The sequence below is a fragment of the Allobosea eneae genome, from assembly GCF_042657265.1.
In the GTDB taxonomy this organism is placed as follows: Bacteria; Pseudomonadota; Alphaproteobacteria; order Rhizobiales; family Beijerinckiaceae; genus Allobosea; species Allobosea eneae.
In genome coordinates, this window is the sequence record NZ_JBHSLW010000010.1 from 111,322 (window position 1) to 219,851 (window position 108,530).

General features: G+C 67.6%; 118 protein-coding genes and 1 pseudogene (1 of these 119 running past the window's edge). 79 read left to right on the forward strand and 40 right to left on the reverse strand.

From position 1 onward, the window contains the following. Positions 1-137: 137 nt before the first annotated feature. Positions 138-407, forward strand: a complete 270-nt coding sequence (locus ACFPOB_RS08660) for a hypothetical protein (protein ID WP_377797517.1) — start codon at positions 138-140, stop codon at positions 405-407. A 28-nt stretch (positions 408-435) separates the two neighbouring features. Here the strand turns inward: ACFPOB_RS08660 and scpA are convergent, their stop codons facing one another. The 4 genes from scpA to ACFPOB_RS08680 form a co-directional block, all read right to left on the reverse strand. Next, complete coding sequence (gene scpA / locus ACFPOB_RS08665; protein ID WP_377797518.1) at positions 436-2,601, reverse strand: methylmalonyl-CoA mutase; 2,166 nt, start codon at positions 2,599-2,601, stop codon at positions 436-438. After that, on the reverse strand, positions 2,598-3,419 hold the full coding sequence (gene thiD / locus ACFPOB_RS08670) for a bifunctional hydroxymethylpyrimidine kinase/phosphomethylpyrimidine kinase (protein ID WP_377797519.1): 822 nt from the start codon (positions 3,417-3,419) through the stop codon (positions 2,598-2,600). The genes scpA and thiD overlap by 4 nt, the downstream gene beginning before the upstream one ends. Positions 3,420-3,421: 2 nt before the next feature. Then, positions 3,422-5,344 carry a methylmalonyl-CoA mutase family protein gene (locus ACFPOB_RS08675; RefSeq protein WP_377797521.1) on the reverse strand — a complete coding sequence of 641 codons (1,923 nt, stop codon included), beginning with the start codon at positions 5,342-5,344 and terminating at the stop codon, positions 3,422-3,424. A 246-nt stretch (positions 5,345-5,590) separates the two neighbouring features. Beyond that, positions 5,591-5,977, reverse strand: coding sequence for a DUF2267 domain-containing protein (locus ACFPOB_RS08680; RefSeq protein ID WP_137882452.1), 387 nt, complete (start codon positions 5,975-5,977; stop codon positions 5,591-5,593). Between the two features lie 150 nt (positions 5,978-6,127). On the opposite strand from ACFPOB_RS08680, the gene ACFPOB_RS08685 reads away from it, so the two are divergent. From ACFPOB_RS08685 to ACFPOB_RS08735, 11 genes are all read left to right on the forward strand, one after another. Then, on the forward strand, positions 6,128-7,663 hold the full coding sequence (locus ACFPOB_RS08685; RefSeq protein WP_377797522.1) for a helicase HerA-like domain-containing protein: 1,536 nt from the start codon (positions 6,128-6,130) through the stop codon (positions 7,661-7,663). A 27-nt stretch (positions 7,664-7,690) separates the two neighbouring features. Continuing rightward, positions 7,691-8,803 (forward strand): hypothetical protein, encoded by a 1,113-nt coding sequence (locus ACFPOB_RS08690; protein WP_377797523.1) that lies wholly within the window; start codon positions 7,691-7,693, stop codon positions 8,801-8,803. Positions 8,804-8,899: 96 nt separating this feature from the next. Continuing rightward, positions 8,900-10,282 carry a M20/M25/M40 family metallo-hydrolase gene (locus ACFPOB_RS08695; RefSeq protein WP_377797524.1) on the forward strand — a complete coding sequence of 461 codons (1,383 nt, stop codon included), beginning with the start codon at positions 8,900-8,902 and terminating at the stop codon, positions 10,280-10,282. Further along, positions 10,279-10,860: an LOG family protein gene (locus tag ACFPOB_RS08700; RefSeq protein WP_092160392.1), complete on the forward strand. Its 582-nt coding sequence runs from the start codon at positions 10,279-10,281 to the stop codon at positions 10,858-10,860. Before ACFPOB_RS08695 ends, ACFPOB_RS08700 begins: the two co-directional genes overlap by 4 nt. A 153-nt stretch (positions 10,861-11,013) precedes the next feature. After that, positions 11,014-11,415, forward strand: a complete 402-nt coding sequence (locus ACFPOB_RS08705) for a hypothetical protein (RefSeq protein WP_377797526.1) — start codon at positions 11,014-11,016, stop codon at positions 11,413-11,415. Next, on the forward strand, positions 11,396-12,661 hold the full coding sequence (locus ACFPOB_RS08710) for a DNA-packaging protein (protein WP_377797940.1): 1,266 nt from the start codon (positions 11,396-11,398) through the stop codon (positions 12,659-12,661). Before ACFPOB_RS08705 ends, ACFPOB_RS08710 begins: the two co-directional genes overlap by 20 nt. Positions 12,662-12,772: 111 nt before the next feature. Beyond that, positions 12,773-13,945, forward strand: a complete 1,173-nt coding sequence (locus ACFPOB_RS08715) for a phage portal protein (protein WP_377797528.1) — start codon at positions 12,773-12,775, stop codon at positions 13,943-13,945. Continuing rightward, positions 13,942-14,139: a hypothetical protein gene (locus ACFPOB_RS08720; protein ID WP_377797530.1), complete on the forward strand. Its 198-nt coding sequence runs from the start codon at positions 13,942-13,944 to the stop codon at positions 14,137-14,139. The genes ACFPOB_RS08715 and ACFPOB_RS08720 overlap by 4 nt, the downstream gene beginning before the upstream one ends. After that, a complete protein-coding gene (locus ACFPOB_RS08725; protein ID WP_377797532.1) occupies positions 14,139-14,309 on the forward strand; it encodes a hypothetical protein in 171 nt (56 codons plus the stop codon). Before ACFPOB_RS08720 ends, ACFPOB_RS08725 begins: the two co-directional genes overlap by 1 nt. Next, on the forward strand, positions 14,306-14,830 hold the full coding sequence (locus ACFPOB_RS08730; protein WP_377797533.1) for an HK97 family phage prohead protease: 525 nt from the start codon (positions 14,306-14,308) through the stop codon (positions 14,828-14,830). Before ACFPOB_RS08725 ends, ACFPOB_RS08730 begins: the two co-directional genes overlap by 4 nt. Before the next feature lie 36 nt (positions 14,831-14,866). Next, the gene (locus tag ACFPOB_RS08735) at positions 14,867-16,108 is read left to right on the forward strand and encodes a phage major capsid protein (RefSeq protein ID WP_377797535.1); all 1,242 of its coding nucleotides are present in this window, start codon (positions 14,867-14,869) and stop codon (positions 16,106-16,108) included. 6 nt (positions 16,109-16,114) lie between these two features. On the opposite strand, the gene ACFPOB_RS08740 is transcribed toward ACFPOB_RS08735, so the two are convergent. Both ACFPOB_RS08740 and ACFPOB_RS08745 read right to left on the reverse strand, forming a co-directional pair. Continuing rightward, positions 16,115-16,990, reverse strand: coding sequence for a S1 family peptidase (locus ACFPOB_RS08740; protein ID WP_377797537.1), 876 nt, complete (start codon positions 16,988-16,990; stop codon positions 16,115-16,117). A gap of 57 nt (positions 16,991-17,047) precedes the next feature. After that, positions 17,048-17,821 (reverse strand): S1 family peptidase, encoded by a 774-nt coding sequence (locus ACFPOB_RS08745; RefSeq protein WP_092156219.1) that lies wholly within the window; start codon positions 17,819-17,821, stop codon positions 17,048-17,050. Between the two features lie 74 nt (positions 17,822-17,895). Here ACFPOB_RS08745 and ACFPOB_RS08750 point away from each other — a divergent pair, with 74 nt between their 5' ends. The 22 genes from ACFPOB_RS08750 (at position 17,896) to ACFPOB_RS08855 (ending at position 40,375) form a co-directional block, all read left to right on the forward strand. Further along, positions 17,896-18,465: a head-tail connector protein gene (locus tag ACFPOB_RS08750; protein ID WP_377797539.1), complete on the forward strand. Its 570-nt coding sequence runs from the start codon at positions 17,896-17,898 to the stop codon at positions 18,463-18,465. Next, positions 18,465-18,809, forward strand: coding sequence for a phage head closure protein (locus ACFPOB_RS08755; protein WP_377797541.1), 345 nt, complete (start codon positions 18,465-18,467; stop codon positions 18,807-18,809). Before ACFPOB_RS08750 ends, ACFPOB_RS08755 begins: the two co-directional genes overlap by 1 nt. Further along, positions 18,806-19,216, forward strand: coding sequence for a DUF3168 domain-containing protein (locus ACFPOB_RS08760; protein WP_377797542.1), 411 nt, complete (start codon positions 18,806-18,808; stop codon positions 19,214-19,216). Before ACFPOB_RS08755 ends, ACFPOB_RS08760 begins: the two co-directional genes overlap by 4 nt. Positions 19,217-19,232: 16 nt before the next feature. Beyond that, positions 19,233-19,643, forward strand: coding sequence for a phage major tail protein, TP901-1 family (locus tag ACFPOB_RS08765; protein ID WP_092156223.1), 411 nt, complete (start codon positions 19,233-19,235; stop codon positions 19,641-19,643). Positions 19,644-19,654: 11 nt separating this feature from the next. Then, the gene (locus ACFPOB_RS08770) at positions 19,655-20,008 is read left to right on the forward strand and encodes a gene transfer agent family protein (RefSeq protein ID WP_092156224.1); all 354 of its coding nucleotides are present in this window, start codon (positions 19,655-19,657) and stop codon (positions 20,006-20,008) included. Further along, positions 20,005-20,229 carry a phage tail assembly chaperone gene (locus ACFPOB_RS08775; protein WP_377797544.1) on the forward strand — a complete coding sequence of 75 codons (225 nt, stop codon included), beginning with the start codon at positions 20,005-20,007 and terminating at the stop codon, positions 20,227-20,229. Before ACFPOB_RS08770 ends, ACFPOB_RS08775 begins: the two co-directional genes overlap by 4 nt. 13 nt (positions 20,230-20,242) lie before the next feature. Further along, positions 20,243-20,845, forward strand: coding sequence for a phage tail tape measure protein (locus ACFPOB_RS08780; RefSeq protein ID WP_377797546.1), 603 nt, complete (start codon positions 20,243-20,245; stop codon positions 20,843-20,845). 33 nt (positions 20,846-20,878) lie between these two features. Next, entirely contained in the window at positions 20,879-21,520 is a 642-nt protein-coding gene (locus ACFPOB_RS08785; protein ID WP_377797547.1) for a phage distal tail protein, Rcc01695 family, read from the forward strand. Positions 21,521-21,530: 10 nt separating this feature from the next. Next, positions 21,531-22,421 (forward strand): DUF2163 domain-containing protein, encoded by an 891-nt coding sequence (locus tag ACFPOB_RS08790; protein ID WP_377797548.1) that lies wholly within the window; start codon positions 21,531-21,533, stop codon positions 22,419-22,421. Next, complete coding sequence (locus ACFPOB_RS08795) at positions 22,418-22,864, forward strand: NlpC/P60 family protein (RefSeq protein WP_377797550.1); 447 nt, start codon at positions 22,418-22,420, stop codon at positions 22,862-22,864. Before ACFPOB_RS08790 ends, ACFPOB_RS08795 begins: the two co-directional genes overlap by 4 nt. Beyond that, positions 22,864-26,796: a baseplate multidomain protein megatron gene (locus tag ACFPOB_RS08800; protein WP_377797551.1), complete on the forward strand. Its 3,933-nt coding sequence runs from the start codon at positions 22,864-22,866 to the stop codon at positions 26,794-26,796. The genes ACFPOB_RS08795 and ACFPOB_RS08800 overlap by 1 nt, the downstream gene beginning before the upstream one ends. Before the next feature lie 57 nt (positions 26,797-26,853). Further along, on the forward strand, positions 26,854-27,174 hold the full coding sequence (locus ACFPOB_RS08805; protein ID WP_377797552.1) for a PepSY domain-containing protein: 321 nt from the start codon (positions 26,854-26,856) through the stop codon (positions 27,172-27,174). A 46-nt stretch (positions 27,175-27,220) separates the two neighbouring features. Continuing rightward, entirely contained in the window at positions 27,221-27,883 is a 663-nt protein-coding gene (locus ACFPOB_RS08810) for a response regulator transcription factor (RefSeq protein WP_092156231.1), read from the forward strand. A gap of 7 nt (positions 27,884-27,890) precedes the next feature. Next, entirely contained in the window at positions 27,891-29,267 is a 1,377-nt protein-coding gene (locus tag ACFPOB_RS08815; RefSeq protein ID WP_377797554.1) for a sensor histidine kinase, read from the forward strand. A 76-nt stretch (positions 29,268-29,343) separates the two neighbouring features. Beyond that, a complete protein-coding gene (gene ccmI / locus ACFPOB_RS08820; protein ID WP_377797555.1) occupies positions 29,344-30,447 on the forward strand; it encodes a c-type cytochrome biogenesis protein CcmI in 1,104 nt (367 codons plus the stop codon). A gap of 41 nt (positions 30,448-30,488) precedes the next feature. Beyond that, positions 30,489-30,962, forward strand: coding sequence for a cytochrome c maturation protein CcmE (gene ccmE, locus ACFPOB_RS08825; RefSeq protein WP_377797942.1), 474 nt, complete (start codon positions 30,489-30,491; stop codon positions 30,960-30,962). A gap of 10 nt (positions 30,963-30,972) precedes the next feature. After that, positions 30,973-32,955, forward strand: coding sequence for a heme lyase CcmF/NrfE family subunit (locus tag ACFPOB_RS08830; protein ID WP_377797556.1), 1,983 nt, complete (start codon positions 30,973-30,975; stop codon positions 32,953-32,955). Positions 32,956-32,960: 5 nt separating this feature from the next. Then, positions 32,961-33,422 (forward strand): cytochrome c-type biogenesis protein, encoded by a 462-nt coding sequence (locus ACFPOB_RS08835; RefSeq protein ID WP_377797558.1) that lies wholly within the window; start codon positions 32,961-32,963, stop codon positions 33,420-33,422. A gap of 117 nt (positions 33,423-33,539) precedes the next feature. Continuing rightward, complete coding sequence (locus tag ACFPOB_RS08840) at positions 33,540-34,775, forward strand: trypsin-like peptidase domain-containing protein (protein WP_377797560.1); 1,236 nt, start codon at positions 33,540-33,542, stop codon at positions 34,773-34,775. 189 nt (positions 34,776-34,964) lie between these two features. Further along, positions 34,965-35,648 (forward strand): winged helix-turn-helix domain-containing protein, encoded by a 684-nt coding sequence (locus ACFPOB_RS08845; RefSeq protein ID WP_377797562.1) that lies wholly within the window; start codon positions 34,965-34,967, stop codon positions 35,646-35,648. Beyond that, positions 35,632-37,146, forward strand: a complete 1,515-nt coding sequence (locus tag ACFPOB_RS08850) for a HAMP domain-containing sensor histidine kinase (protein ID WP_377797564.1) — start codon at positions 35,632-35,634, stop codon at positions 37,144-37,146. The genes ACFPOB_RS08845 and ACFPOB_RS08850 overlap by 17 nt, the downstream gene beginning before the upstream one ends. Before the next feature lie 274 nt (positions 37,147-37,420). After that, a complete protein-coding gene (locus ACFPOB_RS08855; protein WP_377797565.1) occupies positions 37,421-40,375 on the forward strand; it encodes a bifunctional [glutamine synthetase] adenylyltransferase/[glutamine synthetase]-adenylyl-L-tyrosine phosphorylase in 2,955 nt (984 codons plus the stop codon). A gap of 16 nt (positions 40,376-40,391) precedes the next feature. On the opposite strand, the gene ACFPOB_RS08860 is transcribed toward ACFPOB_RS08855, so the two are convergent. The 3 genes from ACFPOB_RS08860 to ACFPOB_RS08870 form a co-directional block, all read right to left on the reverse strand. Beyond that, the gene (locus ACFPOB_RS08860) at positions 40,392-42,662 is read right to left on the reverse strand and encodes a PAS domain-containing sensor histidine kinase (protein WP_377797567.1); all 2,271 of its coding nucleotides are present in this window, start codon (positions 42,660-42,662) and stop codon (positions 40,392-40,394) included. A 350-nt stretch (positions 42,663-43,012) separates the two neighbouring features. Further along, positions 43,013-45,652, reverse strand: coding sequence for an aminopeptidase N (gene pepN / locus ACFPOB_RS08865; protein WP_377797568.1), 2,640 nt, complete (start codon positions 45,650-45,652; stop codon positions 43,013-43,015). A 60-nt stretch (positions 45,653-45,712) separates the two neighbouring features. After that, a complete protein-coding gene (locus ACFPOB_RS08870; RefSeq protein ID WP_377797570.1) occupies positions 45,713-47,170 on the reverse strand; it encodes a cation diffusion facilitator family transporter in 1,458 nt (485 codons plus the stop codon). A 184-nt stretch (positions 47,171-47,354) separates the two neighbouring features. On the opposite strand from ACFPOB_RS08870, the gene ACFPOB_RS08875 reads away from it, so the two are divergent. From ACFPOB_RS08875 to ACFPOB_RS08960, 18 genes are all read left to right on the forward strand, one after another. Continuing rightward, positions 47,355-47,804: a VOC family protein gene (locus ACFPOB_RS08875; protein ID WP_377797571.1), complete on the forward strand. Its 450-nt coding sequence runs from the start codon at positions 47,355-47,357 to the stop codon at positions 47,802-47,804. A 69-nt stretch (positions 47,805-47,873) separates the two neighbouring features. Continuing rightward, complete coding sequence (locus ACFPOB_RS08880; RefSeq protein ID WP_377797573.1) at positions 47,874-48,119, forward strand: type II toxin-antitoxin system VapB family antitoxin; 246 nt, start codon at positions 47,874-47,876, stop codon at positions 48,117-48,119. Next, the gene (locus ACFPOB_RS08885) at positions 48,119-48,529 is read left to right on the forward strand and encodes a type II toxin-antitoxin system VapC family toxin (RefSeq protein ID WP_377797575.1); all 411 of its coding nucleotides are present in this window, start codon (positions 48,119-48,121) and stop codon (positions 48,527-48,529) included. Before ACFPOB_RS08880 ends, ACFPOB_RS08885 begins: the two co-directional genes overlap by 1 nt. Before the next feature lie 24 nt (positions 48,530-48,553). Next, positions 48,554-49,600, forward strand: a complete 1,047-nt coding sequence (locus tag ACFPOB_RS08890; RefSeq protein ID WP_377797577.1) for an aldose epimerase family protein — start codon at positions 48,554-48,556, stop codon at positions 49,598-49,600. A 5-nt stretch (positions 49,601-49,605) separates the two neighbouring features. After that, entirely contained in the window at positions 49,606-50,499 is an 894-nt protein-coding gene (locus ACFPOB_RS08895) for a PfkB family carbohydrate kinase (protein WP_377797578.1), read from the forward strand. A gap of 104 nt (positions 50,500-50,603) precedes the next feature. Continuing rightward, positions 50,604-51,461, forward strand: coding sequence for an urease accessory protein UreD (locus ACFPOB_RS08900; RefSeq protein ID WP_377797580.1), 858 nt, complete (start codon positions 50,604-50,606; stop codon positions 51,459-51,461). A 10-nt stretch (positions 51,462-51,471) separates the two neighbouring features. After that, positions 51,472-51,804, forward strand: a complete 333-nt coding sequence (locus ACFPOB_RS08905; RefSeq protein WP_377797582.1) for a hypothetical protein — start codon at positions 51,472-51,474, stop codon at positions 51,802-51,804. Continuing rightward, a complete protein-coding gene (locus tag ACFPOB_RS08910; RefSeq protein WP_377797584.1) occupies positions 51,801-52,421 on the forward strand; it encodes an urease subunit gamma in 621 nt (206 codons plus the stop codon). The genes ACFPOB_RS08905 and ACFPOB_RS08910 overlap by 4 nt, the downstream gene beginning before the upstream one ends. 119 nt (positions 52,422-52,540) lie before the next feature. Then, entirely contained in the window at positions 52,541-53,380 is an 840-nt protein-coding gene (locus tag ACFPOB_RS08915; RefSeq protein WP_377797586.1) for a DUF1003 domain-containing protein, read from the forward strand. Beyond that, complete coding sequence (locus ACFPOB_RS08920; RefSeq protein WP_377797588.1) at positions 53,373-53,960, forward strand: HD domain-containing protein; 588 nt, start codon at positions 53,373-53,375, stop codon at positions 53,958-53,960. Before ACFPOB_RS08915 ends, ACFPOB_RS08920 begins: the two co-directional genes overlap by 8 nt. A 12-nt stretch (positions 53,961-53,972) precedes the next feature. After that, on the forward strand, positions 53,973-55,709 hold the full coding sequence (ureC, locus tag ACFPOB_RS08925) for an urease subunit alpha (RefSeq protein WP_377797590.1): 1,737 nt from the start codon (positions 53,973-53,975) through the stop codon (positions 55,707-55,709). A 215-nt stretch (positions 55,710-55,924) separates the two neighbouring features. Next, entirely contained in the window at positions 55,925-56,233 is a 309-nt protein-coding gene (locus ACFPOB_RS08930) for a putative quinol monooxygenase (protein ID WP_377797592.1), read from the forward strand. Between the two features lie 23 nt (positions 56,234-56,256). Next, positions 56,257-56,958: an urease accessory protein UreE gene (locus ACFPOB_RS08935; protein WP_377797594.1), complete on the forward strand. Its 702-nt coding sequence runs from the start codon at positions 56,257-56,259 to the stop codon at positions 56,956-56,958. 3 nt (positions 56,959-56,961) lie between these two features. Beyond that, entirely contained in the window at positions 56,962-57,639 is a 678-nt protein-coding gene (locus ACFPOB_RS08940; protein WP_377797596.1) for an urease accessory protein UreF, read from the forward strand. Further along, on the forward strand, positions 57,636-58,073 hold the full coding sequence (locus ACFPOB_RS08945) for a DUF3995 domain-containing protein (protein WP_377797598.1): 438 nt from the start codon (positions 57,636-57,638) through the stop codon (positions 58,071-58,073). The genes ACFPOB_RS08940 and ACFPOB_RS08945 overlap by 4 nt, the downstream gene beginning before the upstream one ends. A 3-nt stretch (positions 58,074-58,076) precedes the next feature. Continuing rightward, entirely contained in the window at positions 58,077-58,709 is a 633-nt protein-coding gene (gene ureG, locus ACFPOB_RS08950) for an urease accessory protein UreG (protein ID WP_377797599.1), read from the forward strand. 43 nt (positions 58,710-58,752) lie between these two features. Continuing rightward, the gene (locus tag ACFPOB_RS08955; protein WP_377797600.1) at positions 58,753-59,301 is read left to right on the forward strand and encodes a HupE/UreJ family protein; all 549 of its coding nucleotides are present in this window, start codon (positions 58,753-58,755) and stop codon (positions 59,299-59,301) included. A gap of 68 nt (positions 59,302-59,369) precedes the next feature. Next, positions 59,370-60,512: an alpha-D-ribose 1-methylphosphonate 5-triphosphate diphosphatase gene (locus ACFPOB_RS08960; protein ID WP_377797602.1), complete on the forward strand. Its 1,143-nt coding sequence runs from the start codon at positions 59,370-59,372 to the stop codon at positions 60,510-60,512. Between the two features lie 22 nt (positions 60,513-60,534). Here ACFPOB_RS08960 and ACFPOB_RS08965 read toward each other — a convergent pair whose 3' ends face one another. From ACFPOB_RS08965 to ACFPOB_RS08975, 3 genes are read right to left on the reverse strand one after another with little or no spacing between them, the layout of a single operon-like run. Then, entirely contained in the window at positions 60,535-61,173 is a 639-nt protein-coding gene (locus tag ACFPOB_RS08965) for a VOC family protein (RefSeq protein ID WP_377797603.1), read from the reverse strand. 19 nt (positions 61,174-61,192) lie between these two features. Further along, positions 61,193-62,389 carry a mannonate dehydratase gene (uxuA, locus tag ACFPOB_RS08970; protein WP_377797604.1) on the reverse strand — a complete coding sequence of 399 codons (1,197 nt, stop codon included), beginning with the start codon at positions 62,387-62,389 and terminating at the stop codon, positions 61,193-61,195. 39 nt (positions 62,390-62,428) lie between these two features. Further along, positions 62,429-63,124, reverse strand: coding sequence for a GntR family transcriptional regulator (locus ACFPOB_RS08975; protein WP_377797606.1), 696 nt, complete (start codon positions 63,122-63,124; stop codon positions 62,429-62,431). 162 nt (positions 63,125-63,286) lie between these two features. On the opposite strand from ACFPOB_RS08975, the gene ACFPOB_RS08980 reads away from it, so the two are divergent. The 8 genes from ACFPOB_RS08980 to ACFPOB_RS09015 all read left to right on the forward strand — a co-directional run bounded on the left by ACFPOB_RS08980 (position 63,287) and on the right by ACFPOB_RS09015 (position 71,495). After that, positions 63,287-64,477, forward strand: a complete 1,191-nt coding sequence (locus ACFPOB_RS08980) for an extracellular solute-binding protein (protein WP_377797608.1) — start codon at positions 63,287-63,289, stop codon at positions 64,475-64,477. Between the two features lie 102 nt (positions 64,478-64,579). Next, entirely contained in the window at positions 64,580-65,653 is a 1,074-nt protein-coding gene (locus ACFPOB_RS08985) for an ABC transporter ATP-binding protein (RefSeq protein WP_377797610.1), read from the forward strand. After that, complete coding sequence (locus tag ACFPOB_RS08990; RefSeq protein ID WP_377797611.1) at positions 65,650-66,549, forward strand: ABC transporter permease; 900 nt, start codon at positions 65,650-65,652, stop codon at positions 66,547-66,549. The genes ACFPOB_RS08985 and ACFPOB_RS08990 overlap by 4 nt, the downstream gene beginning before the upstream one ends. A gap of 5 nt (positions 66,550-66,554) precedes the next feature. Then, the gene (locus tag ACFPOB_RS08995; RefSeq protein WP_377797613.1) at positions 66,555-67,385 is read left to right on the forward strand and encodes an ABC transporter permease; all 831 of its coding nucleotides are present in this window, start codon (positions 66,555-66,557) and stop codon (positions 67,383-67,385) included. Between the two features lie 161 nt (positions 67,386-67,546). After that, positions 67,547-68,566 (forward strand): DNA topoisomerase IB, encoded by a 1,020-nt coding sequence (locus ACFPOB_RS09000; RefSeq protein WP_377797615.1) that lies wholly within the window; start codon positions 67,547-67,549, stop codon positions 68,564-68,566. Positions 68,567-68,667: 101 nt separating this feature from the next. After that, on the forward strand, positions 68,668-69,810 hold the full coding sequence (locus tag ACFPOB_RS09005) for an amidohydrolase (RefSeq protein WP_377797617.1): 1,143 nt from the start codon (positions 68,668-68,670) through the stop codon (positions 69,808-69,810). 137 nt (positions 69,811-69,947) lie between these two features. Continuing rightward, on the forward strand, positions 69,948-70,709 hold the full coding sequence (cobF, locus tag ACFPOB_RS09010; protein ID WP_377797619.1) for a precorrin-6A synthase (deacetylating): 762 nt from the start codon (positions 69,948-69,950) through the stop codon (positions 70,707-70,709). Positions 70,710-70,778: 69 nt separating this feature from the next. Further along, positions 70,779-71,495 carry a GntR family transcriptional regulator gene (locus ACFPOB_RS09015; RefSeq protein WP_377797621.1) on the forward strand — a complete coding sequence of 239 codons (717 nt, stop codon included), beginning with the start codon at positions 70,779-70,781 and terminating at the stop codon, positions 71,493-71,495. Between the two features lie 18 nt (positions 71,496-71,513). On the opposite strand, the gene ACFPOB_RS09020 is transcribed toward ACFPOB_RS09015, so the two are convergent. From ACFPOB_RS09020 to ACFPOB_RS09040, 5 genes are all read right to left on the reverse strand, one after another. Then, positions 71,514-72,923 (reverse strand): ABC transporter ATP-binding protein, encoded by a 1,410-nt coding sequence (locus tag ACFPOB_RS09020; RefSeq protein ID WP_377797623.1) that lies wholly within the window; start codon positions 72,921-72,923, stop codon positions 71,514-71,516. Beyond that, entirely contained in the window at positions 72,920-73,747 is an 828-nt protein-coding gene (locus ACFPOB_RS09025; RefSeq protein ID WP_377797625.1) for an ABC transporter permease, read from the reverse strand. The genes ACFPOB_RS09020 and ACFPOB_RS09025 overlap by 4 nt, the downstream gene beginning before the upstream one ends. Then, on the reverse strand, positions 73,744-74,679 hold the full coding sequence (locus ACFPOB_RS09030; protein ID WP_377797626.1) for an ABC transporter permease: 936 nt from the start codon (positions 74,677-74,679) through the stop codon (positions 73,744-73,746). The genes ACFPOB_RS09025 and ACFPOB_RS09030 overlap by 4 nt, the downstream gene beginning before the upstream one ends. Positions 74,680-74,681: 2 nt before the next feature. Further along, on the reverse strand, positions 74,682-76,193 hold the full coding sequence (locus tag ACFPOB_RS09035) for an ABC transporter substrate-binding protein (RefSeq protein ID WP_377797627.1): 1,512 nt from the start codon (positions 76,191-76,193) through the stop codon (positions 74,682-74,684). A gap of 67 nt (positions 76,194-76,260) precedes the next feature. Continuing rightward, positions 76,261-76,587, reverse strand: a complete 327-nt coding sequence (locus tag ACFPOB_RS09040) for a transcriptional repressor (RefSeq protein WP_377797629.1) — start codon at positions 76,585-76,587, stop codon at positions 76,261-76,263. Positions 76,588-76,753: 166 nt separating this feature from the next. On the opposite strand from ACFPOB_RS09040, the gene ACFPOB_RS09045 reads away from it, so the two are divergent. Continuing rightward, positions 76,754-77,173, forward strand: a complete 420-nt coding sequence (locus ACFPOB_RS09045) for a DUF982 domain-containing protein (protein WP_377797631.1) — start codon at positions 76,754-76,756, stop codon at positions 77,171-77,173. Positions 77,174-77,356: 183 nt separating this feature from the next. On the opposite strand, the gene ACFPOB_RS09050 is transcribed toward ACFPOB_RS09045, so the two are convergent. From ACFPOB_RS09050 to ACFPOB_RS09065, 4 genes and pseudogenes are all read right to left on the reverse strand, one after another. Then, a complete protein-coding gene (locus ACFPOB_RS09050; RefSeq protein WP_377797633.1) occupies positions 77,357-78,580 on the reverse strand; it encodes an MFS transporter in 1,224 nt (407 codons plus the stop codon). Beyond that, on the reverse strand, positions 78,577-79,974 hold the full coding sequence (locus tag ACFPOB_RS09055; RefSeq protein ID WP_377797634.1) for an NAD(P)-binding domain-containing protein: 1,398 nt from the start codon (positions 79,972-79,974) through the stop codon (positions 78,577-78,579). Before ACFPOB_RS09055 ends, ACFPOB_RS09050 begins: the two co-directional genes overlap by 4 nt. A 58-nt stretch (positions 79,975-80,032) precedes the next feature. Next, on the reverse strand, positions 80,033-80,350 hold the full coding sequence (locus ACFPOB_RS09060; RefSeq protein WP_377797636.1) for an ArsR/SmtB family transcription factor: 318 nt from the start codon (positions 80,348-80,350) through the stop codon (positions 80,033-80,035). A 58-nt stretch (positions 80,351-80,408) separates the two neighbouring features. Continuing rightward, positions 80,409-80,725, reverse strand: a pseudogene (locus ACFPOB_RS09065) (arsenic resistance protein); the annotation flags it as partial. A 187-nt stretch (positions 80,726-80,912) separates the two neighbouring features. On the opposite strand from ACFPOB_RS09065, the gene dusA reads away from it, so the two are divergent. The 8 genes from dusA (at position 80,913) to ACFPOB_RS09105 (ending at position 88,148) form a co-directional block, all read left to right on the forward strand. Beyond that, complete coding sequence (dusA, locus tag ACFPOB_RS09070; protein WP_377797638.1) at positions 80,913-81,914, forward strand: tRNA dihydrouridine(20/20a) synthase DusA; 1,002 nt, start codon at positions 80,913-80,915, stop codon at positions 81,912-81,914. A gap of 6 nt (positions 81,915-81,920) precedes the next feature. Continuing rightward, complete coding sequence (locus ACFPOB_RS09075; protein ID WP_377797640.1) at positions 81,921-82,373, forward strand: PaaI family thioesterase; 453 nt, start codon at positions 81,921-81,923, stop codon at positions 82,371-82,373. Between the two features lie 237 nt (positions 82,374-82,610). Then, on the forward strand, positions 82,611-84,758 hold the full coding sequence (locus tag ACFPOB_RS09080; protein WP_377797642.1) for a coiled-coil domain-containing protein: 2,148 nt from the start codon (positions 82,611-82,613) through the stop codon (positions 84,756-84,758). Positions 84,759-84,801: 43 nt separating this feature from the next. After that, complete coding sequence (locus ACFPOB_RS09085; RefSeq protein WP_377797943.1) at positions 84,802-85,830, forward strand: TAXI family TRAP transporter solute-binding subunit; 1,029 nt, start codon at positions 84,802-84,804, stop codon at positions 85,828-85,830. Next, positions 85,827-86,456: a hypothetical protein gene (locus tag ACFPOB_RS09090; protein WP_377797644.1), complete on the forward strand. Its 630-nt coding sequence runs from the start codon at positions 85,827-85,829 to the stop codon at positions 86,454-86,456. The genes ACFPOB_RS09085 and ACFPOB_RS09090 overlap by 4 nt, the downstream gene beginning before the upstream one ends. Before the next feature lie 24 nt (positions 86,457-86,480). Further along, the gene (locus tag ACFPOB_RS09095; protein WP_377797646.1) at positions 86,481-86,987 is read left to right on the forward strand and encodes a DsrE family protein; all 507 of its coding nucleotides are present in this window, start codon (positions 86,481-86,483) and stop codon (positions 86,985-86,987) included. A gap of 149 nt (positions 86,988-87,136) precedes the next feature. After that, positions 87,137-87,970, forward strand: a complete 834-nt coding sequence (locus ACFPOB_RS09100) for a sulfite exporter TauE/SafE family protein (protein ID WP_377797648.1) — start codon at positions 87,137-87,139, stop codon at positions 87,968-87,970. A gap of 13 nt (positions 87,971-87,983) precedes the next feature. Beyond that, the gene (locus tag ACFPOB_RS09105) at positions 87,984-88,148 is read left to right on the forward strand and encodes a hypothetical protein (RefSeq protein WP_377797650.1); all 165 of its coding nucleotides are present in this window, start codon (positions 87,984-87,986) and stop codon (positions 88,146-88,148) included. Here ACFPOB_RS09105 and ACFPOB_RS09110 read toward each other — a convergent pair. Then, positions 88,105-88,305: a DUF1289 domain-containing protein gene (locus tag ACFPOB_RS09110; protein WP_377797652.1), complete on the reverse strand. Its 201-nt coding sequence runs from the start codon at positions 88,303-88,305 to the stop codon at positions 88,105-88,107. The genes ACFPOB_RS09105 and ACFPOB_RS09110 overlap by 44 nt on opposite strands. Next, positions 88,302-89,150 carry an adenosylcobinamide-GDP ribazoletransferase gene (gene cobS, locus ACFPOB_RS09115; protein WP_377797653.1) on the reverse strand — a complete coding sequence of 283 codons (849 nt, stop codon included), beginning with the start codon at positions 89,148-89,150 and terminating at the stop codon, positions 88,302-88,304. Before cobS ends, ACFPOB_RS09110 begins: the two co-directional genes overlap by 4 nt. A 107-nt stretch (positions 89,151-89,257) precedes the next feature. On the opposite strand from cobS, the gene cobT reads away from it, so the two are divergent. Then, positions 89,258-90,289 carry a nicotinate-nucleotide--dimethylbenzimidazole phosphoribosyltransferase gene (gene cobT, locus ACFPOB_RS09120; RefSeq protein ID WP_377797654.1) on the forward strand — a complete coding sequence of 344 codons (1,032 nt, stop codon included), beginning with the start codon at positions 89,258-89,260 and terminating at the stop codon, positions 90,287-90,289. Between the two features lie 7 nt (positions 90,290-90,296). On the opposite strand, the gene ACFPOB_RS09125 is transcribed toward cobT, so the two are convergent. The 3 genes from ACFPOB_RS09125 to ACFPOB_RS09135 all read right to left on the reverse strand — a co-directional run bounded on the left by ACFPOB_RS09125 (position 90,297) and on the right by ACFPOB_RS09135 (position 91,758). Continuing rightward, positions 90,297-90,704, reverse strand: a complete 408-nt coding sequence (locus ACFPOB_RS09125; RefSeq protein WP_377797656.1) for a PIN domain-containing protein — start codon at positions 90,702-90,704, stop codon at positions 90,297-90,299. Next, positions 90,701-90,937 carry an AbrB/MazE/SpoVT family DNA-binding domain-containing protein gene (locus ACFPOB_RS09130; RefSeq protein ID WP_377797657.1) on the reverse strand — a complete coding sequence of 79 codons (237 nt, stop codon included), beginning with the start codon at positions 90,935-90,937 and terminating at the stop codon, positions 90,701-90,703. Before ACFPOB_RS09130 ends, ACFPOB_RS09125 begins: the two co-directional genes overlap by 4 nt. Positions 90,938-91,053: 116 nt before the next feature. Further along, positions 91,054-91,758: a glutathione S-transferase family protein gene (locus ACFPOB_RS09135; protein ID WP_377797659.1), complete on the reverse strand. Its 705-nt coding sequence runs from the start codon at positions 91,756-91,758 to the stop codon at positions 91,054-91,056. 109 nt (positions 91,759-91,867) lie between these two features. Between ACFPOB_RS09135 and ACFPOB_RS09140 the strand changes: the two genes are divergently transcribed. Further along, entirely contained in the window at positions 91,868-92,215 is a 348-nt protein-coding gene (locus ACFPOB_RS09140) for a winged helix-turn-helix transcriptional regulator (RefSeq protein WP_092156300.1), read from the forward strand. 20 nt (positions 92,216-92,235) lie between these two features. Here ACFPOB_RS09140 and ACFPOB_RS09145 read toward each other — a convergent pair whose 3' ends face one another. Continuing rightward, complete coding sequence (locus ACFPOB_RS09145) at positions 92,236-93,756, reverse strand: sensor histidine kinase (protein WP_377797660.1); 1,521 nt, start codon at positions 93,754-93,756, stop codon at positions 92,236-92,238. Between the two features lie 87 nt (positions 93,757-93,843). Here ACFPOB_RS09145 and ACFPOB_RS09150 point away from each other — a divergent pair, with 87 nt between their 5' ends. Both ACFPOB_RS09150 and ACFPOB_RS09155 read left to right on the forward strand, forming a co-directional pair. Next, on the forward strand, positions 93,844-94,395 hold the full coding sequence (locus ACFPOB_RS09150) for a thermonuclease family protein (protein WP_377797662.1): 552 nt from the start codon (positions 93,844-93,846) through the stop codon (positions 94,393-94,395). 166 nt (positions 94,396-94,561) lie between these two features. Next, positions 94,562-95,482, forward strand: a complete 921-nt coding sequence (locus ACFPOB_RS09155; protein WP_377797663.1) for an AEC family transporter — start codon at positions 94,562-94,564, stop codon at positions 95,480-95,482. 4 nt (positions 95,483-95,486) lie between these two features. Here ACFPOB_RS09155 and ACFPOB_RS09160 read toward each other — a convergent pair whose 3' ends face one another. Further along, positions 95,487-95,654, reverse strand: a complete 168-nt coding sequence (locus ACFPOB_RS09160) for a hypothetical protein (RefSeq protein ID WP_377797665.1) — start codon at positions 95,652-95,654, stop codon at positions 95,487-95,489. Positions 95,655-95,801: 147 nt separating this feature from the next. On the opposite strand from ACFPOB_RS09160, the gene ACFPOB_RS09165 reads away from it, so the two are divergent. Genes ACFPOB_RS09165 through ACFPOB_RS09180 form a run of 4 tightly spaced genes read left to right on the forward strand, consistent with a single transcriptional unit; the run spans position 95,802 to position 97,964 of the window. Continuing rightward, positions 95,802-96,413 (forward strand): glutathione S-transferase family protein, encoded by a 612-nt coding sequence (locus tag ACFPOB_RS09165; protein WP_092156305.1) that lies wholly within the window; start codon positions 95,802-95,804, stop codon positions 96,411-96,413. 2 nt (positions 96,414-96,415) lie between these two features. Next, on the forward strand, positions 96,416-96,880 hold the full coding sequence (locus ACFPOB_RS09170; RefSeq protein ID WP_377797667.1) for a hypothetical protein: 465 nt from the start codon (positions 96,416-96,418) through the stop codon (positions 96,878-96,880). Then, positions 96,880-97,341: a hypothetical protein gene (locus ACFPOB_RS09175; RefSeq protein ID WP_377797669.1), complete on the forward strand. Its 462-nt coding sequence runs from the start codon at positions 96,880-96,882 to the stop codon at positions 97,339-97,341. The genes ACFPOB_RS09170 and ACFPOB_RS09175 overlap by 1 nt, the downstream gene beginning before the upstream one ends. Then, positions 97,338-97,964 carry a uracil-DNA glycosylase family protein gene (locus tag ACFPOB_RS09180; RefSeq protein WP_377797671.1) on the forward strand — a complete coding sequence of 209 codons (627 nt, stop codon included), beginning with the start codon at positions 97,338-97,340 and terminating at the stop codon, positions 97,962-97,964. Before ACFPOB_RS09175 ends, ACFPOB_RS09180 begins: the two co-directional genes overlap by 4 nt. A 3-nt stretch (positions 97,965-97,967) precedes the next feature. Here ACFPOB_RS09180 and ACFPOB_RS09185 read toward each other — a convergent pair whose 3' ends face one another. After that, the gene (locus tag ACFPOB_RS09185; RefSeq protein ID WP_377797673.1) at positions 97,968-98,834 is read right to left on the reverse strand and encodes an NAD(P)-dependent oxidoreductase; all 867 of its coding nucleotides are present in this window, start codon (positions 98,832-98,834) and stop codon (positions 97,968-97,970) included. 172 nt (positions 98,835-99,006) lie between these two features. Between ACFPOB_RS09185 and map the strand changes: the two genes are divergently transcribed. Beyond that, positions 99,007-99,759 (forward strand): type I methionyl aminopeptidase, encoded by a 753-nt coding sequence (map, locus tag ACFPOB_RS09190; protein ID WP_377797674.1) that lies wholly within the window; start codon positions 99,007-99,009, stop codon positions 99,757-99,759. A gap of 4 nt (positions 99,760-99,763) precedes the next feature. Here map and ACFPOB_RS09195 read toward each other — a convergent pair whose 3' ends face one another. From ACFPOB_RS09195 to ACFPOB_RS09225, 7 genes are all read right to left on the reverse strand, one after another. Beyond that, positions 99,764-100,051 carry a type II toxin-antitoxin system RelE/ParE family toxin gene (locus ACFPOB_RS09195; protein WP_377797676.1) on the reverse strand — a complete coding sequence of 96 codons (288 nt, stop codon included), beginning with the start codon at positions 100,049-100,051 and terminating at the stop codon, positions 99,764-99,766. Next, positions 100,051-100,305 carry a type II toxin-antitoxin system ParD family antitoxin gene (locus ACFPOB_RS09200; RefSeq protein ID WP_377797678.1) on the reverse strand — a complete coding sequence of 85 codons (255 nt, stop codon included), beginning with the start codon at positions 100,303-100,305 and terminating at the stop codon, positions 100,051-100,053. The genes ACFPOB_RS09195 and ACFPOB_RS09200 overlap by 1 nt, the downstream gene beginning before the upstream one ends. A gap of 63 nt (positions 100,306-100,368) precedes the next feature. Beyond that, complete coding sequence (locus tag ACFPOB_RS09205) at positions 100,369-101,085, reverse strand: ABC transporter permease (RefSeq protein ID WP_377797680.1); 717 nt, start codon at positions 101,083-101,085, stop codon at positions 100,369-100,371. Continuing rightward, positions 101,082-101,792, reverse strand: coding sequence for an ABC transporter permease (locus ACFPOB_RS09210; protein ID WP_377797682.1), 711 nt, complete (start codon positions 101,790-101,792; stop codon positions 101,082-101,084). Before ACFPOB_RS09210 ends, ACFPOB_RS09205 begins: the two co-directional genes overlap by 4 nt. A 177-nt stretch (positions 101,793-101,969) precedes the next feature. Then, positions 101,970-102,743, reverse strand: a complete 774-nt coding sequence (locus ACFPOB_RS09215; RefSeq protein WP_377797684.1) for a transporter substrate-binding domain-containing protein — start codon at positions 102,741-102,743, stop codon at positions 101,970-101,972. A gap of 235 nt (positions 102,744-102,978) precedes the next feature. Then, entirely contained in the window at positions 102,979-104,178 is a 1,200-nt protein-coding gene (rocD, locus tag ACFPOB_RS09220) for an ornithine--oxo-acid transaminase (protein ID WP_377797685.1), read from the reverse strand. A 200-nt stretch (positions 104,179-104,378) separates the two neighbouring features. Next, a complete protein-coding gene (locus ACFPOB_RS09225; protein WP_377797687.1) occupies positions 104,379-104,510 on the reverse strand; it encodes a hypothetical protein in 132 nt (43 codons plus the stop codon). Positions 104,511-104,667: 157 nt separating this feature from the next. On the opposite strand from ACFPOB_RS09225, the gene ACFPOB_RS09230 reads away from it, so the two are divergent. Then, a complete protein-coding gene (locus ACFPOB_RS09230) occupies positions 104,668-105,270 on the forward strand; it encodes a TetR/AcrR family transcriptional regulator (RefSeq protein ID WP_377797689.1) in 603 nt (200 codons plus the stop codon). Positions 105,271-105,418: 148 nt separating this feature from the next. Here ACFPOB_RS09230 and ACFPOB_RS09235 read toward each other — a convergent pair whose 3' ends face one another. The 4 genes from ACFPOB_RS09235 to ACFPOB_RS09250 all read right to left on the reverse strand — a co-directional run. After that, positions 105,419-106,639 carry an MFS transporter gene (locus ACFPOB_RS09235; protein ID WP_377797691.1) on the reverse strand — a complete coding sequence of 407 codons (1,221 nt, stop codon included), beginning with the start codon at positions 106,637-106,639 and terminating at the stop codon, positions 105,419-105,421. A gap of 151 nt (positions 106,640-106,790) precedes the next feature. After that, positions 106,791-107,276, reverse strand: coding sequence for an Lrp/AsnC family transcriptional regulator (locus ACFPOB_RS09240; protein ID WP_377797693.1), 486 nt, complete (start codon positions 107,274-107,276; stop codon positions 106,791-106,793). Then, entirely contained in the window at positions 107,273-108,325 is a 1,053-nt protein-coding gene (gene speB / locus ACFPOB_RS09245; protein ID WP_377797695.1) for an agmatinase, read from the reverse strand. The genes ACFPOB_RS09240 and speB overlap by 4 nt, the downstream gene beginning before the upstream one ends. After that, on the reverse strand, positions 108,312-108,530 hold the 3' portion of the coding sequence (locus ACFPOB_RS09250) for a DUF4166 domain-containing protein (protein ID WP_377797697.1). Its footprint extends 1,464 nt past the window's final position; the window shows 219 of its 1,683 coding nt (coding positions 1,465-1,683); its start codon lies off the right edge, out of view; it ends in the stop codon at positions 108,312-108,314. Before ACFPOB_RS09250 ends, speB begins: the two co-directional genes overlap by 14 nt.

Here is a 108,530-nt window from a genome sequence, read left to right on the forward strand (position 1 = left end):
AATTGGTTTTGGTCATTCGCGGAACAGCCTGGCTAAACGCCGGCTGAACGTCCCGCTCAAAACCGGTTCAGCCTGGGAGCGCGATAGTGCGTGCCAGAGCGGGAAGCTTTTCCGCTCCGGCACAAGGAGACATCACGATGTTTCGCACTCTCGCTTCTGCCGGCCTCATCGCTGCCGCCGCGCTCGGGATCAGCGCGGCAACGCCCAGCACGGCCGAGGCCGGCGTCCTGATCCAGCAGGCCTATTACGGCGGTCCCGGCCCCGGCTATGGCTGGCGCGGCCCGCCGCCGGCTTATGGCTACTGGGGCGTTCCGCGCTGGCGCCGTCACTATGACCGCCCGCGATTCTACGGCCCGCCGCCCCCGCCGCCTCCGCGGTCCTACCATCGCTGGCGCGGCGGCTGGTGAGCCTTGAAGCCTGACGAAGCGCGGCGGATCACTCCGCCGCGCTTTTCTGCGTGTAGCCCAGGCGCTGGTTGAGCTCTTCCAGCAGCTTCTCGGCTGCGTCGGCGATGACGGTGCCGGGCGGGAAGATCGCTGAAGCGCCAGCTGCGATCAGGGCATCGAAATCCTGCGGCGGGATCACGCCGCCGACGACGATCATGATGTCGGGCCGCCCCGCCTTGGCAAGCGCAGCCTTGAGCTCCGGCACCAGCGTCAGATGCCCCGCCGCCAGCGAGGAGACGCCGACGATGTGGACGTCGTTCTCGACACCCTGGCGCGCGGCCTCGTCCGGAGTGGCGAAAAGCGGGCCGATGTCGACGTCGAAGCCGAGATCGGCGAAGGCCGAAGCAATCACCTTCTGGCCGCGGTCATGGCCGTCCTGGCCCATCTTGGCGACGAGAATGCGCGGGCGGCGCCCATCCGCTTCCTCGAAGGCCTCGCACATCGCCTGTACGCGCGTCACGGCGGGATTCATCGTGCCGACCTCCCGTTTGTAGACGCCCGAGATCGCCTTGATCTCGGCGCGGTGGCGCCCGAAGACCTTCTCCATCGCCATGGAAATCTCGCCGACGGTTGCCTTGGCCCGTGCCGCCTTGACCGCGAGGTCGAGCAGGTTGCCGTCGCTTTGCGCTCCGTTAGTCAGCGCGGTGAGGGCGGCTTGCGTCTCGGCCTCGTTGCGCTCCGCCTTCAGCCGCCGGAGCTTGTCGAGCTGCTGGGCGCGGACCGAGGCATTGTCGACCTTGAGCACGTCGATCGCCGCTTCGTTCTCCGGCTTGTAGATGTTGACGCCGATGATCGCCTGCTGGCCGCCATCGATGCGCGCCTGAGTCTTGGCCGCGGCCTCTTCGATCCTGAGCTTCGGGATGCCGGCTTCGATCGCCTTGGCCATGCCGCCGAGCTTCTCGACCTCCTGGATATGGCCCCAGGCTTTCGCCGCGAGCTCGGCGGTGAGCCGCTCGACATAATAGGAGCCGCCCCAGGGATCGATGATCCGCGTGGTGCCGCTCTCCTGCTGCAGCACGATCTGGGTGTTGCGGGCGATGCGGGCGGAGAAGTCGGTCGGCAGCGCCAGTGCCTCGTCGAGCGCGTTGGTGTGCAGCGACTGGGTGTGTCCCTGCGTTGCCGCCATCGCCTCGATCATCGTGCGCGGCACATTGTTGAAGACATCCTGCGCGGTCAGCGACCAGCCCGAGGTCTGGCAATGGGTGCGCAAGGGCAGCGACTTCTCATTCTGCGCGCCGAAATCCTTGACCAGCTTGGCCCAGATCAGCCGGGCCGCCCTGAGCTTCGCCACCTCCATGAAGAAGTTCATGCCGATGGCCCAGAAGAAGGAGAGCCGCGGCGCGAAGACGTCGACCCCGAGCCCGGCCTGCTGGCCGGCGCGGATATACTCGACGCCGTCGGCGAGGGTGTAGCCGAGCTCGAGGTCCTGCGTCGCTCCGGCCTCCTGCATGTGGTAGCCGGAGATCGAGATCGAGTTGAACTTCGGCATGTTCGCCGAGGTGTAGGCGAAGATGTCGCCGATGATCCGCATCGAGGGCGAGGGCGGGTAGATATAGGTGTTGCGGACCATGAACTCCTTGAGGATGTCGTTCTGGATGGTCCCCGAGAGCTTGGCCGCCGGCACGCCCTGTTCTTCCGCCGCGACGATGTAGAGCGCCAGCACCGGCAGCACCGCGCCGTTCATCGTCATCGACACGCTCATCTGGTCGAGCGGGATGCCGGAGAACAGCGTGCGCATGTCGTAGATCGAGTCGATTGCGACGCCGGCCATGCCGACATCGCCGCCGACGCGCGGATGGTCGCTGTCATAACCGCGATGGGTCGCGAGATCGAAAGCGACCGAAAGGCCCTTCTGGCCGGCGGCGAGATTTCGCCGATAGAAGGCATTCGAATCCTCGGCCGTGGAGAAGCCGGCATATTGCCGGATCGTCCAAGGCTGGTTGACGTACATGGTCGGGTAGGGACCGCGCAGATAGGGCGCGATGCCCGGCAGCGTGTTGACAAAGGGCAGGCCGTCGCGGTCGGCGGCGGTGTAGAGCGGCTTGACCGGAATGTCTTCCGGGGTTTGCCAGAGTTCGCCTGCGGCCTGGGGGGCGGCCGCGCCGGCCGCACCGTCGGCGAAAGCGAGCTTCGTGAAATCCGGGATCGCGGTCATGGCTTGCTCCCGTCTGGTCTCTCCCACCAATGGTGGAAATGATGCACCGGTCCGTGGCCGCGGCCAACCTTGACCGCGTCCGAAGCCGCGATCGCGGCCGAGATGTAGCGTTTCGCCAGCGCCACCGCCTCGTTGAGGGCGATGCCGTGGGCGAGGCCCGAGGCAATCGCCGACGACAGCGTACAGCCGGTGCCATGCGTGTTCTTGGTGGCGATGCGCGGCGCGACCAGGCGCTCGCGCCGGCCATCCTTGCCGATCAGGATGTCGACGCTATCGTCGCCGCTGCCGTGGCCGCCCTTGACCAACACATTGGCCGGGCCGAGCGCCAGCAGCGCCTTGGCCTGCTCAGCCGCGGCATCCTCGGCCTCAGCCATAGCAGTACCGAGCAGCGCCGCCGCCTCGGGCAGGTTCGGCGTGACGATCGTGCAGAGCGGCAGCAGGCGACGCTTCAACGCCTCGATCGCATCTTCGCGTAACAAGCGTCCGCCCGAGGCCGCGATCATCACCGGGTCGAGCACGATGTTCTTCGCGTTGTGGCGCTCCAGCCCGTCGGCGACGGTCTCGATCAGCTCGGCGGTGGCGAGCATGCCGATCTTGACCGCATCGACCGAAAGGTCGTCGAAGACGGCGTCTAGCTGCGCGGCGACGAAATCGGCCGGCACCGGATGGATCGCAGTGACCGCGGTGGTGTTCTGCGCGGTCAGCGCGACGATAACGCTGGCGCCATAGACCTGGTGCGCGGCTAAGGTCTTGAGGTCGGCCTGGATGCCGGCGCCGCCGCTGGAGTCGGAGCCGGCGATGGTGAGCGCGATCGGCATGCCTATCCCTTGTTCGTGCTGACCGGGGATATGGCGATCGCTAGCGCATCCTGCAGCACGGCGATGGCGTCGCAGCCGGCGGAGATGAAGTTCGTCACTCCGGCCTGGCGCAGCGCCGCTTCCAGTTCGCCAGGGCGGCCGGCGAGCCAGACCGTGGCGCCCGCCGCGGTCAGCGCCTGCGCTGCGGGGGCCGCCTCAGCGGCATAGCTCTCGTCGGAGCCGCAGAGGCAGGCGAGTTTCGCTCCGGAAGCGCGGAAGGCTACAATGAGCGCGTCGAGATCGGTCGCGCCGGCCTTGGCGAAGCCGTCGCCGGAGGGTGCGGCGATGCCGCCGGCCTCGAACAGGTTGCGGGCGAAGCCGGAGCGCGCGGTGAACCCGGCGATCGGGCCCAGCGTGGCGAGGAAGGCCTTCGGTCGCTCACCGGCGGCTTGCGCGATATCGGCGCTGGCGCGCAGTGCCTCGAACGGCTCGGCCAAACGGATGCTCGGCAGGGCCTCGACAGTGATCGCAGCACCGGTCGCGTCGTTGCCGGGCATGGGGGGCGGCGGAGCCAGCACCGAAACCGAGGCTTCCGACAGATTCGGAAATTCGCTCGTGCCGGTGATTGGCTCGCGTCGGGTTGCGATGGCCTTGGCCCGAGCGTCGCGCTCGCGCGCCAGCCCCTTCTGGATATGGCCGTTGGCGAGCGCGCCGACGATCCCAGTCAGGCCATCGGCGCTTTCCGCCTCAAGGTCCTGGAACTTGCGCCAGCCCTGCTCGCACAGCGCCTGCGTCAACGCCTCGAAGCCACCGGCCCCGGCCGCCGGATCGGCGACGCGCCCGAGATTGGCTTCTTCGAGCAGGATCAATTGGGTGTTGCGGGCGATGCGCCGTGCGAAGCCGTCGGGCAGGCCGAGCGCCGCGGTGAAGGGCTGGACGCCGATCGAATCGGCGCCGCCGACTCCGGCCGAGAAGGCGGCGATGGTGCCGCGCAGCAGGTTCACCCACGGGTCGCGCCGGGTCAGCGAGCGCCAGGCGGTCTCGGCATGGATGAAGACAGGTTTGGGATCGAGCCCGCAGGCTCGCTGCACCCGGTCCCAGAGCAGGCGTGCCGCCCGCAACTTGGCGACGGTGATGAATTCGTCGGCATCGGCGACCAGCGTGAAGGAAATGGCGTCGCGCGCCTCGGCGAGCGGGAGCCGTTCAGCTTCCAGCAGGCGCATATATGTCACCGCCGTCGCCAGCACGGCGCCGAGCTCCTGCGCCTCGGTCGCGCCGGCCTCGTGCCAGACGCGGCCATCGGCGGCGAGGAAGGGGCCGGCGAAGCCGCGCGCTTTCAGCGCGGCGATCGTCTCGGCAATGCGCTCGCCGAGTTCGGGCAATGGCACCGCGAGCGCGCCCGAGCTTGCGAGCACGCCGATAGGCTCCATGCCGAAATCGATCTGGAGGGAGGAGGGGGCATGGCCGCGCTTCTCGGCCAGATCGGCCAGCAGCAGCGCCTGCTTGCGGCCTCCGGGAGCAGGATCGAGCCGTGTCCGGACGAGGTCGAGCATGACGCCGTCTAGGGCAGCATCGAACGCCTCGACAGATGTCGCGGTGAGACCGAAACCGCGCGCCGCCGGCGCGCCGGCGAAAGCCAGGCTGAGGGAATCGGCACCACCTTCCAGCTCGGCGAGGGCGAGCCTCGACGCTTCAGTTGTATCCGGGTGATCGACGCGCGCCGCGACGCGCCAGCGTCCGGCCTCTGCGCGCAGGGGGCGTGCGCCTTGCTCGGTTGCCGCCTCGTAGAGCGGTTCGATGCGGATCCCGTCCGTCGTGCGTCCGACCAGCTTCTTCTCGAAATCGGCGCCCTTCAGCACCTTGTCGACCGCCGCGCGCCACTGCGCCTCGCCCGGCGTCGGGAATGCGTCCATGAAGGGCAGATCGGCGAGGACTGTCGAGGTCATCAGCAACGAACTCCTTGCATGCGTTCCTCCCGCCATGTCCGTCGGGCGGTGGAACACACGCCAATTGGCGGCCCATTGTGCAACCGCGAAGTCCTGATTGCCATGGCTCGGCGCGAACGCAAATGCCCCCTTGGTCGGAAAGCCGTGCCGAAATGCGTAATCCCGCGACAGGGAACGCCTATGCCTGCAAACGAAAACGCCGCCCGATAGGGGCGGCGCTACCGTATTTCGAGGGGGTAGTTCCGCTCAGACGAACTGGCCGAGGCCCGGGATCGCGCCGACGATCGCGCCCATCGTGTCCTCGCCCGCCTTCTCGCGGCCGACAGCGAACATCTCCTTGGAGACGCTCTGGATCTGGCCCATAGACAGGCCGGCGCCCATCAGCTGGCCGCCGAGCGCCATGACACCGCCACCGCCGCCCATCATGCCGCCGATCGTGCCGAGCAGGCCGCCCTTGGCGCCGCCTTCCGCATCGGCGAGCTCCTGTGCACCCGGCAGCGCCGCCATCAGCTGGCCGATCTCGGCCGCGGGGCCTTCCTTCTGCAGGAAAGCGAGGATGATGCCGATCGCCTTCTGCGCCAGCGACTGGTCGAGGCCGGAAGCGGCCATGATGCGGGAGATCAGTTCATCCATCGTGCGGTCCTCTGATGCTGAGCCTTCGGGTGCTCTGAAAATAGTTTACACATAAACCATCTGCGATGGAAGCGATCTTCATGCTTCCGCCCAACTTCTCGTTTCGCTACACCCTTTCCACGACCTTATGGCAACGGAACAGGCGCGACCATGGCGGATGACGGCACGATCCTGATCGGCAAGAGCGAGAAGCCGGAGGTGCTGCTGCTCAAGCTCGCCAACCGCCACGGGCTGGTGACCGGCGCGACCGGCACCGGCAAGACGGTGACGCTGCAGGTGCTGGCGGAAGGCTTCGCCAGGCATGGCGTGCCGGTTTTCGCCGCCGACATCAAGGGCGACCTCTCCGGCATCGCCGCGCCCGGCAATTCCAAGCCGCCCTTCGTCAAGCGCGCTGAGGAGCTGGGCGTAAAATACGAGCCCGACCAGTTCACCACCGTGTTCTGGGACGTGTTCGGCGAGCAGGGCCACCCGGTCCGCGCCACGATCTCGGAGATGGGGCCGCTGCTGCTGGCGCGCCTGCTCGACCTCAACGACACGCAGGAGGGCGTGCTCAACATCGCCTTCCGGATCGCCGACGAGCAGAAGCTCTTGCTGCTCGACCTGAAGGACCTGCGCGCGATCCTCAGCTTCATCGCCGAGAACGCGCAGGAGCTGACGACCAAATACGGTAACGTCACCTCTGCCTCGGTCGGCACCATCCAGCGCGCGCTGCTCGTGCTGGAGAACCAGAAGGGCGACCTGTTCTTCGGCGAGCCGGCGCTCGACATCAACGACCTGATGAAGACCGACCGCGACGGCCGCGGCATCGTCAACATCATGGCCGCCGACAAGCTGATGGCCAATCCCAGGCTCTACGCCACCTTCCTGCTCTGGCTGCTCTCTGAACTGTTCGAGCAACTGCCGGAGGTCGGCGACCTCGACAAGCCCAAGCTCGTCTTCTTCTTCGACGAGGCGCATCTGCTCTTCAACGGCGCGCCCAAGGCGCTGCTGACGGCGGTCGAGCAGGTGGTGCGCCTGATCCGCTCCAAGGGCGTCGGCGTCTATTTCGTCACCCAGAACCCGCTCGACATTCCCGACACCGTGCTGGCCCAGCTCGGCAACCGGGTTCAGCACGCGCTGCGCGCCTTCACGCCGCGCGACCAGAAGGCGGTGAGGGCCGCGGCCGAGACCTTCCGCCAGAACCCAAAGATCGACACCGAGCAGGCGATCACCCAACTCGCCGTCGGCGAGGCCCTGGTCTCGACGCTTGAAGGCAAGGGCTCGCCGACCATGGTCGAGCGCTGCCTGATCGCCCCGCCGATGGCGCAGGTCGGCCCGATCACGCCGCAGGAGCGGACGCAGTGCATGCGCGCCTCCGGCTTCACGGGTAAATACGACACTATGGTCGACCGGGACTCGGCCTATGAGGCGCTGATGAAGCGCAAGGGGATGAACGCCGACGGCTCGCTTGTGGAGGCGTCGACCGAAGGGGGCGGCGGCATCCTCGACACGATCGGCGGCTGGCTCGGCGGCCCGAAGGAGCGCCCGAAGACCGGGCCGGGCAGCCGTGGTGGCCCGCTGCCGCAGAGCATGACCGAGAAGATCATCACCTCGGCGGCGCGCTCGGCCGCGACCTCGATCGGCCGGCAGGTCGGCAACGCCATCCTGCGTGGTGTGCTCGGGAGCCTTACAGGCGGCCGGCGGTAGTATGCCGGCTGAGCAATGAAGAGACTCGTGTACCTTGATAGTCACTTTTTATCTCGTGAGGTTGAGTCTCCGGGATGGCTTTCCGATCGTATGCTCAACGATGACGATGTTTGTTTTGTATTTTCTTCTATCCATTATTTAGAGGCAATGCCGCGAGGTGCCATCGAGGCACGAGAATTAAGTTTGTCCAAAAAAAGACTTGAGCTTATTGCGGGTTTTCGATCAAAAATTTTCGTTTCGCCAGTGCACGAGATTCTTCAAGGAAAGATCGTCCAATCGGCGTCGATCTCTTCCATAACGTGCAAGCAGAAGGATGTATTTGGAGAACTGGGCCTCGGAGTTGCCCGAAGCTCTGTTATTAAGAAATTAGCCAATAAAATACAAGAGAATGAGACATTTCAAGCGCTTCCTCGATCCCGTAGGCGTGCGCTTGTTTCCGGTTTTAAAGCTCAGAAAATCGGAAATGTCGATGTGGTTGATGCGATAAGGTGCGCTTTCGAGAGCTCAAAGCGGGGTGTGCAGGTATCTTGCCCTGAGTTGTTACCAATATTCTCAGCGGGAGGCATACTTGATTGGATTTTAGGCAAAGTTTCCGATCGGAGTTTTTCGGATTTGTTTTATGGACTCTTGTCGAAGCCTGAAGTGTTCTGCTTTACAAATTTTGACGATGATGAAATTGGCGCGCTGATTGCGAATTTTAGAGAGACTCTAGATGGTATGGTCATTTCGTTGGTGCTTAGACTTAAAAAGATGGAGAGCTATCTTGTTGAGTTGGCAGAAGAGAAAAATATTAATCAAAGAGCAATAAAATCTACGATTTTGGATGTAATTCCGAAGATCGCTGCCGAGTATGTTGGTAATGGCGCGGCAAGTGAGATATTAAAAGCCCAACTAGAGCGCCTTTTCATGGTGGTCGCCGGAAAAATTTTTATCGAGCTTGACAAGGCGGGAGTAGGAAAATTCAGAGATGGTATAGTTAAGAATGATATTTGTGATATATTGCATACGATGTATCATGGATATGTTGATGTATTTTGTTGTGACAAAGGAACAAAATACATTCTCGATAAAAACGTCCCCGGACGTGCCATCGTATGTAAGAATGACATAGAATTACGGCGAGCGATTTCCGCGGCATAAGGCTCGCTCCGCGCATTCGCCATGCATCTGGACGGCTGGCATCCGGCGCGTGACTGGGCATGATGACGCCATCGGAATCAGCCTCCAGTGAGCGCCATGTCCCAGCTTCCTACTATCCTCTCCCGCCTCGACGCCGATCTCGACGCTTCGCTGGCTCGCCTGTCATCCTGGCTCGAAATCCCCTCGATCGGGACCGACCCGGCCTTCAACGCGCAGACGCGCCAGGCAGCCGAATGGCTGCGGGCCGACCTCGAAGGCCTCGGCTTCAAGGCCGAATTGCGCGAGACCGGCGGCCACCCGGTCGTGCTGGCGCATCGCCCGAAACCCGGCGCGCCGCACGCGCTGTTCTATGGCCATTACGACGTCCAGCCGGTCGATCCGCTGGAGCTTTGGGACAACGATCCGTTCAAGCCGACCGTCAAGGAGATCGAGCCGGGGCGGAAAGCGATCCTCGCGCGGGGCGCCTGCGACGACAAGGGTCAGGTGATGACCTTCATCGAGGCGATCCGGGCGACGCTCGCGGAGACCGGCGACCTGCCGATCGGCCTCACCATCCTGGTCGAGGGCGAGGAGGAATCCGGCTCGGTCAACCTGCCGGGCTTCATCAAGGCCAACGCCGCCGAGCTGAAGGCCGATTTCGCGCTGGTCTGCGACACCGGCATGTGGGACCGCGTCACCCCGCTGATCACCTCGACCCTGCGCGGCATGGTCTATCAGGAGGTGCGCCTGAGCGCCGCCGACCGCGACCTGCATTCAGGCCTGTTCGGCGGTGCCGCCGCGAACCCGATCCATGTGCTGACCAAGATCGTCGCCGAGATCCATGACGAGACCGGCCGGATCACCATCCCCGGCTTCTATGATGGCGTGCACGAGCCGACCAATGCACAGAAGGCCGAATGGGCCGATCTCAACCTGACCGAGAAGGAGTTCCTCGGCCAGGTCGGGCTGAAGCACTCGGTCGGCGAGAAGGGCCGCATGCTGATCGAGCAGATCCAGTCGCGCCCGACCTGCGACGTCAACGGCATCTGGGGCGGCTATACCGGCGAGGGCAGCAAGACCGTCATCCCGGCCAAGGCCTCGGCCAAGGTATCTTTCCGCCTCGTCGGCGACCAGGACCCGGCGAAGATCACCGCCGCCTTCCACCAGTTCGTGCGCGAGCGCCTGCCGGAGGATGTGACCGCCGAGTTCATCAGCCATTCCGGCTCGCCGGCGTTGGCGGTTCCGGTCGATTCTCCCGTCCTGCAGAAGGCGCGCAAGGCGCTTGCCGAGGAGTGGGGCGGCCGCGTCGTCTCGATCGGCAGCGGCGGCTCGATCCCGGTCGGCGGCGACTTCAAGCGCACGCTCGGGCTCGATACGCTGTTCGTCGGCTTCGGCCTAGACGACGACCGCGTCCATTCGCCGAACGAGAAGTACGATCTTTCGTCCTTCCACAAGGGTCAGCGCTCCTGGGCCCGCATCTTGCAAGAACTCGCCTCATGAAATCGGTCTGTGTCTTCTGCGGCTCGAGCCCGGGCCATGATCCCGTCCATGCCGAGGGCGCCCGCGCCATGGGCACGGTCATCGCCAAGCGCGGCCTGACGCTGGTCTATGGCGGCGGCGCCGTCGGACTGATGGGCATCGTCGCCAATGCCGCGCTCGAAGCCGGCGGCGAGGTCCATGGCGTGATTCCCCGCGCCCTGCGCGAGAAGGAGGTCGGCCACAACAAGTTGACCCGGCTCGAGGTGGTCGAGACCATGCACATCCGCAAGGCGCGCATGGCCGAGCTTTCCGACGGGTTCATCGCCATGTCCGGCGGCATCGGCACCTTCGAGGAGATCTTCGAGATCTGGACCTGGAGCCAACTCGGCATCCACGGCAAGCCGCTCGGCTTCCTCAACATCGACGGCTTCTACGACGCGCTCTTCGCCTTCCTCGACAACACGACCAAGGCCGGCTTCATGTGGCAGGCCCATCGCGACATGGCGATGATGGAGACCGATCCGGCGGCCCTGCTCGACAAGATGGACGCCTACAAGCCGCAGACCCAGATCAAATGGGTGGAGAAGACGGAGGTTTGATTGCCTTCCGCAGGATAGGAATTTTATCCTTGACATCGTGACGCTGATCGGGTAGAGATCAGGAACGCTCACGAAGTGTGCCTGAGACGAACGAAGCCGCCGCGCTGCCCAGCCGGCGGCTTTTGCGTGTCCGGGGCCGAGCCGAGGTTTTCGATGACCGACGAGAATGATGAAACCGCCCCGGCTCTGCCGGCGGCGAAGCGCAAGCCTGCACGGAGCGGCGGCCGCAAGACTGTGATCGGCAAGCTCTGGAAGGCGGCGCAGACGCAGCTCGAAGCGCATGAGGCGCATCTGGCCGAACTGCCGGCCGGCACCGCCGCGAGCGAAACCGACGCCAAGACGCTGGCGACGCTGGCCCGCACCGTGCGCGAGCTGGTCGCGCTGGATTCTGCTGCGGCGGGGGAGGGAGGAAAGTCCGAGGATGAGCCCAGTCCCGCCGAAGGATTGCGCCGGGTCGATGAGCTTCGCAGCGAGCTTGGACGCCGTCTTGCGGCGCTTGCCGCCGAGGAGGCGGGCGCGGCTGGTGCGTCGCCTCATGGAGACGGCGTCACCTGAAGAGCAGCAGATCATCCTGACGACTTGGGCCACTTGGGCACGCGCTGATCAGTTTCCCGTCTCGTGGGATGACTGGTTCAGCTGGCTGGTCCTCGGCGGCCGCGGTGCCGGCAAGACGCGAACCGGCGCCGAATGGGTACGGGGCATGGCGCTGGGGCGGTGGCCGTTCGCAGTCGAGCCTGTTGGCCGCATCGCCCTCGTCGGTGAGACGCAAGGACAGGTTCGCGATGTGATGATCGAGGGCGTCTCCGGACTGCTGGCGATCCACCATCGCTGGGAGAAGCCGGTCTGGTCGCCATCGCGGCGCCGGCTCGAATGGGGCAATGGCGCGATCGCGCAGGTGTTTACCGCCGAGGACCCGGAGGGACTCCGCGGGCCGCAATTCGGTGCCGCCTGGTCCGACGAACTGGCGAAATGGCCGAACCTTCAGGAGACCTGGGACATGCTGCAGCTCGGCTTGAGGCTCGGCGACCGGCCGCGCCAGGTGGTGACGACGACGCCGCGCCCGCTGCCGCTGATCAAGCGGCTGCTCGACGATCCGCGCGTCGCCGTCAGCCGCGCGGCGACCCGCGCCAACCGCTTCAACCTGGCGCAGAGCTTTCTCGACAGCGTGCATCAGGCCTATGGCGGCACCCGGCTCGGCCGGCAGGAACTGGAAGGCGAGATCGTCGAGGAGAGCCTTGACGCGCTCTGGAGCCGGGCGCTGATCGAGGAAAGCCGCGAGCGCGAGGCGCCACCGCTGGCACGGATCGTCGTGGCGGTCGATCCGCCGGCATCTTCGTCGAAACGGGCCGATAGCTGCGGGCTCGTCGCGGCCGGCATCGATCGCGACGGCCTCGGCCATGTGCTGGCGGATGCAACGCTCGCCGGTGCCAGGCCGCATGAATGGGCGCAAGCCGCCGTCGCGCTCTATCGCCGGCTGGAGGCCGACGCGCTGGTCGTCGAGGTCAACCAGGGCGGCGAGATGGCGACAAGCGTCATCCGCGAGGTCGATCCGGGCGTGCCGGTAACGCCGGTTCGGGCCTCGCGCGGAAAATTTCTGCGCGCCGAGCCGGTGGCGGCGCTCTATGCGCAGGCGCGGGTGCGTCATGCCGGCGCCTTTCCGGCGCTGGAGGACGAGATGTGCGATTTCGGCCCGACAGGGCTGAGTTCTGGCCGTTCGCCCGACCGGCTCGACGCGCTGGTCTGGGCGCTGACGCATCTGATGCTCGGGCCGAAGGGCCGGCCGCGGGTGAGGGGGCTTTAGGAACAACCGTCATTCCCGGACCGCGAAGCGGAGCCGGGAATCTCAGGACCATCTTGCATGAGATGCTCGGGTCAAGCCCGAGCATGACGTGCTCTTCATAGCGAGAAACCCATGCTCAATTTCCTTCGCAGCCTGCGCGGCCTTGCCGCGCCGGAACAGAAACGCTCGCGTGTCGGGCCGTTGATCGCCCTGCACGAGGCCGGCCGCCCGGTCTGGACGCCGCGCGACTACGGCGCCCTGGCGCGCGAGGGTTATCAGCGCAATCCCGTCGTGCATCGCTGCGTTCGGCTGATCGCCGAGGCGGCGGCGCAGACGCAGCTGATCGCCAAGGTCGGCGGGCGCGAGATGCCGGAGCATCCGGCGCTGGCGCTGATCGAGCAGCCCAATCCGCGCCAGGGCGGCATCGCCTTCCGCGAGATGCTCTACGGCCATCTGCTCGTCGCCGGGAATGCCTATGTCGAGGCGGCAAGCATCGGCCGCGAGCCGCGCGAGCTCTATGCGCTCCGGCCCGACCGGATGCGGGTGGTGCCTGGCCGCGACGGCTGGCCGGAAGCCTATGACTATACGGTCGGCGCGCAGACGATCCGCTTCCGCCAGGACGAGGGCGGGCTGCCGCCGATCCTGCATCTGTCGCTGTTCCATCCCGTCGACGACCATTACGGCCTCTCGCCGGTCGAGGCGGCCGCCTGCTCGCTCGACGTCCACAATGCCGCCGGTGCCTGGCATAAGGCGCTGCTCGACAATGCGGCGCGGCCTTCCGGTGCGCTGGTCTATGACGGGCCGGAAGGCGGTACGCTGACCGAGGCGCAGTTCGAGCGGCTGAAGCAGGAGCTTGAGGACGGTTTCCAGGGCGCGCGCAATGCCGGGCGCCCGCTGTTGCTCGAAGGCGGGCTCGACTGGAAGCCGCTGTCCTTGTCGCCGGCCGAGCTCGATTTCGTGGCGGCCAAGGGCGTCGCGGCGCGCGAGATCGCGCTCGCCTTCGGCGTGCCGCCGCTGCTGCTCGGCCTGCCTGGCGACAACACCCATGCCAATTTCGCCGAGGCCAACCGCGCCTTCTGGCGCCAGACGCTGATCCCGCTGGTCAGGCGCACGGCGCAGTCGCTGGCGCAATGGCTGGGCCCCGCCTTCGGCGATGCGCTTGTGCTCGAGCCCGATCTCGATGCGGTCGAGGCGCTGGCGGATGAGCGGGAATCGCTCTGGCGGCGGGTCTCCGCTGCCGGCTTCCTCAGCGAGGACGAGAAGCGCGAGGCGGTCGGCTATGGCCGCCGGGATGTGCCGTCATGAGCCCGTTCGACGCAGCCGCGGCAGGGATCGTCGCACGCGGCGATCTCGGTCATCTCGCCCTGCTGCTCTGGGCCTTCTGCGCCTCGGGGCTCGCACTCTTCGCCTTGCGCGAGCTGATCGCCGCCAACCGGCGCTTCGACGAGTTCGTGCGCGAACTCGCCCGCTTCAACGCCCGCTACGAGGGAGGGGATTGATGAGCAAGACTGGTGGCAAAGTGCCGCCCAGGCCGGCTCCGGCAACGGTGAGATCGGGCGCGGCCGCGCCGCGCCCCGGCCGCCAGCCGCGCGAGGTATTCGGCCGCTTCTTCGAGACGCTGGGACAGCTCGATACGAATAGTCGCGGCGGGCGGGGAGGGGCGCGATGACAGCCGTTACGCCCCGCTATCCCGCACTGGCGCGCGAAGCCAAGTTCCTGGCGCAGCCGCTGGCCCGGATCGAGCCGGACGGTGCTTTCGAGGGCTATGCCAGCCTGTTCCGCATCGCTGATCTCGGCAAAGACGTGGTCGAGCCCGGCGCCTTCCGCGAGTGCCTCGCTCGCCGCGGGGCCGGCGGCATCCGGATGCTCTGGCAGCATGACCCGACCGAGCCGATCGGCCGTTGGCTTGAGCTGCGCGAGGATTCGCGCGGCCTCTATGTCCGCGGCCGGCTCTCGCTCGCCGTGGCGCGGGCCCGCGAGCTGCATGCGCTGATGCGCGACGGCGCCGTCGACGGGCTCTCGATCGGCTTCCGCTCGCAGCGCGCTCGCAACGAGCCGCGAAGCGGCCTGCGCCGGCTCGAGAAGGTCGACCTCTGGGAGATTTCGCTCGTCACCTTCCCGATGCTGCCGCAGGCAAGGGTCAGCGCCGTCAAGGCGCTGCGCCCCTCCTGTCGTGCCGCCCTTGTCTGAAAACCCACCTGAAGCCGCAGAACCACAGGAGATTCCATGACTGCGCTGAACCAGGCTCCCGAGACCAAGGCGACCGGCGAGGCCGCCGCTGTCTATGACGATCTGCGCTACACGCTGGAGGCCTATCGCGCCACCAATGACGAGCGCCTGGCCGAGCTCGAGACCCGCATGGGCGGCGACGTGCTGACCGGCGAGAAGCTCGCTCGTCTCGACGATGCGCTCGACGAGACCCGCCGCCGGCTCGACCGGCTGAGCCTCGACAGTCGCCGCCCGGCGTTGGGTGCGAGCGAGGAACGCGATCCGGCCGTGGCCGAGCACAAGGCCGCCTTCGCCTCCTATGTTCGCCATGGCGAGGCGACCGGGCTGAAACGGCTCGAAGCCAAGGCGCTTTCCGCCGGCTCCGGCCCGGATGGCGGCTATCTCGCACCCTCGACCGTCGAAAGCGAGATCCTGCGCCGCCTGGCGACGGTGTCGCCGATCCGCTCGATCGCGACGGTGCGCACCATTTCCTCCGGCACCTACAAGAAGGCGTTCTCGACCACCGGCCCGGCCTCCGGCTGGGTGGCTGAGACGGCGGCGCGTCCGCAGAGTGGCACGCCGACGCTGGCCGAACTCTCCTTCCCGGCGATGGAACTCTATGCCATGCCGGCGGCGACGCAGACCCTGCTCGACGACGCCATCGTCGATATCGACCAGTGGATCGCCGAGGAGGTCGAGAGCGCCTTCGCCGAACAGGAAGGGGCCGCCTTCGTCACCGGCGATGGCGTCGACAAGCCCAAGGGCTTCCTGGCCTATCCGACCGTCGCCGACGCGAGCTGGAGCTGGGGCAATATCGGCACGCTGAAGACCGGTGTCGCCGGTGCCTTCGCCGCCTCGACCCCGTCCGACATCCTGGTCGATCTCGTCTATGCACTGAAGGCCGGCTACCGCCAGAACGCCAGCTTCGTGATGAACCGCAAGACGCAGGCTGCCGTGCGCAAGTTCAAGGACTCGACCGGCCAGTATCTCTGGCAGCCGCCGGCCGCGGCGGGCGCGCAGGCGACGCTGCTCGGTTTCCCGGTGGTCGAGGCCGAGGACATGCCGAACGTCGCGACGGATTCGGTCTCGATCGCCTTCGGCGACTTCCGCCGCGGCTATCTCGTCGTCGACCGGGCCGGCGTGCGCATCCTGCGCGATCCCTATTCCGCCAAGCCGCATGTGCTGTTCTATACGACCAAGCGGGTCGGCGGCGGCGTGCAGGACTTCGCCGCGATCAAGGGGCTGAAGTTCTCGGCCTGATCGGCGCTAGCGGCCGAACCACCAGCTGTAGCTCGCGTTGGGGCGCGCTTCCTCGCGCGCCTGGCGCGGCTCGTCACCATAGGTGAGCAGGCGCTCGCTCGCCTCGGCGATCCAGGCCCGATGGTCGCTGATCGGGGTGATCGCGGTGAAGCCGCCGCAGATCATCTTGACGCGCGAGCTGAGCGGCCCGCTCGACCAGGAGACGATACCGACGAGATCGCGCGATCCCGGCGGGCCGCGCAGCACCGGACCACCGGAATCGCCACGGCAGGCGCCGGCGCCGAGGACCTCGCCGCGGTTCTCGGTGTCGACCGCGACTTTCACCGTATTGGCGGTGGTGTAGTTGCCGGCGTTGACCAGGGTCACCTCGCGCAGGGTGCGCGCGGTCCTCTTGTTGGTCTCCGAAGCGAGGCCGAAGCCGGCCATGGTCACGGTCTCGCCCTGCCAAAGCCCGCTGCCCAGTGTCAGCGGCTGGATGTCGGCCGGCAGTGGCGCCGCGAGGCGCAGCAGCGCGAGATCCGCCCCGGGCTGGGTGCGCGGCGTCGTGCCGGGCACGAAAGTCGGGTGCGGCAGCACGGCCGCCACAGCGTGCGTGCGGTTGCGGAAGCGCTTGTCGAGGCTGATGACGCGGACCGAGCCGCCGGTCATCAGGCAATGCGCCGCCGTGAGCACCAGCTCGGAGGAGATCGCAGCGCCGGAGCAGAGCTCGCCCCGGCTGGTCTCGACCCGCAAGGTCGAGGCGCGAACGCCGTCGACTGCGCGCGAGGTCACGCCACCGATCACGGCCTGAGCCGGCACGGTCATCTGCAGGCCGGCGCAAACGGCGATCGCGACGGTCGCGGCGCGCTTTGAAGAGGTCATGGTCGAGGCCATCGTTGCCATGGTGCCACTCTATGGTTTGTCGCGGCGCAGTCCAGTGCTCTTCGCGCCTGCGGAGAATCAGGGGGCGTCAATCCAATTGGCGCTCTCGCCCCAGCTGGACAAGGTGCGATCGATCCAGCCGCGCTGCGGCGCGACCAGTACGCCCTGGCTGAGCAGGCCACATTGCTTGCCGGAGGGGCCGGTCGACCAGCTGGAAACCGCGACGACGCCGTCCGAGCCTGCGACGATCGGCCCGCCGGAATCGCCCTGGCAGGCGCCGGCGCCCGGTCGCTTGCCGCCGGTCGCCGGATCGGACGCCCAGAGCAGGATCTTGCCGGGTCCGTACGGCTCGACGGTGGCGAGCGCGGCCGACCGGTAGGTGCCGGTCGTCTTCGCTTCGCCCTCGCGCGCGACGCCGTAGCCCGAGAGCGTCACCGGCGATCCGGCGCGCGGCAGGCCGCCATCGACGAGCGTCGCCGTCGAGAAGCGTGCCGGCAGCGGCGCAGCGAGCCTGACCAATGCGAGGTCGATCGAGCGCTGCCGGTTCGTGACGGATTTGGCGTTGAATTCGGGATGCAGGGCGATTGCCGCCGGCTCGACCAGGACCGGCTCGCCGGCTTCGCGCCAATGGACGCGCAGGTCGACACGGGAATCGGCGCAATGGGCTGCCGTCAGGATGACGCGGCGTGACAGCACGATGCCGGTGCAAACGCCGCCGCGCGCATTGAGAACCATCACGGTCGCGCCGGCGATCGGGCCGCCCTCACGCCCGCCGACCACGGCCGATACGGGCCAGGGTGCCGCGAATGCCGCTGCCAGGGCCGCCAGTCCAATCGCCGTTCTGCCACGCATCGAGCCGCCTCCGCTGTCGGGCCGGGCTCGATAGCGCATTGGCGGCGCCGTTCAAACCCGAAAGAGGAGAGATCATGACGCCGCTTGCTTTGACGCCGCCGGCGATCGAGCCGGCCTCGCTCGCGGAAGCCAAGGATTTCCTGCGGATCGTCGCCGACGACGAGGACGAGCTGCTAGGGACCTTGATCACCGCGGCCAGGCTGATGATCGAGGCCGCTTCCGGCCACCTGCTGATCGAGCAGGGCTGGCGAATCGTGCTCGACGCTTGGCCGCAGTGCAGCGAGATCCGCCTGCCGCTCTCGCCGGTGCTCAGCCTCACGGCCGCGCGCGTCCATCCTGCGAGCGGGCCGGCCGAGCCGATCATGCCCGCGTCGCTCGTTCTGGTCGCCGGCTCCGACCCGCCGCTGATCGCGATCGCCGGTCCGGTTCCGGTGCCGGGCCGTGCCCGCGCCGCGATCGAGATCGACCTTGCTGCCGGCTTCGGCGCGACGCGCGACACGGTGCCGGCGCCGCTGCGGCAGGCCGTGCTTCGGCTGGCTTGCCGTTGGTTCGAGCATCGCGGCGACGTGGTCAGCCGCGACGCCGTCCGGCTGCCGGCTGAGATCGCCGCGCTTGTCGCTCCCTTCCGCCGGGTGCGGCTGTGATGATCCGAGAGACCGGCAAGGCTCGCCCCGTCGGCGCCCTGCGTCGCCGCCTGCTGCTGGAGGCACCCGTCGAAATGCCGGACGGCGCCGGTGGGCGGCTCACCGTCTTCGAGACGGTTGCCGCGGTCTGGGCTCAGGTTGAATGGCTGTCGGGCAATGAGCGCTGGCGCGGCGAGCGGCCCGAGCAGGCGGTGAGCCATCGCATCACCTTGCGCTGGCGCGCCGGCATCGATGCCGGCCAGCGCCTGCGCGATGGCGAGCAGGTCTTCGACATCCGCGCCGTCGGTGATCCCGATGGGGGCCGAAGGCGCCTGGTCTGCCTGGTCGAGGAGGTCGGCCGATGAGCGACGCCATCCTGCCGCTGCGGCGCGTCGTCCAGGCGCATCTCTCCGCCGATGCCGGGCTGACGGCGTTGATCGGGGCGGGGCGCATCCATGACGAGCCGCCACGAGGCGCGAGCGGGCTCTACGTCGTCCATGGCGAGGTCACGGCCGAGGACTGGTCGACCGGCAGCGACCGCGGCTGCGAACAGAAGCTCTCGCTCGTCGTCTGGGCCGGCGAGAGCGCGTCCTCGCGCAAGGCGCTCGAGGCGGCGGCGCGCATCGTCGCCAGCCTGGAAGGCGCCGCACTCGCGCCGGAAGGCCACCGCCTGGTCAATCTGACCTGGCTGTCCTCGAAGCTCGCGCGCGATCCCAAGACCCATCTGCCGACTGTGACGCTGACCTTCCGGGCCGTCACCGAGGCGCTCTGACACGAAAGGACCGCCCATGCCTGCCCAGAAAGGCAAGGACCTCTTGCTCAAGGCCGCCGATGCCGGCGGCAGCTTCGTCACTGTGGCGGGCCTGCGCGCCCGCCAGATCGCCTTCAATGCCGAGACAGTCGACGTCACTCATGCCGAGTCGGCCGGACGTTGGCGCGAACTGCTCGCCGGGGCCGGGATGCGCCGCGCCAGCATCAGCGGCGCCGGCATCTTCAAGGACGAGGCCTCGGACGCGCTGGTGCGCCAGATCTTCTTCGACGGGGCGATCCGCGACTGGCAGGTGATCGTGCCCGATTTCGGCACAATCACCGGGCCGTTCCAGCTCTCGACGCTGGAATATCGCGGAGACCATGCCGCCGAGGTCACCTTCGAATTGTCGCTGGAATCGGCCGGCCAGCTGAGCTTCACGCTCACCTAGAGGAGAAGCGCATGGTCAATCGCTACAGGGGCGAGGTCGCCCTGATGGTCGAGGGCCGGCCGCTGCCGATGCGGCTGACGCTCGGTGCGCTCGCCGAACTGGAGGACGCGTTTTCGGTCGAGAATCTGCCGGCGCTGGGTGAGCGCTTCGCTGCCGGGAGGCTTTCGGCCCGAGATATCGCGCGGATCCTGGCGGCTGGCCTGCGTGGCGCCGGGGGGACGCTGGCTGCTGACGAGGTCGCGGCACTACCTTTCGACGGCGGTCTCAACGGCGCCATCGGGGCCGCGATCGCTTTGCTCGATGTGACGTTCGCTCCAGCGGACGAGGGGACGCCCGCCCGCCCTCCGGTGCCGCCGGTCGCATGAGTGCTCCGGCGGCCGCTGCCTTCCCATGGCGCGAGGTGATGGCTTTTGGCCTGGGACGCCTGTGCTGGGCGCCGGATGCGTTCTGGTCCGCCACTCCCCACGAAATCCTCGCAGCGATCGAGTCTCATCGAGCGCCGCCGGCCGGCGAGGCGCCGTCACGTACGACGCTGGATGCCCTGATGCGGGCTCATCCGGACCCCGCTTCCCGTAACGACGAGTGAAAAGGTCGGGCCGATGGCTGATGAAGACGATTCCTCTTTTTCTTCCTCCTTCGATGTCGGCGGCTTGCGCTCGCTGAACACGCTGACCCAGAGCCTGTCCAAATCGGCACAGGCCTTCGGCAAGTCGATTACTACGGCCTTCGCCAGCGGTATCGTCGAGGGCAAGCGCTTCGAGGACGTGCTGCGCAGCATCGGCACGTCGCTGAGCCAGAGCCTGCTGAAATCGGCACTCAAGCCGCTGCAGAACACGATCTCGAGTTGGCTCGGTTCCGGCATCAACAGCCTGGCTGGGCTCTTCACCGGCGGCATGGGCGGCGGTGGCGGCAGCTCGCCGGTCTCGTTCTTCGCCGATGGTGGTGTCGTCGCGGCGCCCTCCTATTTCGCCATGGGGCGCGGGCTCGGGCTGATGGGGGAGCGCGGGGCGGAGGCGATCATGCCGCTGTCGCGGGGCCCCGACGGCAAGCTCGGCGTGCGGGCCGGCGGTGGCGGCGATCGGCGCCCGGTCAGCGTCATCGTGCAGGTCTCGACGCCTGATGCCGACAGTTTCCGCCGGTCCGAGGCGCAGGTCTCGGCGGCGATCGCGCGGGCCGTGGCGCGCGGCAGCCGCGCGCTCTGAGGCTCGCACCGTGACAGGACAGGGAGAGGCGGCATGAGCGGCTTCCACGAGGTGCGCTTTCCCACGGGGATCGCGCGTGGCGCGCGCGGCGGGCCGGAACGGCTGACCCAAGTGGTCACGCTGGCCTCGGGCCGCGAGGTCCGCAATAGCCGCTGGGCGCATTCGCGGCGACGCTACGATGCCGGCTTCGGCATCCGCACGCTCGACGCGCTTGCCGAGGTCGTTGCCTTCTTCGAGGAGAGGCGTGGCAGGCTCTACGGCTTTCGCTGGCGCGACCAGCTCGACTGGAAGAGTTGTGCCCCGTCCGCGACGCCCGCAGCCAGCGACCAGCAGATCGGTGTCGGCGATGGGGCGGCGCGGGCCTTCCAGCTCTGCAAGCTCTATGGTGGCCTGCACGCACCTTATCTCCGTCGCATCGGCAAGCCCGTGCCCGGTACGGTACTGATCGCGGTCGATGGCGTGGTGCAACCACAGCCAACCGCCGTGTCCTGCGACCACGCCACCGGCCAGGTCACCTTCGCAGTAGGCCATGCTCCTCCTGCCGGCGCCCTGGTCAGCGCCGGCTTCGCCTTCGACGTGCCCGTGCGCTTCGACACCGATGTGATCGAGGTCGATCTGTCGGCTTTCGAGGCGGGCGACATCCCCAAGATCCCGATTATCGAGATCGCCGATTAGAGGCTTTGCCATGCGGACACTCTCTCCTGGGCTCGCCGCGCATGTCGCCGGCGAGGCGACCACGCTTTGCCGTTGCTGGAGTCTCACTCGTCGCGACGGTGCCGTACTCGGCTTCACCGATCATGACCGCGATCTTTCGTTCGACGGCATCGTGTTCCGCGCGAATGCCGGCCTCGATGCCGCCGAAGCCAGCTCCGAGCTCGGCTTCGCAACCGGCGGCGGCGAAGTGCTCGGAGCCTTGGCGACGAGCGGATTGAGCGAGGCGGATCTGTCGCGCGGCCTGATCGACGATGCCCGCGTCTCGCTCTGGCTGGTCAACTGGGCCGACCCCGGCCAGCGCACCTTGCTCGAAACCGGCTTCGTCGGCGAAGTGAAACGCAGCGACAGCAACTTCATCGCCGAGGTGCGAGGGCTCGGCAAGGCTTTCGACGAAGAGCGCGGCCGGCTCTACACGGCGAATTGCTCCGCCGATCTGGGCGATACCCGTTGCGGCGTCACTCCGGGCTCATCGCCGGCCACTGTGGTGGCCACCGATGGACGGCTGTCGATCACGGCGCCGGCTCTGTCCGATTATGGCGACGGCTACCTCAGTGGCGGCTGGCTTGTCTTCACCGCGGGCGACAACACCGGCTTCGCCACCGAGATCCGCAGCCATCGCGCGGATGGCGGAACTGTCGTGCTGCAACTCTGGCAGGCCGCGCCGCAACCGATCGCGGTCGGCGATGCCTTCACGGCCCAGGTCGGCTGCGACAAGCGTTTCGCCACCTGCAGTGCCAAATTCGGCAATGGCGTCAACTTCCGCGGCTTCCCGCATTTGCCCGGCAACGACTTCATCATCGGGGGAACCGGGAGCGGCAGCCCCGGCGCTGGGCCGTTCGATGGCGGGAGCCTGTTCCGATGACCGACGCCGATGTCCGGCGGGCTCGCATCGTCGCGGCCGCACGCTCGTGGCTCGGCACGCCCTATCATCATCAGGCGTCGCTGCGCGGGGTAGGTTGCGACTGTCTCGGCCTGGTGCGTGGCATCTGGCGCGATCTCTATGGAGGCGAGCCGGAACCGACCCCGCCCTATTCGCTCGATTGGGCGCAGCAGGGTGCAGGCGAGACGTTGGCGCTCGCCGCCGAACGGCATCTGCGGCCGACAAGCGCAAACGCCGCGCTGCCGGGCGATGTCCTGCTCTTCCGCTGGCGCGTGCATCTGCCTGCGGCGCATTGCGCCATCCTGACGGAGCCGGACCGCATTCTGCACGCCCATGACGGTGCTGCGGTCGGCGAGGTCGCGTTCACCGGCTGGTGGCGTCGCCATCTCAGCCATGCCTTCGCTTTTCCGGAGCTCGACGCCTGATGGCCACGCTCGTTCTGCAGGTCGCCGGCTCGGTCCTCGGCGCCGTCGTCGGTGGGCCGTTCGGGGCCATCGTCGGTCGCTCGCTCGGTGCACTTGCCGGCGCCCGGCTCGACCAGGGCCTGTTCGGCGGCGGAGGCGGCACGCGCGTCGTCGAGGGGCCGCGCCTCAAGGAGATCGACGGCATCGTCTCGACAGAGGGGGCGCCGATCCCGCGCGTTTACGGCCGGGCCAGGCTCGGTGGCCAGCTGATCTGGGCGACGCGCTTCGACGAGGACGTGACGACCACCGTCACTCGCACCAAGGCCGGCGGCAAGGGCGGGCAGAAGGCGCAGAAGACCTACGAGACCACCTACAGCTATTATGCGAATCTTGCGGTCGCGATCTGCGAGGGGCCGATCGCGTTCGTGCGCCGCATCTGGGCCGACGGGCGCGAGATCGACTTCAATGCCGTGACCCTTCGCGTTCATCGTGGCTTCGAGGACCAGGAGCCCGATCCGCTGATCGCCGCCAAGGAAGCCGGGGCGGCGCCGGCCTATCGCGGGACGGCCTATGTCGTGTTCGAGCGCTTTCCGCTTGTGGCTTACGGCAATCGTGTGCCGCAATTCTCCTTCGAGGTGGTGCGCGCCGTCCCCGGCCTCGGCGAGATGATCCGCGCCGTGACGCTGATCCCGGGCGCGAGCGAGTTCATCTACCATCCAACCCTGGTCAACCAGGAGCCGGAGGCCGGCGTCACCATTGCCGAGAATCGGCATCAGCTCCACAGCGGCAGCGACATCGATGGCGCCATCGGTCACCTTCTGGCGCTCTGCCCGAACCTGCGCCGCATCTCGCTTGTCGTCAGCTGGTTCGGTGATGATCTGCGCGCCGGACATTGCACCATCGCGCCGCGCGTCGAGATCGCCGCGAAGAACACGCCGGGGGTGCTGTGGTCTGTCGCCGGTCTCGATCGCGCCAGCACGCGTCTCGTCAGCCAGTCTAGCGGCAGGCCGGCTTATGGGGGCACGCCATCGGACGACAGTGTGATCGCTTTGATCCGCCGTCTGCGCCACGTCTACGGGATCGAGGTGGTTCTCTATCCTTTCGTGATGATGGACGTGCCGGCCGCAAATGCATTGACGGACCCTCATACCGGCAACCCTTCCCAGCCACCCTATCCCTGGCGCGGCCGCATCACCTGCTCGCCCGCACCGGGCCAATCCGGATCGCCAGACGGCACGTCGACGGCGGCCGAGCAGATCGGGAACTTCCTCGGCGTCGCGACCGCGGCGCATTTCTCGCTCGATGGCGACAGGGTCGTCTGCGGCGTGCCTGGCGAGTGGAGCTTCCGACGTGCCGTGCTTCACGCGGCGATGCTCGCCAAGGCCGCCGGCGGCGTCGAAGGGTTCATCATCGGGTCCGAGCTGGTCGGCCTGACGCGCGTGCGTGGGACTACGGGCTCCTATCCGATGGTCGACGGGCTGGTCGCGCTCGCGGCCGAGGTCCGCGCCATCCTGCCGGCTCCGACAACGCTGGTCTACGCTGCCGACTGGACCGAATATGGCGCCCATGTGCGGGACGGCGGGCAGGAGGTCGGCTTTCCGCTCGATCCGCTCTGGTCGAGCCCGGATATCGACGCGATCGGAATCGACTATTATGCGCCGCTCTCCGACTGGCGGGACACGCCGGACCACGCCGATCTCGCCATCGCGCGCAGCCCTGCCGATGTCGACTATCTGCGCGGCGGCCTGACCTCCGGCGAGGGCTACGAATGGTATTACGCCGATCTCTCCGGCCGTCAGGCCCAGGCGCGGCTGCCGATCAGCGATGGCGCTTTCGGCAAGCCCTGGGTCTTCCGGCAGAAGGATCTGCCGAACTGGTGGCTGAACCGGCATGTTGAACGGTCGGGCGGGCATGAGATCGGCACGACCGCTTGGGTGCCAGGTTCGAAGCCGATCTGGCTGACCGAGATCGGCTTGCCTGCCGTGGACAAGGGCGGCAATTCCCCGAACGTCTTTCCCGATCCGAAGTCGTTCGACGGTGGCTACCCGCATTTTTCGACGAGAGCGCGCGACGACCTCGTCCAGGCCCGAGGACTAGAAGCGATCCTGTCGGGCTTCGATCCCGTGCTCCCGGGCTTCGCGCCACAGCGCAATCCGATCTCGCCTTGGCTCGGTTTCCGCATGGTCGATCCGGCCAATATCTTCGTCTGGACTTGGGACGCCAGGCCGTTTCCGGCCTTTCCCGATCTGATCTCGGTCTGGGCGGACGGGACGAACTACCAGACCGGCCATTGGATCAATGGCCGCCTCGAAGGCGTCACCCTGGACAGGCTGGTGCGGGCGATCCTCGCGGACTATGGCCTTCCGGAAGCGCACGAGATCGCCATCGATGGTTTCGTCGACGGTTATGTCCTCGACAGGCCGATCTCGGCGCGGCAGGCGCTGGAGCCACTGTCTCAAATATTCGGCTTCGATGCCGTCATGTCTTCCGGCCGGCTCGTGTTCCGGGGGCGCGCTGCCAACGTGGCGCGCGCCCTTTCGGCCGACGATCTGGTCCTCGATCGCAACGGTCAGCCTTACGAGTTGCGCCGGGCCGAGGAAAGCGAGCTGCCCCACGAGTTGCGGTTGATCCACATCGACGGGAACGACGATTATCGGCAGGCTGCCGCCCGTTCGCGGCGCCTCGCCGGGGCAGCGCGGCGTGAGAGCGCCGTCGAGCTGCCCGTGGTCACGCGTCGGGCCGAGGGCCAACGCCTTGCCGAACAGCGGCTGCAGGAGATATGGGCAGGTCGCGAGACGCTCGAGCTGGAGCTGTCGCCGCGCTGCATCGATCTCGAAGCAGGCGATATCGTCTCCTTGGAGGTCTCTGGCCAGGCGCGCCTGTTCCGGCTGACGCGGATCAGCGACGGCCCGACGCGGCGTGCCGATGCGCGCTCGGTCGAGCCGGCCATCTACCGCGGCGCTGCGGCAGAAGGGGCGGAGGGCGAGCGTCCTCCGAAGGCGACTCCGCGGATCGCGGGACGGCCGGACGCGTTGATCCTCGACCTTCCGATCGCACGGGAACCGCAGCCGCCGCTGCAGTCGCTTGCTGCCTTCGCCGATCCCTGGCCCGGAGGGCTTGCGATCTGGCGCGCCGCCGAGGGCGCATCGTTCGCATTGGCGGGCATCGTCGCGGCACCCTCGATCATGGGCGAAACCTTGACCACGCTCATGCCTGGGCCGCTTTGGCGGACAGATCGGCACGCTTCGGTCGATGTGCGGCTGAGGGGCGGCAATCTCGCCTCGGTCGCGCCAGAGACTGCCCTCGCAGGAGCCAATGCGCTCGCCTTCATGGATCCGGCCGCAGAGGTCGAGATCGCGACGGCGGCTCGGGTCGAGCTGATCGGCGCGCAGACATTCCGGCTGTCGCAGATAGTGCGTGGGCTCGGCGGCTCGGAGGCGGCGGCGGCGCGAGTGCTGGCTCCAGGTGCGCGCGTGGTCGTGCTCGACGGAGCGGCCGTCCTGCTGTCGGCGGGGCTTGATGAGATCGGCCGCCCCCTTCGCTATCGGATCGGCCCACCGGATGCGGATGTCGCCTCCGCATCGATGCGCGAACTCTCGACGACGGTCGGGACGGCGCCCCTGCGCCCCCTCTCACCCGTACGCGTCCGGGCCCGCCGCCTTCCGGCCGGCGTTCTCCTGAATTGGATCCGGCGTAGCCGCATCGACGGCGATTCCTGGGACGCGGTCGAGGTCCCGCTCGGCGAGGAGATCGAGCGCTACCGCGTGATACTGCGCGCCGGCGGAGTGATCATTCGAAACGTCGAGGTCGACGCTCCAGCCATGCTCTACGAGGCGGCACAGGAAATGGCCGATTTCGGGGAGCCTCAGGGCGCGCTCGACGTCGAGCTGGCACAGCTCAGCGTCGTCGCGGGGGCCGGCCTTTCGCGGCGTGGACTTATCACGGTCCGCTAAGCTAGCCTCACGCTGATGTTCATGGCGCATTCACGCGTACCGGGATAGCCCATGGCGATGATGCTGCTCGACCCCAACGTCGCGATTCTCGCGCTCGTGACCGCCACGGCTTCGCCGGTGGAGCCGGTCGATTCGCCGCAGCCGATCTCCTGCCTGTCGGCACAGGAAACGCGCGAGGCGGTGTCGGACGGCAAGGTCATGCAGCCGGCCGCCGCGTCCAAGCATGCGCGCGAGGCGGCTCCGGGGGAGGTCTTGCGGATCAGGCTCTGCCGCCAGGGCGACGAATTCGTCTATGTCGTGACGACGATGAAGCGGGACGGCCGGGTCGCCCGGGTCACGCTCGACGGCGCCTCGGGCAAGGTGGCGGATATCCGCTAGTTCCGCTATTTCCCGTTCCTGATCCGCCAATCGGAGAAAAGCCGCCGTGCGACTGCTCGTCGTCGAGGACGACAAGGACCTCAACCGCCAGATCGTCAATGCGCTGGAGAACGCCGGCTATGCCGTCGACAAGGCGTTCGATGGCGAGGAAGGGCTCTATCTCGGTGAGACCGAGCCTTATGACGCGGTTATCCTCGATCTCGGCCTGCCCAAGGTCGACGGCGTCGCGGTGCTGCAGGGTTGGCGCCGCGCCGGCAAGACCATGCCCGTGCTGATTTTGACGGCCCGCGATCGCTGGAGCGACAAGGTCTCGGGCTTCGACGCCGGCGCCGACGACTATGTCGTGAAGCCGTTCCATATCGAGGAGTTGCTCGCACGCGTCCGCGCCTTGCTACGCCGCGCGGCGGGACATGCGACGGCCGAGCTGATCTGCGGCCCGGTCCGGCTCGATACGCGCGCCAGCCGCGTCGTCGTCGATGGCAACCCGGTCAAGCTCACCTCGCACGAATACCGGCTGCTCGCCTATCTGATGCATCATCAGGGTCGCGTCGTCTCGCGCACCGAATTAGTCGAGCATCTCTACGACCAGGATTTCGATCGTGATTCCAACACGATCGAGGTCTTCGTCGGCCGCTTGCGCAAGAAGCTCGGCGTCGACGTCATCGAGACCGTGCGCGGTCTCGGCTATATCGCCGCCGCGAAACCCTGAGGCCGTCATGCCGGTCACGCGGCAGCGCTTCTCGCTCGGCGCCCGGCTCTTCATCTCGGCCGCGATCTGCTGTGCGCTGGTGCTGATCCTCGCCGGCTTCGGCCTCACCACCTTCTATCGGCGCGCGGCCGAGCGCGGCTTCGACGAACGCCTCAGCGTCTACATCAAGGAACTCGTCGCTGACCTCGCGGCGCCGCCCGAGGCCGAGCGCCAGGCGATAGGCGACCTCGGCGAGCCGCGCTTCGACCTGCCTCTTTCCGGCTGGTACTGGCAGATCATCCGGCTCGATGGCGAGCGCCCGACCGTGCGGACCTCGCGCTCCCTCGTCGGCGGGCAATTGCCCAAGCTGCTCGACCAGAACCTGCAGCCGAATGCGCGCGGCCTGCGCGAGAGCTATGTCTCCGGCCCGGATGAGCGGTCGCTACGCGTGCTGGAGCGCGAGATCGATGTCGGGGAGGACGGGCGCTTCACCGTGGGCGTCGCGGCGCCTGCCGACGAGATCGAGGGTGACATACGCGATTTCCGTTTCGCCCTGACGCTGACCTTTCTTTTTCTCGGGCTTGCTCTCGTCGCCTCGACCATCGCTCAGGTCCGCTACGGCCTGCGCCCGCTGGCTCGTTTGCGCGCTGCAGTCGGTACGGTGCGCACGGGCGAAAGCACGCGCATCGCCGGGCACTATCCGCCCGATCTCGCCCCGCTGGCTGGCGAACTCAACCAGCTCATCGACGCCAATCGCGAGATCCTGGATCGGGCGCGCACCCAGGTCGGCAATCTCGCCCACGCGCTTAAGACGCCGCTCAGCGTGATGCAGAACGAGGCCGATGCGAGCCAGGGCGTCCTCTCGCAGACGGTCCGGTATCAGACGGCGATCATGCGCGATCAGGTGCAGTACTATCTTGATCGCGCGCGAGCAGCGGCCTTGTCCGGCGCGCTGGGCGGCATCTGCGAGATCGAGCCCTCGCTCGATGCGCTGATCCGCACCTTTGAGAAGATCGCGCAAGGCAGGGCGATCGACGGCAGCCATACGGTGCCGGCGGGCGTCCGCTTTCGCGGTGAGAAGCAGGATTTCGAGGAGATGCTCGGCAACCTGCTGGACAACGCCTTCAAATGGGCGCGGACCGAGGTGCAGGTCAGCTTGGCGCCGGAAGCGCAAACACCTGAGGGGCGCCTCGTCCTGCTCATCGACGATGACGGCCCCGGCCTTCCCGATGACGCCATGGCCGAGGTTCTGAAGCGCGGCCGCAGGCTCGACGAAACGACGCCGGGCTCGGGGCTCGGCCTCTCGATCGTGGTCGATCTCGCCAAGCTCTATGGCGGCGGCCTCTCGCTAGAGCGCTCGCCACTTGGCGGCCTCAGGGCCCGGCTCGTGCTGCCGGCGGTCTGACGTCGCATTGCCCGCGTGACCCTTTGTCGCCATCTTCGGACATGAACCGGCACCTTCGAACGGCTATGAACGGCGGATGCTGATCTGGATCATCTTCGCGGCCATGACCGGGGCCGCGGTCATGGCGGTGCTCTGGCCGCTCGGCCGGCGGGCGCCGGCGCTCTCCGCCGACACGGCCGGGGCGACTGCGCTCTACCGCGCCCAGCTCGCCGAGATCGACCGCGATCTCGGCCGCAAGCTGATCGGCGCCGCCGAGGCCGATGCGGCCAAGGCCGAAGCCGCACGCCGGCTGCTGCGCGAGACGGCGTCGGAAGCGGTTCCCACCGGCGAGAGCGAGCCGGCGCTGCGCCGGCGCCGCGCAGCGTCCGCGATTGCGCTTTCCTGCGTGCCCCTGCTCGCGCTGCTGATCTACGGCGCCTATGGCTCGCCGACCGTTCCCGACCAGCCGCTCGCGGCACGGATGAAGGGCAACCCGGCACAGGATTTCGAGCTGGCACTGGCGCGGATCGAGTCGCATCTCGCCGCCAACCCGACCGACGGCAAGGGCTGGACCGTGCTCGCTCCGGTTTATCTCCGCCAGGGCCGCTTCGACGATGCCACCAAGGCCTTCGCCAATGCGATCCGCTACGACGGTGCGACGACCGAGCGGCTGGGCGGCCAGGCCGAGGCGCAGATTCTCGCCGCCGGCGGCGTCGTCACGGCGGCGGCACGCGAAAGCCTCGCCGAGGCGTTGAAGCTCGACCCGGCTAATCCGCGCGCCCGCTTCTTCATGGCGGTCGCGCAGGAGCAGGACGGGCAGGTGCCGGCCGCGATCGCATCTCTCAAGGCTCTGCTCGCCGACGCGCCGGCCGACGCCCCCTGGACTGCGACCGTCCGGGCTCGCCTCGAAGGGCTGGAGCGTCCTGCCGCTCCGGCCGATGCGATCGCCAGCCTGCCTGAGGCTGAGCGCATGTCGGCGATCCGCGGCATGGTCGACGGCCTCGCCGCGCGGCTCGCCGAGGGCGGCGGCAGCCTCGCCGACTGGTCTCGCTTGATCCGCTCGCAGGCCGTTCTCGGCGAGCGCGAGGCGGCGCAGAAGTCGCTCTCGACGGCCCGCCAGCGCCTGGCGTCCGATCAGGCGGCTGCATCCGCGCTCGACGGCCTGCGCGGCGAGCTCGGCCTGCAGGAGGCGGGACGATGACTGTCCAGGCTGGTATTCCCGCCTCGCCGCCGAGCAAGCGCCTGACCCGCAAGCAGCGTCGCCTCGTCGTCATCGCCTCGGCCGGCGTCGTCCTCGGCCTTGCCGCCGGGCTCGTCGCCTATGCGCTGCGGGATTCGATCGTCTTCTTCTACGGTCCGACCGAGATCGTCGAGAAGGGGCTCACGCCCGGCACGCGCCTGCGCCTCGGCGGCCTGGTCGAGGCGGGCTCGGTCGAGCGTGGTGCCAATCAGCGCGTCAGCTTCGCCGTCACCGATGGCAAGACCAGGACCATGGTCAGCTATACCGGCCTGCTGCCCGATCTCTTCCGCGAAGGGCAGGGCGTCGTCACCGAGGGCGTGCTCGAGGGGCCGGGGCGGTTCCGCGCCGATTCCGTCCTCGCCAAGCATGACGAGACCTATATGCCGCGCGAGGTCGCCGACGCGCTGAAGAAGCAGGGCCATTGGCAGCCCGGCGAAACCAAGCCCGGCGCGCCCGCAGCGCCGGCCACGAAATAGGGCCGCGCCTGTGTTCGTCGAGATCGGTCATTTCGCCTTGGCGCTGGCGCTCGGAGTCGCGGTCGTTCAGACGATCGTGCCGCTCTGGGGCGTGAGCCGGAACGATCCCGCCCTGGCCGCCGTCGGCCCGGCGGCGGCGATCGCCTGCTTCCTGCTGGTCGCGCTCTCCTTCGGCTGCCTGATGGCGTCCTATGTGGTCTCCGATTTCTCGGTCGAGAACGTCGCCGCCAATTCGCATTCGACGCAGCCGCTGATCTACAAGCTGACCGCGGTCTGGGGGAACCATGAGGGCTCGATGCTGCTCTGGGTCCTCATCCTCGTGCTGTTCGGCGCGCTGGTGGCGCTGTCGCGCCGTTCGCTGCCGCCGAAGCTGCGGGCCGGGACGCTCGCGGCGCAAGGCAGCGTCAGTGTCGCCTTCATCGCCTTCACCCTGCTGACCTCGAACCCGTTCCGGCGGCTCATCCCGGCGCCGGGGGAGGGGCAGGACCTCAACCCGATCCTGCAGGATCTCGGCCTCGCGATCCATCCGCCGCTGCTCTATGTCGGCTATGTCGGCTTCTCGATCACCTATGCCTTCGCCGTCGCGGCGCTGATCGAAGGCAAGATCGACGCGGTCTGGGCCCGCGCAGTCCGGCCGTGGATCTTGTTGGCCTGGACCTTCCTGACGCTTGGCATCGCCATGGGCTCCTACTGGGCCTATTACGAGCTCGGCTGGGGCGGCTGGTGGTTCTGGGACCCGGTCGAGAACGCCTCGCTGATGCCCTGGCTTGCCGGCACGGCGCTGATCCACTCGACCGTGGTGATGGAGAAGCGCGACGCGCTCAAGGTCTGGACGATCCTGCTCGCGATCCTGACCTTCTCGCTCTCGCTGCTCGGCACCTTCATCGTCCGCTCGGGCGTGCTGACCTCGGTGCACTCCTTCGCCAGCGACCCTCAGCGCGGCCTGTTCATCCTCGGCATCCTGATCGCCTTCATAGGCGGCTCGCTGGCGCTGTTCGCCTGGCGCGCGCCGCTCCTGAAGCAAGGCGGCCTGTTCGCGCCGGTCTCGCGGGAGAGCGCGCTCGTCGTCAACAACCTCTTCCTGGCGACGGCCTGCGCCACCGTCTTCATCGGCACGCTCTATCCGCTCGTGCTGGAGATGGTCACGGGCGACAAGATCTCGGTCGGCCCGCCCTTCTTCAACGCCACCTTCGTGCCGGTGCTGGTGCCGCTCCTGCTGCTGCTGCCGATCGGCCAGACCTTGGCCTGGAAGCGCGGCGACCTGCTCGGCGCCGCCCAGCGCGCGCAGGTCGCTTTTGGCATCGGCGTCGTCACCACGCTGGCGATCTTCGCGCTTGTGCGCGGCGGTCCGGTGCTGGCGCCGCTCGGCATCGGCCTCGGCGTCTTCCTCGTTGTCGGCGCATTCTGGGAGGTCGGCGAACGCGTCGTTGGCCGCGCCAGTGGTGCGGCGGCGATCCTGTCGCGGGCGAAGGGCCTGCCGCGCTCGGCCTGGGGCACCGCACTCGGCCATGCCGGCGTCGGCATCAGCGTGGTTGGCATCGCCGCAACCGCCTGGGGCACCGAGGCGATCGGCATGCTCAAGGTCGGCGAGAGCCTAACCAGCGGCCGCTATACCGTGACGCTGGAGGCGGTGACGCCGCGCACCGGGCCGAATTATCGCGAGGACGCGGCCCGCTTCCGCATCGTCGCTGATGGCCGCGAGCTGATGCCGGTGGAGGCGATGAAGCGCATCTACACGGCGCGCGCCATGCCGACGACCGAGGCCGGCATCCGTACCGTCGGGCTCGGGCAGGCCTATATCAGCCTGGGCGAGCCCGACGCCAGCGGCGCGATCGCGGTCAAGCTGCACGACAAGCCGCTGATCCTCCTGATCTGGATCGGTGCGCTGGTAATGGCGGCGGGTGGCGTGCTCTCGCTGACCGACAGGCGCTACCGGCTGGCCGCCCCGCGGCGGACGTCGGCGCCGGCCGCACTTCCGCAGGCGGCCGAGTGAGCGTGATGCGCGCCCTTCCGCTCCTTCTCGTCGCATCGCTGGCGGTCTCGGCGCCGGTCCTTGCCGTGCAGCCCAACGAGGTGTTGAAGGATCAGGCGCTGGAGCAGCGCGCCCGGCAAATCTCTTCGGGTCTGCGCTGCCTGGTCTGCCAGAACCAGTCGATCGACGATTCCGATGCACCTCTCGCCAAGGACCTGCGTGTCCTGGTGCGCGAGCGGCTCGTCGCCGGCGACAATGACAAGGCCGTGATCGATTTCGTCGTCGCGCGCTACGGCGACTTCGTCCTGCTGCGCCCGCCGATGAACGCGCGCACGATCGCGCTCTGGGCTGCTCCCTTTCTGATCGTGCTGTTCGGTGCGGCCTTTCTCTGGCGTCGTCGCAATCGCGCTGCGGCGCCGGCCGATGCCACGCTGACGGCCGAGGAACAGCGCCGGCTCGACGATCTGCTGCGCGACGAGCGCGGCTGACGGCTGGCCAACCTTACAAAACTGTCATCATCGGGCGAAATCCGCGTAAGGCGCCGCCCGCCATGGTTCCCCTCACGAAGCAGGGAAGGCCCTGCCTCCCGCATCGAGGTGAGAACCATGACCACCCAAGAAAATAGCACCCCCGAGACCGCCGCCCTCGCCCCCGCCACCGCCCGTTCGATCCTGAAGCGCGGCGCGATCGTCGCCGGCGCCGCGACGCTGAGCATCGGCCTGATGGCCGGCCTCGCCGACAACTTCCTGAACAGCCACGGCGCCGCCAATGCGCAGCCGGTTCAGCTCTCCGGCCTGCAGCAGACGCAGCTGCCGTCTTTCGCCGACGTCGTCGACCGGGTGAAGCCCGCCGTCGTCTCCGTCCGCGTCAAGGCCAGGGTCGTCGCCAGCGCCGACGAGCAGGGCGGTCCGGCCGGCATCGAGGGCCTGCCACCCGGTCATCCGCTCGAACGTTTCCTCCGCCGCTTCGGCGAGGAGGGCATGGGCCCGCGCGGACCGCAGCAGCAGCCGCGTGCGCAGCTTTCGCAGGGCTCGGGCTTCTTCATCAGCCAGGACGGCTATGTCGTCACCAACAACCACGTCGTCGCCAATGCGGCCGAGGTCCAGCTCGTCACCGATAGCGGCAAGACGCTCTCGGCCAAGGTGATCGGCACCGATCCGCGCACCGACCTCGCTTTGCTCAAGGTCAACGAGTCCGGCAACTACCCCTTCGTCCAGCTCGCTTCGGGCAAGCCCCGCATCGGCGAATGGGTGCTGGCGGTCGGCAACCCGTTCGGCCTCGGTGGTACCGTGACTGCGGGCATCGTCTCGGCCCAGGGGCGCGATATCGGCTCCGGCCCCTATGACGACTTCCTGCAGATCGACGCGGCGGTGAACCGCGGCAACTCCGGCGGTCCGACCTTCAACCAGAAGGGCGAGGTCGTCGGCGTCAACACCGCGATCTACTCGCCGTCCGGCGGCAATGTCGGCATCGCCTTTGCGATCCCGGCGGGCACCGTCCAGAGCGTCGTCGAGCAGCTCAAGGAGCACGGCTCGGTCGCGCGCGGCTTCATCGGCGTGCAGATCCAGCCCGTCACGGCCGAGGTCGCCGACGCGATCGGACTGAAGGACGCCAAGGGCGCTCTGATCGCCGAGGCGCAGGCCAACGGCCCTGCCGCCAAGGCCGGGTTGAAGCGCGGCGACACCATCCTCGCGGTCAATGGCGAGAAGATCGCCGATGCCCGCGAGTTGTCGAGGAAGATCGCGACCTTCGCGCCGGGCACCAAGACCAGCCTGACCATCTGGCGCGACGGCAAGGAGCGCGAAGTGACCTTCGAGGTCGGCCGCCAGCCGGCGGCCTGATCTAAGGCTATCCGAGTTGGGACACGCTCTCGCGCGTAGCGTCAGTTGATCTGCGAGAGCGTGTTCCGGGCGGATGGTTTCTCCCGGTTGTCACGTCGCCCCCTGCCGGGAATGCCAGCCGTCACGGCGGCAGGTCGGATCGTCACCTCCGGCCTGCCGCTTTTCCTTGCGTTGAGGTAGCGTGTCGCCATGCGACTCCTGATCGTTGAAGACGACGCCGAAGCGGCAGCCTATCTGGTCAAGGCCTTTCGCGAGGCCGGCCATGTCGCCGACCATGCCCCCGATGGTATCGAGGGCTATGCCATGGCGCAGGGCGGCGGCTATGACGTGCTCGTGGTCGACCGCATGCTGCCGCGCATGGACGGGCTCTCGGTGATCCGCTCCCTGCGCGAGCAGGGCGAGACCACGCCGGTGCTGATCCTGTCCGCACTCGCCCAGGTCGACGACCGGGTGAAAGGCCTGCGCGCCGGCGGCGACGATTATCTCCCCAAGCCCTATGCCTTTTCTGAGCTGCTCGCCCGGGTCGAGGTGCTCTCGCGCCGTCGTGGCGCGCCAGCCTCCGAGCCGACCACTTATCGCGTCGGCGATCTGCTGCTCGATCGGCTGGCGCATCGCGTCACCCGCGCCGGCGAGGAGATCGTGCTGCAGCCGCGCGAGTTCCGCCTGCTCGAATATCTGATGAAGCATGCCGGGCAGGTCGTGACCCGCACCATGCTGCTGGAAAACGTCTGGGATTATCACTTCGATCCGCAGACCAACGTCATCGACGTCCATGTCTCGCGTTTGCGCTCCAAGGTCGACAAGGGCTTCGAGCACCCGATGATCCACACCATCCGCGGCGCGGGATACATGGTCCGTGACACAGCTCGCTGATGGCCGGGCGGGGGATGTGCCGCAGCCCTCCGGCCGCCTGCGCTTCCTGCCGCATCTCGTCCGCACCACCGCCTTCAAGCTGACGGCGATCTATCTCGTCGTCTTCGCCGCCTTCGCGATCTTCGTGCTGGGCTATGTCGCCTGGAACGCGAAGAACCTGCTCGACGACCAGATCCGCTCGACCATCGACGCCGAGATTCAGGGGCTGGCCGAGCAGCAGCGCCTCGGCGGCATCAGGCGGCTGGTCCAGGTCATCGAACGGCGATCGCGCGGGCCGGGGGCCTCGCTTTATCTCGTCACCACCCCGCTGGGCGAGCGCATCGCCGGCAATATCGAGGCGCTGCCGCCAGGCACGCTCGACCGCCAGGGCGAGAGCGAGATCGAATATGCTCGCTCGTCCGAAGCGCTCGACCAGACCAACCACGCCATCGTCCGCGTCTTCATGCTGCCGGCGGGCTTTCGCTTGCTGGTCGGGCGCGATGTCGAGGAGCGTGAGCGCCTGCGGGTCGTGATCAAGCGCGCGGCAGGCTGGTCGGTCCTGCTCGTCGTCGTGCTCGGCTGCTTCGCCGGCTGGTTTGTGGCCCGGCGAGTGCTGAAGCGTATCGACGGCATGAACGATACCGCTCGCTCGATCATGGCCGGCGACCTCAAGGGCCGGCTCGCCATCGCCGGCACTGGCGACGAGCTCGACCGGCTGGCCGGCAACCTCAACGCCATGCTCGACCGGATCGGCGAATTGATGAGCGGCATGCAGCAGGTCACCGACAATGTCGCCCATGACCTGAAGACGCCGCTGACCCGCCTGCGCAACCGCGCCGAGGAGGCGCTGCGCACGGCGCAGTCGCCGGAGCAATTGCGCGCGGCCCTCGATGGCGCGATCGACGAGGCCGACGGGTTGATCCGCGTGTTCAACGCCCTTCTGATGATCGCGAGGCTGGAGACCCGTCAGATCAGCGACAGCATGGCCCCGCTCGATCTCGCCGAGATCGTCGATGGGCTCTCCGAACTCTACGAGCCGCTGGCGGAGGAGGCGGGTTTGACGCTCTCCGCCTCCGTCGAGCCCGGCCTGTCGCTCACCGGAAACCGCGAGCTGATCGGCCAGGCGCTCGCCAATCTGATCGACAACGCGCTGAAATACGGCAAGCCCGAGGGCGATGCGCCAGCGACCGTCGTGGTGACGGCGCGGCGCGTCGACGACATGATCGAGATTGGCGTCGCCGACCATGGCGCCGGCATTCCCGAAGCCGATCGCAGTCGCGTGCTGGAGCGCTTCGTCAGGCTCGACCAGAGCCGCAGCAAGCCGGGCTTCGGGCTGGGCCTGGCCTTGGCTTCCGCGGTCGCGCACCTGCATGGCGGCGCGATCCGCCTCGCGGACAATGCGCCGGGGCTCGATGTCGTGATGTCGCTGCCTGCGGCGCCTTCTGTGGACAGGCCAGCCGCAGAAGCTCCTCCGGGCTCGACATCGCAGCCGGACGGGGCAGGGTTCCAGTCGGCTTGATGCGTCGGCGTCAGGGCAAGTGCTTGAGGGGTAAATTCGTTCTTGGTGCAGGGCGCGGGAGCCCTCCACCCTTGTGGGAGAGGGTTGGGAGGGGGGTGTCGCACCCGCAGTCCTCGCCGCGCCAAGCGGGACCTGCGTCGAGGGTGGCATACCCCCCTCTCTAGCTCTCCCCCACAAGGGGGGAGAGGACAGGTTGCGGTTCTGGTATTGAGTTCTTCAAGCGACTGCTCTGGGCTTCGCGTTACACCTTGTTGATGTTGCGAGCGAGGTCACTGTGAGCGAGCCCTTATGCCAATGCCTGAAGGCGGCGCCCGTCCTGCCGGCGCGCGGCAAGGTCGAGGCGCTCTGGCGCGACGAACTGATCGAGCGCCTGTTCGATGCCGAGGCCGGCGAGCGGCTCGCTGCGCACATTGCCGGCAATGAAGCTTCGGCCGCGCTCGTCGCGGGTATCCTCGCCCATTCGCCTTTCCTCACCCAGGTCATGCGGCGCGATCCTGAAGGGCTGCTCGCCTCCTTGACCAGCGATCCGGGCGAGCGCCGCGATGCCCTGCTGGCCGGCATCGCCGCCTTCGCCACGTCGGAGACGGCGACCGCCGATCTGATGCGGGAACTCCGCCGTTTCCGTCAGGCGATGGCGCTCCTGATCGCGCTCGCCGACATAGGCGGCGTCTGGCCGGTCGAGACGGTCACCGCTGCGCTCAGCGCCACCGCCGACATGGCGGTGAAGCTCGCGAGCGAGCACGCGCTGCATCAGGCCGCCAGTCTCGGCCGGATCGCGCTTTCTGACGCCGATGAGCCGGGCAAGGGCTCCGGCCTCGTCGTGCTGGCGCTGGGCAAGCATGGCGCCGGCGAGCTGAACTACTCCTCCGACATCGACATCGTCGTCTTCTTCGATCCGCAGATGGCCGAGGCCGCCGGCGTCGGCGAGCCCACCAGCTTCTTCGTCAAGCTCACCCAACAGATCGCCCGCATCATCCAGGAGCGGACGCCGGACGGCTACGTCTTCCGCGTCGACCTGCGCCTGCGGCCCGATCCCGGCTCGACCCATGTCGCCGTCGCCCTGCCGACGGCCTATGCCTATTACGAGACGGTCGGCCAGAACTGGGAACGCGCGGCGATGATCAAGGCGCGCCCTGTCGCCGGCGACCTCGATCTCGGCCGCCACTTCATCGCCGATCTCGCTCCCTTCATCTGGCGCAAGTACTTCGATTTCGCCGCCATCGCCGACATTCATGCGATGAAGCGCCAGATCCAGTCGGTGAAGGGCTTCGAGACGCTCAGCCTGCCCGGCCACAACGTCAAGCTCGGCCGCGGCGGCATCCGCGAGATCGAGTTCTTTGTCCAGACCCAGCAGCTCGTCTTCGGCGGAAGGCGCCCGGCGCTGCGCGGGCCGCGCACGCTGGAGATGCTGGGCGAGCTCACCAAGGAGAACTGGATCAGCCCGCAGGCGCGCGACGAGCTGACGGAATCCTATTGCTGGCTGCGCACCATCGAGCACCGGCTGCAGATGCGCCATGACGAGCAGACGCAGACCCTGCCGAGCGACGCCGCCGATCTCGACGCCTTCGCCCGCTTCTGCGGCTACCCCTCGGCCAAGGCCTTCGGCAAGGATCTGGAGGCGCATGCCCGGTGCGTCGAGGGCCATTATGCCCTGCTGTTCGAGGATGCGCCCAGCCTCGCCAGCGAGGCCGGCGCGCTCTCCTTCACCGGCACCCAGAACGATCCCGAGACGCTGGAGACGCTCGGCAAGCTCGGCTTTCGCCAGCCGGCGACCGCGGCCGAGACGGTGCGCGGCTGGCATTTTGGCCGCCGCGCCGCCGTCACCAGCGCCCGCGCCCGCGAGGTGCTGACCGAACTCACCCCCGCCTTGCTCGTCGCGCTCGGCCGCACCACCGATCCGGATGGCGCGCTCGCCCATCTCGACAACGCTTTCGTGCGCATGCCGGCTGCGGTCGAGCTTTTGACGCTGCTGCGCTCGCATGAAGCCCTGCTGCAGCTCTTCGCGGAGATTCTCGGCAGCGCCCCGCGCCTCGCCAAGGTCGCGGCGCTTTATCCGCATGTGCTCGACGCGGTGATCGACCCCGCCTTCAGTGCCCCGCGCCACGATGCCGAGCGGGTGGCGCAGCGCGTACGTGCCATGGTCGGCACGCCGCCGCCCAGCGTCGAGGATGGGCTTGATCGCATGCGTGACGCTGCCCGGCAGGAGAATTTCCTGGTCGGCGCCCGGCTGCTCTCCGGCGTGATCAATGCCGAACAGGCGGCGCAGGGTTATGCCGCGGTGGCGCAGGCCTGCGTCCGCGTCGCCTTCGACGACACCCGCGCCGCCTTCGCCGCCGATCATGGTCTCGTGGAGGGCGCCGAGGCCGTTGTACTCGGCATGGGCCGGTTGGGGGCCGGCGAGCTCACCACCTCATCCGATCTCGACCTGATGCTGCTCTACGACCGGCCAGAGGATGCCGAGGCCAGTGACGGCAAGCGCCCGCTCGATCCGGTGACCTGGCATGTCCGCTTCACCCAGCGCTTCGTCGCGGCTCTGACCGTGCCGACGCGGCGCGGCACGCTCTACCAGGTCGATCTGCGCTTGCGGCCAGCCGGCAACAAGAGTCCGGCAGCAACGCAGTTCGGCGGCTTCACCGCCTATCATCAGGGCGAGGCCGAGATGTGGGAGGAGATGGCGCTGACCCGGGCCCGCGTCGTCGCCGGCGATACCGGGTTGCGAGAGAAGGTCGAGGCCGCGATCAGCGAGATCCTGTTGCGCAAGCGCGAGCCGGCCAAGGTCGCCGCCGCCGTCGCCGAGATGCGGGCGCTGATCGCCAAGGAGAAGGGCGAGGGCAATGCCTGGGATCTCAAGCTCGCCGTCGGTGGCCTGACAGACCTCGATTTCCTGGCTCAGTTTCTGGTGCTCGCCTATGGCCACGACCATCCGCAACTCCTGGCCCGCACCACGGCCGGGGTGTTCGCCGCGGCGCGCGAGACCGGCGTCATCGCTGCCGGGGAGGCGGAGCGGCTCGCAGCTGCCGCGCGCTTCATCGGCGACGTCCAGCTGTGGCAGCGTTTCGCGGTCGAGGAGGACTTCAACGCCAAGGCGGTGCCGGAGCGCGTTCTGAGCCGGATCGCGACGGCGGTTGGCCTGCCAGATGCGAAGGTGTTGAAGGCCGAACTCGACGAGCGGCGGGCGATGGTGCGCGGCCTGTTCAAGCAGATATTAGGCGCGGCGCAGAAGGCCTGAACGCCGCGCGCTGCGCTCAGGCCGCCTGCTCCAGCTCTGCGCCGCCCGGGCTCTTCAGCGGCAGGTGGACCATCACGATCGTGCCCGAGCCCATGATCGAGCGGATGCGCAGCGAGCCGCCATGCAGCTCGGCCAGCGAGCGGGCGATGGCGAGGCCGAGGCCGGAGCCGCCATGGCTGCGGATGAGATCGCTTTCGACCTGTTCGAAGGGACGCCCGATCCGGCCGAGCTTCTCGCGCGGGATGCCGATGCCGCTGTCCTCGACATAGAGGTTGAGGGCGTCGGGCGCCGGCTTGACGCGCACCGCGATCCTGCCGCCCTCGGGCGTAAACTTGATGGCGTTCTCGACAAGGTTGCCGACGATCTGGAAGAGGGCGTGCGCGTCCGCTTCGAGGCGCATATCGCTGCCGAGGTCGGTGGTGAGAGAGAGGCGCTTGCGGGTGATCTCCTCGCGGTGGCAGCTGATCGCCTCGCCGACCACCAGGTCGAGCGCGATATCGGTCTTCTCGAGCTCGAGCTTGCCGGCCTCGATCCGGGCCATGTTCAGGATGTCGCTGATCACAGCGAGCAGGTAGCCGCCGCTGGAACGGATATCGCGGACGTATTCGACATAGCGCTCGGAACCGAGCGGGCCGAACAGCCCGTCATCCATGATCTCGGAGAAGCCGAGGATGGCGTTGAGCGGCGTGCGCAGCTCATGGCTCATATTGGCGAGGAACTCCGATTTGGCGCGGTTGGCGCTTTCGGCGGAGGCCTTCTGTTCGAGGTAGAGCTCGGCGAGCTCGGCGAGCTGCTGCGCCTGCGCTTCAAGCTTCTGGCGCGAGGATTTGAGGTCGGTGACGGTCTTGAGCAGCTCGTGCTCGGAGCGGGTCAGGCGCTCCTCCTGCTGCTTCAGCATGGTGATGTCGGTGCCGACCGAGACCGAGCCGCCATCCTTGGTGCGGCGGCCATTGATCTGCAGCCAGCGTCCGTCGGAGAGCTTCGCCTCGTAGGAGTGGCTGCCCGAGGCGGCGCGCGAGCTGCGGATCGGCTCGCGGTCGATGCTCGGCTGGGCGCTGTGGCTCATGATCTGCTCGTAGGCAGTGCCGGTCTTGACCAGTTCCGGCGAGAGCTTGTGCAGCTGCTGATACTTGGCGTTGCACAGCACGAGCCTCTGCTCCGCATCCCAGAGCACGAACGCTTCCGAGATCGCCTCGACCGCGTCGCGCAGGCGGGCGTCGGCGGTGGCGGTGCGAGCGGCCATGCGGCGCTGCTCGGAGATGTCGACGACAATGCCGACGAGATGCTGCGAGCCGGTGCGCCGGTCTGTAACCAGCTCAGCCCGCGCCTTGAGCCAGACCCATTCGCCGGAGGCGTTGCGGACGCGGAATTCCTGGTCGAGATGGTCGGTCTCACCACGGCTGACCGCATCTGCCAGGCCGTAGAGGTCGGCATCCTCCGGATGGATGAAGGCATTGACCTCGCCGAAGGACATGAATTCGCCGGCGCGATCATAGCCGAGCATCGCGTACATCGAATCCGACCAGTACATCCGGCCCCGGGCGAGGTCCCAGTCCCACAGTCCGCAATGGCCGCGGCTCAGGGCGGTATCGATGCGGTCGCGGACGCAGTCGCAGTCCTCGTCGGCGGCGCGGGCGCGGCGCGATTGCAGGACGAAGGCCGCGGTGATGCCGGCGAGCACGATCGCCGCCGAGCCGAACAGGACGAGAAGCGAGCGCCGACGCTCGTCCCAGGTCGAGAGCGCGCGCTTGACCGGGTGGAGCACTGCGACCTGACCAAGGGGGGCGGCGAGATTGCGCACCGTGGCGAGCGCCTCGATCCCACCCGGAAGCGTAATCGGCATCACGCCGGCCCGGTCGGCGAAGACGGTCAGCGCCTGCCCGGGACCGAGCAGGTCGACGAGGCTGCGCTCGCTCGCGCCGATTGTCGGCTCGCCGGCAACCACGCGGCCACCGGCGTCGCTGACATAGACGATGCGGCCGCGGCCGGCGATGTGCTTGGTGGTCAGGGCGGTGAGGGCGCTGTCGGGCCGCTTGTCGTCCTTCGAGGCTAGATCAATCTCGCGCACAAGCAACGCGGCCAGCGCTTCGAGGTCGGTTGCTGCATCGTCGAGCGCGTCATCTCGCAGAGCGCTGGTCTGGACGTAGGCGCCGAGCGCCAGCAGCAGGACGAAGCCGACGACGAGAGCGGGAATGACTTTCCGGAACGCCGGCTCCAGCTGCTCGAAGCGCTGATAGAGCGGATGCGTCAGGGATCGTGCTACGCCAAGAACCGAATTTGCGCGCACGTGTGCGCAAGCCGCGTCTGCACGCGTCATGCCCGTTCCCCCTTCGGAAGCGATGTACCGTCAGTAAGATCGGGAGACGTGCCGCATCTCCGAATCACAGTCAGTTGAATCCGAGGGACTCGCTTTGTCTAGCGGAAACTTCGTCCTGACAGCTGTTTTGCGCGCATTGGTTGTGGCGGTGAATCGGTTGAATCCTGCGCGCGCAGGACTTCGTTAACCTTTGGCGAGGCAGCCGGTTAACGGGCGATTTTCGGGCCATGAAACGCGGCGGTTCCGACCGCTTTGTGGGCCGAAAAACGGGCCGCGCCAACCTACGGCCTGCGGGTGGAGAGTTCCTTGGTTGCCGCCGATCACCCCAGCGATCGCGCCGCGATATCGGCGACGTCGCGCGACAGGTTGGGCGTCGCCCCGACCATGCGCAAGGCTGCCTCCGCCTTGGCCCTGCGACCCGCCTCCAGCATGCGCCAGCTCTTGAACGAGCCGAGCAGGCGCGAGGCGACCTGCGGGTTGGTCCGGTCGAGCGCGATGACGATGTCGGCGACGAAGCCATAGCCCTCGCCATCGGCCCGATTGAACTGGGTCAGGTTCGCCGCGAAGCCGCCGATCAGGCCGCGCACCCGGTTCGGATTGCCGAGCGAGAAGGCCGGATGGTTCATCAGCGCCTTGACGCGGGGCAGCGTGCCGTCCTCGGCGATCAGCGCCTGCGCCATCAGCCATTTGTCGAGCACGAGCGGCTCGCGGGCATAGAGCTCGCCGAAGCGGGCGATCAGCTCCTCGCGCTCGGCGCCCGGGATCAGCGTCATCGCCGCCAATGCCGCCAGCCGATCAGTGAGGTTGTCGGCCTCGGCGAATTGGGCCAGCGAAAGCCGCGCGCCTTCGGCCGGAGCCCCTAGCGCGATCAGGCCGAGGGCCTCGTTGCGCAGGGCCCGCCGCCCAGCCGGCGCTGCGGCTGGTGAGTAGGGACCGCGTTCGGTGAGGCTGTCACGAAGGGCGTTGAGCTGGCCGGCGAGCGCGCCGCCGATCGCAGCCGAGAGCCGGCGATGAGCGCCGTGCACGGTGTCGGGGTCGACGTCGCGCCCGATCTCGCGGGCGATGTCGGCGGGAGCGGGAAGACGCAATACCTGCGCGGCGAAGGCGGGATCGGTTAGGGCCGGGCCGGCGAGGAAACTCGAGAGCGCCTCGGCGAGCGCCGCCGCGGTCGCATCCAGCGTTGAACCGTCGCCCTTGCCGGCGCGGACGAGTGCCCGTGTCGCGACCGTCTGCAGGGCCTGCCAGCGATTGAAGGGATCGCTGTCGGCGCTGAACAGCCTTAGCAGCTCGTTGTCGCCGAGGTCGAGCTCGAGCCGGACGGGGGCTGAGAAGCCGCGCAGCAGCGACGGCGTCGGCGCTTCCGGCAGGTCGGTGAAGGTCACGGACAGCGAGGGCTGATCGAGCACGACCACGCCGCCGGCTTTCAGCGTCGGCGAGACGCTGGTCAGCGGCAGGTCGCCGCCTTGGCCGACGAGACCGAGCGCGACGGGGATGACGACCGGCTCCTTCTCGGGCTGGCCAGGCGTCGCCGAGGTCGATTGCGCGAGCTGCAGCGTATAGCTCTTCGCCTGCGCGTCATATTTGCCTGAGGCGACCACGGTCGGGGTGCCCGCCTGCTCGTACCACTGGGCGAAATGGGCAAGGTCCTGGCCGGAGGCCTCGACGAAGCAGTCGAGGAACTCTTCGATCGTCGCGGCCGTGCCGTCGCAGCGCTCGAAATAGAGGCCCATGCCGCGCGCGAAGGCCTCCTCGCCGATCAGCACTTTCAGCATGCGGATCAGCTCCGCGCCTTTCTCGTAGACAGTCGGCGTGTAGAAGTTGTTGATTTCCTTGTAGGCGCGCGGCCGGACCGGATGGGCGAGCGGGCCGGCATCCTCCGAGAACTGCGTCGAGCGCAAGGTGCGCACATCGGCGATGCGCTTCACCGGGCGCGAGCGCTCGTCGGAGGAGAATTCCTGATCGCGGAAGACAGTGAGCCCTTCCTTCAGGCAGAGTTGGAACCAGTCGCGGCAGGTGATGCGGTTGCCGGTCCAGTTGTGGAAGTACTCATGCGCGATGATCGCCTCGATCGAGGCATAGTCGCCGTCGCTCGCCGTGAGCGGGTCCGCCAGCACGTATTTGTCGTTGAAGATGTTGAGGCCCTTGTTCTCCATCGCCCCCATGTTGAAGTCGGACACGGCGACGACGTTGAACACGTCGAGATCGTAATTGCGGCCGAAGACGCGTTCGTCCCAGCGCATGCAGCGCACGAGGCTGTCCAGCGCCCAGCCGGCCCGCCCGGCCTTGCCAGGCTCGACATAGACCGCGAGCTCGACCTTTCGCCCATCGGCGGTGACGTAAGGCTGCCGAACATGGTCGAGCTTGCCGCCGACCAGCGCGAACAGATAGGCCGGTTTCGGATGCGGGTCGTGCCAGACGGCGAAATGGCGCTCGCCGCCGGGGAGTTCGGCCGCAGCGACGAGGTTGCCGTTGGAGAGCAGCACCGGCGCCTCGGCTTTCCTCGCTTCGAGCCGGACCGTGTAGACGCTCATCACGTCCGGCCGATCGAGGAAATAGGTGATGCGGCGGAAGCCGTCCGCCTCGCATTGCGTGCAATAGACGCCGCTGGAGCGGTAGAGCCCCATCAGCTTGGTGTTGGCGCCGGGGTCGAGCGTGGTCTCGATCCGGAGCGAGAAGGCCCGCGCCGGCGGAGCGTGGATCGTCAGTCCCTGCGACGAAAGGGAATACAGCGTCGGGTCGAGCGGGACCTCGTCGAGCAGGATGGAATCCGGAGTCAGCTCGTCGCCGTCGAGCACCAGCGGCGCGCCGGCATCGCCGGCGGGGTTCGGGCGCAACTGCAGCTGCGAGCGCACTTTGGTCCGCGTCGGATCGAGGACGATGTCGAGATCGACGGTGTCGATCAGCCAATCGGAGGGGCGGTAGTCCTCGAGGCGGATCAGCGGGGCGTCTTCGGCGCGCATGGCAGGTTCGCTTCCTTCAGTCGCTCTTATCTATGGGGCCCGGGACCGCGGCGGAAGCCGTCAGGGCAGGGCGAGTGGCTTGTCTGACGTGATGGCCGGCTCGGCATGGCTGACCAGCCGGCAGACATCCGGCCGCGCTTCGCGCACCTTGCGCTCGATCTTGTCGACGGCGCGATGCACGGCGGCGACGTCGAGCGCGCCGTCGGCCCGGCAATGGTAGTTCACCACCAGGCCGTTGCGGGTTTCGCGCACGCGGACGCTGTGGATGTCGCGGATCGGGCCGCCGGCCTCGGCCGCCTCCTGGGCGATCGCCTTGCCGATCGCCTCGACCACCTCCCAGGGAGCGTTGTGGCCGGAAGGCTGGCCGATCTCCATCGGCTCGATATGGGTGTCGACCTCGGTCTCGCCGCCGAATTCGGCGCGGATCGCGTTCTCCAGCCGCGTGGCGACTTCATGAGCCTCGCCGAGCGGAAGAAGCGCGTCGACTTCCATGTCGAGCGAGACGGCGAGCCGCCCGCCGATCGTGTGGACGCTGACATGGTGCACCGGCACCTTCATCTTCAAGGCGATCAGCAGCACGCGCTCCAGCGCTGTCTCATCATCGACCTGGACCGGGTTGGCGGTGACGGTCAGCGCCGAATCCGGCTCCACTGCGACAAGGGCCCGTAACAGATCGTCCTTGATTGCCGTCACACGGTCGAGCGGCAGTGTGCGCGAGACCTGGATGCCGATCTCGCCCTGCACCACGCCGCCGGCCGGCCGCAGCCGCAGCCATTCGACGTTGACGACGCCGGCGACGCCTTGCGCGGCGTCGCGCAGCCGGTCGGCAACGCCTTTCGGCGCGGCATCGATCAGAGTGTCGACCGTGCGTCGGCCGAGCTTTACGGCAGTAGCGATCATGAACACGGCGAGCGCGAGCGCGGTCGCGCTGTCGGCCATCGGCACGCCCATCCGGGTCAGGATCAGGCCGAGCAGGACGAGCGCCGTGCCGACGAAATCGGTGGCGAAATGCAGCGCCTCGGCCGCGAGCGCCTCGCTGCGGGTCTCCTTGGCAACCATGGTCAGCGTACGCCAGCGCGTCGCGTCGACCATCAGCGAGAACAGCAGCACGCCGATGACAAGCGGTGTTACCGCGACATGCGGCTCGGTTCCGCTCCAGAGCCGGTTGATCGCTTCCCACAGGATCGCCCCCGAGAGCCCGAACAGGATCGCGGTCTCCAGCAGTGCCGCCAGCGCCTCGAACTTGCCGTGGCCGTAATGGTGCTCGTCATCGGCCGGCTTGTCGGCGGCGCGCACCGCGAACCAGGTGAATAGGGTCGAGCCGATGTCGATAAGCCCCTGCAGCGCGTCGGTCATCAGGGCGAGCGAGCCTGAGAGTATCGCCGCGCCGAACTTGGCAAGCGTCAGCACGACGCTGGCGATCACCGACAGCGTCGCGGCCTTCTGCTTGACCCGCGCCACCTCGGCGGGCGACACCACCCCCGTCGGGTTCGGCGTGAGACCCTGCGTTCCGCTCATGACAGCTCCGCGCGAACCCCAGGCCTCATGTCAGCCCGATTGAACACAATCGGGCTGACATGAGGCGAAATTGCTAGTTGAGCATGTTCTTGTCGCAAAAGTGGCTTCCACTTTTGCGGAACATGCTCGGATTGGCGCCGGTTTGGCCCGATCCATCTGCCAGATCAACCCCGGGAGCAAAACAGTGCGCTATCTCCACACCATGGTCCGCGTCACCGACCTCGATGCCGCCCTCGATTTCTACGTGACCAAGTTCGGTCTGGTCGAAACCCGCCGGATCGAGAACGAGAAGGGCCGCTTCACCCTCGTCTTCCTGGCCGCGCCCGAGGATGCCGCCACCGTCAAGGAGCAGGGCAGCCGCGGCCGCCCTACGCTGGAGCTGACCTATAACTGGGATCCGGAGGTCTATACCGGCGGACGCAATTTCGGCCATCTCGCCTATGAGGTCGACGACATCTACGCGACCTGCGACAAGCTGATGAAGGCCGGCATCACCATCAACCGGCCGCCGCGCGACGGCAACATGGCCTTCGTCCGCTCGCCCGACAACATCTCGATCGAGATCCTGCAGAAGGGCGAGCCCAAGCCGCCGGCCGAGCCTTGGGCGAGCATGCCGAACACCGGGGTGTGGTGAGGGCGCGCAGTTGTTGATAGGCGCTGATATCACCATCTGATATCAGATGGTGATATCACGGAGGGCGGCATGGCTATCCTCATTAGGGACCCCGAAGTCGATCGCTTGGCGCGGGAGTTGGCGCAGGAGCGCAATTGCACCTTGCAGGAGGCGATCGGCCACGCTTTGCGGCTCGAAAAGGAGCATCGTGCCCAACGGCGGGCGCGTATCCATGCTGCGTTTGAAAGAGCACAGGCTAGGCTTGCGCAGTATCCGACTATCGATGACGGGTTGACCCACAAGGAGTTCTGGGACCGCGAGTATGGCGACGTCTGATGTTTCTTGATGCATCGGTCATCGTGGCGATCTTGCTGAGGGAACAGGAGGTGGCTGCGATCGAAGACGCGGTCACCGAGGCCGATAGGCTGCAAACCTCGCCATTGGCCGTGTTCGAGGCGGCGTCTCGCCTCGTCTCGGTCAAGCGCATTGATTTCGTCAGCGCTCGCGACGAAGTCGTGAGTTTGCTCGACCGGATCAGGGCCGACATCATCGAATTGGGCCTGGCGCAGATGAGTGTCGCCCACGTCTGCGCTGCCCGTTATCACCACCTGACCGGCCACTCCGCCCGCCTCAACATGGGCGACTGCTTCGCCTATGCCGCAGCGCTGACGTCCGGCCTCAAGCTAGCCTACAAGGGCAATGATTTTGTCCACACCGACATCGACGGCATCCGCTTCGGAGCCTGACATCCTGCTTCGGAGTGCTCTGCCTTGACCAAGACCTTGTTCGGCACACTCGACGATGGCACGCCGATCCATGAGGCCGTGCTGCGCTCTCCCTCTGGCGCCGAGGCGCGGGTGATGGAATGGGGGGCGGTGCTGCGCGATCTTACCGTGCCGCTGCCGAATGGCGGGCGCCAGCGCGTCGTGCTCGGCTTCCCCGACTTCGCCGATTATCCCCGGCATTCCCCGCATATGGGCGCGATCGCCGGCCGCTTCGCCAACCGCATCGGCGGCGGCCGCTTCACGCTCGACGGTGTCGACTACAACACCCCGCTCAATGAGCGCGGCCGCAACTCGCTGCACGGCGGCGGGCAGGGCTTCGGCAAGCGGCTCTGGACGCTGGTGCACCATGAGGCGGCGAGCGCGACGCTGGCGCTGGTCTCCCCCGCTGGCGATGCCGGCTATCCCGGAACGCTCGATGTCGTCTGCCGCTATAGCCTCACTGGAGCCGCGACCTTGCGGATCGAGCTCAGCGCCACCACAGACGCGCCGACGATCGTCAACCTGGCGCATCACTCCTATTTCCGCCTCGACGATGCCCCCGACATCCTCGACTACGAATTCGAAGTCCGCGCCAATCTAATGACGCCGGTCGACGCCGACCTGATCCCGGACGGCTCGGTAGCCTCGGTCGCAGGCACGCCGTTCGACTTCCGCAAAGCCCGGCCGATCCGCTTCACCAATCCGGACGGCTCGCGCTTCTGGTATGATCACAATTATCTGCTGCGCCGCGACCGGCGTGAGCCGGCGGCTGTGACCGGCCTCGAACTCGCTCATGCCGCGACCTTGCGCTCGCGCCACTCGGGCCTTGCCATGGAGGTCTGGACGACCGAACCGGCGCTGCAGGTCTATGACGGCTTCAAACTCGATACGCCGGTCGCGGGGCTGGACGGCGTCCGCTATGGCGCCTGCGCCGGCATCGCGCTCGAGCCGCAGCATGTGCCTGACTCGCCCAATCTGCCGCATTTCCCCTCGACGGTGCTGCGCCCCGGCGAGGTCTATCGCCAGATCAGCGAATTCAGGTTTGGAGCGTAGGCAGCATGGCCGGTGTCTTCTGTCTCGGTATCGCGACGCTCGACTATGTCTATAGCGTCGAGCGCGTGCCCAATCCCGGCGAGAAGGACCGGGCCCGCGATCTCGTCGTCACCGGCGGCGGCTGCGCCGGCAGCGGCTCGGCCGCGATCGCCCGGCTCGGCGGCAAGGCCTGGCTGGCGACGCGGCTGGGCGACGATGCGGTCGGCGACACCATCATCGGCCAACTCCAGCAGGACGGGGTCGACACCTCGCTCTCGCCGCGCTTTCTCGGCCTGCGCTCGCCGGTCTCCTCGATCCTGATCGATGCGCAGGGCGAGCGCATGGTCGTCTCCTATACCGATCCGAAGACGCCGCTCACGACCGACTGGTTGCCTGAGGCGCTGCCGGCCGGCTGCGATGGCGTGCTGGTCGACACCCGCTGGGGCGAGGGCTCGCTCGCGGCGCTTGAGCTCGCCCGCAGGGCCGGCGTGCCCGGCGTGATCGACGGCGACCGACAGCCGCCCCATCCGGAGATGGTCACCACCGCCAGCCATGTCGCCTTCAGCGAGAAGGCGTTGAGCGAGATCTCCGGCGGGCAGGAGCCGCGGGCGGCACTGGAAGCGCTGGCGCGCGACGCGCAGAACTGGTTGGCTGTCACGCTCGGCCCGCGCGGCGTGCTCTTCATGGAGGATGGCGGCATCGCCCATCTGCCGGCTTTCCCGATCGAGGCTGTCGATACGCTCGGCGCCGGCGATGTCTGGCATGGCGCCTTCGCGCTGGCGCTGGCCGAGGGGCAGGGCGAGCGCGAGGCGGTGCGCTTCGCCTCGGCGGTGGCGGCGATCAAGTGCACCCGCTTCGGAGGCCGCGCCGGCACACCGACGCGCGACGAGGTCGAGCGCTTCCTGGCGGCGAATCCATAACGCAGCGATCTGCTGATTATTTGGGCAGTCCCGATCCTGCGGCCTCTTGCCCGGCAAAGGACGGCGCGGAACACTGCGTTGATCGTTGCCGACCGACCTTGCCCATGTTCGCGCCCGCCTTGCCGCAATCACCCGAACCGCTGTTGCCGGACTACGTCCGCGCCGATGGCGGCGTGCGCCTGCGCTTTGGTCAGGTCGGCGCGCGCACGATGCGGCTGGAGGTCGCCGAGAGCGGCGGCTACCGCGCCCGCTTCCCGACCGCCTATGACGAGCGTTGCGAAGCCGTGCTGATCAACACCGCCGGCGGCATGGCCGGTGGCGACCGCGCCGTCACGCGGATCGCCCTCGATCCGGGCGCGCGGGCGGTGGTCACCACGCAAGCGGCGGAGAAGATTTACCGCAGCCAGGGCAGCGAGACGCGGGTCGAGACGAAGGTCGAGGTCGCCCCCGGCGCCGAGCTCGCCTGGCTGCCCCAGGAGACGATCCTGTTCTCCGGCTCGCGCCTGGCGCGCAGCCTCGATGTCGAGCTTGCCGCCGATGCGAGTTTCATTGCCGCGGAGACGCTCTATTTCGGCCGCGCCGCCATGGGCGAGAGCCTGTCGCGCGGCCATCTGCACGACCGTTGGCGTATCCGCCGCGATGGAAAGCTGATCTTCGCCGAGGATCTCAGGCTCGATGGCGCCATCGACGCGACCTTGGGTCGCAAGGCGGTCGGGCTAGGCGCCCGCGCCGTCGCGACCGTCTTCGCGATCGGTCCCGGCCAGCCGGAAAAGCTCACCGAAATCCGCGCCTTGCTCGCTGACGATCCGGCCTTCGCCGAGGTCGAGGCCGGTGCCGGCACGCTCGACGGCTTCCTTCTGGTCCGCCTTCTCTCCCTCGACGCGCAGGCCCTGCGTCGCGCCCTCGTCATGCTGCTCGGGCATCTGATAGACCGTGCGCTGCCGCGCACCTGGTCAATCTGAGGAGAGCGTCATGCTGGCGATCCAGGGACTGAAATGCGTCTATGATACCGGCTCCCGCGGCTGGGCGATCGAGCTCGCGCTCAAGGCCGAGGGTGAGGAAGCCGTGCGCCGCTTCGATGTCGATGGCCCCGAGGATGCCGAGATGCTGATCGAGGCTTTCGACGAGTCGACCTCGAGCAGCTTCGATCCGGCGACGGGGGAGATCATCTTCGCCTACGAGTATGCGACCCTCGACGACGAAGACGAGGATGAGGACGAGACCGACGACGAGGCGGACGAGGAAGAGGACGCCGAAGTCGCTGAGGACGACGAAGAAGACGAGGACGAGAAGGTCAAGGCATGAATCTGACGCCGCGCGAGAAGGACAAGCTCATCATCGCCATGGCTGCCATGGTGGCGAGGCGAAGGCTCGAGCGCGGCGTCAAGCTCAACCATCCCGAGGCCGTCGCGCTGATCACCGACTTCGTGGTCGAGGGTGCGCGTGACGGCAAGTCCGTCGCCGAATTGATGGAGGCGGGCGCCCATGTCCTTTCGGCCGATCAGGTCATGGACGGCATCCCCGAGATGCTGCACGATGTCCAGGTCGAGGCGACCTTTCCCGATGGCACCAAGCTCGTCACCGTCCATGAGCCGATCCGCGGCTCTGCCGGCCGGTTGAAGCCGGGCGAGGTCACGGCGCTGCCAGGCGATCTCATCCTCAACGAAGGCCGCGAGAGCCTGACGCTCACCGTCTCCAATACCGGAGACCGGCCGATCCAGGTCGGCTCGCACTATCATTTCTTCGAGGCCAATCCGGCGCTCGCCTTCGAGCGCGAGAGGGCACGCGGCTTCCGGCTCGATATTCCCGCCGGCACGGCCGTGCGCTTCGAGCCTGGCCAGACCCGGGAGGTCAGGCTGGTCGCGCTCGCCGGCAAGCGCGAGGTCTATGGCTTCCGCCAGGAGATCATGGGCAAGCTCTGAAGCGAGCCCAGAGACCGCATTTGCGACGAGATTCCGCATCAGCGTGGTGACATCGCATCGTCGGCTTCCGCCAGCCGGCGGCAACTGTCATGCTCGAACGCTTATCAGGCCAGGCCGCCATGCAAGACGACGCCGTTGTCCCGTCTCTCCCGGCTCTTGAAACCGGCAAGGCCAAGCGTGGTGTCTGCGCCATCAGCGGCGCCGAGCTCAGCCGCAAAAGCCTGATTGCGCTGGGAACGCTTCGACCGTCTCTGGCCGAGCATATTCGCCGCGACTTTCCCGATCTCGACGATCACAGCCTGATCAGCCTGAAAGAGCTGGCGCGCTACCGCACCCGCTATGTCGAGGAGATACTGCGCGAGGAGCACGGCGAGTACACCGATCTCGACCGCGAGGTCGCCGAGAGCATCGCCCGGCAGGAGACCATCGCCGAGAATGTCGAGGACGATTTCGAGGAGCATCGCACCCTGGGCGAGCGTCTCTCGGATGGGCTCGCCAGCTTCGGCGGCTCCTGGGCCTTCCTGATCAGTTTCGGTGTGGTGCTGTTCGGCTGGATGGCGCTGAACATCGCGCTGGCGGCCAGCGCCTTCGATCCCTACCCCTTCATTCTGCTCAACCTCGTGCTGTCCTGCATCGCGGCCATCCAGGCGCCGATCATCATGATGAGCCAGAAGCGGCAGGAGGCGAAGGACCGCTTGCGCTCCTTCAACGACTACCAGGTCAACCTCAAGGCCGAGCTCGAGGTCCGGCACCTGCACGAAAAGATCGACCATCTGATCACCCGGCAATGGCAGCGCCTCGCCGAGATCCAGCAGGTCCAGCTCGAACTGCTGCAGGAGGCGCAGTTGCCGCGGCGCAAGCCGAAGCGTCGCAAGAAGCCGGTCGCGAAGAAGAAGGTGGCGACGGTTCCTGTGGGAGCCGATGAGGGCGAACTCCCGGGAGGCCGCTCCGATGCGTGAGTATGATCGTATCCTGCGCGACCATATTGCGCTCGTGACGCATGCAGCTGGCTTCGCGGCGCGTGTCCATGCCGGCCAGACCCGCAAGGGCGAGAGCGGTCCGTCCTTCATCCTGCATCTTGCAGAGGTCGCCGATCTCCTCGCCAAGGCACTGGAGGAGCCCGATGCCGAGCTCGTCGCGGCCGCCTGGCTGCATGACGCCGTCGAGAAGACGAAAATCACCAGTGACGAGATTGAGAGCGTCTTCGGCCCGCGAGTTGCATCGCTCGTCGCCGAAGTCAGCGACGACAAGAGTCTGCCGGAGGCGGAGCGGCACCGCATGCAGATCGAGACAATCGGCGAGAAGAGCGAGGCGGCCCGCCTGCTGCGGCTCGCCGACAAGATCAGCGGCCTGCGCGAGCTGGCCGAGGACCCGCCGGCTGGATGGGATACGACGCGTCGTCGTGACTGGCTGCAGTACGCGACCGATGTCGCCGCCGGCTGCCGCGGCCTCAACGGCGCTCTAGACCTGCTGTTCGATCAGGCCGCTGCCGCGGCTGCCAAGAGTATTGACGAAAGTCCGGCCCCTGGAGCCGGTTGACGAGGATAGCCCATGCCCTTCGCCTTTCCGCGCAATGCCTACGCCGCGATGTTCGGCCCGACCACCGGCGATACGGTCCGCCTCGGCGACACCGAGCTCGTCATCAAGGTCGAGAAGGATTTCACCACCTATGGCGAGGAGGTGAAGTTCGGCGGCGGCAAGGTCATTCGCGACGGCATGGGCCAGAGCCAGGTCAGGAACGCCGACGGCGCCGTCGACACCGTCATCACCAATGCGCTGATCCTCGACCATTGGGGTATCGTGAAGGCCGATATCGGCATCAGGGCCGGCCGCATCTGCGCCATCGGCAAGGCCGGTAATCCCGACATCCAGGCGGGCTTCGGCAATTTCGCCCCCGAGAAGACGATCATCGTCGGCCCCGGCACCGAGGTCATCGCCGGCGAGGGCAAGATCGTCACCGCCGGCGGCTTCGACAGCCATATCCATTACATCTGCCCGCAGCAGATCGAGGATGCGCTGATGAGCGGGCTGACCACCATGCTCGGCGGCGGCACCGGTCCCGCCCATGGCACGCTGGCGACCACCTGCACGCCCGGGCCCTGGCATCTCGGCCAGATGATCAAGGCGGCTGACGCCTTCCCGATGAACCTTGCCTTCGCCGGCAAGGGCAATGCGGCGCTGCCCGGCGCGCTCACCGAGATGATCGAGGCCGGCGCCTGCGCGCTCAAGCTGCACGAGGACTGGGGCACGACGCCCGGCGCGATCGACAATTGCCTCTCGGTCGCCGACGAATACGACATCCAGGTGATGATCCACACCGACACGCTGAACGAGTCGGGCTTCGTCGAGGACACGGTCGCCGCCTTCAAGGGCCGCACCATCCATGCCTTCCATACCGAAGGGGCGGGCGGCGGCCACGCGCCCGATATCATGAAGGTCGCCGGGCTGCCCAACGTGCTGCCCTCCTCGACCAATCCGACCCGTCCCTTCACGGTCAACACGCTCGACGAGCACCTGGACATGCTGATGGTCTGCCATCACCTGTCGGCGTCGATCCCGGAGGATCTCGCCTTCGCCGAGAGCCGCATCCGCAAGGAGACCATCGCGGCCGAGGACATCCTGCACGATCTCGGCGCGCTCTCGATGATGTCCTCGGACAGCCAGGCCATGGGCCGCATCGGCGAGGTCATCACCCGCACCTGGCAGACCGCGCACAAGATGAAGGTGCAGCGCGGCCCGCTGCCGGAGGATGCCGGCACCGGCGCCGACAATTTCCGCGCCAGGCGCTATGTCGCCAAATACACGATCAACCCGGCGATCGCCCACGGCATCTCCCGCCATATCGGCTCGGTCGAAGTCGGCAAGCTCGCGGACCTCGTCGTCTGGTCGCCGGCCTTCTTCGGCGCCAAGCCCGATCTCGTCGTCAAGGGCGGCTCGATCGCGGCCGCCCCGATGGGCGATCCCAACGCCTCGATCCCGACGCCGCAGCCGGTGCATTACCGGCCGATGTTCGGCGCCTTCGGCAAGGCCGTGACGGCGACCTCCCTGGTCTTCGTCTCGCAGGCGGCGATGGCGAACGGGCTCAAGGGCCGGCTCGGCACCGACAAGGAGATGGTCGCGGTCGAGAACGTGCGCGGCGGCATCTCCAAGAAGAGCATGATCCACAACGACGCGACGCCGGACATCCAGATCGACCCGGAGACCTATGCGGTTGTGGCGGATGGCGAATTGCTGGTCTGCGAGCCTGCGAAAGAGCTGCCGCTGGCCCAACGGTACTTTTTGTACTGAGTGTCCAGCCGCTCGTTGGCGAGGATTGCGCGGGTGTGGCCGGGCGGGCCCCGCAGACCAGGTTCGGATTGCCACCGTCGAGTCATGTGCCAAAAATTCGGGCAATAATCGCTGAAATCATGGGCGCCTTTTTTCAGCGAACCGCTCAGCCGGCGCATCCGGTCGCAACCCTCCGCGGTACCTAGCGCAAGCGTAACCGCGGAGACCCGCCCAGCATGTCCGATCCCGTCCTCGTCATCGCCCGCGCCCGGGTTCTCCCCGCAGAGCGCGAGCGCTTCCTTGCGGCGGCGCGCGACTGCATTGCGGCGACGCGTCGCGAGCAGGGCTGCCTCGGCTATGACATCTGTGAAAGCCTCACCGACCCCGGTCATTTCACCAGCGTCGAGAGCTGGGAGAGGCGCGCCGATGTCGACCGGCACATGCAGCAGGCCCATCTCAAGGCCTTCCTCGCCATCGCCGGGACTTGCGTCAGCGCCGCTCCGGTGATCGAAGTGGTGGAACCGCGATCGGTCGATCGCCTCTGATCCATCATGCCACGGGTTTTTCCATGCAGCGCGCCATCTCCGTCGTCCGCAAGGCCGCGGTCAAGCAGGACCGGGTCGTCGAGACCCTCACCCTCGACCATGAGGATCGCAACCGCCGCCGTGTCGCGCTGAAGGGAGATGGCGGGCAGGACATCCTGCTCGACCTCGACAAGCCGACCGCGCTGAACGACGGCGATGCGGTCAAGCTCGAGGACGGCTCGCTCGTGCTGATCAAGGCCGCGCCGCAGAAGCTGATCGAGATCACCGCCGAGAACCCGCTGCGGCTGGCGCGCGTCGCCTGGCATATCGGCAACCGCCACACCCCGGCCGAGATCACTGCGACCGCGATCTATATCGAGCACGACCATGTGCTGGCCGAGATGGTCCGCGGCCAGGGCTGCGCGATGGCCGATGTCGAGCGGCCGTTCCAGCCTGAGCGCGGCGCCTATGACCATGATCACGCCGATTGCGGCCATGATCACCACGGCCACCATCATCATCACGACCATGGGCATGAGCACAACCACGACCATGGCCATTCCCATGCCGGCCACGGCCATGATCATGGCCACGAGCATCACCACACGCATGCCCACGAGCACGCCCACGGCGCCTCCTGCGGCTGCGGCCATGATCACCACCATCATGACGACCACGGTCACAAGCACGATCATGGCCATCATGGTCATGAGCATGGCCACAAGGGCCACAAGCACGATCACTGAGCCATGCAGGGCGCGCTGCTGCCCTTGATGGTTTGGCTCTCGCCGGCCTTTCCGGTCGGCGGCTTCGCCTATTCGCATGGGCTTGAGTGGGCCTTCGAAGCAGGCGACCTCACCGACGCCGAGGGCCTCGCAGACTGGCTCGATGCTCTCGTCGAGCACGGCGCGCTGCGCAACGACCTCATCCTCTTCGCGGCCGCCTGGCGGGCGAGCGGGGAGGGCGATGCCGCGGCGCTGCGGAAGGTCGGGGAGCTGGCGCTCGCCCTGGCCAACTCGGCCGAGCGCCGACTTGAGGCGGTGACCCAGGGCAACGCTTTCGTCTCCGCCATCGCCGCCTCTTGGCCTTGGGCAGCCATCGAGGCGCTGCGCGCAGCCTGGCCCGGCGACGTCGCCTATCCCGTTGCGGTCGGCGCCGCCGCCAGCGGCCACGGCCTGCCGTTGCAGTCCTCGCTGGAAGCCTTCGCGCTCGCCTTCGTCGCCAATCTCGTCTCGGCGGCGGTCCGGCTCGGCATCGTCGGCCAGACCGACGGCCAGAGGGTCATCGCCCGGCTGGCCCCGGCCTTGCACGAGGCGGCCGTTCGGGCCGAGGGGATGGGGCTCGACGATCTCGGCGGCTGCGTCTTCCGCTCGGATCTCGCCTCGTTGCGGCACGAAACCCAGTATTCGCGGCTGTTCCGCTCATGACCGCGGCAATCGCCATCGCGCTGGCCTCGCTTCTTGCCGTCATCGCCGGACTGCACGCCTATTGGGGCCGCGGCGGCCTCTGGCCCGCAGCGACCGAGGATGAGCTGGTCGCGACCGTCATCGGCAATGCGCAGGCCAAGCGCATGCCGTCATCCGGACTCTGCCTGCTGGTCGCGCTGGCGATCGCCGTGACGGCGATCTGGCCGCTGCTTCTCACATGGGTATCCGATGCAGCCGCCCTGCGACGGCTCATCCTGCTCGGGGGCTTCGCCATCATGGCGGTGTTCTTGCTTCGTGGCGTCGCCGGCTTCCTGCCGGCCTGGCGGCGACTGCATCCGCGCGAGCCTTTCGCCAGCTACGACCGTCGCTATTATTCGCCGCTCTGCCTGCTGATTGCGGCCGGCTATGCGGTGCTGCTCCTGCAAGGACCCTGATCGATGACCCGTTCCCCCCACGGCCCCTTGCGCGTCGGCATCGGCGGCCCGGTCGGCTCCGGCAAGACCGCGCTGATGGAGGCGCTCTGCAAGCGCATGCGCGACCGCTACGAGATCTGCGCCATCACCAACGACATCTACACCAAGGAGGATGCTCGCATTCTCACCGTCTCCGGCGCGCTGCCGGAGGAGCGGATCATGGGCGTCGAGACCGGTGGCTGCCCGCATACTGCGATCCGCGAGGATTGCTCGATCAACCTCGCCGCCGTCGCGGAGATGCGCGGCAAGTTTCCGACGCTAGACCTGATCCTGATCGAATCCGGCGGCGACAATCTCGCCGCCACCTTCTCGCCCGAGCTCGCCGACCTGACGATCTATGTGATCGATGTCGCCGCCGGCGAGAAGATCCCGCGCAAGGGCGGGCCGGGCATCACCCGCTCCGACCTGCTCGTTATCAACAAGACCGATCTTGCCCCGCATGTCGGCGCGGATCTTGCTGTGATGGACCGGGACTCGAAGACCATGCGCGGCAGGCGCCCCTATGCCTTCACCAATACGCGGGCGGGGGAGGGCGTCGACCTGGTCGTCGATTTCATCGAGACCGCCGGCGGCCTGAAGGCGCCGGTCCTGAGCTGAGGATGGCTTTACAATGACGATGCGCGCGACTGGACTCCTTGCCATGCTGCTGACCCTCGCTTCGGCCCCCGCCTTCGCCCATACCGGCGCCGGGCCGGTCGACGGCTTCATTCATGGCCTGTTGCATCCGCTGATCGGGCTCGACCATCTGCTGGCCATGGTCGCGGTCGGCCTCTGGGCCGGGCTGGTCGGCGGCAAGGCGCGCATCGCCTATCCCGCCGCCTTCGTCGGCACCATGGCGCTGGCCGGCGCCTGGGGCATGGCCGGCGGCACCTTGCCAGGTGTCGAGGTGGGGATCGCCTTCTCGGTGATCATCCTCGGCGCCGCGGTCGCGCTGAAGGCCTCGCCGCCGCTCGTCGCGGGCACGCTCGCCTGCGGCATCCTCGCGATCTTCCACGGCTTCGCCCATGGCGCCGAGTTGCCCGAAAATGCCAGCGGCCTCGCTTATGCCGTGGGCTTCATGCTCGCGACGGCGGCGCTCCATATCATCGGCATCGTCCTGGCCGGGGCGCTTGCGGCCCGCGCGCCGCTCTTTGCCCGCGTCGCTGGCGGCGGGCTCGTGCTGGCGGGCGTCGCGCTCCTTGCCGGCTGAGACGGGCGTCATCGCCATGTCATGAAGAGCGCCCAATCGCGCCGTCCTTTCAGGACGGAGGCGGGGCGTTGAGTCTGCATATCACCGGCGGCAAGGTGTTGGTCGACACGCTCATCCGCGCCGATCTGGTCACGCAGGGCGAGATTGTCTTCGGCCTCGACGGCGCCGCTCCGGCCGGGGCGCTGCGCCTCGACGCGCGCGGTCTTTATGTCTTGCCCGGCATCGTCGATTGCCATGGCGACGCCTTCGAGCGGCACATCATGCCGCGGCCGGGCGTCGCCTTCGATATCGACCTGGCGCTGCGCGACGCCGACCGCGCCATTCTGGCAAGCGGCATCACCACGGCCTTCCACGGCGTCACCTGGTCATGGGAGCCGGGCCTGCGTGGTGCCGACAATGCCCGCCTTCTGGTCGAGCGGATCGCGGCGCTGAAGTCCGAGCTCGGCGCCGACACCCGCTTTCATCTGCGCCACGAGACCTTCAATCTTGCCGCCGAAGTCGAGATCCTCGACTGGCTCGGGAGCGGCCGCGTCGGCGTGCTCGCCTTCAACGACCATACCGGCGGCATCCTGAAATCGCGCGCCCGGCCGGACAAGGTCGCCAAGATGGTCGAGCGCACCGGGCTGAGCCATGAGGACTTCATGGCGCTGGTCGAGAATGTCTGGAACCGCAGGGACGAGGTGCCGGGCTCGATCGAACGCCTCGCGGCGGCGGCCCGTGCCGCATGCGTCCCAACCATGTCGCATGACGACATGACGCCGCAGATGCGGCGCTGGTATCGCGGCCTTGGCGTCGCAGTCGCGGAGTTCCCGATCAACGAGGCGACGACGCGCGAGGCCGCAGCCCATGGCGAGGCGATCGTCTTCGGCGCGCCGAATGTGGTACGCGGCGGCTCGCATATCGATTGCCCGGCGGCCGAGGCGATGGTGCGGGCAGGGCTCTGCACGATCCTCGCCTCGGACTACTACTATCCGGCCTTGCCGCTCGCGCCCTTCATCCTTGCGCGCAAGGGCGCAACCGATTTCGCCACAGCCTGGCGGCTGGTTTCGCAAGGGCCGGCGCAGGCGCTGGGCTTGTCCGATCGCGGCGTCATCGCGCCCGATAAGCGTGCCGATCTCGTTCTCGTGGCGCCGGAGCCGCAGCCGCGCATCGTCGCGACCATCGCGGGCGGGCGGCTTGTCCATCTGGCTGATCAGCGCATCCTGGCCTGAAAGACCCGGCAGAGGCGCGGCGTCAGCATAGCTCCCTCATGCCGGCCGGCGTCTCGATCTGCGCGCGATAGCGCAGCTCACGGCCATGGGCGATGGCTGGTGGGCGATCAATCTCGAGCTCCCGGTAGAGCTTGGCGATCCCAGTCGCGTCGGGATGCTCCAGCGAGAGCGACTGCAGCCGGGCGCCGAGATCGGCCATCGTCGCCATCGAGCGCGGCTTGCCACGCCGGTCGATGACCGAAGGCGCTGCGCCTCCTAGCGGAAGCGAGCCGTCCTCGGGGATAGCGAAATCGAAGAGCGGCTCGGCCCATGGCAGCGAAACTTTGCTGCCGAAGATATGCTCGCGCCCGGCGATGACGGCGTCGATCGCGTCGGTCCTAGCGACCCAGCCGCGCAGACGCCGGCCGGCATCCCAATCAGCCCGGACCTGTCTCTGATCGCCCAGCCCGAACCAGCGCGGGCAGGGCGGTTCTATACCCTGCGGGTCGAGGGCGACGATCTCCAGATAGGTCGCGTCACCGAGCTGGAGCAGGTGGTTGTGAGTGCCCATATAGGCGTGCCGCTGCCCGAACGGCAGGTCGAGGTCGAGGCAGGCGCGCACATGCGCGACGCCCTCAGTCAGGGTCGGCGCGATGACGGTCAGATGGTCGAGCGCGAGCATCGTCGCCGCGCCGCCTCCCTCAGCTCGCATATCCCTTGACGCTCGACAGCGCCGTCATCACGCCGCGCAGCTCCGCCAGGCCGCGCAGGCGGCCGACCGCCGGGTAGCCCGGGAAGGAGCCCTTCTTGGCGTCGTCGAGCAGTTCGTGGCCGTGGTCGGGGCGCATCGGGATGCGCCAGTGCTTCCAGCCGGCCGCCTTGCGCCGGGTCTGCTCGGCCATCAGCGCGTCGACCAGGGCGACCATGTCGGTGTCGCCGCCGAGATGCTCGGCCTCCATGAAGGAGCCGTCCGGGTCCTTGGCGACGTTGCGCAGATGCGCGAACCAGATCCTGTCGGCGAAGCGGCGGGCGATGGCCGGCACGTCGTTCTTCGGATTGGCGCCGAGCGAGCCCGAGCAGAGCGTGAGCCCGTTCGAGGGGCTGTCGACCGCGCCCAGGATGAAGGCGATGTCGTCCTCGTCCGAGCAGATGCGCGGCAGGCCGAAGAGCGGCCGCGGCGGGTCGTCCGGATGGATGCACATGCGGATGCCGACCTCTTCGGCGGTCGGGATCACCGCTTCGAGGAAGCGCTTGAGATTGGCGCGCAGGCCGTCATGGCTCATATCCGCATAGCGCGCGAGGATGCGCTTCAGGCCCGGCACGTCGTAACGGTCATAGGCGCCGGGCAGGCCTGCCATGATATTGGCCATCAGCCTGGCCCGGTCGGCTTCCGAGGAGCGCTCGAACCAGGCCTTGGCCCTGTCCATGACCTCGGCGGAATGGCCTTCATCGGCGCCCGGCCGCTGCAGCATGAAATGGTCGACGACGACATATTCATGCAGGTTGAAGCGCAGCGCCGTGCCGCCGCCGGGAAGGGGCTGGGCGAGGTCGGTACGGGTCCAGTCCAGCACCGGCATGAAGTTGTAGCAGACCACCTCGATGCCGCAGGCGGCGAGGTTGCGCAGCGACTGGCGATAATTGGCGAAGATGCTCTCAAGGTCGCCTTCGCCGATCTTGACATCCTCATGGATCGGCAAGCTCTCGACCACGGACCAGCGCAGGCCGAGGCTCTTGTCGGCCTCGATGATCGCCTTGCGCTTCTCGATCTCCTCGACGCTCCAGACCACACCATAGGGGATCTGGTGCAGCGCGTTGACGATGCCGCGCGCGCCCGCCTGCCGGGCCTGTGCGAGCGTCACCACATCGTCCGGGCCGAACCAGCGCCAGGTCTGTTCCATCGTCGCGTTTCCTCTTGGATGGCCGTTATCGCGGCCTTATCAGGTGGGTTTGCTGAGGCCGCCGCTTGCCGCGAAGGCTTCGACATGGTCGCGGGCGATCGCCTCGATCGCATCGAAGACGGTGCGCAGATGCGCCCGCATGGTGCGCTCGGCCTTCACCTCGTCGCTGGAGGCGACTGCCGCGGCGATCTCGCGATGCTCGCGCAGGATCATGTCGGACCAGCCGCTCGTTTCCAGCGACAGGCAGCGCACCCGGTCGAGCTGGGCCTTGACGCTCTCGATCAGGCTCCAGACCGAAGGATGGCCCGACAGCCGGGAGAGCTCGGCGTGGAAGGCTTCGTCGCTGCGGAAGAAGCCGGCGCGGTCGCCAGCCGCGAGCAATTGTTCCTGCTGGCGGATCAGCTCGTCGAGCTTGGCCTTGCCGTCGGCATCGATGTTCTTCGCCGCCAGTGCGACCGTGCGGCACTCCAGCGTCTCGCGCACGAACTGGCTGTCATAGACCGCAGCGAGGTCGATCGGCGCGACGAAAGTGCCGACCTGCGGCACGACGACGAGGAAGCCGTCCTCGACCAGCCGCTTGAAGGATTCGCGCACCGGCGTGCGGCTGACCCCGAACTGCAGCGCCATGCGCGCCTCCGAGATCGACTCGCCCGGACGCAGGACCGCGTTCAGGATGTCGCCGCGCAACGCCCGGTAGATCTGGTCGGTGCTCTGTCTCGCCGCGGCGATGCCCATTGCCAAGCTCTTGTTCACTAGTATACTAGGATACCGGCTCGAACGGAGGCGTCAACTCCGAAAGCCGCGACGTCAATAAGCGACGGCGCCGAAAACGCCGCAAGAGCGCGCTTCAACGGGCTGGGGAAACAGCAGGCGGACAAGCCGCCGGGAGGGGAGATCATGGTCCAGGATACGATCCATCGCCGTACATTCCTCGGCGGCGTCGCTGGCATCGCCGGCATCGCGGCCGTACCGGGCGCATTCGCTCAAACGCTCAAGCTGCCGGCGTCGCCGCTCACGATCAGCGTCATCGACGTCGGCGGGGCGCTCGCCCTGGTCCAGACGCCGCTTGAAAACTACCCGAAGGCCAACCCTAAGGCCGTCTCGCGGATGGTCTTCACCAAGGCACCTGCTCCCGAGCTGCCAGCCAAGCTGAAGGCGCAGCAGGACGCCGGCCGCCTCGACATCGACTTCGTCATCGGCGGCCTCGACGTGCTCTCGGCCGGCATCGACCAGAAGCTCTGGGTCGAGCTGCTGCCGCGCTTCGCGGCCGAGCTGCCCAAGCCTGAGGACATCTACCTGAAGCCTGCGCTCGCCATGCACAATCTTGGGCGCGGCCAGGCCATGGCGATGGTCTATTACCCGTCCGGCCCGCTGCTCGAGTACATGCCCGACAAGGTCAAGACCCCGCCGACCACGGCGCAGGAGCTGCTCGACTGGACGAAGCAGAACAAGAACCGCTTCCTCTATGCCCGCCCGGCCAATTCCGGCCCGGGCCGCACCTTCATCATGGGGCTGCCCTATATCCTCGGCGACAGCGATCCCAAGGATCCGGCCAAGGGCTGGGACAAGACCTGGGCCTATCTCAAGGCACTCGGCGAGAACATCGAATACTATCCCGGCGGCACTGGCGCGACGATGAAGGAGCTCGGCGACGGCTCGCGCGACATCATCGTCTCGACCACGGGCTGGGACATCAACCCGCGCGTCCTCGGCGTTGTGCCGAAGGAGGCGAAGATCCAGGCGCTGAAGGGTTTCCACTGGGTCACGGACGCCCAGTACATGATGATCCCCAAGGGCGTCTCCGACGAGAAGCTTGCCGTGCTGCTCGACCTGATCCGCCACATGCTGACGCCGCAGCAGCAGGCCTACACCTATGACGAGGGCTATTTCTATCCGGGCCCGGCGGTGAAGGACGTGCCGCTCTCGATGGCGCCGGCCTCAAGCCAGAAGGCCATCGCCGAGTTCGGCCGGCCGGAATACGACAAGCTGATCGCCGAGAACCCGATGGAGACCCCGCTCGAGCCCGAGAAGATGGTCGTCGCCTTCCGCATCTGGGACGAGCAGGTCGGCGGCGCCAAGCGCAAATAGTCTCCTTTGCATCACCAGACAGGCCGGTCCTTGACCGGCCTGTCGTCCTGCTGTCGCCTGCGGCGGTAGGGCCGCCCATCCGTTCGAACTTGATGGTCCTTCATGTCGATACATGCCGCGAACTTCCGCGAACTCAGGCTCGACCGGCTTTGCCGCGATTTTGGCACCCATAACGCCGTCAAGGACGTGTCGCTGACCATCAAGCAGGGCGAGTTCATCGCGCTGCTCGGCCCCTCCGGCTGCGGCAAGTCGACGACGCTGAACCTGATCGCCGGGCTGCTGCCGGCAACGGGCGGCGGCATCTGGCTCGACGAGAAGCGCATCGATCCGCTCCGTCCGGAAGAGCGCGGCTTCGGCATGGTCTTCCAGAGCTACGCGCTCTTCCCGCATATGAGCGTGAAGAAGAATATCGGCTTCGGCCTGAAGATGCGCGGCATGGCCAAGGCTGAGAGCGAGCGCCGCGTCGCCGAGGCGGTCGCGCTGGTGCGCCTGCAGGGCCAGGAGGAGAAGCTGCCGGGCCAGCTCTCCGGCGGCCAGCAGCAGCGCGTCGCCATCGCCCGCGCCATCGCAGTCCAGCCGCCCTTGGTGTTGATGGACGAGCCGCTTTCCAATCTCGATGCCAAATTGCGTCTCGAGATGCGCGCCGAGATCAGGCGCATCCACAACACGCTCGGCGCCACCACCATCTATGTCACCCACGACCAGGAGGAGGCGCTGTCGCTCGCCGACCGCATCGTCGTGATGCGCGATGGCGAGATCCGCCAGGTCGGCGGGCCGGAGGACCTGTTTTCGCGGCCGGACCATCTCGACGTCGCCGAGTTCATGGGCTTCCGCAACAAGGTCGCCGGCCGCGTCGTCTCCGCCACGGCCGAGCAGGCGACGGTCACGGTCGGCGAGGTCGGCGTCGCCGGGCGGGTCCGTTCGCCGGTTGCGGCCGGACAGGGCGCCCATATCTCGATCCGCCCCGAGGACCTCCGCCCGGTTGCCGACGGTGCGCCCGGGCTCGCCGCCAAGGTCGTCTCGACCGAGTTCCACGGCCGTGAATTCGTCGGCTTCGCCCGCATGGCCGACGACACGCCGCTGACCTTCCTGGCCGACAAGCGCATCGCGCCCGGCACCGAGATTCGCCTCGCCGCCGCGCCCGACCGCGTCCTCGTCTTCGGAGGCGGCGCATGAACACCGCCTCCGGCGCAGCCGCCGACATCCCGCTGAAGCAGCGCCTCGCCGCGCGAGGCCTCGACGGGCTGACCCTGCTCGTCCTGCCGGCGGTGATCTTCCTGCTGGCGCTGTTCATCTACCCGTTCTTCTACGGGCTGTTCCTGTCCTTCAATCCCAAGGCCGGCGGCGCGCTGGCGAACTACCAGCGCTTCTTCTCCGATTCCTTCCTCTACGGCACGATCGCGACCACGCTCTGGCTCGCCATGCCGGTGACGATCGTGACGCTGCTGCTGGCGATACCGATCGCCTTCCGCGTCAGGCTGATGAAGAACCAGCGCCTGCTCACCACCATCCTGGTGATCCCGATCACGCTGGGCACCGTGCTGGTCGCCGAAGGGCTCCTGAACTATCTCGGCCCACAGGGCTGGTTCAACCGGACGCTGATGACGTTCGGCATCATCTCCTCGCCGGTCAAGTTGCTGCACAATTACTGGGGCGTGATGCTCTCGCTGGTCATCACCGGCTTCCCCTTCACCTTCCTTTTGACCCTGTCCTATCTGACTGGCGTCGATCCGGCGCTGGAGCAGGCCGGAGCGACGCTCGGCGCCGGGCCCTGGGATCGCTTCAAGCACATCCTCTTCCCGCTGCTGTTGCCGGGCCTCGCCATCACCTTCTGCCTCTCCTTCGTCCAGGCCTTCTCGGTCTTCCCCTCGGCGGTGCTGCTAGGCGCGCCGGCAGGACCGACGCGCGTCATCTCGATCGCCGCCTACCAGGCCGCCTTCGAGGAATACGATTACTCGATGGCCTCGGCGGTCGCGATGATCATGGGCATGGTCCAGCTCGCCATCGTCGTCGCGGTGCTCGGCCTGCGCGGCATGCTCTATCGCGGCCCGGCCGGCGGCGGGAAGGGTTGAGCGTCATGGTGAAAGACACCCGCCTTTCCACCAAGCTCTGGGCCGCGGCCAACTGGACGCTGATCGGCTTCTTCATCGTCAACCTGTTCGGCATGATCGCCGCGGTGGTGACGAGCTCGTTCTCGACGCGCTGGCTGCGCTCCTGGCTGCCCGATGGCTGGACGACGCGCTGGTACGGCGCCGCCTGGAGCGAGTTCCAGCTCGGCGACGTGCTGACGGTGACCTTCCAGATCGTCTTCCTCGTCGTCTTCCTCTCCGGGCTGATCGGCGTGCCCGCCGCCTATGCGCTGGCGCGGCGCGACTTCCCCGGCAAGAAGCTGATCATGCTGCTCTTCCTGCTGCCTTTGTTGGTGCCGCCGATCACCTTCGGCATCCCGCTGGCCACGGTGCTCTACCGCACCGGCCTTGCCGGCTCGATGTCGGGCGTGGTGCTCGCCAACCTCGTGCCGACCGTGCCCTTCGTCATCCTGGTGATGATCCCCTTCATCGAGCAGATCGATACCAAGATCGAGGCGGCGGCCCGCGTCTTCGGCGCCAACACCTTCAAGCTCTTCATCCACGTCCTGCTGCCGCTGCTGATGCCCGGCATCCTCGCCGCGCTGCTCTTGGTGCTGGTCCGCACCATCGCGATGTTCGAGCTGACCTTCCTCACGGCAGGCCCGACCAGCCAGACGCTGGTGGTCGCGCTCTACTACGCGGTTTTCGCCGCCGGCGTGCGCGCCGTGCAGTCGATCGACGCCATGGCGGTGATCTACATGGTGACGACGCTGGTCTGGCTCATCATCGCGCTGCGCTTCGTCAACCCGACGCAGATCGTGGCGCGGGCGAAGCGGTAGGCCGCTTCCCGTCATTGCGCGGAGCGTAGCGACGAAGCAATCCAGGGCGGCAGGGCTCTACGTCCCCCTGGATTGCTTCGCTCCGCTCGCAATGACGAGCGAGGGAACCTCCCGCCGTCTCCCGCATTCCTCCGCTGCTCGTCGCGTTGCGGAGAAGGGTCATGGTCGCCAAGCCCGAGGACAAGGCCAGGTCGTCCGGCCGACTGCGCCGTGCGACCATCGACGATCTCACCATTCGCCGGGTCAAGGTTGGTCGCAATTTCGGCTATCGCGACGTCGACGGCGGCAGGATCACCGACGAGGAGACGCTCGCCCGCATCCGTTCGCTGGCGATTCCTCCGGCCTATCAGGACGTCCGCATCGCCGCCGATCCGCGCGCCCATCTTCAGGCAGCCGGGCGCGACGATGCCGGCCGCATCCAGCATCGCTACCATCCCGACTGGGAGAAGGTGCGCGAGCGCCGCAAGCTCAAGCGCCTTGGCCATGTGATCGCCGCCCTTCCGAAGCTGCGCGAGCGCATCGCCACCGATCTCAAGGATCGGGAGCTGTCGCGCCGCAAGGCGCTCGCCTGTGCCGCTGCGATCATCGATCGCTGCCATATCCGTGTCGGCAACGAGGTCTATGCCCGCACCAATGGCAGCCATGGCGCCTCGACCTTGCTGAAGCGCCATGTCGACATCACTGGGAGGCATGTCGCTCTCGCCTTCCGCGGCAAGGGCGGCAAGGATATCGTCTGCGGCCGCGACGACGCCCCGCTTGCGCGCGCTCTGCTGCGGCTGAAGACCTTGCCAGGCAAACGCCTGTTCCAATACCGGGCCGAGGACGGCGCGGTCGCTGCGATCAACGCCGCCGACATCAACGCCTATCTGAAGGAAGCGGCTGGCCTGTCCGTGTCGAGCAAGGATCTGCGCATGCTCGCCGCCAATGCCGCGGCGGCCGAGTTGCTGCTGTCGACCGAGATCGCCGCCAGCGAGCGCGGCCGCAAGCGCCAGCTCGCCGACATCATGCGTGCCATCGCCGAGCGGCTGGTGAACACGCCGGCCGTGGTCCGCAAAAGCTATGTCCACGCCATCGTCGTCGATGCCTATGCCAGCGGCCGCCTCAGCCGCGCCTATCGCAAGGCTCGTGGTCGCGGCGGCTGCTCGCGCATCGAGCGGGCGCTGGGGTTGCTGGCGGCGTGAGCCGGCTGCATGACCGCCTGCCTGGGCCGGGCGGCGGCAGGGGTTGAACGCGCCGGCGCGCTGGTGATGCTCGGAGCAAACCATCCGAGGAGGCGCCAGGCATGTTTCTCACCAATTCCGACATAGTCGAGCTGATCGAGCTGCGTCATGCCCTCCACCGCGCCCCGGAGGTCTCCGGCGAGGAGCGCGAGACGGCGAAGGCGATCGTCGGCTTCCTCGCGCCGAGCGCGCCCGACCGCGTTGTGACCGATCTCGGCGGCCATGGCGTCGCAGCGGTCTACGAAGGCGCCGAGGCCGGCCCGACCGTGCTGATCCGCTGCGAGCTCGACGCTTTACCGATCGAGGACCTCTCCGGCGTGCCGCATTCGTCGCAGGTGCCGGGCAAGGGCCACCTCTGCGGCCATGATGGCCATATGGCCACGGTTGCGGCGTTGTCGCGCGGGCTCGGCCGGCAGCGGCCGCAGCGCGGGCGCGCGATCCTGCTGTTCCAGCCGGCGGAGGAGACGGGGGCCGGCGCCGCCGCCGTGATCGCCGATCCGAAATTCAAGGAGATCGCGCCCGACTTCTCCTTCTCATCGCACAACAAGCCCGGCCTGCCGCTTGGGTCCGTCCGGATATCGGAAGGGCCGGCCAATTGCGCCTCGCGCGGTCTCAAGATCGTGCTGACCGGCCACACCTCGCATGCCGCTACGCCCGAGCATGCGGTCTCGCCGATGAAGGCGCTCGCTCGCCTGATGCCGGAGCTCACCGCGCTCGGGCCGGGCGGTGCGCTCGAGGGCAATTATCGCCTCGTCACCGTCACTCATGCCAGCATGGGTGAGCCGGCCTTCGGCATCACGCCCGGCCGCGCCGAGCTTTGGGCGACCTTGCGCACGCTCAGCGATGCCCTGATGGGCTCGCTCTGCGCCGAGGCCGAGGCGCTGGTGCGCGAGGCAGCCTCGGCCGGCGGGCTTTCCGTGGCGATGGACTATCACGACATCTTCCATCACTGCGAAAACCATCCCGAGGCGGTGGCGCATCTGCGCCGCGCCTGCGACGAGGAGGGCATCGCGCACGGCGAGACACCGCCGCAGCGCGGCTCGGAGGATTTCGGCCTGTTCGGCCGCTCCTCGAAATCGGCGATGTTCCTGCTCGGCTCCGGCGATACGCCGCCGCTGCACAATCCCGACTACGACTTCCCAGACGCGATCATCGCGCCCGGCGCCCGCGTCTTCATGCGCACGGTCCGCAATCTGCTGGGGTAGGTGGAGGCCGTCATTCTCGGGCAAAGCGTAGCGCAGACCCGAGAATCTCCGGAATGAGATGCTCGGGTCTGCGCCCGAGCATGACGCGCCCCGACCGGATCGTGCTATGCGGCGCCTCGAACGCAGCAGAGGTGCCCATGCGCAGGATCAGGATCATCGGCATCGGCTCCGGCAATCCCGAGCACGTCACGATCCAGGCGGTGCGGGCGCTGAACAGCGTCGACGTCGTCTTCGTGCCGGACAAGGGCGCCGAGAAGTCCGCCCTGCGCGAACTGCGAGAGGAGATCTGCCGGCGCTACATCGAGCACGATCGCTGGCGCTCCGTGCCACTAACCGTGCCGAAGCGTGCCGAAGCGGGCGATGACTACCGCGGCAGTGTCGACGACTGGCATGCGGCGTTGGCCGAGAGCTATGAGCGCTTGTTCCGCCAGGAACTCGGCGAGGATCAGACCGGCGCGCTGCTGGTCTGGGGCGACCCCTCGCTCTATGACAGCACGCTGCGCATCATCGAGGCCGTGCGCGCCCGCGGGCTCATATTCGACTACGACGTCATCCCCGGTATCACCTCAGTCCAGGCGTTGGCGGCGGCGCATCGGCTGGTGTTGAACCGGATCGGCGAGCCGGTCACCATCACCACCGGCCGCAAGCTCGCCGACGATGGCTTCCACGACGAGGCCGGCAGCACGGTCGTCATGCTCGACGGCGAGCAGGCTTTCGCCAAGATCGACCCGGCCGAACTCGATATCTGGTGGGGCGCCTATCTCGGCACGCCGCAGGAGGTTCTGGCTTCCGGGTCCCTCGCCGAAACCTCGGACGAGATCGTCAGAACCCGCGCGGCGGCCCGCGCCGAGAACGGCTGGATCATGGACACCTATCTGCTGCGCAAGCGCGAAAGCTGACCCACTGCGTTTGCCGTTAGGCCACCATACCGGTATAATATCACCACGGCTGGCGAAGGAGTTTCGCTCATGGACGTCCAGCTCCGCCTTCGCGACCCGATCGCGCCGCAGCTCGTCACGATCCTGCGCCAGGCGATCATCGTCAGCGAGATCAGGCCCGGCGAGGCGCTGTCGGAGAAGGAGATCGCCGGCCGTTTCGGCGTCAGCCGTCAGCCGGTGCGCGAGGCCTTCATCAAGCTCTCCGAAGCCGGACTGGTGCAGATCCTGCCGAGCCGCGGCACCTATGTCATGAAGATCTCGCTGCGCGAGGTCGCCAATGCCCGCTTCGTGCGCGAGGCCGTGGAATGCGCGCTGGCACGGGCGGCGAGCAAGCTGATCGATCCGAATGGCGTCGCGCTGCTGCGCCGCCTCATCGCCGAACAGAGCGCGGCCGCCGGGCGGAGCGATTACACCCGCTTCACCATGCTTGACGAGGCCTTCCATCAGGCGATCGCCGAGATCGTCGATTGCGATTATGCAGGCAAGGTGGTCGAGAGCGCCCGCGCCCAGACCGACCGGGTGCGCTATCTCTCGCTACCGGGGACCTCGCCGATCCCGCTGCTGATCACCCAGCACAACGCCATCGTCGATGCGCTCGAATCCGGCGACCCCGACATGGCCGCGACCGCGATGCGCATCCATCTGCGCGAGATCCTGAACGCGCTGCCTCGCATCGCCGCCGAGCATCCGGAGCTGTTCGAGGACGAGGAGATGCCGGCCCATACCAAGGCGCTGCGACAGCGATAGCTGGCTTCCCAGCCAGCTTCAGGTCGGAAGTTGCAGAATGCGCGACGCAAGTTTTTTGGCGAGCGCGGCCTCATGCGTGACCAGGAGCAGTCCGAGGCCGCGCTCGCGGACCGCCTCGACCAGGACCTTGAAGACCTGCTTCTGACTGACCGGATCCAATCGCGAGGTCGCTTCGTCAGCGAAGAGGAAAATCGGATCGAGCAGCAGCGCGCGCAGGATCGCGAAGCGTTGCAATTCCCCGCCGGACACTTCGCTCGGACGACGATCGAGAAGGTCCTGCCCAAGACCGAAACGCCCCATACTCGCCTCGACCTGAAACCAGGGGAGCCCGTGCAGCTTCAACAGGTCACCGAGGCCTTGCCGCAAGGTCTGGTGCGGCGCGAAGGCGGCTGGCGGATCCTGGTAGAGCTTCTGGAAGCGAATCGGCGCAATGCCTGAAGCACGCTGGACAGCGCCCCGGTCGGCCTGGACCAGGCCCAGGAGGATGTTGCCGATGGTCGTCTTTCCACAGCCGCTCGGGCCGACGATCGCGACGATCTCGCCGCCCCGGACCGCGATGTCCAGATCGTCGAACAGCACCCTCTCGCCGAAGCGCTTGGCGAGGCCACTGGCAGAGACGACCGGTTCGCCGGCCGGCGGCAGGGCAGGAGTCGCCCAGCGGGCGGGGTCGGCCGCGATCAAGGTTCGAGCGTAGTCGTGGCGCGGCCGTTCCAGAAGCTCTGCCGCGGGGCCGAACTCGACGAGCGCGCCGTCGAGCATGATCCCGATCATGCCGCCGAGTGCGGCGGCGACCTCGATGTCATGCGTGATGGTGAGCAGGAGGCGGCCTTGATCGACCTCCCGGCGAAGTCGCTCGACGACGCTGGCGCGCAGCGCCGCATCGAGCCCCTTGGTCGGCTCGTCGGCGATCAGCAGCGAAGCGCCCGCCGCATGCGTCACGGCGATCGCCGCGCGCTGGCACATGCCACCCGAGAGCTCGTGCGGATAGGCCTGCGTCCGGTCGCCGAGCCCAACCTCGGTCAGGTCGGCGTGCGTGCTCTTCAGCGCCTCTGCCGATCCCCGGCCGTGCAGATGGCGGTGAACCTCGCCGACCTGACCTTCGATGCGCATGGTCGGGTCGAGCGCGAGCCAGGGCTCCTGCGGCAGGATCGCGATCGTCCGGCCCCAGCGGGCGCGGGTCTGCGCGGGGCTGCCAGCGAGAAGGTCCTGATCGTCCAGCTTGATGACGCCGCGCGCCGAAAGGCCGCTCGGCAGGCTGCCCATGATGGCATGAGCGACGAGCGATTTCCCGGAGCCGCTGGCGCCGAGCAGCGTGACTGGCCGTCCCTGCGCGAGCGTGAAGGCGACATCGCGGACGATGATGGTGTTACCGGCGCTGATCTCCAGGCCGGAGACCGTCAACGACTGGAAGCGAACCGGAGCGTTCATCGGGCGTCGCTCCGAGTCGCGAGCTGGAGCCCGAGCACGAGCAGGAAGATCAGGATGCCAGGCATCAGCACATGCAGCGGCGCCTCGGCATAGTAGGGCAGCAGCTCGACAATCATCGCGCCGAGCTCCGGCGTCGGCGGGCGCAGGCCCACGCTGATCGCGCTCAAGGTCGAGATTGCGATGATCGCGGTCGACATGGCGAAGGCGGCGAGCGTGATCAGGATCGGCGCGATCTCGGGCAGGACGAGCTTTCGCAGGATGTAGCCGGTGCCGAAGCCGAGAAGCCGCGTCGCCTCGACATGCGGCTGCTTCAGCACGCTGACCGCCGTGACACGCGTCACGCGGTAGAACTCGATCCAGAGCGTGAGAGCAAGGCCGAGATAGAGCGGCCCGAAGGTGCCGGGCGCGAAGGCGAGCAGGATCAGGACCAGCAGCAGCCCCGGCAGCGCGAGCAGCACGGTCGCGACCAGCTCGAGCGCTCGTTCGAGCCAGCCGCCGCGCCAGGCTGCGAGCAGGCCGAACAGGATGCCGGGCAGGGCCGCTGTTGCGACGGTCAGCAGCGCCATGCCGAAGGACAACCGGGCGCCATAAGCGAGCCTTGCCAGCATGCTGCGCCCGTAACGATCGGCGCCGAGCAGGTAGTCGGAGCCGGGCGGTGCGAGGCTCGCCGCAAAGTCCTGCTCGGTGGGATCGACCGTGACCAGCAGCGGACCGAACAGAGCAAACAACGCGAGCAAGGCGAGCAGGCCGAGCCCGATCGCGCGCGCCGGCGTCAGCCAGGCGCGCTGCGTTGTTGGAACGAGAGTGGCGTCGGCGATGCTCATATGCGTTTCGGCCTCGGATCGAGCCAATGGCAGGCGAGATCGACCGCCATCGCAATGACGACGAAGAGCAGGCCCATGGCGAGCGCCGTGCCCTGCACCATCGGCACGTCGCGCGCGATGACGGCGTGGACGAGCGCGTGACCGATGCCGGGGATACCGAACAGCGTCTCCACGACGACGACGCCTTCGATCAGGTAGATCGCCTGCAAAGCGAGATAGGAGACGACGGGAATGGCGGCATTGCGCAGCACATGCCGGCGCACGACGACCGGCTCGGGCAAGCCCTTCAGCCGCGCGAAGGCGAAGTAGGGCGTGCGCACCACCGCCGCGACGGCATCGCGGGCGACACGGCTGGAAACGGCCGCGAGGCCGAGCGCCAGCGTCAGCGCCGGCAGCGCCAGATCGCGCCAGGTGCCATAGCCCGCCGGCGGGAACAGGCCGAGCAGCATGGCGAAGACGAGGATCAGGATCAGCCCGAGCACGAAGGGCGGTAGCGAGCGCAGGACGATCGCGCCGCCGAGCGAGGCGTTGTCGACCCAGCCGCCGCGCTTCAACCCGGCGAGCAGGCCGATCGGCGGCCCGAGCAGCAGCGACAGCATGAGCGCCGATCCCGAGAGCCAGAGCGTGGCGCCGAGCTGGATGCGCAACTCCTTCGTGATCGGCAGGCCGGTGACGACGGAGTGGCCGAGATCGAGCCGCGCCAACTGCCCGAGCGAAGCGCCGAGTTGCACCAAAAGCGGCTGGTCGAGGCCAAGTTCGCGACGAACATGCTCGGCCGCCTCCGTGATGTTGGCGTCGGGGCCATAGCGCCCGGCTGCGATGCGCATGGCAGGATCGCCCGGCAGGGCCCGCACCAGCACGAAGCAGAGGATGCCGACCACGAGCACGACCAGCCCGGCTTGAAGCAGCCGGGCGAGAACGAGGCGTTGCATGCCTATTGGGCCCAGCGGATCGAGGCGAGCCCGTAATTGACCTCAAGCGGGTCGATGCGCAGGCCGGTGACGCGCTTGTTGGCGACGATGGCGAGTTCCGACCAGGTCACCGGGATGCTCGGCAGCTCGCTCTGGAGGATCGCGATCGCCCGCTTCTGCATCGGCGCGCGTGCAGCGGGGTCGCTGGTCTGCGCCATTGTCTCGACCAGCGCGTTGAGCTCGTCACTGGACCAGCCGGTCGCGCCCCAGTCGCTGCCGCCAGACTTGTAATCGTCGCGGAGCGTGCCGATGGCGTCGGGCACGATCGAATACAGGCGCGAGACGAGCCCCATTTCCAGCGTGCCATCTTTATGGCGCGCCGGAATCTCGGAGCTGTTGCCGACCGAGACCTTGGCGTCGATACCGACCTGCTTGAGCTGCGCCTGGATCGCAGTGGCGATGGGCGGAAGCTCGGGCCAGCTCGCATAGGTCAGCAGCGTGAAGGAGAACGGCTTGCCATCCTTCTGCAAGATGCCGTCGGCGCCCGGCGTCCAGCCGGCTTCGGCGAGGAGCGCCTTGGCGGCGGCCAGATCGCGCTTCAGCGGCGGCAGCTCCGGATCGTTCCAGCCGGCCAGCGCCTTTGGGAAGAGCTGCGTCGCCGCGAGGCCGGCGTTGCGCAGGATGACGCGCGTCGTGCCCTCGCGGTCGAGCGCGGCGCTGATCGCACGCCTGACCCGAACATCGCTGAACAAGGGCGAGGCGGCATTGACCTTGAGCATCCGCGTGCGCGGGATCGTGGCGATGCGGACATCGAGATTCGGGTTGCGCTTCAGGCGCTCGACCGAGACCGGCAGCATCGAGAAGACGAGATCGGCCTCGCCGCTCTCCGCCATCAAAGCGCGGGTCTCGCCCTGGCCGACGGCCTGATACTCGACCTCGGCGATGCCAGGCTTCGCGCCGGTCCATTCCGGAGCGGATTCGAGCTGCATGTTGAGCGGCGGCGTCAGGCTCTTCACGCGGTAGGGGCCCGAGCCGATGATCCGCTCGACCTTGCCCGAAGAGCCGATCGAGGACGGGGCCAGGATGATGGTGGTGAAGTTGACGAGATAGGCCGGCAGCGCGGCGAACGGCTTCGACAGGCGAATGACAACGTCCTGGCCATCGGCCTCGACGCCCGCGACCGGTACCTGACTGAACACGCCGGCACCGCCATGAACCTTGCGCAGGTTGTCGGCGACGATCGCGGCGGTCACCGGGCCGCCATCGTGGAAACGAGCCCCATCACGCAGTCGGAAGCGCCAGGTCAAGCCATCCTCGCTGGCGGACCATGAGGTGGCGAGGCCAGCGGTCAGCTTGCCGTCGGCATCGACCGAAACGAGCGTCTCCGCGACCTGCATGCGGCTGAAGACATAGCCTGACTGGGCCGGATCAATGCCCGCGATCTCCCAGGGGCCGACCACTTTCAGGGGCTTGGCCACGGCCACGCCGGTCATGGCCAGCACTGCGACGGCGATCGCAACGAACTTCCTCGACACGAGCGGCTCCATGAAATGTTATAGTGTTGCGCAGATAGCTGCCCCGTGACCGCCAGGCAAGCCTGAATCAGCCAGAGTGCGAGAGGCTCCACCGTCGGCGACAATCGGAGAAGTCACCCTCGACTTCCATCAGGCGCGAGGCGGGCGTGAAGCTCGCCGCGGCAAGGATCGACTCCAGGGTTTGCCCCACGGCCGCTGACGACACCTCGTCGACCTCGCCGCATGACCGGCAGGCGAGACAGAGCAGAGTCTCGTTCTCCGCCGGCGGCCGCTTTAGGAGCCTATAGGCGCTTTCGGTCGCCAAGCGGTCCACCAGGCCGATCTCAATCAGGAACGCCAGCGAGCGATAGATGGGATATGGGCGACATGGCCTCGCCATGCCGAGGGGTTTCAAGGGTTCAGCGCCTCGCCTGGGCCGATCCCGTCAGGGCCGATCCGAAGCTCTGGGGGCTGCGTGATCGCTGAGCAGGCTCGGCTTATCGCCGCGCGCCCGCCGTGAACCGCAGCCAACGTCTGTTCGCGTCGATGGCCTTGACCTGGCGAGCCTTCCTACCAAAATCATGGCAGCCGCCGATAGTGACAGCCCGCTTAAGGCGGCGATCGACCGAACCGGATCCATGTTGCTTCCAGGAGGATATGGCTATGGCAACGTTGGCAACCGCTCCCGGCCCCGGGAGGACTGCATGATGACATCCGACGACTTCGAACGGCCGGTTGTGATCCTGACCGGCTTTGGCCACCCGACGGCGATCGCGTCGGCCATGGAGGCCTACATGTTCTTGGCCGACTGGCCGGCGCGCAAGCGCGACCCAGCCCATGGGTTCGTCTTGAAGGCCTGCCTGGCTGCGATCCGCGGCGAGATCGAGCCCGACACGGCGCGCGGGTTGTTCGCGTCATGGGCCGAAAAAAACGATCTCCTCGCACCCGATATTGCTGCGTTCGTCGGCGGCCGAAAAGAAGGCTCGCGAGGCGTCGCCTGATCCGGATGAGCCCGGCGTCGCGCGAGCGGGCCGGGCCATTTTTAGACGATGGGCGGAAAACTCCGAACTGCCCCCCATATGAGCCGATCAGGCCAGCGCGAACGCTTGGCCATCTAGCGCCAACTGCAGACATTGGAAGGTCGCCCGGAAGTCGACATCAGGCCGGCCTGGATCAGAGGACGGTTATCGTCGCGAAACGCCGCGCGCCAACAGAAGCAGGGCGAGCGCCGCGGCACCTGAAAGCGTGACCAGCACAGCCGTGCTCGCCGCGAGCCCCGCGCGCTCCATCATCACGGCGAATGTGAGCGGCGCTGCGGCGCGGATCGCGAGACCGGGGGCGGACAGCTTGCCAAGCATCGCCCCATAACCGGCAGGACCGAAAAGCTGGAGAGGCACTGTCCCGCGCACGATCGAACTCAGTCCCATGCTGACGCCATAGGCGATCGCGAACAGCCCCGCGAGCACGGTCGTGCCGCCGCCGATGACGAGCAGAACGAATCCGAACGGCATCAGCGCTCCCGAAACCCAGGCGGTCGTCACCGGTGCCACATTCGTGCCGAACAGCATCTCGATGAGCCGCCCGGTCACCTGTGATGGGCCGACCATGGCGCCCAGCGCAACCGCCAGCGCCGCGCTGAAGCCGAAGCCTTGCAACAGCGTCAGCATGTGAACGGACATCGCCGAGACGACGAAGCCCTGTAGCGAGAACGCAATCGCGAGGAGGACGAAGGCGCGTTGGCGAGCTGCGCCGCCGAGGTAACCGACCGTGTTCGGCGTCTCGCCTGGCTGGATTGGTCTTGCGGCCGTCGCCCGGCCGCGCGGCAAGGCAAGCGCATGCAGCGGCAGCGCCACGGCAAGGTAACCGAGGGCATAGATCTGGTAGATCATCCGCCAGTCCGCATGCGTCAGCAAAGCGGTCGTCAGCGGCCAGAACAGTGTCGAGGCAAAGCCGCCGATCAGCGTCAGCTTGCTGATGGCCCGCCTGGCGCCGGCTCCATGGGCCTGGGTGAGTGCTGTGAAGGCCGCGTCATACAGGACGAGTGTGGCGACCATCTCGAGGGCGATCATGGCCGCGTAGTAGCTGAGCAAACCATCGGCCTTTGACAGGGCAAGCAGCGACAGGCTCGCCAGCACGCTGCCGATGCTCATCATGCGGCGGGTGCCGTAGCGGTCGACCAGGCGTCCGGCAAAGGGAGCGGCAAGACCGCCTGCGAGCAGCCCGAGAGCGAAGCCGCCATAGGTCCATTCGGGCGCCCAGCCGAAGCTCGCGGTCATGCCGGGCGCCAGCACGGCAAAGGCGTAGTAGAGCGCGCCGTAGCCGGCTACCTGCGTGACGCCGAGCGCCAGGATGAGCGCGAGCCCGGCCCGAGCGGCGGGATTCGTCTCCGATGCGGCCAGCGTCGTCATTGGGCTGGGGCGGCCTCGTTCGCCTTCGCGGAGCTCCCGCAACCGCAACTGGATTGGCCCTGTGCCTTAGCCGCGGCATCGTCCGCGCAGCAGGCTTCCGTCGCGGCCGGCGCCGGCCCACCGCAGCATCCGCCGGAGCCTACTGCCGCAGTCGTGCAGACCCCGGTTTCCGGCAGGACCAGCCGTACATCATCGGCAGCGGCCAGATCGCCAGCGATCGCCGCGACCACCGACCGAACCTGCTCGTAGCCCGTCGCCATCAGGAAGGTGGGCGCTCGCCCATAGCTCTTGACACCGACGGTGTAGAAACCGCTCTCGGGGTGGGACAGTTCGCGATGTCCATGCGGTGGCACCGAGCCGCAGGAGTGCAGATTGGGATCGACCAGCGGCCCGAGCGCCCGAGCGCTTTCCAGCCAGGGATCGAGCTCGACGCGCAGCTCGCGAGCCAGCGAAAGATCGGGACGCTGACCGGTGCAGGCGACGATCCGGTCGACAGGCCCGATCGTTCGACTGCCTGCGGATGTCTCGCCCTCGATGACGATCTGCCCGGCCGCTTCGCGAACGGCAACACAGGCGAAGCCGGCGACGAGCTCGACCCTGCCGCCCTCGACCAGCTGTCGGAGCCTCCGGCCGAGATCGCCACGTGCGGCAAGCTGGTCATTGGCTCCTCCGCCGTAGACGCGTGACAGATTGGTGCCGCGCGTCGCCCACACTGCCCTGGTCGTGGCATCCTGCTTAGCGAGCTCGGCAAGGTCGAGCAGCACATTCGCGGCGGAGTGGCCGGCGCCGACAACCAGCGTGGTGCGACCGACGAAGCCGGCGCGGTCGCGGCCGAGAACATCCGGTATCCCATAATCGATCCGCTGGACCTGAGCTTGCTCGCCTTCCGCTGCAATGCCGCCGGCCCCGAGCGGATTGGGCGATGTCCAGGTCCCGGACGCGTCGATGACCGCGCGAGCCAGCTCGCGGCGAATGCGACCGTTCTTGTCCGTGACCGACAGCTGGAACGGGTGCTGCTCGCGATCCCGGCTGACGACCTTGTCGATGCCTCGCCGGCCGATCGCCGTGACGCGGGCGCCGTACTCGATGACGGGGGCCAGCGCCGGCGTCTGCGCCAGAGGCACGAGATACGCGCCGACGAGCTCAGCGCCTGTCGGATAGGCCGCGGCATCCGGCGCCCGCCAGCTTGTCGGCTCAAGCAAGGCCCGTGCGGCGCGGTCGATGTTGAACTCCCAGGGCGAGAACAGGCGAACATGCCTCCAATCGGAGACGTTGGCGCCAGCCTGGGCACCGCACTCGTAGACCTTCACGGCCAGGCCGTGGGCGATGAGGTTGGCGGCCGCGGCGAGCCCGACTGGCCCTGCTCCGATGACCGCGACGGGAAGCTCTCTCATTCGATCTTCCTCCTGTTATCCTAGAATCATGGAATTATATGGCAAATAAAAAGGCCGATCAGGCAGCTTTTCCGGAGGCTGCCGAGCAGCCTTCTTCGATGCAGCATTCGTCGGCGAGGAAGCCGAGCAGCGCTTCCATGGCCGGATAGACGGCCCGGCAGATCAGCGTCGTCGCCTGGCGTTCCTGGGAGACCAGATCATTCTGAACGAGACGCTGAAGATGATGCGAGAGCGTCGAGGCGGGGATGCCGAGACGCTCCTGAATCTGATTGACCGGCAGGCCGCCATGGCCGGCGCGGACCAGGACGCGGTAGAGCTGAAGACGAGTCGGATTGCCGAGCGCTTCGAGCTGCCTTGCTGCTTCTTCGACGTTCATGGAAATAGCGTGCGTCGCCGCAGCGACGTTGTCAATATCTATTTCGACGAATGCCGAATTACTCGGCGGCGCGAACCTTTGGGCGGGGGCCGCCGCGCTCGTACCAGCCTTTCGAGCGGTTCACGATCCAGACCACGGACAGCATGACCGGCACCTCGATCAGCACGGGAGCCACGGTGGCGAGCGTTGCACCGGAATTGAAACCGAACAGACTGATCGCCGCCGCGACGGCAAGCTCGAAAAGTTGGAGGCTCCGATCAAGGCGGATGGGCCGGCAACGCCGTGCTCCTCGCCGGCGATCCTGTTCAGGAGGTAGGCGAGCCCGGCGTTGAAATGGACCGGGATCAGGATCGGCACCGCCAGGAGCGCGATCACCATCGCGTTGAGGTATTGCCGCTCGACGGATCTGGGCTCTCCAAGAGCCGGATTTTAGGTTAGGGAACGTGGCCAATGTCGTGTGCGCACCGTGTGCACTAAGGCATCCAAAAGCCGGAAAAGGGGGGGGCGTGGCGTAGAAGTGAGTGCACGCGTCCCGATCGAACGATCTGAAACCGCTCGAAAAATGCAGCAATATCAATTATTTAGATTCTCCGTTGCGCCCATGATGGACTGGACTGATCGGCATTGCCGGATCGTCCATCGCCTGCTGTCGCGGCGTGCCCGGCTCTATACCGAGATGGTGACGGCGCAGGCGGTGGTGCGTGGCGACCGGCACCGGCTGATCGGCTTCGACGATGTCGAGCACCCCGTCGCGCTGCAGCTTGGTGGCAACAATCCGGCGCTGCTGGCGCAGGCTGCGAGGATCGGCGCCGATTTCGGCTATGACGAGATCAACTTGAACTGCGGCTGCCCCTCCGACCGCGTCCAGGGCGGGGCCTTCGGCGCCTGCCTGATGCGCGAGCCGCAGCTGGTCGCCGACTGTGTCGCCGCGATGAAGGCGGCGGTTTCCATCCCCGTTACGGTGAAGTGTCGGATCGGTGTCGATGACCAGGATCCCGAGGCCGCGCTCGACGCGTTGACCGCCGCCGTGCGCGCGGCCGGCGTCGATGCGCTCGTCGTCCATGCCCGCAAGGCCTGGCTGCAAGGGCTCTCGCCCAAGGAGAACCGCGAGATCCCGCCGCTCGATTATGAGCGCACCTATCGCCTCAAAGCGGCCAATCCCGACCTGATCGTCTCGCTCAACGGCGGCATCCGCCAGCCCCGCGAATGGCTGCCGCATCTCGCCCATCTCGATGGGGTCATGCTCGGCCGCGAGGCCTATCAGAACCCCGAAGTGCTGCTCGCTGTCGATCCGCTGCTGTTCGGCGAGGATGCGCCGGCCGCGGACGCCTTCGACATGCTGGAAGCGCTAGAGCCTTATATTGCCGCCCATCTTGAACGGGGCGGGCGTTTGCATGCCTTCACTCGCCATCTCGTCGGGCTGTTTCCGGGCCGGCGCGGCTCGCGTCTGTTCCGCCGCCATCTCGCCGAGCATTGCGTCGCGGCAAGCGCTGGACTGGCCGAGCTGCGCGCTGCGATCGCCCATGTCGAGCGCGAGGCTCGACCCGGGATTGCAGCCGAGTGAGCACCGATGACTGACCAGCCGGTCGATCCCGCCCTCGTCGCCCGGATCGAGACGAGTTTCGCCAAGCAGGCGATGATGACGACGCTCGGCGCCCGGCTCTTGCGCGTCGCGCCGGGCGAGGTCGAGATCGCCATGCCGGCTGCGGCACATCTCTCCCAGCAACACGGCTTCGTCCATGCGGGGGCAGTCGCGACCATCGCCGACAGCGCCGCCGGCTACGCCGGCCTCACCACCATGCCGGCCGGAAACGGCATCCTCACCGCCGAGTTCAAGATCAACCTGCTGGCGCCCGCGACCGGCGACGAGCTCGTCGCGAAGGGCAGAGTGGTCAAGGCCGGACGCACCCTGACGCTCGCCATGGCCGAGGTCTTCGCCGTGACGGACGGCAAGCCCAAGCTCTGCGCCATGCTGACGGCGACACTGATGGCGATCGTCGCGCGCGAGGGCGTCAGCGACTAGTCGAAGCGCGCGAGCCGGCGGCAATCGGCGGGGTACCCCGCTCGGGCAATCTCCTGCCCGTTTGCTCGTCTTCTGAACCTTTCCGATCTGAGGTCAGCTCGAAGCGGGCGAGGGCGCGGTCGAGGCTCTCGCAGACGTCTCCATGCGGACGTCTTCGTTCGCGTCGGCCGGATCGAATTCGCCCGTGACCTGGCTCGCCAGGGCAAGCCATGCCGCCGACCAAGAGGCGTCAGCCATATGCGCGACGCGATCGAAAGCGCATCGGGAGATGGGAAAGCCGTCACCGCCAGGGATGACGCGGGCTTGACCATCGATACCGCTCACTGGACCGGGCCGTGGCTGGCAGGCAAGCCGCCGGCCGGGCAGGATCGCAACGCGGCCCCCGATGCTGGGCAGGAGTTCCCGGCCAAACCCGGCCGGCAGCGCGACGCCTCGCGCCCCGGCCGGGCGTCGCTGCGCCGCCGCTTCTTCCCGCTGGCGAGCGGTTTTGCGGTCGCGGCCCTGCTCCTGCTGGTGCCTCGGAACGCGGATCGGCTCGAGCCTGCTCACGTCGGACAGGTTGCGCCGGCGGCCCTGTCATCCGGCGAAGCCCCGGTCGCCGCCGCGGCGGCGCCATCGCGGCGGCATCCCGAACCGGACGCCGGCCGAGCCCCGGCCCAGGCGCAGCCGGCAGCTGCGGCGCCGGAGCTGGACGAGGCCAGGAGCACGATCGCAGCCCTGACTGCGCAGTTGCGGGACGACGCTGCCCGGAGCGAACAGTCGTTGCGACGGGCGCAGGATGAGGCCGCCGCCAAGGCGCGGGAGGCCGCAGCCGCGCGCGACGAGCTGGTCGCAGCCGCGGCGCAACATCGCCAGGCCATGGATGGCGAGCGTGCGCAGCATGCGGCGCTGTCGGATCAGCTTGCGGCTTCGCAGCGTGAACTGCAGGCACGGTCGGTGCAGCTGCGTAGTGCGAACGAGGACATCGAACAGCTCAAGCAACTGGCGACGGCTATGAACTCACAGCCGCTCCAGGAGCGGCAGAAGGCCGCCGCTGATGTGCGGGAGCTGGCCGCCGCGCGTCAGGAACTCGCTTTGCTCGCCATCCAGCATCGCCAGGCGCTCGACCAGGAACGCGCGCAACGGACGGCGCTGGCGGCCGAGCTTGCGATGGCGCAGCGCGAGGCCGCTGCACAGGCGGCGCAGCTGCGCAAGGCGGGCGAGGAGGCGGGGCAGCTCAGGCAGGCAGAGTCCGCCAGGGCCGCGCAAGCGCTGGAGCTGGAGCGGCAGAAGACCGCGGCTATTGCGCAGGAGCTGGCGGCCGCACGGCAGGAGTTGGGCTCACTTGCCGCCCAGCATCGCCAGGCGCTCGACCAGGAACGCGTGCAACGGACGGCGCTGGCGGCCGAGCTCGCGGGGGCCCAGCGCGAGGCCGCCGCGCAGGCGGCGCAGCTGCGCAAGGCGGGCGAGGAGGCGGGGCAGCTCAGGCAGGCGGAGGCCGCTAGGGCCGCGCAAGCGCTGGAGCTGGAGCGGCAGAAGGCGGCCGCCATAGCGCAGGCCGTGGCCGCGCGTCAGGCGCTGAGCGCGGCCGCAGTGCAGCATCGTCAGGCCCTCGACGAGGAACGAGGGCAGCGCATCCCATTGGCGGCCGAGCTCTCCGCCGCGCGGCGCGAGACCGAGGCCCAGGCGGCGCAGCTGAGACAGGCGGAGGCCGCGAAGGCACAGGAGCTTGAACGTCAGAAAACGGCGCTGCTCGCACAGGTCGCGGCCGCGCGGCAGGAGCAGGCCGCCAACGTCGCACAGCATCGTCAGGTGCTCGAGCAGGAGCGCGTACGGCGCTCTGCGCTCGCAGCCGAGCTGTCGGCGGCGCAGCGCGAGCTTGAAGCCCGGACTGCGCAACTGAGCAAGGCGCGCGACGAGGCCGGACGGCTCGGGCAAGCGAGCGACGCCGCGATCACTGATTTGCGTCAGCTTCTCCAGCAGGAGCGCGAGCGCGCCGCGACCATGGCGCAGGAACTGGCGTCGCTGCGTCCCGCGCCCCCCGTCGGCGAGCCGTCCAAGCCTCTGCAAGCCGTGGCTGCCGTCACGGCAGCGCAGCCCGTGGTCGCCGAGGCGCGCAACAGCTCAGAGGCGGCGCGTTTGATCGCCAGGGCCAGCGCATTGCTCGGCCAGGGCGACATCGGCTCCGCCCGGATCGTGCTGGAGCGCGCGGTCGAGATCGGCAGCGCCCGGGCGAGCTTCATGCTCGCGGAGACCTATGATCCGCGCGTCCTGTCGGCCTGGGGAACCTATGGCACGCGTGGCGAAGTGACGAGGGCGCGCGCGCTCTACGCGAGGGCGCAGGCCGGCGGCATCGCGGAGGCGAAGGATCGCGTCGAGGCGCTGCGGCAGGCGCCGGATGGCTGAGACCGCGGCCGGCTGCCATGCGACAGGGAGGTCGAGAATGAGCATGATGCGGGGACGACAGCTCTTCCTGCTGATCGCGCTTGCAGGACTGGTCGGGGCGGTGCCGGCATTCGAGGCGCTGGCGCAGAGCTCGCAGGGCAGCGCTCCTACGCAGCGACGCATGATCCGGCCGCCGCCGACCGAACAGGAGAAAATGAACGCCTGGACCGTCGGCCTTGCGGCGGGGCTGCTCGAGGGCGCGCCGCTTCGCCTGGGGGCCGAGATGGCCCGCGTCGTCGATGACGGGCCGAACCTGCACCTGCTCCCGATCGTCACCCGCGGCGCCACCGAGAACCTGAACTCGCTGCTCTATCTGCGCGGCATCGACACAGCGATCATCAATTCCGATGCGCTGGAGGAATACAAGGCCCAGATGCCGCAGATTCGGCGCAAGGTCACCTATGTGCTCAACCTCTTCCCCTCGGAGTTGCACGTCTTCGTGCGGCCGGAGATCCAGAGCCTGCAGGATCTCGTCGGCAAGAAGGTGAATTTCAACACGCTTGGAACCGCCGCCGCCTATTCGGGGCCGCTGATCTTCAGCCGTCTCGGCATCGCCGCGCAGAACACCTTCATCCCGCATCAGCTCGCGCTCGAACAGATGCGCAAGGGCGAGATGGCCGCAGTCGTCTTCATCACCTCGAAGCCGGTCGACGCCTTCGTCCGCGGGCGCTTCGAGCCCGGCTTCAAGTTCCTTCCTGTGCCCTACGACAGCAAGTTCGAGGACTATTACCTGCCGGCCGTGCTCGAGGCCGGCGAATATCCCGGATTGATCAAGGCCGGCGAGCGGGTCTCGACGATCGCGGTGCCGACCGCGCTGGTCGCGTTCAACTGGGCGCCGCAGACCAATCGCCACGAGCGCGTCGCCCGCTTTGTCGACCTGCTCTTCAGCCGGGTCGATAAGCTGCAGGCGCCGGGCTTCGACCCGAAATGGAAGTCGATCAATCTCGCCGCGACCGTCCCCGGCCTCGACCGCTTCCCGGCCGCCCAGGACTGGCTGGATCGCAAGGCGCAGACGCAACGTGCGAGCCAATGAAGCTGATCATGCTCTCAGTCGTCTTCGAGATCGCAAGCGAGATCGCCCTCGCGCAGGGCGCTCCGGATCCGATGGCGCAGCTTCGTGCCTGCTCGCTGCTCGACCCGGCCGAGCGGCCTGCTTGCCTGAACAAGCTGCCGCAGCCGGGGAAGGTACCCGCGCCCGCGGCAGGCGACGGCGAAGGCTGGATCATCAGCGAGACCACGTCCCCGGTCGACTACACGCCCATCGTCACCGCCACCACTTTCGCCCAGGGCAATGCAAACCCTGCGCTGAAGCAGCTTTCCATTCACTGCCGCGGCGGCCGGACTGAGATGGTGGTCACTGGGGCGGCAATCTCCGACGGGGGCATCGACTACGCTCTGTCCTATCGCCTCGACGGCGGCCAGCCTTCGTCGGTGCCGGCCGGGCGACCATCCTACGGGACCGGCGTTGCTTTCAGGGGCGATGTCGTCGGCCTGCTGCTGTCGCTTCCCGATGAGGGCGGCATTGCGATCCGTCTTGGCACGCGCGCGGGCGCGGTCCATGACGGGCATTTCAGCCTGGCCGGTCTGAAGGCGGCGCGCGACAGGGTCGCTGTGGCCTGCAAATGGCCGCGCACTCTCGCCAGGCCACGTAGCGAATAGTCCTCGAACCATGGGTGGAATGCGATGACGACCAGATTCAAACATGCTCTCGGCACGGCCTTGCTGGCCGGCCTCGCTTTCACCTTCGTCGCCCCGCCTGCGAAGGCGCAGGCCACGAAGCACAGCGCCGTGCAAGCGCCGAAGCCGCCAGTAGCCGACAGGAAGCCGCACCGGCTGATCCTGCAGGTGAACACGAACGAGCCGGCGATGATGAATCTCGCGCTCAACAACGCGACCAATGTGGCGCAGTACTATCAGGAGCTCGGCGAGAAGGTGGAGATCGAAGTCGTCACCTTCGGCCCCGGGCTGCACATGCTGCGCGACGACACCTCGCCGGTGAAGGCGCGCATCAAGGCGATGGCGACGAGCACGCCGGCCGTCACCTTCAAGGCCTGCGGCAACACCCAGGGCAATATGAGCAAGGCTGAGAACAAGGAGATCGCCCTGATCCCGGAAGCTGCGGTGGTGAAGTCCGGCGTCGTGCGGGTCATGGAGCTGCAGGAGAAGGGCTGGACCTATGTCAGGCCGTAATCGGCCAGGACCGGCGCTCTGAAACGGCGCCCGGCCGCTAGATGATCTTCTGCCGAGGCGCGTTCGCGCATGCCTGCCCTGCCGGCTGAACCTTGCCCTTTCCGGTGAGGGAGCTAAGAGCACTCCGTCTTTTCCAGATTGAGTGCATGATGATCGCCGGCATTGCCTTGAATGACTTGATTTTCCTTGCGGTGTCGCTGGTCGCGGCCGGCGCTGCCACCGGGCTGCTCGCCGGCCTGTTCGGCGTCGGCGGCGGCGCCGTCATCGTGCCGGTGCTCTACGAGGTCTTCAGGGCCATCGGCGTGCCGGACGAGGTGCGCATGCCGCTCGTCGTCGGCACCTCGCTGGCGGTGATCATCCCGACCTCGATCCGCTCCTACCGCGCCCATCTCGCCAAGGGCCTGGTCGACACCTCGATCATCAAGATCTGGGCGGTGCCGGTCGTGCTCGGCGTCGTCGGTGGCAGCGTGATCGCGCGCTATGCCCCGCCGGATGTGTTCAAAGCGGTCTTCGTCGCAGTCGCCTTCGCCAGCGCCATGCGTCTGCTCTTCGCCTCCGACCGCTGGAAGCTTGGCGACACCATGCCTGGACCGTTCCTGATGCGCATTTACGGCCTGGTCATCGGTGTGCTTTCGTCCCTGATGGGTATCGGCGGTGGCCAGCTCTCCAGCCTGTTCATGACCTTCTATGGTCGGCCGATCCACCAGGCGGTTGCGACCTCCTCGGGCCTCGGCATCCTGATCTCGATCCCGGGCGCCCTCGGCTACATCTATGCCGGCTGGCCGAAGATGGACCTCCTGCCGCCGCTCTCGCTCGGCTATGTCTCGCTGATCGGCTTCCTGCTCTTCATCCCGACCTCGATCTGGACGGCGCCGATCGGCGCGCGCCTGGCGCATCGCCTGTCCAAGCGCCGGCTCGAGGTTGCCTTCGGCATCTTCCTGCTCGTGGTATGCACCCGCTTCTTTTGGTCCCTGATCGCCTGAGCGGGAGACGGGTATGGTTGCCGTCCGTCCCTGCGAGGAAGCCGATCATCCCCGGACGGCGGCGCGCGACGATGAGCGCCTGCTGCGCTTCTATGAGAGTCTTGGTGGGAAGCAGCACCCGGAAAAGGTCTTCTTCAGGCTGACCGGCGAGGGGCTTGCCCGTCTCGCGGAGGGCTGAGCCGCTCGTCCAGTGTGGCCATGATCGCGAGCCGCTCGGCCTCCGAGAGCCGCGACCACTGCGCGATCTCCTGCAAGGTCCGTCCGCAGCCCTGGCAGAGCTTGCTCGCCGGATCGATCACGCAGACCTTGATGCAGGGGCTGGAGATCGCGCTCATCGCCCACCCCAACCGATGACGATGGCGAGGCCGAGATAGATCGCGATCTCGCTGAGCTGCTGCGCCGCACCGAGGATGTCGCCGGTCTGCCCGCCGATCAGGCGAATCGCGGTGCGCGATAGCCAAAGCGTGGTCAGCGCTGACACCGCGAGACCGAGCACGATGCCGGCCAGGGGGAGGGCGCCGGCGGCGACCAGGAGCAGAGCCAAGACCCCTGATAGCCCATAGGCGATCGGCAGCACCGAGTGCTCGGGCTGTCCGACCGCGGCGGAGGCGCCGTCGCGCCGGGTGGGCGGGGTCGTGGCGAGGATGCGGATACCTTCGACGCGCGACCAGGGCGCGGCGACGAGGACGGCCGCCGCGACCGTCCAAGCGCCGGCCCCTTGCAGGATCGCGGCGAGCGCGCTGACCCGCAGCAGCAGCGACAGGCCCAGCGCCAGCGCGCCGAAGGTGCCGACGCGGCTGTCCTTCATGATCTCCAGCCGCCGCTCCGGCGTATGCCCGCCGAACAGGCCGTCGGCCGAGTCGGCGAGCCCGTCCTCGTGAAAGGCGCCGGTCGTCACGACGAGCGCGGTGACGGCGAGGGCTGCCGTCAGCAAGGCGTTGACGCCGGCAAGGCCGGCAAGCAGCGCGATCAGCGCCGCCGGCAATGCGATCACCAGCGCTGCGAAGGGCAATGCCCGCGGCACCAGCCGGAAGTCCGGCAAGGCATGCGGGTTCTCGCCCGGCAGCGCCGGCACCGGCAGGCGCGAATAGAAGCGGATGCAGGTCGCCGTCGCGATCCGCCAGCCTGGCCAGGCGGGTGATGTCACCTGCGTCGCATCATCGCTGTCGGTTTGCGGCACGCTGCCCTCGGATTGTCTTCGTCCGCTCCAGCCTATAGCAGCAGCGGCTGCGCGGCGGCGATCTCGTGCTGCCCCGATTCCCTGGACTTTCAAGATCGGCTCCTCAGATGTCTGCGATGCCCGCCTCCGGCCTGCCCTTCGACGATATCCGCAACCTCATCGCCAACATGCCCGGCCCCGACATGGCCGCGGCCAACACGGTGCGCGCCCGCGATAAGGAGCTGACCAAGCCGGCCGGCAGCCTCGGGCGGCTGGAGGAGATCGCCGAATGGCTCGCCGCCTGGCAGGGCAAGGCGCCGCCGCGGGTCGACCGGCCGCTGGTCTGCGTCTTCGCCGGCAACCACGGCGTCGTCGCCCAGGGCGTCTCGGCTTATCCCCAGAGCGTGACGCGGCAGATGCTGGAGAACTTCGCCGCCGGCGGCGCCGCGATCAACCAGATCTGCGCCGCCTATGATCTCGGCTTCAAGGTCTTCGATCTCGCCCTCGACCTGCCGACCGGCGATTTCACGCAAGAGGATGCGCTCGACGAGCGCGCCTGCGTCGCCACCATGGCCTTCGGCATGGAGGCGCTCGCCGGCGGCGCCGATCTGCTGGCGCTCGGCGAGATGGGCATCGGCAACACCACCTCGGCCGCCGCGATCTTCGCCGCGCTCTATGGCGGCGGCGCGGCCCAATGGTGCGGCCGCGGCACCGGCGTCGACGATGACGGGTTGAAGCGCAAGATCGCCGCGGTCGAGGCCGGGCTGAAGCTCCACGCCAATCATCTCAGCGATCCGCTTGAAGTGCTCCGCCGCTTCGGCGGCCGCGAGATGGCGGCGATCTGCGGCGCGATCCTCGCCGCCCGCCTGCAGCGCATCCCGGTGATTCTCGACGGCTATGTCGTGACCGCCGCCGCCGCGATCCTGCACGCGCTCGATCCCTCGGCGCTCGACCATTGCCTTGCCGGCCATCTCTCGGCCGAGGGCGCCCATGCGCAGGTGCTGGTCAAGCTTGGCAAGCAGCCGCTGCTGGCGCTCGACATGCGGCTCGGGGAGGGGACGGGCGCGGCGCTCGCCGCCGGCCTGGTCAAGGCCGCCGCCGGCATCCATTCCGGCATGGCGACCTTCGCGCAGGCGCAGGTGTCGCAGAAGGGCGAGTAGAACTCGGCTATTCCGCCCGGAACGGATTCTCGATCCGAAGCTGCCCCTCGACGACAAGGCCGTGCTGCAGGTCTTCGCTATGGAGAACCGTGCAGCCGGCGCGCAGAGCGCTGGCGACGATCAGCGCGTCGTAGAAGCCGAATTTGTGCCGCTCAGCCAGGCGAATGGCGTCTTGATGCGTGGCGAGATCAAGCGGATGGACGTTCCGGCTCAGCGTCGTGATCGCCTCGACTGCATCGCTGATGTCGACCCACGAGAAACCGAGCTTGCGCCGCGCGACATTGGCGAACTCGTTTAGGACTTGGGCGCTGATCTCGCAGCCGCGGCCGAGCAACTCTTCGGCCACACCGTTCCGCGGATCGTCGTCGCTGAAGGCATAGACCACGACATTGCTGTCAAGGAAGGCGCGCGTCACGGCGCGCGCTCATTGACCTCGTCACGATCGAAGCGCCAGCCGGGAGGAAGCGGCTTACGCAGGCTGCGGATGCGGGCCAGCGCCTGCGGCTTGCGCTGGTCGCGGGCGATCAGGAAGGTGCGGTCGTCAGCGATCCGGATTTCCACGTCATCGCCTTCCTTGAGCGCCAGCGCCTCGCTGACGGCTGCCGGAATCCGGATGGCGAGGCTGTTACCCCAGCGTGCGACCTGCATGGATAGTTTCCTTTCTGATATACACCGAATATGTGTATCCTACGAGCGACCTTCAAGCCATGGGTCGTCTTTGCAAAGACGCGCCGGACAGCCGGTCCGACGCGCTCCTTCTCCTATCAGGCGCCGAAGCGCTCGATCACCTCGGCCAGCGGCACATGGCCCTTGAAGGCACCCTTGCCGGCCGGCGTCTCGCCGTTTTCGAGTGCCGTGGCGAAGACCACGGCCGGATCGCTCTCGACCCGCTGGCGCAACGCCTGCAGCTTCGGCCAGCGCGAGAGCTCGGCGACCTCATGGTATTCGAGCCAGCGCGCCACGCCGGCGAGCAGCCCGTCGGCCAGGGAGTGCTTGCCGCCGACCAGCCAGTTCCCGCCGTCCAGCATCTCCTCCAGCCGGTCATGGCGCTCGATCACCCGCTCGCGCCCGAAACGGCGTAGCGCCGCCTCGAAATCGGGATCGGGCTCAGGCAGTTCCAGCGCGACCCAGAGCGGCGTGAAGGCGCCGGTGAAGCCGGTATTGAGGAAGCCCATGAGCTGATGCATCCGGTCGGCTTCGGGCGAGAGCGGGTCGAAGCTGATCCGCCGCTCCGTGTCGCGCGCCTCGAGATAGGCGGCGATCGCCATGGTCTCGGTCAGGGGTCGGCCCTTCTCCGTGATCAGCACCGGGGTCTCGACGCGCTGGTTGATCCGCTTGTAAGGCGGCTCGCGCATCTCGCCGAGCATGTCGACGCGGCTTAATTTGTAGGGCTGGCCAAGCCATTCGAGAGCCGCGACCAGGCCCATAGAGGTGCCGGACGGGTAGCCATAAACGAGGATCGGTTCCATGTTGCGTTTTCCATTAGGGTCGGGAAACGCTGCGCAGCGGGGTGGAACCTAGTCACTCGCGGCCCCAAGTAAATGACGCACTTTTCTGTAACCAAGCGCGGAACGGATCATGAAGGACGTCGTGTCCGACTGCTCGATCGAGAGCGTCATGCGGGTATTGAGCGGCCGCTGGCCGACCCTGCTGCTCTACTATCTCAAGGACGGGACCAAGCGCTTCAACGAGCTCCGGCGCGATAATCCGACGGTGTCGCACCGCATGCTGGCGCTGGAGCTGCGCAAGCTCGCGGCGGCTGGCATCGTCCGGCGGATCGACCATGACGGCTACCCGCGCCGGGTCGACTATGAGCTGACGGAAGCGGGCTTGCGGCTCGTGCCGCTGATCGACGCGCTCGGCGACTGGTGGGAAGAGGTCGAGGTCGAGCGGAAACGTGCGGCAGGCGTGCGTCACGCCGCGTAGCGCTTCCGCGGCAGGAGAGCTTAGGCCGCTGAGCGCTCGCCGGGCTGCGGCAAGGCCGGCAGCGTGTCCATCACGCGTTCGGCCGGCAGCGTGATCGTGACTTCGGTGCCGGCGCGGGGGCTCGACTTGATGCGGAAGCCGCCGCCATGCAGGTCGATCAGCCCCTTCACGATCGGCAGCCCCAGGCCCGAGCCCTGTTCGGCCGTCTTGATCGCCAGCGAGCCGCGTCCGAAGGTCTGCATCACCACCGGGATCTCGTCCTCGGGGATGCCGGGGCCGGTATCGCTGATCGAGACATATTGTCCGCCGGTCGCGGTCCAGCCGACCTTGATCGAGATCTCGCCGCCCTGCGGGGTGAACTTGATCGCATTCGCCAGGATGTTGAGCACGGCCTGGCGGATGGCGCGCTCATCGGCCCAGATCCGCGGCAATTCAGGCTCGGTCGCCTGGCGGATCGTCTGGCTCTTGGCCTTGGCGCGCAGGTTCAGCATGTGCGCCGCATCGTCAGCGATCGCGGCGAGGCTGATCGCCTCCTCGTTGAGTTCGTATTTGCCGGATTCGATGCGGGAGAGGTCGAGGATCTCGTTGATCAGCGTCAGCAGGTGCTGGCCGGAGGAATGGATGTCGCCCGAATATTCCTTGTAGGAGGCATTGGCATGCGGGCCGAACACCTCGTTCTTCATCACCTCGGAGAAGCCGAGGATGGCGTTGAGCGGCGTGCGCAGTTCATGGCTCATCGTCGCCAGGAAGCGCGACTTGGCGAGGTTGGCCTCCTCCGCCTTGCGCCTGGCCTCGTCGGAATTGGCCTTGGCGGTTTCCAGCTCGGTGATCAGCGCGTCCTTCTCGGCCCGGAATTCGATCGTCTCGACCGAGGTCGAGTAGAGTCGGTTGGTCAGGAAGATGAAGAAGAGCTGGGCGCAGGCCGCCATCAGCAGCATGGTGACGCTGTCGATGTCGCTGCGCCCGCTGAAGGACAGGACGATCGCGCCGACGATCGGCACGAGGCCGGAATAGACCGCGATCGGCATCGTCGCAGCGAGCGTGACCGTCAGCGCGCTGACGATCAGCAGCGTCGTCATCAGGAAGAAGCGGGCGCCGGGCGCATCGACGCCGACGAAAAGCCCGGCCAGCAAGGCCCAGGACAGGCCGTGCAGGAGTTCGGCGGCGGGCAAGAGCTTGCGCCAGAAACTGACGCGCGCGGCAGCAGAGGGCTCGGCCAGGAAACGTCGGCACAGGACGGCGGTCACGCCGGTCGACAGCACCACCAGCGTGAGCCAGCCCGAGACCGTATAGAACGGCACCCAGACGCAGGCCGCCGCCGCCACCAGGAAGGCGAGCATCAAGGTGCCCGCCGAACCGTTCAGCCGATACTGCGCGAAGACGCGGACGAGCTCGTAGTCGAAGGCGCGCTGCAGCCCGGTCGACGAGGTCAGCTTCTCGCGCGCCGACCGGACCTCGCGGTTGATCAGCTTGCGGCGCGCGAGCACGGTCGGATCGGGTCCGCGGCCGCGTTGCACCTGTTCGGCTGTCAGTTCCGCCATGGTCCGAAGGCAAACGCTCCCGCCCGGCGGCGCAACCGTCGCGCCCCGGCTCGCCATGATTGGCGAGAAATCGTTAAGCTTGTCCTGATGGCGCGCTTCGGATTCAGGGCAAGCAACTACGGACCGTTCGGCTGGCGGCGGGTCGGCCGCTCGGTCGACTTCGTCGTAGCCCTTGGATTCCTTCTGCTTTTGGCGATCGCGGGCGCCGTTCTGCAATACCGGCTCGGCTCTGGCCGCAACCTCGCCGGGGCGGCCGAGGCGATCGATGGCGATTCGCTGCGGCTGCTTGGCGAGGAGCTGCGCCTGGAAGGCATCGATGCGCCGGAATATCGGCAGATTTGCCGCGACCGCTCCGGCGGCGAGGTCGCCTGCGGCCGGCAGGCACGGCGCGCGCTCGCCGCCATGCTGGCGCTCGGCAATGTCAGTTGCTCGGTCTCGCGCGCCGATCGCTATGGCCGTGGGCTGGCGCGCTGCAAGCAGGGCGATGCCGAGATCAATGCGGCGCTTGTCCGCCAGGGCAACGCGGTCGCCTACGGCGCCTTCCAGGCCGAGGAGGCCGAGGCGAAGGCGGCCGGGCGCGGAATCTGGGCGTTGAGCTTCGAGCGGCCGGAGCAGTGGCGCAAAAGCCATCCGCGCTGAGCTGCCGGGCGGCCATGCGGATTCCTCAATCCCGCTGCCGGCTCAGGTATTTTCCTCTCCGGCAATGGCGACCTAAAGAAGGATCCTCTTTCCGCCTGCCTCGATGCTGGATTCGCCACCGGATGACACCGCTGCCCGCTCGGCCGCCCGCTCGTGAGTTCCTGGCATGATCGGCGCGATCCTGCTCGCTCTGGCGCCGGTCGCGCTCCTGATCGCGCTCGGCCATGCCATGCGCCGCCTGCGCTTCCTGCCGGACTCGTTCTGGCCGCAGGCCGAGCGCCTCAGCTATTACGTGCTGCTGCCGGCTCTCTTCATGCACGCTCTGGCGATGGCCGATCTCAGGGGGCTGCCTGTAGCCGCCCTGGCCCTCACCCTGATCGCAGCGATCATCACGGTCTCGGCGCTTCTCGTGTTGGCCAAACGTTGGCTCGGCTACAGCGACGCCGCCTTCACCTCGGTCTTCCAGGGCGGCATCCGCTTCAACAACTATGTCGGCTTGAGCGCCGCGGGCAGCCTGCTGGGCCCATCGGCCCTGCCGCTGGCGGCCGTTGCCAACGCCGCGATCGTGCCGACCGTCAACGTGATCTGCGTCCTGGTTTTCGCCCGCTGGGGTTCGGCCCAGCCGACGCTGCGCGGCATTCTGCGCGGTCTTGCCCTCAATCCGCTGCTGGTGTCCTGCGTGCTCGGCATCGCGATCAAGCTCAGCGGCCTTGGCCTGCCGCCCGGCGTCGAGGGCTGCCTCAAGGCGCTCGGCCAGGCCTCGCTGCCGATCGGCCTGCTCTGCGTCGGCGCCGCGCTCGACTGGGGTGCGCTGGGGCGCGGCCTGAAGCCGGCATTGGTCGCCTCCTTCGCCAAATTCGTGCTGATGCCGCTCGCGACCTACGCCGCGCTGAAGGGCTTCGGCCTCGGCGGCCAGGCTGCGACGCTCGCCATCCTGTTCCAGGCGCTGCCGACCGCCTCCTCATCCTATGTGATGGCGCGACAGCTCGGCGGCGATGCGCCGCTCATGGCCGGCATCTGCGCGCTGCAGACCGTGGTCGCCGCGGTTGCTGTGCCGCTCGCTCTCGTCCTGCTGGCGCCGGGTTGAGCGCTCAGAGCGGCTCGCGCGGATCGTCCTCGCGCGGGCCGTCGAGGCGTGCAGCCCCGGGCCGGCGCGAGCGCGACCAGAAGGTCGCGAGCATCAGTCCGACCGGAATGGCGAGCACGACGATCCAGACGACGAAGCTCCAGTCCTGCGGCATGAGATGGCCCCCCTTCATAGGCTGATCAATCGCCGGAGAGGCGGGTTGTTCCTGTCCGGACAGGTTCCTTGTCGTCTTGCCGCCGTCTTTGCAGGCTGAACTCTTGACATAGACGGGGCGGCACCGTGAAACCGCCATGTCCCGAGACGGCGAAAGGCGAAGGGCATGAAGCTCTATGATGGCGGGCGCGCGCCCAATCCGCGGCGGGTCCGCATCTTCTTTGCCGAGAAGGGCTTGCCCTTGCCCGAGCTCGTCCCGGTCGACATCGGCAAGAAGGAGCATAGGACGCCGGAGTTCACCCGGATCAATCCGTCGCAGCGCTTGCCGGTGCTGCTGCTGGAGGACGGGACGGCGCTCGCCGAGACCATCGCGATCTGCCGCTATATCGAGAGCCTGCACCCGGCGCCGGCCCTGTTCGGCGCCGCTCCGAAGGAGGCGGCACTGATCGAGATGTGGAATCGCCGCATCGAGCTCGGGCTGTTCACAGCAGTCGCGGCCGTGTTCCGCCACAGCCACCCCGCCATGGCCGAGCTCGAGGAGCAGGTGCCGGAATGGGCCGAGGCCAATCGCGAGCTGATCGACGATCATCTCGTGCTGCTCGACCTCCAGCTCGGCGCCAACCGCTTCGTCTGCGGCGACGAGCTGACGGTGGCCGACATTACCGCCGGCATCGCCATCGATTTCATGAAGCCCTCGCGCATCCCGCTGCCGGAAGACTTCGCCAATATCCGGCGCTGGCATGGCGAGCTCTCGGCCCGGCCGAGCTGGAAGGCCTGATCATGCGCCTGTTGGCGGCCCTGCTCGCGCTGATGCTCCAGCTCGCCGCTGCGGCGGCGGAGAAGCTGACGGGCGAGCAGATCAACCGCGCCTTCACCGGCAACACCGTCAGCGGCCGCTATACCGGCGGCGGGTTCTTCACCGAATACCACGATCCCGACGGCCGGGCGCTCGGCAACAATGGCTGGCAGGAGAACCGCGACGCCTGCTGGATCACCAAGGGCGATGCGGTCTGCTATTATTACGGCCCGCCGGAGGAGCGGACGACGCATTGCTTCACGGTCGAGCTCACCGACCGGCTCTACATCCTGCGCAATCTCGACAATGGCCGAATCAATGCGGTGGCGACCATCGAGCTCACCAATCCGCGCAACCACACCGATGGCGGCAAGCCCTGGTATTGCGACGGGCTGATCTCGCGCGGTCCGCAGGGACCGCTGATGTCGCGACGCGTGGCGGCCAGGTGATGCGGCTCCGCGCGATCGCGGTGTTCCTGCTGCTCGGCGCTGGTGGGGCTGGCGCCGGTGCGGTCGAGCGGCTCACCGGCCAGGACATCCGCCAGCTTTTCGAGGGGAACACTGTCGCCGGGCGTTACAGCAATGGACCGCCGTTCAGCGAGTACCATCACAAGGATGGCCGCGTGACCGGCCATAACCGGCACGTAAACAACACCGATGCCTGCTGGACGACGACGGAAGACGCCGTCTGCTACTATTATGGCCCCCATGAGACGCGCCGGACCTATTGCTTCTGGGTCGAGCGCAGCGGCACGCTCTATGTGCTGCGAACCTATCGCTCGGGCCGCATCAACGGCGTCGCCACCATCCAGCCCGGCGATTCCGAGAAGCACGCCGACAAGGCGCCGCCCTGGCATTGCGACGGGCTGATCTCGCAGCGCCCCGGCCGGGCGCGGCTGGCCGGGCGATGAGCGGCCCGGAAGCGCTCGACGACGTCCTCGCCGACCTGCGCGCCTGCCGGATCTGCCGGGACGACCCGGTTTATCCGCCGCGCCTGCCGCATGAACCGCGTCCGGTGATCCAGGCTGAGGCGAGCGCGCGCCTGTTGATCGCGAGCCAGGCGCCCGGCACACGCGTCCATGCCAGCGGGAGGCCCTTCACCGACCGCTCCGGCGATCGCCTGCGCGATTGGCTCGGCCTCGACCAGGCCCGCTTCTATGATGCTTCTCGCGTGGCGATCGTGCCGATGGGCCATTGCTTCCCCGGGCTCGACGGCAAGGGCGGCGACCTGCCGCCGCGCCGCGAATGCGCGCCGGCCTGGCGAAGCCGCGTGCTCGCGGGCCTGCCGGAGATCGAGCTTATCCTGGTGATCGGCCGTTACGCGCAAGCATGGCATCTCGGGCGCAAGGCAGCGGCCGACCTGACGGCGACCGTCGCCGACTGGCGCAACATCGTCGCCGGCGAGCGCCGGCCGCGCATCCTGCCATTGCCGCACCCCTCCTGGCGCAACAATGGCTGGCTCAGGAAGAACCCCTGGTTCGAAACCGAGCTGGTGCCGGTGCTGCGGGCGGAGGTGGCGCGGCTGGTCGGCTGAGCCTTACGGCTCCAGCCGCTTCAGCAGGCTCGACGTATCCCAGCGCCCGCCGCCGAGCTTCTGCACATCGGCATAGAACTGGTCGACCAGCGCGGTTACCGGCAGCCGAGCGCCGTTGTTCCGGGCTTCGTCGAGCACGATGCCGAGGTCCTTGCGCATCCAGTCGACGGCGAAGCCGAAATCGAACTTGTCGGCGTTCATCGTCTTGCCGCGGTTCTCCATCTGCCAGGAGCCCGCGGCGCCCTTCGAGATCACCTCCAGCATCGCCTCGACATCGAGCCCGGCGCGCTTGGCGAAGTGGACGCCCTCGGAGAGGCCCTGGACCAGGCCGGCGATGCAGATCTGGTTGACCATCTTGGTGAGCTGGCCGGAGCCGGCCGGTCCCATCAGCCGGCACATGCGGGCGAAGCTCGCGATCACCGGCTCGACCTTGGCATAGACTGCGGGATCGCCGCCGCACATCACGGTCAGCACGCCGTTCTCGGCGCCGGCCTGCCCGCCGGAGACCGGCGCGTCGATGAAGCCGAAACCGGCTGCGGTCGCTGCCGCGTCGAGTTCGCGCGCGACATTGGCCGAGGCGGTGGTGTGATCGACGAAGACCGTGCCCTTGCCCATCGCGGCGAAGGCGCCACCTTCGCCTGTGGTCACCGAGCGCAGGTCGTCGTCATTGCCGACGCAGCAGAAGACGATCTCCTGGCCTTCGGCCGCCTGGGCCGGCGTCGGAGCATAGACGCCCGCATGCTGGGCCACCCATTTCTGCGCCTTTTCCGGCGAGCGGTTGTAGACCGTGACATCATGGCCCTTGGCCTTGAGATGGCCGGCCATGGGATAGCCCATCACGCCGAGACCGAGGAAAGCGACTTTGGCCATGAGGTGCTCCGCTGCAATTGTCTGAAAGGTCATTGCGGCTTTAGCGCGCCAGGGAAGGCGAGGGAAGCGATGCAGGGGCGATAGCAGCGATCGCGATTCCGCAGAGATCGTGCATGGGCAGTCTGCCGCGCCCTGCCTTGCCGCCCTCGTCGAAATCGGTCAGGAACCCGCCATGACCATCACCAATGACGACGAACTGCAGGGGCTGCGCGAGATCGGCCGTATCGTCGCCGATACGCTGGCGGCGATGGGGAAGGCGCTCGAGCCGGGCATCACCACGGCCGAGCTCGACGCGATCGGCCGCGACATGCTCGAGCGGCACGGTGCGCGGTCGGCTCCCGAGACCGTCTACGGCTTCCCGGGCGCCACCTGCATCAGTATCAACGAGGAGGTCGCGCACGGCATTCCCGGCGGGCGCCGGATCCTGGCGGGCGACCTCGTGAACATCGATGTCTCCGCGCAGAAGGCGGGCTATTTCTCCGATACGGGCGCGTCCTTCACGGTGCCGCCGGTCGATCGCCGCATCGAGAAGCTGTGCCGCGACGGCAAGCGCGCGCTCTGGGCCGGGCTCGGCCAGGTCGGTGCCGGCAAGCCGGTCGCCGGGATCGGCGAGGCTGTCGGCCGCTTTGCCCAGAAGAACGGCTATACGCTGGTACGAAACCTCGCCAGCCACGGCATCGGCCGCTCGCTGCACGAGGAGCCGAAGGAGATCGCCACCTGGCCCGAGCGCTCCGAGCGCCGCGTCATACAGAAGGGGCTGGTCTTCACCGTCGAGCCGTTCCTGTCGCTCGGCGCCGACTGGGCCGAGCATGCTGAGGGCGACCGCTGGACGCTCTATTCCGAACCGCGCGCGCCGACGGTCCAATACGAGCACACCGTGGTCGCGACCGCCAACGGCCCGCTGGTGCTGACCTTGCCGGGCTGAACGGTCAGGTTTCGCCCCAATCTTCATGGGCGTGGCGGATACGCGCGATCAGGACATCGCCGCTGTCTTCGACACGATAGACGACAAGGTGCGCCTTGAACGGGTAGATGCGCATCGGCGGCGACAGTTCAAAGCGTTCGCGCGCGATACGAGGATAGACGGCGATCATGGCGAAGACCGCCAATAACTCATCGTGATAGTGCTTGGCCTGAAGCGGACCGAACAGTCGTATTCCCTGCTCGGCAATGCCGATGATGTCTTCTTCTGCCGCTAGCGACAGGCGAAAGCCCACTATCGATTGCCGGGCGGTGTCGCGGTGCGCTGGAGGGCGGCAGCGAAGAGCTGATCGCCTGAACGCGTGCCTGTCCCGCTGTTCAGGCCTTCATCGACGAAGCGCTGCATCGCAGCGATCTTGTCGTTGCGCTCCTGATCCCGCCGGATCAGGTCACGTACATAGTCGCTCGCATTGGCATAGCGACCGGTCTCGGTCTGGGCCTCGACCCAGTCCTTCATCGAGGCCGGCAAGGACACGTTCATCGTCGCCATGTTCGATCTCCACTTCATCGAATATGGCGGGGATTGGCAAAGATTGTCAAATTCTCCGTAGCGTCACCGCAACGCCATATGCCGCGTCAGCCTGATCTCGATCCGGTCCCAGACGCGGCGGATGATCTCGGTCAGCACGAGATAGATCAGCGCCGCATAGAGATAGATCGACAGGTCGAAAGAACGGGCGAAGGCGAGGCGCGTCGCGCCCATCAGGTCGAACAGCGTCACCAGCGAGGCGATGGCGCTCGCCTTGATCATCACGATCAGCTCATTGCCGAGCGGGCGCAGCGCCAGGATCATCGCCTGCGGCAGGATCACCCGGCGCAAGGTCGCCCATCGATGCAGGCCAAGCGCTAGAGATCCTTCGAACTGGCCGCGCGGTATCGACTGGATCGCGCCGCGCAGGATTTCGGCCTGATAGGCGGCGGTGTTGATGGTGAAGGTGAAGAGCGCGCAGTAGAACGGCTCGCGGAAGAACCACCACAGCCCGATATCCTGCCAGAACACCCGGAGCTGGCCGAAGCCGTAATAGACCAGGAAGAGCTGGCAGAGCAGCGGCGTGCCGCGGAAGAAGGTGGTGTAGCCGTTGATCGCGATCTGCGCCCAGCGCGGCCCGTAGAGCCTGGCGATGGCGAGGCCGAGCGCCAGCACGAAGCCTAACGCGACCGAGAGCACGACCAGCTGGAATGTGATGCCGAGGCCGCTGGCCATGCGGCAGCCATAGTTCTGCAGGACCTCGCTGCCGATCAGGTAGCCGGGATATTCGCACCAGGTCATCGCGTCGCTCCGCCGAAAGCGGCGAAGCCGCGATTGGTGCGTTGCTCGAGCTTGCCGATGCTCCAGGCCGAGACCAGCGAGAAGAAGAAATAGAGCAGCATCGCCGTGCCGAAGAACAGGAACGGCTCCTTGGTGACGACATTGGCGCGCGTCGCGATGAACATGATGTCCTGCAGCGTGATCACCGAGATCAGCGAGGTCTCCTTCAGCAGCACCATCCAGTTGTTGCCGAGGCCGGGCAGGGCGACGCGGATCAGTTGCGGGAAGACGACGAGCCGGAAGGCCTGCGCCTTCGACAGGCCGAGCGCCGCCGCAGCCTCGCGCTGGCCCTTCTGAATCGAGTTCAGCGCGCCGACCCAGACCTCGCTGGAGAAGGCGGCGAGCACCATGCCGAGCGCGACCATGCCGGCGACGAAGGGCGGGATCGAGAAGCCGCTCCAGACCTTCTGCACCAGCACCTGGATGCCGAAATAGATGATGTAGAGCGTCAGCAGCTCGGGCACGCCGCGGAAGACGGTGGTGTAGATCGTTGCCAGCGAGCGCAGCAGCATGCTGTCGGAGCGCTTCCACAGCGCGATGATCAGGCCGAGCGCCAGGCCGAAGGGCAGGGTCGCGAGCGCGACCGAGATGGTGTTGGCCGCGCCTTGCAGCAGGGCCCAGCCCCAGCCGCCGGGGCCGAAGCCGAGCAGTGCGAGTTTATCGAACATGGGAGGGCCGGCGCGCGAGGGACTGGAGCGTTTCCAGGCGAAGTGGCTACCGGTTCGCCGTCCGGAAACGCGACAATACAAGGAACTGGTGCAAGTCCGCGCTTCGAAGAAGAGTGGATTTGCGCCAGAGCCCGCCGGCCATCACGCGGCCGGCGGGCAGGCGTCAGCAGGTTTGGCTCACTCGTACTTGAACCACTTGTCCTCGAGCTTCTTCAGCGAGCCGTCGGCGACGGTCTCGGCGATCGCCTTGTTGAACAGATCCTTCAGCCCGGTGTCGGCCTTGCGCACGGCGCCGGCGACGCCAGCGCCATGGATCGCGTCGTCGCGGGGCACTTCGGCGATCTTCTTGCAGCAATCCTTTCCCTGGCCCTTGAGGAAGTCGGCGAGAGCGAGCGCATCGGCGACGATATAGTCGAGGCGGCCGTTGAGCAGGTCGAGATTGGCCTCTTCCTGGGTCGGATAGAGGCGCGCGGTCGAGTCCTTATAGAACTTCTCGACATAGTTGGCGTGGATGGTCGAGCCCTGCGCGCCGATCGACTTGCCCTTCAGGGTGGCGGGCGAAATGTCGCTGGACGCGGTGCTCTTGGGACCGATCATCCAGATCGGCGTCTTGCTGTAAGGCGTGGTGAAGTCGACCTGCTTCTTTCGCTCCTCGGTGGCGTTCATGCCGGCGAGGATGATGTCGTACTTGTTCGCCTGCAGCGCCGGGATGATGCCGTCCCAGTCCTGTACGACCCAGGTGCACTTCACCTTCATCTTCTCGCAGAGAAGGTTGCCGTAATCGATCTCGAAGCCTTCCAGCTCCTTCTTGGCGTTGAGGTTGTTGTAGGGCGGATAGGCGCCCTCCGTGCCGATTCGGACTTCCTTCCACTCCTTCGCCTGGGCGAGTGCGCCCGTAGCGCCGGCGACCGTGAGCGCCGCGGCTGCGACGAACTTTGCGAAACCTTTCATGGGACCTCCCCTTGGATCTGGCCGACCGGGCGTTTCGAGTTCCCGGATCGGCTTGTGCGCGACAGCTTGTGCGATCATCGGGGCGGGCCGCAAGTAGGCTCTTGCAGCTTTTCCGAGCGTGCCCGCACAAGGATCGTGCAAGGCAAGGCGCTGTTCTTGTTATGGAAACCGAACCGTAGCGGACGCTTTCCCGCGCTATTGCGCAGGTGGCCGCGCACGGAATTTGTTGCAGCGCTCAGCGTGCCTGCTCGGCGAAGACGCTTTCGCAGCGCTCCAGCCCCCAGTCGAGCTCGTCCTGGGTGATCGTCAAAGGCGGCGCGAAGCGGATCGTGCGCTCATGCGTCTCCTTCGTCAGGACGCCGGCATCGGCGAGGCGGGCGACGATCTTTTTCGCATCTCCGGCGCCGGGCGCGATCTCGACGCCGACCCAGAGGCCGCGTCCGCGCACCTCGCTGGCAAGGCCCGCCGTCATCGCGGAGAGCCGCTGCTTCATATAGGCGCCGAGCTCGGCCGAACGCTCGATCAGCTTCTCGTCTTCGAGCACGCAAAGCGCCTCATGGCCGATCGCGGCGGCGAGCGCATTGCCGCCGAAGGTCGAGCCATGTGAGCCCGGCCCGAACAATTGCATCACCGCGCGGGACGCCAGGAAGGCCGAGACAGGGTAGACCCCGCCGCCGAGCGCCTTGCCGACGATCAGCCCGTCCGGTCTCACGCCCTCGTGCTGATGCGCGAACCAATGGCCGGTGCGGCCGAGCCCGGACTGGATCTCGTCGAGGATCAGGAGGACGTTGTTGCGGTCGCAGAGCGCGCGTAGCGCCCGCAGATGGCCGTCCGGCGGCAGCACGATGCCGGCCTCGCCCTGGATCGGCTCGATCAGGATCGCGGCGGTGTTCGGCGTGATCGCGGCCTCGACGGCGGCCGTATCGCCGAAGGGCACGCTGACGAAGCCGGGCGCGAACGGGCCGAAGCCGTCGCGATAGCTCTCATCCGTGGAAAAACCCACGATCGTCGTCGTGCGGCCGTGAAAGTTGTTCTCGGCAACGATGATCTCGGCTTGGCCGTCGGCTATGCCCTTGACCTTGTGGCCCCAGCGCCTGGCGGCCTTGATCGCGGTCTCGACCGCTTCGGCGCCGGTGTTCATCGGTAGCGCCATCTCCTGGCCGGCGACGGCGCAGAGCTTGGCCAGGAAGGGCCCGAGCGGCTCGGTATGGAAGGCGCGGCTGGTGACGGCAAGGCGCTTGGCCTGCTCGTTCAGTACCTTGAGGATGCGCGGATGGCCGTGGCCGAGGCTGACGGCGGAATAGCCGCTCATCATGTCGAGGCGCCTGACGCCAGCGATGTCGGTGAGCCAGACCCCTTCGCCATGGGAGAGCATGATCGGGAGGGGTGCGTAGTTCTGGGCGCAGACCTCGCGTTCGAGCACGATCGCATTCATGGCGGTTCTCCCTCGTTTCTCCGAGGGTAGGTCTGCAGACGCAGCCGAGGCCGGCCGCAACATCATTGTCTCGCAGCCGATTCTGTCGTGGTGGCGACAGAATCGGACAAATGCAGGCCGCTGGATCAGTGCCGGGCGATCGGGATGACGAGATAGACCATGCCGAGCACCATGGGCGGCACGGCGAGCGCCGTCACCGACTAGGTCGACCAGCCCGCCGTCACCGGCGCCAGCGCGGCCAGGATCAGGTTGATCAGCAGATAGGCGCCGAGCATCAGCGTCCCCAGGAAGCGCAGACGGGCCAGAAGGGGATTTGGGGCAGGTGTGGGCATGGCGGTCTCCATAACGGAACGTTCCGTTTCGTTTTGTTTGATAGATACGGTCCGTTTCGATATCAAGGCTTCTGCTGCAAGGTCCCGCTTGCAGCGCAAGGCTTGCCAGCCTGTGCCGACAGCGCTGTCGCGGGAGCAACGCAGAAGGGAAGGCAATATGAAGGCTGAAAAAGCCGCGACCCCGATCCGCCGCGCCTCGATCGGCGCGCGGCGAAACCCGGCCTCGCAGGCGGCGATCCTCGCTGCCGCCCGCGCCGTGCTGGCGGAGGACGGCTATGCCGGCTTCTCGATCGACGCGGTCTCGCGCCGGGCCGGAGCCGGCAAGCCGACGATCTATCGCTGGTGGAAGAGCCGCGCCGATCTGCTGATGGAGGTCTATGCGGCGGAGAAGGCGCGGATCCGGGCGGTGCCGACGGGCGATCTTGGCCGCGATCTCACCGAGCATACTAAGGAGCTCTGGGCTTTCTGGTGGGGCACACCGTCCGGGCGCACTTTCCGGGCGCTCCTCGCCGAGGCCCAGAGCGACCCCGATGCGCTTGCGGCGCTGCGCGAGAAATTTCTGCCGGAGCGCTTGCTGGATGTGCGCGGCCTCTTCGCCGCTGCCGCAGCGCGCGGCGATATTCCGACCGAGGAGATCGAGGCCAGGCTCGCGCTCTATATCGGCTTCAACTGGTTCTACGTGCTGACCGACCAGCTCGAGGCCGGTCAGGCCGCGATCCCGGTGGCGATGCGCCTGATCGCAGCGTCGTCTCGATCCTAAAGAGCGTGAGTCGTCCCGGGCGACCGCAGGGAGACCCGGGACCCATTCCGGAACCTCTTTCGGACAAGCTCAGGAATGGATCCCGGATCGGCGCGGCTGCGCCGCTTGTCCGGGACGACCTAGTTTGTTGGTCGGCGGGGAGGCGATATCAGGCCGCCGCCTGCCGACGTCCCCGCGCATCCCAAGCTGTCACCAGCCAGATCGCGAAGCCCGCCAGTGCAAGGCCGGCGCCGACCCAGCCGGTCGAGGTCCAGCCATAGCCGGCGGCGATCGCCATGCCGCCGAGCCAGGGGCCGAGCGCATTGGCGGTGTTGAAGGCGCTGTGGTTCAGCGCCGCGGCCAGCGTCTGCGCATCCTGCGCGACATCCATCAGCCTGGTTTGCAGGGGCGTGCCGAGTCCGCCGCCGCAGCCGATCATGAAGGCGACTGCCGAGATCGCCCAGATATTGCCGGCGGCGATGGGATAGAGCGCCAGCGAGCCGGCGGTCCAGATCAGGATGATCGCGATCGAGGCCATCGGCATCCGGTCCGCCAGCCAGGCGGCGGCGAGCGTGCCGATGGTCAGGCCGAGGCCGAAGATCGCCAGCACCAACGGCACCATCGTCGGCGCGACCTGCGTCACCTCGATCAGCGTCGAGGCGATGTAGGTGTAGACCGCGAACAAGCCGCCGAAGCCGACCGCGCCGATCGCCAGCGTCAGCCAGACCTGGCGATGGCGCAGCGCGCCGAGCTCGCGCAGGGCGCTGGCGCCGGGCTGTGGCCTGTCCTTCGGCGCAAACAGCGCGATCAGGACCACCGTCGTAAGCGCCAGCGCCGCGACGACGCCGAAACCCCAGCGCCAGCCGAGCGCCTGGCCGAGCCAGTTCGCCAGCGGCACGCCGAGGATCGTCGCGATCGTCAGGCCGAGCATCACGCGCGCCACGGCGAGCGCGCGCCTGTTCGCCGGCACCAGCGAGGCCGCAACCAGCGCCGCGACGCCGAAATAGGCGCCGTGCGGCAGGCCGCTGAGGAAGCGGAAGAGCAGCATCCAGCCATAGGTCGGCGCGAGCGCCGAGAGCCCGTTGCCGAGCGCGAACGCCGCCATCAGCCCGATCAGCAGCGTGCGGCGCGAGAGTTTCGTCGCCAAGACCGCGATGACCGGCGCGCCGACCACCACCCCGGCGGCATAGGCGCTGATCACATGCCCGCCCGTCGGCTCGTCGATCCCCAGTCCCACCGAAAAATAGGGCAGCAGGCTCATCACCGCGAACTCGGCCGTGCCGATGGCAAAGCCGCCCATCGCCAGAGCGAACAGGGTGAGGCCGACGCGCGGCGCGGCAGTGGAGCGGGCAGGGCGCGCGAAGGCGTCTCCCGTGCTCGAGAGGCTCATGACGAGGGTCCAGAATGGATTGTTTTATGGCGCGGCGCGCGGGGCGCATTGCACTGCAGCATATGGCCCAGGTTATGCGTGAGCCGCAAGCGTCAGTTGGCTCAATTTGGCTTGAGCTGTGCCTCCATGCTTTAGGCGCATGGCGATAGCCTCATTCCTCCAGCAGCGGGTAGCCCTCGAAATCCTTCAGCGCCTTGAGCGCGAAGGTGGTCGCGATCCGGGCGATGCCGAGCTGGTTGTCGGCGAGCCAGGCGCCGGTCAGCTCTTCATAGGCGGCGAGCGAGGGCGCGACGATGCGGGCGAGATAGTCGGCCTCACCGCTGATCACTAGCAGCTCGACGACATCCGGACAGGCGCGCAGCACCTTCTCGACCCGCTCGCGCCGGCCGACCGAATGATCGCGCAGCGAGATCTGCGCGAAGGCGATGATGGCGTGGCCGGCGAGCTCGGGCGACAGCCTTGCGCCATAGCCGGCGATCAGCCCGGAGGCTTCCAGCCGACGCATTCGCTCCAGACAGGGCCGGGCCGAGAGCCCGACCCGTTCCGACAGGGCCTGGTTGGTGATCCGGCCCTCCGCTCGCAGGATCGCGATGATCTGTCGATCGATCGCGTCGAGCTGAGGCGTCTGTCGCTTCACGGCCTGCCCTTGCCGGCGGCTCTCGCCTCGGCGATCAGGCAGAGCTCGAGGAACAGCACCTGCGCGGCGCATTGCGCCGTGTTGCTGGTCGCATCGTATTGCGGGGCGACCTCGACCACGTCGGCGGCGACGATGTTGCGGCCCTTCAGCCCGCGCAGGATGGCGAGCGCCTCGCGCGGGGTCAGGCCGCCGACCTCGGGCGTGCCGGTGCCGGGCGCGAAGGCGGGATCGAGCGAATCGACGTCGAAGGAGACATAGGTCGGCCCGTCGCCGATCACCGCGAGCGCCTTGGCGATCACCGCGTCGAGCCCCATGCGGTCGACCTCGTCGGCATGGATCACGGTCATGCCGGACTCGTAGGAGAACTCCCAGAGATATTCGGCGCCGCCACGGATGCCGATCTGGATGACGCGTTCGGGATCGAGCACGCCGTCGAGCACGGCCTGGCGGAACGGCCCGCCATGGTGGAATTTCGATCCTTCATAGGGCCCCGACGTGTCGCAATGCGCGTCGATATGGACCATGCCGACCGGGCGCTTCTCGCCGACGGCCTTCAGGATCGGATAGGTGATCGAATGGTCGCCGCCGACGGCGAGAGTCGAGACGCCGGCCTTCACGATCTGCTTGAAGGTCGCCTCGATGTCCTCATGGCAGCTCTCCAGCGAATAGCGCGAGCGGAACGGCACGTCGCCGATATCGGCCGCCTTGATCAGGTTGAACGGCGCTGTGCCGTTGACATGGTCCATTGGTCCCATGCGCTCGACGGCGCGCACCGCGCGCGGGCCGAGCCGGGTGCCGGCCCGGTTGGTGACGCCGAGGTCCATCGGCAGGCCGATGATCGCGACATCGAGCCCGCCGAGATCGGGCTGGCTCAGGGCCTCCGGCCGGTAAGGCGCATTGATGAAGGTCGCGACGTCGGAGAACGGCCATTTGCGCCGGTCGCCCTGAAACTGGCCGGCAGCAACCTTGGCGAAGCGGGGATCATGGATGTCGGCGCCGCTCGCCCCGGCATAGCGCGCCCTGAGTTTCGCCAGTTTATCCTGGTCCATCGCTTGGTTCCCGAGGTTTGAGCCAGCCGCGATAATGCGCCAGCAGGCCGAAGAAGGGCAAAGACAGCTTCACGTCGAACCGGAAGCGGCCGTCGGCGTCAACCGTCTCGCGCGCCTCGGCCGAGGGCATGAGAAAGCGAGGCAAGCGCACGCCGAAGACACGCCAGGCCGCGATCGGCAGCGCAAGGCCGTCGCGGTTTCCCAC

Excerpts from the sequence above, each read along its gene's own strand:
- ACFPOB_RS08660 (WP_377797517.1), top strand. The coding sequence starts at position 138 with ATGTTTCGCACTCTCGCTTCTGCCGGCCTCATCGCTGCCGCCGCGCTC.
- scpA (WP_377797518.1), bottom strand. The coding sequence starts at position 2,601 with ATGACCGCGATCCCGGATTTCACGAAGCTCGCTTTCGCCGACGGTGCG.
- thiD (WP_377797519.1), bottom strand. The coding sequence starts at position 3,419 with ATGCCGATCGCGCTCACCATCGCCGGCTCCGACTCCAGCGGCGGCGCC.
- ACFPOB_RS08675 (WP_377797521.1), bottom strand. The coding sequence starts at position 5,344 with ATGACCTCGACAGTCCTCGCCGATCTGCCCTTCATGGACGCATTCCCG.
- ACFPOB_RS08680 (WP_137882452.1), bottom strand. The coding sequence starts at position 5,977 with ATGGATGAACTGATCTCCCGCATCATGGCCGCTTCCGGCCTCGACCAG.
- ACFPOB_RS08685 (WP_377797522.1), top strand. The coding sequence starts at position 6,128 with ATGGCGGATGACGGCACGATCCTGATCGGCAAGAGCGAGAAGCCGGAG.
- ACFPOB_RS08695 (WP_377797524.1), top strand. The coding sequence starts at position 8,900 with ATGTCCCAGCTTCCTACTATCCTCTCCCGCCTCGACGCCGATCTCGAC.
- ACFPOB_RS08700 (WP_092160392.1), top strand. The coding sequence starts at position 10,279 with ATGAAATCGGTCTGTGTCTTCTGCGGCTCGAGCCCGGGCCATGATCCC.
- ACFPOB_RS08705 (WP_377797526.1), top strand. The coding sequence starts at position 11,014 with ATGACCGACGAGAATGATGAAACCGCCCCGGCTCTGCCGGCGGCGAAG.
- ACFPOB_RS08710 (WP_377797940.1), top strand. The coding sequence starts at position 11,396 with ATGGAGACGGCGTCACCTGAAGAGCAGCAGATCATCCTGACGACTTGG.
- ACFPOB_RS08715 (WP_377797528.1), top strand. The coding sequence starts at position 12,773 with ATGCTCAATTTCCTTCGCAGCCTGCGCGGCCTTGCCGCGCCGGAACAG.
- ACFPOB_RS08720 (WP_377797530.1), top strand. The coding sequence starts at position 13,942 with ATGAGCCCGTTCGACGCAGCCGCGGCAGGGATCGTCGCACGCGGCGAT.
- ACFPOB_RS08725 (WP_377797532.1), top strand. The coding sequence starts at position 14,139 with ATGAGCAAGACTGGTGGCAAAGTGCCGCCCAGGCCGGCTCCGGCAACG.
- ACFPOB_RS08730 (WP_377797533.1), top strand. The coding sequence starts at position 14,306 with ATGACAGCCGTTACGCCCCGCTATCCCGCACTGGCGCGCGAAGCCAAG.
- ACFPOB_RS08735 (WP_377797535.1), top strand. The coding sequence starts at position 14,867 with ATGACTGCGCTGAACCAGGCTCCCGAGACCAAGGCGACCGGCGAGGCC.
- ACFPOB_RS08740 (WP_377797537.1), bottom strand. The coding sequence starts at position 16,990 with ATGGCAACGATGGCCTCGACCATGACCTCTTCAAAGCGCGCCGCGACC.
- ACFPOB_RS08745 (WP_092156219.1), bottom strand. The coding sequence starts at position 17,821 with ATGCGTGGCAGAACGGCGATTGGACTGGCGGCCCTGGCAGCGGCATTC.
- ACFPOB_RS08750 (WP_377797539.1), top strand. The coding sequence starts at position 17,896 with ATGACGCCGCTTGCTTTGACGCCGCCGGCGATCGAGCCGGCCTCGCTC.
- ACFPOB_RS08755 (WP_377797541.1), top strand. The coding sequence starts at position 18,465 with ATGATCCGAGAGACCGGCAAGGCTCGCCCCGTCGGCGCCCTGCGTCGC.
- ACFPOB_RS08760 (WP_377797542.1), top strand. The coding sequence starts at position 18,806 with ATGAGCGACGCCATCCTGCCGCTGCGGCGCGTCGTCCAGGCGCATCTC.
- ACFPOB_RS08765 (WP_092156223.1), top strand. The coding sequence starts at position 19,233 with ATGCCTGCCCAGAAAGGCAAGGACCTCTTGCTCAAGGCCGCCGATGCC.
- ACFPOB_RS08770 (WP_092156224.1), top strand. The coding sequence starts at position 19,655 with ATGGTCAATCGCTACAGGGGCGAGGTCGCCCTGATGGTCGAGGGCCGG.
- ACFPOB_RS08775 (WP_377797544.1), top strand. The coding sequence starts at position 20,005 with ATGAGTGCTCCGGCGGCCGCTGCCTTCCCATGGCGCGAGGTGATGGCT.
- ACFPOB_RS08780 (WP_377797546.1), top strand. The coding sequence starts at position 20,243 with ATGGCTGATGAAGACGATTCCTCTTTTTCTTCCTCCTTCGATGTCGGC.
- ACFPOB_RS08785 (WP_377797547.1), top strand. The coding sequence starts at position 20,879 with ATGAGCGGCTTCCACGAGGTGCGCTTTCCCACGGGGATCGCGCGTGGC.
- ACFPOB_RS08790 (WP_377797548.1), top strand. The coding sequence starts at position 21,531 with ATGCGGACACTCTCTCCTGGGCTCGCCGCGCATGTCGCCGGCGAGGCG.
- ACFPOB_RS08795 (WP_377797550.1), top strand. The coding sequence starts at position 22,418 with ATGACCGACGCCGATGTCCGGCGGGCTCGCATCGTCGCGGCCGCACGC.
- ACFPOB_RS08800 (WP_377797551.1), top strand. The coding sequence starts at position 22,864 with ATGGCCACGCTCGTTCTGCAGGTCGCCGGCTCGGTCCTCGGCGCCGTC.
- ACFPOB_RS08805 (WP_377797552.1), top strand. The coding sequence starts at position 26,854 with ATGATGCTGCTCGACCCCAACGTCGCGATTCTCGCGCTCGTGACCGCC.
- ACFPOB_RS08815 (WP_377797554.1), top strand. The coding sequence starts at position 27,891 with ATGCCGGTCACGCGGCAGCGCTTCTCGCTCGGCGCCCGGCTCTTCATC.
- ccmI (WP_377797555.1), top strand. The coding sequence starts at position 29,344 with ATGCTGATCTGGATCATCTTCGCGGCCATGACCGGGGCCGCGGTCATG.
- ACFPOB_RS08835 (WP_377797558.1), top strand. The coding sequence starts at position 32,961 with ATGCGCGCCCTTCCGCTCCTTCTCGTCGCATCGCTGGCGGTCTCGGCG.
- ACFPOB_RS08840 (WP_377797560.1), top strand. The coding sequence starts at position 33,540 with ATGACCACCCAAGAAAATAGCACCCCCGAGACCGCCGCCCTCGCCCCC.
- ACFPOB_RS08845 (WP_377797562.1), top strand. The coding sequence starts at position 34,965 with ATGCGACTCCTGATCGTTGAAGACGACGCCGAAGCGGCAGCCTATCTG.
- pepN (WP_377797568.1), bottom strand. The coding sequence starts at position 45,652 with ATGCGCGCCGAAGACGCCCCGCTGATCCGCCTCGAGGACTACCGCCCC.
- ACFPOB_RS08870 (WP_377797570.1), bottom strand. The coding sequence starts at position 47,170 with ATGAGCGGAACGCAGGGTCTCACGCCGAACCCGACGGGGGTGGTGTCG.
- ACFPOB_RS08880 (WP_377797573.1), top strand. The coding sequence starts at position 47,874 with ATGGCTATCCTCATTAGGGACCCCGAAGTCGATCGCTTGGCGCGGGAG.
- ACFPOB_RS08885 (WP_377797575.1), top strand. The coding sequence starts at position 48,119 with ATGTTTCTTGATGCATCGGTCATCGTGGCGATCTTGCTGAGGGAACAG.
- ACFPOB_RS08895 (WP_377797578.1), top strand. The coding sequence starts at position 49,606 with ATGGCCGGTGTCTTCTGTCTCGGTATCGCGACGCTCGACTATGTCTAT.
- ACFPOB_RS08900 (WP_377797580.1), top strand. The coding sequence starts at position 50,604 with ATGTTCGCGCCCGCCTTGCCGCAATCACCCGAACCGCTGTTGCCGGAC.
- ACFPOB_RS08905 (WP_377797582.1), top strand. The coding sequence starts at position 51,472 with ATGCTGGCGATCCAGGGACTGAAATGCGTCTATGATACCGGCTCCCGC.
- ACFPOB_RS08910 (WP_377797584.1), top strand. The coding sequence starts at position 51,801 with ATGAATCTGACGCCGCGCGAGAAGGACAAGCTCATCATCGCCATGGCT.
- ACFPOB_RS08915 (WP_377797586.1), top strand. The coding sequence starts at position 52,541 with ATGCAAGACGACGCCGTTGTCCCGTCTCTCCCGGCTCTTGAAACCGGC.
- ACFPOB_RS08920 (WP_377797588.1), top strand. The coding sequence starts at position 53,373 with ATGCGTGAGTATGATCGTATCCTGCGCGACCATATTGCGCTCGTGACG.
- ureC (WP_377797590.1), top strand. The coding sequence starts at position 53,973 with ATGCCCTTCGCCTTTCCGCGCAATGCCTACGCCGCGATGTTCGGCCCG.
- ACFPOB_RS08930 (WP_377797592.1), top strand. The coding sequence starts at position 55,925 with ATGTCCGATCCCGTCCTCGTCATCGCCCGCGCCCGGGTTCTCCCCGCA.
- ACFPOB_RS08935 (WP_377797594.1), top strand. The coding sequence starts at position 56,257 with ATGCAGCGCGCCATCTCCGTCGTCCGCAAGGCCGCGGTCAAGCAGGAC.
- ACFPOB_RS08940 (WP_377797596.1), top strand. The coding sequence starts at position 56,962 with ATGCAGGGCGCGCTGCTGCCCTTGATGGTTTGGCTCTCGCCGGCCTTT.
- ACFPOB_RS08945 (WP_377797598.1), top strand. The coding sequence starts at position 57,636 with ATGACCGCGGCAATCGCCATCGCGCTGGCCTCGCTTCTTGCCGTCATC.
- ureG (WP_377797599.1), top strand. The coding sequence starts at position 58,077 with ATGACCCGTTCCCCCCACGGCCCCTTGCGCGTCGGCATCGGCGGCCCG.
- ACFPOB_RS08955 (WP_377797600.1), top strand. The coding sequence starts at position 58,753 with ATGCTGCTGACCCTCGCTTCGGCCCCCGCCTTCGCCCATACCGGCGCC.
- ACFPOB_RS08965 (WP_377797603.1), bottom strand. The coding sequence starts at position 61,173 with ATGCTCGCGCTCGACCATCTGACCGTCATCGCGCCGACCCTGACTGAG.
- uxuA (WP_377797604.1), bottom strand. The coding sequence starts at position 62,389 with ATGGAACAGACCTGGCGCTGGTTCGGCCCGGACGATGTGGTGACGCTC.
- ACFPOB_RS08975 (WP_377797606.1), bottom strand. The coding sequence starts at position 63,124 with ATGGGCATCGCCGCGGCGAGACAGAGCACCGACCAGATCTACCGGGCG.
- ACFPOB_RS08980 (WP_377797608.1), top strand. The coding sequence starts at position 63,287 with ATGGTCCAGGATACGATCCATCGCCGTACATTCCTCGGCGGCGTCGCT.
- ACFPOB_RS08985 (WP_377797610.1), top strand. The coding sequence starts at position 64,580 with ATGTCGATACATGCCGCGAACTTCCGCGAACTCAGGCTCGACCGGCTT.
- ACFPOB_RS08990 (WP_377797611.1), top strand. The coding sequence starts at position 65,650 with ATGAACACCGCCTCCGGCGCAGCCGCCGACATCCCGCTGAAGCAGCGC.
- ACFPOB_RS08995 (WP_377797613.1), top strand. The coding sequence starts at position 66,555 with ATGGTGAAAGACACCCGCCTTTCCACCAAGCTCTGGGCCGCGGCCAAC.
- ACFPOB_RS09000 (WP_377797615.1), top strand. The coding sequence starts at position 67,547 with ATGGTCGCCAAGCCCGAGGACAAGGCCAGGTCGTCCGGCCGACTGCGC.
- ACFPOB_RS09005 (WP_377797617.1), top strand. The coding sequence starts at position 68,668 with ATGTTTCTCACCAATTCCGACATAGTCGAGCTGATCGAGCTGCGTCAT.
- cobF (WP_377797619.1), top strand. The coding sequence starts at position 69,948 with ATGCGCAGGATCAGGATCATCGGCATCGGCTCCGGCAATCCCGAGCAC.
- ACFPOB_RS09015 (WP_377797621.1), top strand. The coding sequence starts at position 70,779 with ATGGACGTCCAGCTCCGCCTTCGCGACCCGATCGCGCCGCAGCTCGTC.
- ACFPOB_RS09020 (WP_377797623.1), bottom strand. The coding sequence starts at position 72,923 with ATGAACGCTCCGGTTCGCTTCCAGTCGTTGACGGTCTCCGGCCTGGAG.
- ACFPOB_RS09025 (WP_377797625.1), bottom strand. The coding sequence starts at position 73,747 with ATGAGCATCGCCGACGCCACTCTCGTTCCAACAACGCAGCGCGCCTGG.
- ACFPOB_RS09030 (WP_377797626.1), bottom strand. The coding sequence starts at position 74,679 with ATGCAACGCCTCGTTCTCGCCCGGCTGCTTCAAGCCGGGCTGGTCGTG.
- ACFPOB_RS09045 (WP_377797631.1), top strand. The coding sequence starts at position 76,754 with ATGGCAGCCGCCGATAGTGACAGCCCGCTTAAGGCGGCGATCGACCGA.
- ACFPOB_RS09050 (WP_377797633.1), bottom strand. The coding sequence starts at position 78,580 with ATGACGACGCTGGCCGCATCGGAGACGAATCCCGCCGCTCGGGCCGGG.
- ACFPOB_RS09055 (WP_377797634.1), bottom strand. The coding sequence starts at position 79,974 with ATGAGAGAGCTTCCCGTCGCGGTCATCGGAGCAGGGCCAGTCGGGCTC.
- ACFPOB_RS09060 (WP_377797636.1), bottom strand. The coding sequence starts at position 80,350 with ATGAACGTCGAAGAAGCAGCAAGGCAGCTCGAAGCGCTCGGCAATCCG.
- dusA (WP_377797638.1), top strand. The coding sequence starts at position 80,913 with ATGCAGCAATATCAATTATTTAGATTCTCCGTTGCGCCCATGATGGAC.
- ACFPOB_RS09075 (WP_377797640.1), top strand. The coding sequence starts at position 81,921 with ATGACTGACCAGCCGGTCGATCCCGCCCTCGTCGCCCGGATCGAGACG.
- ACFPOB_RS09080 (WP_377797642.1), top strand. The coding sequence starts at position 82,611 with ATGCGCGACGCGATCGAAAGCGCATCGGGAGATGGGAAAGCCGTCACC.
- ACFPOB_RS09085 (WP_377797943.1), top strand. The coding sequence starts at position 84,802 with ATGATGCGGGGACGACAGCTCTTCCTGCTGATCGCGCTTGCAGGACTG.
- ACFPOB_RS09090 (WP_377797644.1), top strand. The coding sequence starts at position 85,827 with ATGAAGCTGATCATGCTCTCAGTCGTCTTCGAGATCGCAAGCGAGATC.
- ACFPOB_RS09095 (WP_377797646.1), top strand. The coding sequence starts at position 86,481 with ATGACGACCAGATTCAAACATGCTCTCGGCACGGCCTTGCTGGCCGGC.
- ACFPOB_RS09100 (WP_377797648.1), top strand. The coding sequence starts at position 87,137 with ATGATCGCCGGCATTGCCTTGAATGACTTGATTTTCCTTGCGGTGTCG.
- ACFPOB_RS09105 (WP_377797650.1), top strand. The coding sequence starts at position 87,984 with ATGGTTGCCGTCCGTCCCTGCGAGGAAGCCGATCATCCCCGGACGGCG.
- ACFPOB_RS09110 (WP_377797652.1), bottom strand. The coding sequence starts at position 88,305 with ATGAGCGCGATCTCCAGCCCCTGCATCAAGGTCTGCGTGATCGATCCG.
- cobT (WP_377797654.1), top strand. The coding sequence starts at position 89,258 with ATGTCTGCGATGCCCGCCTCCGGCCTGCCCTTCGACGATATCCGCAAC.
- ACFPOB_RS09130 (WP_377797657.1), bottom strand. The coding sequence starts at position 90,937 with ATGCAGGTCGCACGCTGGGGTAACAGCCTCGCCATCCGGATTCCGGCA.
- ACFPOB_RS09135 (WP_377797659.1), bottom strand. The coding sequence starts at position 91,758 with ATGGAACCGATCCTCGTTTATGGCTACCCGTCCGGCACCTCTATGGGC.
- ACFPOB_RS09140 (WP_092156300.1), top strand. The coding sequence starts at position 91,868 with ATGAAGGACGTCGTGTCCGACTGCTCGATCGAGAGCGTCATGCGGGTA.
- ACFPOB_RS09145 (WP_377797660.1), bottom strand. The coding sequence starts at position 93,756 with ATGGCGGAACTGACAGCCGAACAGGTGCAACGCGGCCGCGGACCCGAT.
- ACFPOB_RS09150 (WP_377797662.1), top strand. The coding sequence starts at position 93,844 with ATGGCGCGCTTCGGATTCAGGGCAAGCAACTACGGACCGTTCGGCTGG.
- ACFPOB_RS09155 (WP_377797663.1), top strand. The coding sequence starts at position 94,562 with ATGATCGGCGCGATCCTGCTCGCTCTGGCGCCGGTCGCGCTCCTGATC.
- ACFPOB_RS09160 (WP_377797665.1), bottom strand. The coding sequence starts at position 95,654 with ATGAAGGGGGGCCATCTCATGCCGCAGGACTGGAGCTTCGTCGTCTGG.
- ACFPOB_RS09165 (WP_092156305.1), top strand. The coding sequence starts at position 95,802 with ATGAAGCTCTATGATGGCGGGCGCGCGCCCAATCCGCGGCGGGTCCGC.
- ACFPOB_RS09170 (WP_377797667.1), top strand. The coding sequence starts at position 96,416 with ATGCGCCTGTTGGCGGCCCTGCTCGCGCTGATGCTCCAGCTCGCCGCT.
- ACFPOB_RS09175 (WP_377797669.1), top strand. The coding sequence starts at position 96,880 with ATGCGGCTCCGCGCGATCGCGGTGTTCCTGCTGCTCGGCGCTGGTGGG.
- ACFPOB_RS09180 (WP_377797671.1), top strand. The coding sequence starts at position 97,338 with ATGAGCGGCCCGGAAGCGCTCGACGACGTCCTCGCCGACCTGCGCGCC.
- ACFPOB_RS09185 (WP_377797673.1), bottom strand. The coding sequence starts at position 98,834 with ATGGCCAAAGTCGCTTTCCTCGGTCTCGGCGTGATGGGCTATCCCATG.
- map (WP_377797674.1), top strand. The coding sequence starts at position 99,007 with ATGACCATCACCAATGACGACGAACTGCAGGGGCTGCGCGAGATCGGC.
- ACFPOB_RS09200 (WP_377797678.1), bottom strand. The coding sequence starts at position 100,305 with ATGGCGACGATGAACGTGTCCTTGCCGGCCTCGATGAAGGACTGGGTC.
- ACFPOB_RS09205 (WP_377797680.1), bottom strand. The coding sequence starts at position 101,085 with ATGACCTGGTGCGAATATCCCGGCTACCTGATCGGCAGCGAGGTCCTG.
- ACFPOB_RS09210 (WP_377797682.1), bottom strand. The coding sequence starts at position 101,792 with ATGTTCGATAAACTCGCACTGCTCGGCTTCGGCCCCGGCGGCTGGGGC.
- ACFPOB_RS09215 (WP_377797684.1), bottom strand. The coding sequence starts at position 102,743 with ATGAAAGGTTTCGCAAAGTTCGTCGCAGCCGCGGCGCTCACGGTCGCC.
- rocD (WP_377797685.1), bottom strand. The coding sequence starts at position 104,178 with ATGAATGCGATCGTGCTCGAACGCGAGGTCTGCGCCCAGAACTACGCA.
- ACFPOB_RS09225 (WP_377797687.1), bottom strand. The coding sequence starts at position 104,510 with ATGCCCACACCTGCCCCAAATCCCCTTCTGGCCCGTCTGCGCTTCCTG.
- ACFPOB_RS09230 (WP_377797689.1), top strand. The coding sequence starts at position 104,668 with ATGAAGGCTGAAAAAGCCGCGACCCCGATCCGCCGCGCCTCGATCGGC.
- ACFPOB_RS09235 (WP_377797691.1), bottom strand. The coding sequence starts at position 106,639 with ATGAGCCTCTCGAGCACGGGAGACGCCTTCGCGCGCCCTGCCCGCTCC.
- speB (WP_377797695.1), bottom strand. The coding sequence starts at position 108,325 with ATGGACCAGGATAAACTGGCGAAACTCAGGGCGCGCTATGCCGGGGCG.